The 110,025-nt window shown below is 73.5% G+C and carries 109 protein-coding genes (2 of these 109 running past the window's edge); 30 read left to right on the top strand and 79 right to left on the bottom strand.

The features are described from left to right. A protein-coding gene (locus tag BDZ31_RS00270; RefSeq protein WP_183337842.1) for an Asp23/Gls24 family envelope stress response protein crosses the window boundary here: on the top strand, positions 1 to 45 show its end. 561 nt of this gene lie to the left of the window's left edge; 45 of the gene's 606 nt are visible here — the last part of the coding sequence; its start codon lies beyond the left edge, outside the window; its stop codon occupies positions 43 to 45. Then, on the top strand, positions 45 to 233 hold the full coding sequence (locus BDZ31_RS00275; RefSeq protein ID WP_183337844.1) for a hypothetical protein: 189 nt from the start codon (positions 45 to 47) through the stop codon (positions 231 to 233). The genes BDZ31_RS00270 and BDZ31_RS00275 overlap by 1 nt, the downstream gene beginning before the upstream one ends. 52 nt (positions 234 to 285) lie before the next feature. Here the strand turns inward: BDZ31_RS00275 and BDZ31_RS00280 are convergent, their stop codons facing one another. Next, a complete protein-coding gene (locus BDZ31_RS00280; RefSeq protein ID WP_183337846.1) occupies positions 286 to 969 on the bottom strand; it encodes a helix-turn-helix domain-containing protein in 684 nt (227 codons plus the stop codon). Positions 970 to 1,062: 93 nt separating this feature from the next. Between BDZ31_RS00280 and BDZ31_RS00285 the strand changes: the two genes are divergently transcribed. The 3 genes from BDZ31_RS00285 to BDZ31_RS00295 all read left to right on the top strand — a co-directional run bounded on the left by BDZ31_RS00285 (position 1,063) and on the right by BDZ31_RS00295 (position 2,582). After that, positions 1,063 to 1,332: a 4Fe-4S dicluster domain-containing protein gene (locus tag BDZ31_RS00285; RefSeq protein ID WP_183337848.1), complete on the top strand. Its 270-nt coding sequence runs from the start codon at positions 1,063 to 1,065 to the stop codon at positions 1,330 to 1,332. Then, positions 1,329 to 1,778, top strand: a complete 450-nt coding sequence (locus tag BDZ31_RS00290; protein WP_183337850.1) for a group III truncated hemoglobin — start codon at positions 1,329 to 1,331, stop codon at positions 1,776 to 1,778. The genes BDZ31_RS00285 and BDZ31_RS00290 overlap by 4 nt, the downstream gene beginning before the upstream one ends. A 360-nt stretch (positions 1,779 to 2,138) precedes the next feature. Next, entirely contained in the window at positions 2,139 to 2,582 is a 444-nt protein-coding gene (locus BDZ31_RS00295) for a DUF4383 domain-containing protein (protein ID WP_183337852.1), read from the top strand. Between the two features lie 15 nt (positions 2,583 to 2,597). Here the strand turns inward: BDZ31_RS00295 and BDZ31_RS00300 are convergent, their stop codons facing one another. Beyond that, positions 2,598 to 4,133, bottom strand: coding sequence for an NAD(P)/FAD-dependent oxidoreductase (locus BDZ31_RS00300; protein WP_183337854.1), 1,536 nt, complete (start codon positions 4,131 to 4,133; stop codon positions 2,598 to 2,600). Positions 4,134 to 4,450: 317 nt separating this feature from the next. Here BDZ31_RS00300 and BDZ31_RS00305 point away from each other — a divergent pair, with 317 nt between their 5' ends. Continuing rightward, positions 4,451 to 5,104: a hypothetical protein gene (locus tag BDZ31_RS00305; RefSeq protein ID WP_183337856.1), complete on the top strand. Its 654-nt coding sequence runs from the start codon at positions 4,451 to 4,453 to the stop codon at positions 5,102 to 5,104. A gap of 45 nt (positions 5,105 to 5,149) precedes the next feature. Here the strand turns inward: BDZ31_RS00305 and BDZ31_RS00310 are convergent, their stop codons facing one another. Further along, positions 5,150 to 5,605: an SRPBCC family protein gene (locus tag BDZ31_RS00310; protein ID WP_183337858.1), complete on the bottom strand. Its 456-nt coding sequence runs from the start codon at positions 5,603 to 5,605 to the stop codon at positions 5,150 to 5,152. Positions 5,606 to 5,632: 27 nt separating this feature from the next. Here BDZ31_RS00310 and BDZ31_RS00315 point away from each other — a divergent pair, with 27 nt between their 5' ends. Then, the gene (locus BDZ31_RS00315) at positions 5,633 to 6,229 is read left to right on the top strand and encodes a TetR/AcrR family transcriptional regulator (RefSeq protein WP_183337860.1); all 597 of its coding nucleotides are present in this window, start codon (positions 5,633 to 5,635) and stop codon (positions 6,227 to 6,229) included. Positions 6,230 to 6,255: 26 nt separating this feature from the next. On the opposite strand, the gene BDZ31_RS00320 is transcribed toward BDZ31_RS00315, so the two are convergent. After that, on the bottom strand, positions 6,256 to 6,654 hold the full coding sequence (locus BDZ31_RS00320; RefSeq protein ID WP_183337869.1) for an SgcJ/EcaC family oxidoreductase: 399 nt from the start codon (positions 6,652 to 6,654) through the stop codon (positions 6,256 to 6,258). Between the two features lie 101 nt (positions 6,655 to 6,755). On the opposite strand from BDZ31_RS00320, the gene BDZ31_RS00325 reads away from it, so the two are divergent. Then, a complete protein-coding gene (locus BDZ31_RS00325) occupies positions 6,756 to 7,427 on the top strand; it encodes a TetR family transcriptional regulator (RefSeq protein WP_183337871.1) in 672 nt (223 codons plus the stop codon). Between the two features lie 90 nt (positions 7,428 to 7,517). On the opposite strand, the gene BDZ31_RS00330 is transcribed toward BDZ31_RS00325, so the two are convergent. After that, the gene (locus tag BDZ31_RS00330; RefSeq protein WP_183337873.1) at positions 7,518 to 7,685 is read right to left on the bottom strand and encodes a hypothetical protein; all 168 of its coding nucleotides are present in this window, start codon (positions 7,683 to 7,685) and stop codon (positions 7,518 to 7,520) included. A gap of 156 nt (positions 7,686 to 7,841) precedes the next feature. On the opposite strand from BDZ31_RS00330, the gene BDZ31_RS00335 reads away from it, so the two are divergent. Together BDZ31_RS00335 and BDZ31_RS00340 are read left to right on the top strand one after the other, a co-directional pair. Beyond that, on the top strand, positions 7,842 to 8,663 hold the full coding sequence (locus BDZ31_RS00335; RefSeq protein ID WP_183337875.1) for an SDR family NAD(P)-dependent oxidoreductase: 822 nt from the start codon (positions 7,842 to 7,844) through the stop codon (positions 8,661 to 8,663). Continuing rightward, positions 8,660 to 9,550, top strand: coding sequence for an amidohydrolase family protein (locus BDZ31_RS00340; protein WP_183337877.1), 891 nt, complete (start codon positions 8,660 to 8,662; stop codon positions 9,548 to 9,550). The genes BDZ31_RS00335 and BDZ31_RS00340 overlap by 4 nt, the downstream gene beginning before the upstream one ends. Here BDZ31_RS00340 and BDZ31_RS00345 read toward each other — a convergent pair. The 17 genes from BDZ31_RS00345 to BDZ31_RS00425 all read right to left on the bottom strand — a co-directional run bounded on the left by BDZ31_RS00345 (position 9,543) and on the right by BDZ31_RS00425 (position 24,566). Next, positions 9,543 to 10,343 (bottom strand): ATP-binding cassette domain-containing protein, encoded by an 801-nt coding sequence (locus BDZ31_RS00345; protein WP_183337879.1) that lies wholly within the window; start codon positions 10,341 to 10,343, stop codon positions 9,543 to 9,545. The genes BDZ31_RS00340 and BDZ31_RS00345 overlap by 8 nt on opposite strands. Then, positions 10,344 to 11,408, bottom strand: a complete 1,065-nt coding sequence (locus BDZ31_RS25705; protein ID WP_183337881.1) for an ABC transporter permease subunit — start codon at positions 11,406 to 11,408, stop codon at positions 10,344 to 10,346. A 2-nt stretch (positions 11,409 to 11,410) separates the two neighbouring features. Further along, positions 11,411 to 12,574, bottom strand: coding sequence for a hypothetical protein (locus BDZ31_RS25710; RefSeq protein ID WP_183337883.1), 1,164 nt, complete (start codon positions 12,572 to 12,574; stop codon positions 11,411 to 11,413). Between the two features lie 255 nt (positions 12,575 to 12,829). Beyond that, positions 12,830 to 13,609: an IclR family transcriptional regulator gene (locus BDZ31_RS00360; RefSeq protein WP_183337885.1), complete on the bottom strand. Its 780-nt coding sequence runs from the start codon at positions 13,607 to 13,609 to the stop codon at positions 12,830 to 12,832. Between the two features lie 62 nt (positions 13,610 to 13,671). Further along, on the bottom strand, positions 13,672 to 14,097 hold the full coding sequence (locus BDZ31_RS00365) for a PIN domain-containing protein (RefSeq protein WP_183337887.1): 426 nt from the start codon (positions 14,095 to 14,097) through the stop codon (positions 13,672 to 13,674). After that, a complete protein-coding gene (vapB, locus tag BDZ31_RS00370) occupies positions 14,094 to 14,315 on the bottom strand; it encodes a type II toxin-antitoxin system VapB family antitoxin (RefSeq protein ID WP_183337889.1) in 222 nt (73 codons plus the stop codon). Before vapB ends, BDZ31_RS00365 begins: the two co-directional genes overlap by 4 nt. Further along, entirely contained in the window at positions 14,300 to 15,487 is a 1,188-nt protein-coding gene (locus BDZ31_RS00375) for a mandelate racemase/muconate lactonizing enzyme family protein (RefSeq protein ID WP_183337891.1), read from the bottom strand. Before BDZ31_RS00375 ends, vapB begins: the two co-directional genes overlap by 16 nt. Beyond that, the gene (locus BDZ31_RS00380) at positions 15,484 to 15,954 is read right to left on the bottom strand and encodes a VOC family protein (protein WP_183337893.1); all 471 of its coding nucleotides are present in this window, start codon (positions 15,952 to 15,954) and stop codon (positions 15,484 to 15,486) included. The genes BDZ31_RS00375 and BDZ31_RS00380 overlap by 4 nt, the downstream gene beginning before the upstream one ends. A gap of 36 nt (positions 15,955 to 15,990) precedes the next feature. Further along, positions 15,991 to 16,272, bottom strand: a complete 282-nt coding sequence (locus BDZ31_RS00385) for a muconolactone Delta-isomerase (protein ID WP_183337895.1) — start codon at positions 16,270 to 16,272, stop codon at positions 15,991 to 15,993. Next, positions 16,272 to 17,249, bottom strand: a complete 978-nt coding sequence (locus BDZ31_RS00390; RefSeq protein ID WP_183337897.1) for an alpha-ketoacid dehydrogenase subunit beta — start codon at positions 17,247 to 17,249, stop codon at positions 16,272 to 16,274. The genes BDZ31_RS00385 and BDZ31_RS00390 overlap by 1 nt, the downstream gene beginning before the upstream one ends. Next, positions 17,246 to 18,241 carry a thiamine pyrophosphate-dependent dehydrogenase E1 component subunit alpha gene (locus BDZ31_RS00395; RefSeq protein WP_183337899.1) on the bottom strand — a complete coding sequence of 332 codons (996 nt, stop codon included), beginning with the start codon at positions 18,239 to 18,241 and terminating at the stop codon, positions 17,246 to 17,248. Before BDZ31_RS00395 ends, BDZ31_RS00390 begins: the two co-directional genes overlap by 4 nt. A gap of 75 nt (positions 18,242 to 18,316) precedes the next feature. Then, positions 18,317 to 19,111 carry an SDR family NAD(P)-dependent oxidoreductase gene (locus tag BDZ31_RS00400; protein ID WP_183337901.1) on the bottom strand — a complete coding sequence of 265 codons (795 nt, stop codon included), beginning with the start codon at positions 19,109 to 19,111 and terminating at the stop codon, positions 18,317 to 18,319. Positions 19,112 to 19,217: 106 nt separating this feature from the next. Then, complete coding sequence (locus BDZ31_RS00405) at positions 19,218 to 20,597, bottom strand: alpha-L-fucosidase (protein WP_183337903.1); 1,380 nt, start codon at positions 20,595 to 20,597, stop codon at positions 19,218 to 19,220. Then, a complete protein-coding gene (locus tag BDZ31_RS00410) occupies positions 20,597 to 21,358 on the bottom strand; it encodes an SDR family NAD(P)-dependent oxidoreductase (protein WP_183337905.1) in 762 nt (253 codons plus the stop codon). Before BDZ31_RS00410 ends, BDZ31_RS00405 begins: the two co-directional genes overlap by 1 nt. A gap of 28 nt (positions 21,359 to 21,386) precedes the next feature. Further along, entirely contained in the window at positions 21,387 to 22,415 is a 1,029-nt protein-coding gene (locus tag BDZ31_RS00415) for an LLM class F420-dependent oxidoreductase (protein WP_183340888.1), read from the bottom strand. Between the two features lie 8 nt (positions 22,416 to 22,423). Beyond that, positions 22,424 to 23,419, bottom strand: a complete 996-nt coding sequence (locus BDZ31_RS00420) for an acyl-CoA dehydrogenase family protein (RefSeq protein ID WP_183337907.1) — start codon at positions 23,417 to 23,419, stop codon at positions 22,424 to 22,426. A 10-nt stretch (positions 23,420 to 23,429) separates the two neighbouring features. Further along, entirely contained in the window at positions 23,430 to 24,566 is a 1,137-nt protein-coding gene (locus BDZ31_RS00425; protein WP_183337908.1) for an acyl-CoA dehydrogenase family protein, read from the bottom strand. 167 nt (positions 24,567 to 24,733) lie between these two features. On the opposite strand from BDZ31_RS00425, the gene BDZ31_RS00430 reads away from it, so the two are divergent. Further along, positions 24,734 to 25,591 (top strand): enoyl-CoA hydratase, encoded by an 858-nt coding sequence (locus tag BDZ31_RS00430; protein ID WP_183337910.1) that lies wholly within the window; start codon positions 24,734 to 24,736, stop codon positions 25,589 to 25,591. Between the two features lie 64 nt (positions 25,592 to 25,655). Here BDZ31_RS00430 and BDZ31_RS00435 read toward each other — a convergent pair whose 3' ends face one another. The 4 genes from BDZ31_RS00435 to BDZ31_RS00450 are packed head-to-tail and all read right to left on the bottom strand — an operon-like array spanning position 25,656 to position 30,394. Next, entirely contained in the window at positions 25,656 to 26,804 is a 1,149-nt protein-coding gene (locus BDZ31_RS00435; protein ID WP_183337913.1) for an alpha/beta hydrolase family protein, read from the bottom strand. Between the two features lie 28 nt (positions 26,805 to 26,832). Beyond that, the gene (locus BDZ31_RS00440; RefSeq protein WP_183337915.1) at positions 26,833 to 27,696 is read right to left on the bottom strand and encodes an SDR family NAD(P)-dependent oxidoreductase; all 864 of its coding nucleotides are present in this window, start codon (positions 27,694 to 27,696) and stop codon (positions 26,833 to 26,835) included. Beyond that, positions 27,693 to 29,174, bottom strand: coding sequence for an AMP-binding protein (locus BDZ31_RS00445; protein ID WP_183337917.1), 1,482 nt, complete (start codon positions 29,172 to 29,174; stop codon positions 27,693 to 27,695). The genes BDZ31_RS00440 and BDZ31_RS00445 overlap by 4 nt, the downstream gene beginning before the upstream one ends. 44 nt (positions 29,175 to 29,218) lie before the next feature. Next, on the bottom strand, positions 29,219 to 30,394 hold the full coding sequence (locus BDZ31_RS00450; protein ID WP_183337919.1) for a thiolase family protein: 1,176 nt from the start codon (positions 30,392 to 30,394) through the stop codon (positions 29,219 to 29,221). A 143-nt stretch (positions 30,395 to 30,537) separates the two neighbouring features. Here BDZ31_RS00450 and BDZ31_RS00455 point away from each other — a divergent pair, with 143 nt between their 5' ends. Further along, positions 30,538 to 31,167 (top strand): TetR/AcrR family transcriptional regulator, encoded by a 630-nt coding sequence (locus tag BDZ31_RS00455; RefSeq protein WP_183337921.1) that lies wholly within the window; start codon positions 30,538 to 30,540, stop codon positions 31,165 to 31,167. Between the two features lie 96 nt (positions 31,168 to 31,263). Continuing rightward, positions 31,264 to 32,733 (top strand): AMP-binding protein, encoded by a 1,470-nt coding sequence (locus BDZ31_RS00460; protein ID WP_183337923.1) that lies wholly within the window; start codon positions 31,264 to 31,266, stop codon positions 32,731 to 32,733. On the opposite strand, the gene BDZ31_RS00465 is transcribed toward BDZ31_RS00460, so the two are convergent. From BDZ31_RS00465 to BDZ31_RS00505, 9 genes are read right to left on the bottom strand one after another with little or no spacing between them, the layout of a single operon-like run. Continuing rightward, complete coding sequence (locus tag BDZ31_RS00465; RefSeq protein ID WP_183337925.1) at positions 32,714 to 33,553, bottom strand: carbohydrate ABC transporter permease; 840 nt, start codon at positions 33,551 to 33,553, stop codon at positions 32,714 to 32,716. The genes BDZ31_RS00460 and BDZ31_RS00465 overlap by 20 nt on opposite strands. A gap of 4 nt (positions 33,554 to 33,557) precedes the next feature. Next, positions 33,558 to 34,418, bottom strand: coding sequence for a carbohydrate ABC transporter permease (locus BDZ31_RS00470; RefSeq protein WP_183337927.1), 861 nt, complete (start codon positions 34,416 to 34,418; stop codon positions 33,558 to 33,560). A gap of 2 nt (positions 34,419 to 34,420) precedes the next feature. Beyond that, positions 34,421 to 35,689: an ABC transporter substrate-binding protein gene (locus BDZ31_RS00475; RefSeq protein WP_183337929.1), complete on the bottom strand. Its 1,269-nt coding sequence runs from the start codon at positions 35,687 to 35,689 to the stop codon at positions 34,421 to 34,423. Between the two features lie 19 nt (positions 35,690 to 35,708). After that, positions 35,709 to 36,893: an ABC transporter ATP-binding protein gene (locus BDZ31_RS00480; RefSeq protein WP_183337931.1), complete on the bottom strand. Its 1,185-nt coding sequence runs from the start codon at positions 36,891 to 36,893 to the stop codon at positions 35,709 to 35,711. 16 nt (positions 36,894 to 36,909) lie between these two features. Beyond that, entirely contained in the window at positions 36,910 to 37,782 is an 873-nt protein-coding gene (locus BDZ31_RS00485; protein WP_425492689.1) for an SDR family NAD(P)-dependent oxidoreductase, read from the bottom strand. Continuing rightward, on the bottom strand, positions 37,779 to 38,549 hold the full coding sequence (locus BDZ31_RS00490) for an enoyl-CoA hydratase-related protein (RefSeq protein ID WP_183337933.1): 771 nt from the start codon (positions 38,547 to 38,549) through the stop codon (positions 37,779 to 37,781). The genes BDZ31_RS00485 and BDZ31_RS00490 overlap by 4 nt, the downstream gene beginning before the upstream one ends. After that, on the bottom strand, positions 38,531 to 40,510 hold the full coding sequence (locus BDZ31_RS00495; protein WP_183337935.1) for an AMP-binding protein: 1,980 nt from the start codon (positions 40,508 to 40,510) through the stop codon (positions 38,531 to 38,533). The genes BDZ31_RS00490 and BDZ31_RS00495 overlap by 19 nt, the downstream gene beginning before the upstream one ends. Next, complete coding sequence (locus tag BDZ31_RS00500; protein ID WP_183337937.1) at positions 40,510 to 41,277, bottom strand: crotonase/enoyl-CoA hydratase family protein; 768 nt, start codon at positions 41,275 to 41,277, stop codon at positions 40,510 to 40,512. The genes BDZ31_RS00495 and BDZ31_RS00500 overlap by 1 nt, the downstream gene beginning before the upstream one ends. After that, complete coding sequence (locus BDZ31_RS00505) at positions 41,270 to 42,157, bottom strand: enoyl-CoA hydratase (RefSeq protein WP_183337939.1); 888 nt, start codon at positions 42,155 to 42,157, stop codon at positions 41,270 to 41,272. The genes BDZ31_RS00500 and BDZ31_RS00505 overlap by 8 nt, the downstream gene beginning before the upstream one ends. 267 nt (positions 42,158 to 42,424) lie before the next feature. On the opposite strand from BDZ31_RS00505, the gene BDZ31_RS25305 reads away from it, so the two are divergent. Further along, positions 42,425 to 42,661, top strand: a complete 237-nt coding sequence (locus BDZ31_RS25305; protein ID WP_183337941.1) for a ribbon-helix-helix protein, CopG family — start codon at positions 42,425 to 42,427, stop codon at positions 42,659 to 42,661. Further along, positions 42,658 to 43,050, top strand: a complete 393-nt coding sequence (locus BDZ31_RS00515; RefSeq protein ID WP_183337943.1) for a PIN domain-containing protein — start codon at positions 42,658 to 42,660, stop codon at positions 43,048 to 43,050. Before BDZ31_RS25305 ends, BDZ31_RS00515 begins: the two co-directional genes overlap by 4 nt. Positions 43,051 to 43,102: 52 nt before the next feature. Here the strand turns inward: BDZ31_RS00515 and BDZ31_RS00520 are convergent, their stop codons facing one another. Beyond that, positions 43,103 to 43,402: a type II toxin-antitoxin system PemK/MazF family toxin gene (locus BDZ31_RS00520; RefSeq protein WP_183337945.1), complete on the bottom strand. Its 300-nt coding sequence runs from the start codon at positions 43,400 to 43,402 to the stop codon at positions 43,103 to 43,105. Further along, complete coding sequence (locus tag BDZ31_RS00525) at positions 43,402 to 43,635, bottom strand: YlcI/YnfO family protein (protein ID WP_183337947.1); 234 nt, start codon at positions 43,633 to 43,635, stop codon at positions 43,402 to 43,404. The genes BDZ31_RS00520 and BDZ31_RS00525 overlap by 1 nt, the downstream gene beginning before the upstream one ends. Before the next feature lie 452 nt (positions 43,636 to 44,087). On the opposite strand from BDZ31_RS00525, the gene BDZ31_RS24415 reads away from it, so the two are divergent. From BDZ31_RS24415 to BDZ31_RS24420, 4 genes are all read left to right on the top strand, one after another. Then, the gene (locus BDZ31_RS24415; protein WP_221242765.1) at positions 44,088 to 44,444 is read left to right on the top strand and encodes a YciI family protein; all 357 of its coding nucleotides are present in this window, start codon (positions 44,088 to 44,090) and stop codon (positions 44,442 to 44,444) included. Beyond that, on the top strand, positions 44,441 to 45,619 hold the full coding sequence (locus BDZ31_RS00530) for an RNA polymerase sigma factor (protein ID WP_343075494.1): 1,179 nt from the start codon (positions 44,441 to 44,443) through the stop codon (positions 45,617 to 45,619). Before BDZ31_RS24415 ends, BDZ31_RS00530 begins: the two co-directional genes overlap by 4 nt. Positions 45,620 to 45,621: 2 nt before the next feature. Further along, on the top strand, positions 45,622 to 46,035 hold the full coding sequence (gene tsaA, locus BDZ31_RS00535; protein ID WP_183337950.1) for a tRNA (N6-threonylcarbamoyladenosine(37)-N6)-methyltransferase TrmO: 414 nt from the start codon (positions 45,622 to 45,624) through the stop codon (positions 46,033 to 46,035). 230 nt (positions 46,036 to 46,265) lie between these two features. Then, positions 46,266 to 48,254 (top strand): PKD domain-containing protein, encoded by a 1,989-nt coding sequence (locus tag BDZ31_RS24420; RefSeq protein WP_221242766.1) that lies wholly within the window; start codon positions 46,266 to 46,268, stop codon positions 48,252 to 48,254. Between the two features lie 113 nt (positions 48,255 to 48,367). Here the strand turns inward: BDZ31_RS24420 and BDZ31_RS00545 are convergent, their stop codons facing one another. The 14 genes from BDZ31_RS00545 to BDZ31_RS00610 all read right to left on the bottom strand — a co-directional run bounded on the left by BDZ31_RS00545 (position 48,368) and on the right by BDZ31_RS00610 (position 63,900). Then, entirely contained in the window at positions 48,368 to 49,069 is a 702-nt protein-coding gene (locus tag BDZ31_RS00545) for a FadR/GntR family transcriptional regulator (RefSeq protein ID WP_183337952.1), read from the bottom strand. Between the two features lie 51 nt (positions 49,070 to 49,120). Continuing rightward, on the bottom strand, positions 49,121 to 50,371 hold the full coding sequence (gene ilvA, locus BDZ31_RS00550) for a threonine ammonia-lyase (RefSeq protein ID WP_183337954.1): 1,251 nt from the start codon (positions 50,369 to 50,371) through the stop codon (positions 49,121 to 49,123). A gap of 95 nt (positions 50,372 to 50,466) precedes the next feature. After that, complete coding sequence (locus BDZ31_RS00555; protein ID WP_183337956.1) at positions 50,467 to 51,783, bottom strand: serine hydroxymethyltransferase; 1,317 nt, start codon at positions 51,781 to 51,783, stop codon at positions 50,467 to 50,469. Then, positions 51,780 to 52,178, bottom strand: coding sequence for a glycine cleavage system protein GcvH (gene gcvH / locus BDZ31_RS00560; RefSeq protein ID WP_183337958.1), 399 nt, complete (start codon positions 52,176 to 52,178; stop codon positions 51,780 to 51,782). Before gcvH ends, BDZ31_RS00555 begins: the two co-directional genes overlap by 4 nt. Further along, on the bottom strand, positions 52,178 to 53,248 hold the full coding sequence (gcvT, locus tag BDZ31_RS00565) for a glycine cleavage system aminomethyltransferase GcvT (RefSeq protein ID WP_183337960.1): 1,071 nt from the start codon (positions 53,246 to 53,248) through the stop codon (positions 52,178 to 52,180). The genes gcvH and gcvT overlap by 1 nt, the downstream gene beginning before the upstream one ends. 143 nt (positions 53,249 to 53,391) lie before the next feature. Next, on the bottom strand, positions 53,392 to 54,450 hold the full coding sequence (locus tag BDZ31_RS00570) for an ABC transporter ATP-binding protein (RefSeq protein WP_183337962.1): 1,059 nt from the start codon (positions 54,448 to 54,450) through the stop codon (positions 53,392 to 53,394). Further along, on the bottom strand, positions 54,443 to 55,456 hold the full coding sequence (locus BDZ31_RS00575) for an ABC transporter ATP-binding protein (protein ID WP_183337964.1): 1,014 nt from the start codon (positions 55,454 to 55,456) through the stop codon (positions 54,443 to 54,445). Before BDZ31_RS00575 ends, BDZ31_RS00570 begins: the two co-directional genes overlap by 8 nt. After that, complete coding sequence (locus tag BDZ31_RS00580) at positions 55,456 to 56,346, bottom strand: ABC transporter permease (RefSeq protein ID WP_183337966.1); 891 nt, start codon at positions 56,344 to 56,346, stop codon at positions 55,456 to 55,458. Before BDZ31_RS00580 ends, BDZ31_RS00575 begins: the two co-directional genes overlap by 1 nt. Beyond that, a complete protein-coding gene (locus tag BDZ31_RS00585) occupies positions 56,336 to 57,304 on the bottom strand; it encodes an ABC transporter permease (RefSeq protein WP_183337968.1) in 969 nt (322 codons plus the stop codon). Before BDZ31_RS00585 ends, BDZ31_RS00580 begins: the two co-directional genes overlap by 11 nt. 24 nt (positions 57,305 to 57,328) lie before the next feature. Continuing rightward, entirely contained in the window at positions 57,329 to 59,092 is a 1,764-nt protein-coding gene (locus BDZ31_RS00590; protein WP_183337970.1) for an ABC transporter substrate-binding protein, read from the bottom strand. A gap of 77 nt (positions 59,093 to 59,169) precedes the next feature. Further along, complete coding sequence (locus BDZ31_RS00595) at positions 59,170 to 60,075, bottom strand: alpha/beta hydrolase family protein (protein WP_183337972.1); 906 nt, start codon at positions 60,073 to 60,075, stop codon at positions 59,170 to 59,172. Next, the gene (locus tag BDZ31_RS00600) at positions 60,072 to 61,187 is read right to left on the bottom strand and encodes a C45 family autoproteolytic acyltransferase/hydrolase (RefSeq protein ID WP_183337974.1); all 1,116 of its coding nucleotides are present in this window, start codon (positions 61,185 to 61,187) and stop codon (positions 60,072 to 60,074) included. The genes BDZ31_RS00595 and BDZ31_RS00600 overlap by 4 nt, the downstream gene beginning before the upstream one ends. Beyond that, positions 61,180 to 62,559 (bottom strand): aldehyde dehydrogenase family protein, encoded by a 1,380-nt coding sequence (locus BDZ31_RS00605; RefSeq protein ID WP_246344361.1) that lies wholly within the window; start codon positions 62,557 to 62,559, stop codon positions 61,180 to 61,182. The genes BDZ31_RS00600 and BDZ31_RS00605 overlap by 8 nt, the downstream gene beginning before the upstream one ends. A gap of 24 nt (positions 62,560 to 62,583) precedes the next feature. Then, positions 62,584 to 63,900 carry a glutamine synthetase family protein gene (locus BDZ31_RS00610; protein ID WP_183337976.1) on the bottom strand — a complete coding sequence of 439 codons (1,317 nt, stop codon included), beginning with the start codon at positions 63,898 to 63,900 and terminating at the stop codon, positions 62,584 to 62,586. A 138-nt stretch (positions 63,901 to 64,038) separates the two neighbouring features. On the opposite strand from BDZ31_RS00610, the gene BDZ31_RS00615 reads away from it, so the two are divergent. Together BDZ31_RS00615 and BDZ31_RS00620 are read left to right on the top strand one after the other, a co-directional pair. After that, positions 64,039 to 64,734, top strand: coding sequence for a gamma-glutamyl-gamma-aminobutyrate hydrolase family protein (locus BDZ31_RS00615; protein ID WP_183337978.1), 696 nt, complete (start codon positions 64,039 to 64,041; stop codon positions 64,732 to 64,734). Between the two features lie 81 nt (positions 64,735 to 64,815). Then, positions 64,816 to 65,616, top strand: coding sequence for a FadR/GntR family transcriptional regulator (locus tag BDZ31_RS00620; RefSeq protein WP_183337980.1), 801 nt, complete (start codon positions 64,816 to 64,818; stop codon positions 65,614 to 65,616). A gap of 48 nt (positions 65,617 to 65,664) precedes the next feature. Here the strand turns inward: BDZ31_RS00620 and BDZ31_RS00625 are convergent, their stop codons facing one another. Then, positions 65,665 to 67,044: an aminotransferase family protein gene (locus BDZ31_RS00625; RefSeq protein WP_221242767.1), complete on the bottom strand. Its 1,380-nt coding sequence runs from the start codon at positions 67,042 to 67,044 to the stop codon at positions 65,665 to 65,667. 305 nt (positions 67,045 to 67,349) lie between these two features. Between BDZ31_RS00625 and BDZ31_RS25310 the strand changes: the two genes are divergently transcribed. Further along, positions 67,350 to 67,484 carry a hypothetical protein gene (locus tag BDZ31_RS25310; RefSeq protein WP_281381448.1) on the top strand — a complete coding sequence of 45 codons (135 nt, stop codon included), beginning with the start codon at positions 67,350 to 67,352 and terminating at the stop codon, positions 67,482 to 67,484. Positions 67,485 to 67,538: 54 nt separating this feature from the next. On the opposite strand, the gene BDZ31_RS00630 is transcribed toward BDZ31_RS25310, so the two are convergent. After that, positions 67,539 to 68,459, bottom strand: a complete 921-nt coding sequence (locus BDZ31_RS00630) for a LysR family transcriptional regulator (protein ID WP_183337984.1) — start codon at positions 68,457 to 68,459, stop codon at positions 67,539 to 67,541. Positions 68,460 to 68,774: 315 nt separating this feature from the next. Between BDZ31_RS00630 and BDZ31_RS25715 the strand changes: the two genes are divergently transcribed. The 4 genes from BDZ31_RS25715 (at position 68,775) to BDZ31_RS00650 (ending at position 74,881) form a co-directional block, all read left to right on the top strand. Then, entirely contained in the window at positions 68,775 to 70,220 is a 1,446-nt protein-coding gene (locus tag BDZ31_RS25715) for a LuxR C-terminal-related transcriptional regulator (protein ID WP_183337986.1), read from the top strand. Beyond that, a complete protein-coding gene (locus BDZ31_RS00640) occupies positions 70,217 to 71,386 on the top strand; it encodes a PucR family transcriptional regulator (RefSeq protein ID WP_183337988.1) in 1,170 nt (389 codons plus the stop codon). Before BDZ31_RS25715 ends, BDZ31_RS00640 begins: the two co-directional genes overlap by 4 nt. A gap of 285 nt (positions 71,387 to 71,671) precedes the next feature. After that, the gene (locus tag BDZ31_RS00645; RefSeq protein WP_183337989.1) at positions 71,672 to 72,997 is read left to right on the top strand and encodes a DUF11 domain-containing protein; all 1,326 of its coding nucleotides are present in this window, start codon (positions 71,672 to 71,674) and stop codon (positions 72,995 to 72,997) included. Between the two features lie 198 nt (positions 72,998 to 73,195). Next, the gene (locus BDZ31_RS00650; RefSeq protein WP_183337991.1) at positions 73,196 to 74,881 is read left to right on the top strand and encodes a hypothetical protein; all 1,686 of its coding nucleotides are present in this window, start codon (positions 73,196 to 73,198) and stop codon (positions 74,879 to 74,881) included. 36 nt (positions 74,882 to 74,917) lie between these two features. Here BDZ31_RS00650 and BDZ31_RS00655 read toward each other — a convergent pair whose 3' ends face one another. The 12 genes from BDZ31_RS00655 to BDZ31_RS00710 form a co-directional block, all read right to left on the bottom strand. Continuing rightward, complete coding sequence (locus tag BDZ31_RS00655; RefSeq protein WP_183337993.1) at positions 74,918 to 75,772, bottom strand: phosphoinositide-specific phospholipase C-related protein; 855 nt, start codon at positions 75,770 to 75,772, stop codon at positions 74,918 to 74,920. Between the two features lie 54 nt (positions 75,773 to 75,826). After that, entirely contained in the window at positions 75,827 to 77,065 is a 1,239-nt protein-coding gene (locus BDZ31_RS00660; RefSeq protein ID WP_183337995.1) for a hypothetical protein, read from the bottom strand. Position 77,066: 1 nt separating this feature from the next. After that, positions 77,067 to 77,717, bottom strand: coding sequence for a response regulator (locus BDZ31_RS00665; protein WP_183337997.1), 651 nt, complete (start codon positions 77,715 to 77,717; stop codon positions 77,067 to 77,069). A 94-nt stretch (positions 77,718 to 77,811) separates the two neighbouring features. Then, positions 77,812 to 79,632 (bottom strand): ATP-binding protein, encoded by a 1,821-nt coding sequence (locus BDZ31_RS00670; protein ID WP_183337999.1) that lies wholly within the window; start codon positions 79,630 to 79,632, stop codon positions 77,812 to 77,814. A 114-nt stretch (positions 79,633 to 79,746) separates the two neighbouring features. Beyond that, positions 79,747 to 81,372, bottom strand: coding sequence for a D-alanyl-D-alanine carboxypeptidase/D-alanyl-D-alanine endopeptidase (dacB, locus tag BDZ31_RS00675; protein ID WP_183338001.1), 1,626 nt, complete (start codon positions 81,370 to 81,372; stop codon positions 79,747 to 79,749). A gap of 140 nt (positions 81,373 to 81,512) precedes the next feature. Further along, entirely contained in the window at positions 81,513 to 82,301 is a 789-nt protein-coding gene (locus tag BDZ31_RS00680; RefSeq protein WP_183338003.1) for an SDR family oxidoreductase, read from the bottom strand. Positions 82,302 to 82,502: 201 nt separating this feature from the next. Beyond that, positions 82,503 to 85,802 carry a DUF11 domain-containing protein gene (locus tag BDZ31_RS25720; protein ID WP_183338005.1) on the bottom strand — a complete coding sequence of 1,100 codons (3,300 nt, stop codon included), beginning with the start codon at positions 85,800 to 85,802 and terminating at the stop codon, positions 82,503 to 82,505. Positions 85,803 to 86,363: 561 nt separating this feature from the next. Next, complete coding sequence (locus tag BDZ31_RS00690; protein WP_183338007.1) at positions 86,364 to 87,164, bottom strand: FCD domain-containing protein; 801 nt, start codon at positions 87,162 to 87,164, stop codon at positions 86,364 to 86,366. Between the two features lie 91 nt (positions 87,165 to 87,255). Continuing rightward, complete coding sequence (locus BDZ31_RS00695) at positions 87,256 to 87,648, bottom strand: RidA family protein (RefSeq protein ID WP_183338009.1); 393 nt, start codon at positions 87,646 to 87,648, stop codon at positions 87,256 to 87,258. A 15-nt stretch (positions 87,649 to 87,663) separates the two neighbouring features. Then, the gene (locus tag BDZ31_RS00700) at positions 87,664 to 89,196 is read right to left on the bottom strand and encodes an FAD-dependent monooxygenase (protein WP_183338011.1); all 1,533 of its coding nucleotides are present in this window, start codon (positions 89,194 to 89,196) and stop codon (positions 87,664 to 87,666) included. A 116-nt stretch (positions 89,197 to 89,312) separates the two neighbouring features. After that, a complete protein-coding gene (locus BDZ31_RS00705) occupies positions 89,313 to 90,191 on the bottom strand; it encodes a 2-dehydropantoate 2-reductase (protein ID WP_183338013.1) in 879 nt (292 codons plus the stop codon). 40 nt (positions 90,192 to 90,231) lie between these two features. Next, complete coding sequence (locus BDZ31_RS00710; RefSeq protein WP_183338015.1) at positions 90,232 to 91,683, bottom strand: APC family permease; 1,452 nt, start codon at positions 91,681 to 91,683, stop codon at positions 90,232 to 90,234. Between the two features lie 99 nt (positions 91,684 to 91,782). On the opposite strand from BDZ31_RS00710, the gene BDZ31_RS00715 reads away from it, so the two are divergent. The 3 genes from BDZ31_RS00715 to BDZ31_RS00725 all read left to right on the top strand — a co-directional run bounded on the left by BDZ31_RS00715 (position 91,783) and on the right by BDZ31_RS00725 (position 94,919). After that, positions 91,783 to 92,448, top strand: a complete 666-nt coding sequence (locus tag BDZ31_RS00715; RefSeq protein ID WP_183338017.1) for a TetR/AcrR family transcriptional regulator C-terminal domain-containing protein — start codon at positions 91,783 to 91,785, stop codon at positions 92,446 to 92,448. Between the two features lie 307 nt (positions 92,449 to 92,755). Continuing rightward, complete coding sequence (locus BDZ31_RS00720; protein ID WP_183340896.1) at positions 92,756 to 94,105, top strand: aldehyde dehydrogenase family protein; 1,350 nt, start codon at positions 92,756 to 92,758, stop codon at positions 94,103 to 94,105. A 40-nt stretch (positions 94,106 to 94,145) separates the two neighbouring features. Beyond that, positions 94,146 to 94,919 carry an aldolase gene (locus BDZ31_RS00725; RefSeq protein ID WP_183338019.1) on the top strand — a complete coding sequence of 258 codons (774 nt, stop codon included), beginning with the start codon at positions 94,146 to 94,148 and terminating at the stop codon, positions 94,917 to 94,919. A gap of 13 nt (positions 94,920 to 94,932) precedes the next feature. On the opposite strand, the gene BDZ31_RS00730 is transcribed toward BDZ31_RS00725, so the two are convergent. Then, positions 94,933 to 96,282: a Glu/Leu/Phe/Val family dehydrogenase gene (locus tag BDZ31_RS00730; protein WP_221242769.1), complete on the bottom strand. Its 1,350-nt coding sequence runs from the start codon at positions 96,280 to 96,282 to the stop codon at positions 94,933 to 94,935. 308 nt (positions 96,283 to 96,590) lie between these two features. On the opposite strand from BDZ31_RS00730, the gene BDZ31_RS00735 reads away from it, so the two are divergent. Beyond that, positions 96,591 to 98,117, top strand: a complete 1,527-nt coding sequence (locus BDZ31_RS00735) for a PucR family transcriptional regulator (RefSeq protein ID WP_183338020.1) — start codon at positions 96,591 to 96,593, stop codon at positions 98,115 to 98,117. A gap of 25 nt (positions 98,118 to 98,142) precedes the next feature. On the opposite strand, the gene BDZ31_RS00740 is transcribed toward BDZ31_RS00735, so the two are convergent. The 13 genes in view from BDZ31_RS00740 to BDZ31_RS00800 are tightly spaced (at most 25 nt apart) and all read right to left on the bottom strand, a layout consistent with a single transcriptional unit that may run on beyond the window. Next, a complete protein-coding gene (locus tag BDZ31_RS00740) occupies positions 98,143 to 99,339 on the bottom strand; it encodes a M24 family metallopeptidase (RefSeq protein WP_221242770.1) in 1,197 nt (398 codons plus the stop codon). Continuing rightward, complete coding sequence (locus BDZ31_RS25725; protein WP_183338024.1) at positions 99,336 to 100,109, bottom strand: aspartate racemase/maleate isomerase family protein; 774 nt, start codon at positions 100,107 to 100,109, stop codon at positions 99,336 to 99,338. The genes BDZ31_RS00740 and BDZ31_RS25725 overlap by 4 nt, the downstream gene beginning before the upstream one ends. Further along, complete coding sequence (locus BDZ31_RS00750; protein WP_183338026.1) at positions 100,106 to 100,414, bottom strand: (2Fe-2S)-binding protein; 309 nt, start codon at positions 100,412 to 100,414, stop codon at positions 100,106 to 100,108. Before BDZ31_RS00750 ends, BDZ31_RS25725 begins: the two co-directional genes overlap by 4 nt. Continuing rightward, on the bottom strand, positions 100,399 to 101,616 hold the full coding sequence (locus tag BDZ31_RS00755) for an FAD-dependent oxidoreductase (protein ID WP_183338028.1): 1,218 nt from the start codon (positions 101,614 to 101,616) through the stop codon (positions 100,399 to 100,401). The genes BDZ31_RS00750 and BDZ31_RS00755 overlap by 16 nt, the downstream gene beginning before the upstream one ends. After that, entirely contained in the window at positions 101,609 to 101,932 is a 324-nt protein-coding gene (locus BDZ31_RS00760) for a (2Fe-2S)-binding protein (RefSeq protein WP_183338030.1), read from the bottom strand. Before BDZ31_RS00760 ends, BDZ31_RS00755 begins: the two co-directional genes overlap by 8 nt. After that, positions 101,929 to 103,062, bottom strand: coding sequence for an NAD(P)/FAD-dependent oxidoreductase (locus tag BDZ31_RS00765; RefSeq protein WP_183338032.1), 1,134 nt, complete (start codon positions 103,060 to 103,062; stop codon positions 101,929 to 101,931). Before BDZ31_RS00765 ends, BDZ31_RS00760 begins: the two co-directional genes overlap by 4 nt. After that, on the bottom strand, positions 103,062 to 104,198 hold the full coding sequence (locus BDZ31_RS00770; protein ID WP_183338034.1) for an ABC transporter ATP-binding protein: 1,137 nt from the start codon (positions 104,196 to 104,198) through the stop codon (positions 103,062 to 103,064). Before BDZ31_RS00770 ends, BDZ31_RS00765 begins: the two co-directional genes overlap by 1 nt. Positions 104,199 to 104,205: 7 nt before the next feature. Next, positions 104,206 to 104,994, bottom strand: a complete 789-nt coding sequence (locus BDZ31_RS00775) for an ABC transporter permease (protein ID WP_183338036.1) — start codon at positions 104,992 to 104,994, stop codon at positions 104,206 to 104,208. Further along, entirely contained in the window at positions 104,991 to 105,926 is a 936-nt protein-coding gene (locus BDZ31_RS00780) for an ABC transporter permease (RefSeq protein WP_183338038.1), read from the bottom strand. The genes BDZ31_RS00775 and BDZ31_RS00780 overlap by 4 nt, the downstream gene beginning before the upstream one ends. A 25-nt stretch (positions 105,927 to 105,951) precedes the next feature. Beyond that, positions 105,952 to 107,037, bottom strand: coding sequence for an ABC transporter substrate-binding protein (locus BDZ31_RS00785; protein WP_183338040.1), 1,086 nt, complete (start codon positions 107,035 to 107,037; stop codon positions 105,952 to 105,954). An 11-nt stretch (positions 107,038 to 107,048) separates the two neighbouring features. Next, complete coding sequence (locus BDZ31_RS00790; RefSeq protein WP_183338042.1) at positions 107,049 to 108,209, bottom strand: hypothetical protein; 1,161 nt, start codon at positions 108,207 to 108,209, stop codon at positions 107,049 to 107,051. Further along, positions 108,206 to 109,195: a succinylglutamate desuccinylase/aspartoacylase family protein gene (locus BDZ31_RS00795; protein WP_183338043.1), complete on the bottom strand. Its 990-nt coding sequence runs from the start codon at positions 109,193 to 109,195 to the stop codon at positions 108,206 to 108,208. Before BDZ31_RS00795 ends, BDZ31_RS00790 begins: the two co-directional genes overlap by 4 nt. Then, a protein-coding gene (locus BDZ31_RS00800) for an amidohydrolase (RefSeq protein ID WP_183338045.1) crosses the window boundary here: on the bottom strand, positions 109,188 to 110,025 show its 3' portion. It continues 365 nt past the right edge of the window; only the last 838 of its 1,203 coding nucleotides appear in the window; its start codon lies beyond the right edge, outside the window — the gene reads right to left on this strand; its stop codon occupies positions 109,188 to 109,190. Before BDZ31_RS00800 ends, BDZ31_RS00795 begins: the two co-directional genes overlap by 8 nt.

Genomic DNA, 110,025 nt, shown 5'->3' on the forward strand with positions numbered 1-110,025 from the left:
ACGCTCGCCCACTACGACCGCCGACACAAAAGGGAGCTCTCCTGATGAACCGCAAATCGTTCCTCGCGCTCCTTGGCTTCCTCTTCGTGGCGGCCTGGATCGCTCTCAGCTTCGGCGACGCCATCCTCTGCCTCCTCGGCGCGGCGCTCTTCTACGCGATCGGCGCGGTGATCGAGGGCGAGATCGACCTTGGCGAGATGCAGTCGCGGATGCGCAGCCAGCAGCGGGGGTGACACAGGGCCAACCCTGCTGCTCGGCCGCGACGAGCCGAGCTGAGGGCGCCGCTCAGCCGCCGGCCGCGCCGCCCCGACGCCGCAGCTCGATCAGGCAGCCTGCCGTGTCGGGGTCCTTCGGCACGAACCCCGCCAGCTTGGTCTGCGGGTCGAGCGCGTCGAGCATGCCGCGCGTGAGGCCGCGGTGGAGCCCGCACACCAGCGGCTGGCGCTCGCGGACCGCCTCGCGGTAGGGGCAGTTGCGCAGCCGGTAGGTGACGTGGTCGCCGGGGCCGCGCTCGCGCGCCGGCTGGAATCCGAGCGCGACGAGTGCGTCGTGCATCCGCTGCTCGCCGCGCAGGTCGTCGTCGCCGGCGGCCGCCGCGGCGAGGTCACGCCCGATCCGGCGGCCGGTCGCCTCGACGTCGCGCACGCCGGCGCCGGTCGCCGTCAGGGAGCGCACGAGCCAGCGCGCCAGCTGCGCGTAGCCGGTCGGCGGGTCACCGCCGGGCTGGGCGTCGGGGCTGATCGCCCAGGCGTCGCGGGGGCGGCCGCGCGCCTGCCGCTCGCGCTCGCGCACGACCAGGCCGGCATCGTGCAGCCGCTCGAGATGGCTGCGCACGCCGTTGGGGTGCAGTCGCAGCCGCTCGGCCAGCTCCTCGGTCGACGCACGGCGACGCAGCTCGGCGAGCAGCGCGAACACACGCGCCCGCGTCGGCTGGGCGAGCGGGTCTCCTGGTCTGATCGGCACGTCCACCGTCTCGTCAGTTTCGCACAGCAAGAGTGGGAAAACCAACCGGCGCTTGCTAGCTTTACACACCATCGCTATGAGAAAGGCGAGGGACCCCCGATGGCCTACGTGATCAACGAGCCGTGCCTCGGCGTCAAGGACACCTCCTGCGTGGAGGTCTGCCCGGTCGACTGCATCCACCCGACGCCCGACGAGCCCGACTTCGACCAGCACGATCAGCTCTACATCGACCCGGAGGAATGCATCGACTGCGACGCCTGCGTCGAGGCCTGCCCGGTCGACGCGATCACCCCGGAGGACCAGGTGCCGGAGGAATGGCAGCGCTTCGTCGAGATCAACGCCGCCTACTACCGCAGAGGGTCGGCGTGAGCGCGGCGCCGGCGCGCCCCGGTCAGACCACGAGCGCCCGTCCGGACATCGTCGAGCGCGACGACCTCGAGCGGCTCGTGCGCCGCTTCTACGGTCAGGCGCTGCACGATCCGGTGATCGGCCACCTGTTCGAGATCGCGCAGATGGATCTCGACGCGCACGTGCCGACAATGGTCGACTTCTGGCAGACGATCGTCCTCCCGATCCCGGCCTACCGCCGCAGCGCCTTCGCCGTTCACGTCGCGCTCCACGAGCAGGAGCCGCTCACCGCCGAGCACTTCGACCGCTGGCTGACGCTCTGGAACCAGACGGTCGACGAGCTGTTCGCCGGCGAGCGCGCCGAGCTGGCGAAGGCGCGCGCGACGCGCGTCGCGCGCGCCTTCGCCCTCCGCCTCGCCGGCCGCTCCGAGCCCCTCCTCCGGATCGAACGGCCGGCGGCGCGGTAGCGGGCGGCGGGGTCGCGGTCGGCTGGCCGAGCCCCGCCGCCCGCTCAGCGCGCCGCGTAGCGCGGCGCGACGGTGGCGTACCGGCCGTCCGGCGGCGCCCCCGTCCTGCCGCTGCATGCGGGGGCGGAGGAGCGTGGCTCGGGCAGCGCCAACGCGACCGGTTCCTGACCTCAGCCGGCCGGCGCGTCCGGGAGCTGACGGTCGCGTCCCTGCGAGACGACGCCTCGCGACCGGCATGAAATCAGCGTGCCGCGTGCCAGCTCCGTCGCAGGAGAAGCGGCTCGCTCCACTTCCGCGACGTTCAATCGACTGCGAAGCGGGTAGCTGAGCGCGACCGGATCGGCTCAGGAAGGAGCGGACATGTCGGAACGGGCTGCCATCCAGCAGGCGGCGATGCTCGTCGGAATCGTATTCCTCGTCGTGGGCGTCGCCGGATTCATCCCCGGCATCACGACCAACCTCTACGACGGCCTCGACTTCGCCGGCCACGACGGCAACGCCGAGCTGCTCGGCATCTTCCACATCAGCGTCCTGCACAACATCGTCCACCTGCTGTTCGGCGTCGCCGGCCTCACAGCCGCCGCGACCATCTCCGGCTCCCGTGCCTTCCTGATCGGCGGCGGGGCGATCTACCTCGTCCTGTGGATCTACGGGCTCGTGATCGACCACGACAGCGGCGCCAACTTCATTCCCGTCAACTCGGCCGACGACTGGCTGCACTTCGGGCTCGGCGTGGGGATGATCGGCCTCGGCGTCGTGCTCGGCCGCGCACACCGCACCGCGCCCGCGCAAGGCCAATACTGAGCCTGGCGGCGCGCCTCACGAGTCGAATCCGAGTCCGAAGCGGTCGAGCGTCCTGAGCCAGAGGCCGCGTCTGCCGCCGTTGCGGTCGGCGGCGGCGAGGCGGTTGCGGGTCAGCTGGATCGCGGCGCTGCGCAGCGGCTCGGGCGGGAACGGCAGCGGCTTCGTGCGCACGTAGCGGGTGCGCGTCGCCTCCGTCTCGCGGCCGTCGAGCAGGTCGAGCGCGACCTGCGCGCCGAAGCGCGTGGCGCCGACGCCGAGGCCGGTGTAGCCGACCGCGTACGCCACGTCGCCGCCGAGGGCGGTGCCGAAGAACGGGAAGAAGCGGCTGCATGTGTCGATCGCGCCGCCCCAGCGATGGGTGAAGCGGATCCCCTCGAGCGCCGGGAAGATCGTGACGAGGTGCTGGGAGAGCGTCGCGAAGGTCTCCTCGCCGGCGTCGTCGTGGACCGTCGAGACGGGGCCGCCGTAGCGATAGACGGCGTCGTAGCCGCCGAACAGGATGCGGTCGTCGGCGGTCAGGCGGTAGTAGTGGAACTGGTTGGCGCAGTCGGCAAGACCCTGCCGCCCGCGCCACCCGATCGCCTCGATCTGCTCCGCGCTCAGCGGCTCGGTCACGAGCACGTAGTCGTAGACCGGGGCGATGTAATGCCCGAGACGCCTGAGCAGCGGCGGGAAGGCGCTGGTGCCGAGCAGCACCTTGCGCGCGCGCACGCGCCCGCCGGCCGTCGCGATGGTCACGCCCGCGCCGCCCGCGCCGGCGCCACCGCCGCCGTCGCGCTGGAGGCCGAGCGCGGCGCTGTGCTCGTGCACGCGCACGCCGGCCCGCAACGCCGCGTCGAGCAGCCCGGCGGCCAGTCGCGCCGGGTCGACGAGCGCCGCGCCGCTGCGCTGCAGCAGCCCGCCGAGGTAGAGCGGCGAGCGCACCTCGCGTGCGACCTCCGCGGCGTCGAGCAGCTCGACCGCGTGGCCGAAGCGGCGGGCCTGCGCGGCCGCCTCCTCCAGCCACGCCAGCTCGTGCGGCTCCTGCGCCAGCGTCAGCTCGCCCGGCTCCTCCCACGCGCAGTCGATCCCGTGCGCGCGGAGGTCGTCGCGCATGCCGGCGAAGCTCTCCAGCCCGAGCCGCTCCAGCAGCTCGATCTCGTCGGGGAAGCGCGCGGCCCCGTTGTCGATGCCGTGCGTCAGCGAGGAGGAGACGAAGCCGCCGTTGCGGCCGCTGGCGCCCCACGCGATCGTCGCCGCCTCCAGCAGCAGCACGTCGCGCGCCGGATCGGCGCGCTTGGCGTGCAGCGCGGCCCAGAGGCCGGTGAAGCCGCCGCCGACGATGCAGAGGTCGGTCTCGGCCGGGCCGGCGAGCGGCGGCTGCGGCGGGCGGTCCGGGAGCGCGTCGAGCCAGTACGGGGTCGGCGAGGCGTCGGCGTAGCGCGCGCGATCGGCGGCGCTGGGAGGTGTCGTCGGCCAGGGAGAGCTGATCGTGCGACCGTACCCCGCGCGAGCGCGCCCGCGAAGGCGCGGCCGCCGAGTTGCGACGCCCTGTCGCTCCGGTTCGCGCATTCAGCGACGGGTTGCCGCGTGGCGCGCGGTGCGACGCCGACGGCTGGGGCTGGCTCGGGCGGGCGCGGTCGAAGCGACGCCAGGCGCGCTGACCCAGCCGGGCGACTCGCAGGCGATCTCGCGTTCGAGGATGCTGCCGCGGCTGTGCCGGCGGGGCGGATCTCGGCACCCACATAGCACTTCTAATTCGTAAAATGCTACCTCCGGCAGACCCGGGGGAGATCATGGGAGTCGAAGCAAGGGGGTGCGTGGCCCGGACTGCTGCCGTAACGCGGCGCGGCGGACCCGCCGCGCCGGAACCGACCGAGGAGCAAGCCATGTCCATTCCCACGCGACTCGCCACGCTGCTGGCGGCCGTCGTGATGCTCGCTGCCGGCGCCGCGACGGCGTCGGCCGCACTAATACCACTCAACGTCAACCCGGCCGGGCAGTCTGTCGCCGCGTCGGTCGGGCCGGTGTCGTTCACGACGCTAGGAACTGGCGTCGTCATAACCTGCCAGCCGTCCTCGATCACCAAGGACGTGATCGCGAACGGCTCCGGCACGGTCGCCGTCGGCAACGCCGTCTACAACAACTGCGTCGGTCCTGCCGGCATTCCCATGACGGCGACCAATCCTGCCCAGTGGACGCTGCAGGTCGTCGGCGAGCTACTAGAGACTCCCGACAGAATGCTGCTAGTCGGCCTAGATTTCACGATCCCGGCCGGTGGGCTTCGCTTCACCTCAGCGCCTCCGGGGGTGTGCTCGTTCACCGTGTCGGGCAGCTTCACGCTCGGGAAGCTATTCCCGCCGCAGGCGCTACCGATAACGCAGGCGGTGACGCCGCTCGATCAATTCATCGTCCTACCACTACCGAAGCAAACGCTGACGGTCGCGAACGCCGCCTGCCTCGGAGTCGTCGTCAACGGCGACCGCCTCGAGAAGCGCGGCACGTACACGCTAAACAGGGCGTACACCGCGTCCCAGAGATAGATGGTCAGCGTCGCGGGACGGTCCGTTCCGCGACGCGGCCGCGGGTCAGCCGCCGCGAGCCGGGAGCTGCTCGGCGAGCCGCTCCATCGCGCGCTGGTTGCCGCGGCGCAGGGCGGCCCGCACGAGCGGGGCGAGGGCACGATCGGCGAACGGGGCCCGTCGCCAGGAGTACGTGAACGCGATCCGCGTGCCGCCGTCCGGCAGCTCGCTCAGCTCGTAGACGCCCTCGCCGACGCGGCGGCCGCCGGCGCTGACGTTGCGCTCGACGATCCGCCGCGGCGGCTGCGCCTCGACGACCTCGATCTCGACCGGCGGCTTGCGCCCGCCGGCCTTCGACTGCACGTGCGCCTTCGAGCCAACCCCGCGATCGGGGCCGGCGTAGGACCAGTCGACCAGCATGTGGTTCGTGAACGGCTCGTGATTGGCCATCACGTCGAGGAAGGCGAAGACGTCCGGGCGCGCCTGGGGGACGTCGATCGAGACCATCACGGGAGCAGGCATGATGTACCAGATGGTACAGTCTGCTCGATGGCGCGCAACGACGCTCGGGATCGCCTGCTGGAGCGCGCGATCGCGCACATCGCCGAGCGCGGGCTGAGCGACCTCTCGCTGCGCGAGCTGGCGGCGGCGATCGGGACCAGCCACCGCATGCTGATCCACCACTTCGGCTCGAAGGAGGGCCTCTGGGTCGAGGTCGTCCGCGCCGTCGAGGCGCGACAGCGGGCCGTCCTGCGGGAGCTGATCCCCGACCGATCAGCCGACCCGGCCGAGGCGGCGCGCGCCTTCTGGCGACACCTCTCCGATCCCTCGCTGTGGCCGAACGAGCGCCTCTTCTTCGAGCTCTACGGCCAGGCGCTGCAGGGCCGGCCCGGCACGACCGAGCTGCTCGACGGGATCGTCGACGACTGGCTCGAGCCGCTCGCGCAGATCGGAATCGCGCGCGGCATGGAGCCGGACGCCGCGCGCGCGAACGCGCGACTCGGCGTCGCGGTCACACGCGGGCTGCTGCTCGACCTGCTCGCGACCGGCGACCGCGACGGCACGACCGCCGCGATGGAGGCGTGGATCGCGCTCGCCACGGCCGCCCTGCCGCCGGCGCCCGGCGGCTCGCAGACCGGCGCCTGAGCGCCGAGGCTCCCGCGCCCCGCGCGTCAGGCCACGATCGGGGTGGTCTGCGCCAGCGCGATCTTCCAAACGCCGTCCCGCTCGACGAGCACGAAGGTCATGTTGCCGCGGTCGGCGCCCAGCGGCTCGGCGTCGGAGCGCCCGTCGGAGACGTGCTTGACGGCGTTGACGAGCGCGACGCCGGGCGCCGGGAAGCGGACGTCGACGATCTCGGTGCGGGTGCGCACCTGCGCCAGCGGTGACGCGAGGGCCCTGCCCATCACCTTGCGTATCTGCTTGCGGCCGGCGACGCGGCGGCCGACGAAGTTGACGATCGCGGCGTCGTCGGTCAGCAGGGCGACGAAGCCCTCTACGTCGCTCTGCAGGCGGTCGGCCTCGCGGACGATCGCCTCGACGGCCTGCTGCTGTTCGGCGGTGGTCGACATGCGTGGCTCCTTTGCGGCGGTTGACCTATCCGGAGCGTTTCGCTCCGGATAGTTCGAAGCATAGCGGAGCGCTTCGCTCCGCATCCGGTACGCTCGCCGCCGTGCCCGATCGCCGCTCTCGCCGCTCCGACGCCCAGCGCAACGACCGTGCCCTGCTGCGCGCGGCGCGCGCCGTGATCGCGCGCGACGGCGCACGCGCGTCGGTGGCGGCGATCGCTGCGGACGCGGGCGTCGGCGTGGGGAGCCTCTATCGCCGCTGGCCCAGCAAGGAGAAGCTGTTCGAGCACCTCCTCGAGGTCGCCAACGAGGAGTGGGACCGGATCGCCCAGGAGGGACTCGCGCACGAGGACCCCTGGGAGGGGTTCGCCCACTACTTCGCCGCGGCCGTCGGCTTCGGACCGGGCACGCTCGGACCGCTCGCCGGCACCGTCGAGCTCACCCCGCGCGCCGCCGCGGCCGCCCGGCGGTCAGACGAGGCGGTCGAGGCGATCATCGCCCGCGCCCGGTCGGCCGGCGAGCTGCGGGCCGACGTCACGGCGGTGGACGTCTCGCTGCTGATCGAGCAGATGAGCCGATCGCCGCTGATCGAGCAGCTGGCGCAGCAAGGTCGCGACGACCTGCGCGACGCCGCCGCCCACGCCCGCCGGCGCCTCGTCGCGATCGTCCTCGACGGACTGCGCGAGCCCGCCGCCACCCCGCTGCCCGGCCCGCGCCCAGCCGAACGGCTGCTGACAGCGCGCTGGGAGATGGTCGAGTACCGCCCCGCGCGCTGAGCCCAGCGCCCGCGACGACACTCCACCTCACAGCGACGCGGGGCTGACGGCCGCGAGCGGACGCTCGCGGCCGTCGTCCTGCCCGTCGGCCTATCTGCCTTCGTAGCCGAAGAGCTCGCCGCCTCTGGTCACGACGACGCCGCCGGGGCCGCGGGCGTCACCGTCCTCGGTGATCGTCAGTCTGCCCTGCGCGCCCTCGAACGTTCTCATCGCGGCGAGCGCTCTCCGCACCTCGCCGTGGTCGGTCGTGCCGGGCACGCCCCCTCGCAGGTGAGCCGAGGCCCGCGCCGGGCATGCCGCCCGCTCCGTTGACCGTCTTCAGCGTGGTCCATATGATGAAACTCGCAAGCAGTATTTTGAAAGCGAGCTCCAGGCTGACGGTGGCGTCCAGCCTGGGCGGCAAGGAGGCGATCGATGCGGATGGCGACGGAGCGCGCGGCACTGGTGACGGGCGGAGCGTCGGGGATCGGGCTCGAGACGGCGCGCAGGCTGGTCGCGGACCGCCTCCGCGTCGCGCTGCTCGACCTGCCCGGCGACAGGCTCGACGCGGCCGCCGCCGAGCTGACCGCGGCCGCGCGCGCGCACGAGCCGTCGGCGGCGCCGGTCGTCGCCGTCGCCGCCGACGTCCGCCGGCCGGCCGCGGTCGCTGCCGCGGTGGGCGACGCGATCGACGCGCTCGGCGGGCTCGACACGCTCGTGGTCTGCGCCGGCGTGATCCACATCAAGCCGCTGGCCGACGTCAGCGAGGACGACTGGGACCGCACGCTCGACGTCAATCTCAAGGGCGCCTTCCTCTGCTGCCAGGCGGCGGCGCCGGCGCTGACGGCCAGCGGACGCGGGCGGATCGTGATGATCAGCTCCGACGCCGGCCGCCGCGGCGTGCCGCTCCTGCACGCCTACTCCGCCTCGAAGTTCGGCCTCGTCGGCCTGACGCAGTCGCTCGCGGGCGAGCTCGCGCCGCACGTCACCGTCAACGCGATCTGCCCCGTCAGCACGCCCGGCACGGAGATGGGCCGGCAGGTGATGGCGTTCAAGACGGCCGCCACGGAGCGCAGCGAGCAGGAGGTGCTCGACGACATCGCGCGCCAGTTCCCGCTCGCGCGTGCCGGGACGGAGGCCGACGTCGCCGACGCGGTGCGCTTCTTCGTCTCCGACGCCGCGAGCTTCGTGACCGGCGTCGCGCTCGACGTCGACGGCGGCGCGGGCCTCAACGCGATGCCGGGAGCGCAGGCATGACCCGAGCCGACCGGCCGCCGTTCACCGACACGCACGTCCACTTCTTCGACATGACGCACCCGCGACTGCGCTTCGACTGGCTGCCGCCGGGCGGCGATCCCGCCGAGACCGCCGTGCTCGGCGAGTACGGCGCGGTCCGCTCGGAGCGCTACTGGGCCGACGACTACGTCGGCGAGACGCGGCTGCACGACGTCGCCCGCGTGATCCACGTGCAGTGCGCGATCGGCAGCGAGGACCCGGCCGAGGAGACCCGCTGGCTGCAGGCCTTCCACGACCGCCTCGGCATCCCCCACGCCGCGATCGGCTACGCCGACCTCGCCGACCCGGAGGTCGGCGCGCTGCTCGAGCGCCACCGCGCGTACCCGATCTTCCGCGGCATCCGCGACCTGCGCGAGGACGACTACCTCACCGACCCGCAGTGGGAGCAGGGCTTCGCGCTCCTGGGCGAGCACGGTCTCGTCTGCTGCGACGCGCCGGCGCTCGAGCAGGCCGGCGCCGCCGCGGCGATCGCCGCCCGCCATCCCGGCGTCACCTACTGCGTCGACCACGCGCTGATGCCCCTCCGACGCGACGCGGCCTACTTCGCGCAGTGGCGCGACGGCCTGCGCACGCTCGCGCAGGTGCCGAGCACGGTCGTCAAGATCTCAGGGCTGGGCCAGGTCGACCACCGCTGGACGGTCGACTCGCTGCGCCCGTGGGTGCTCGCGTGCGTCGAGGAGTTCGGCGTCGAGCGCGCGTTCTTCGGCAGCAACTGGCCGGTCGACCGCCTCTACAGCGGCTTCGGCGACCTGCTCGACGCCTACGCCGAGATCGTCGCCGACTTCACCCCCGGCGAGCGGGCCGCCCTCTTCGGCGGCACCGCCAACCGGGTCTTCGGCATCAGCTGACCGCAGCCCTCGACGCCGCGGGCTGCGCCGAGCGCACGCCGACGATCAGCTCGATCAGCTTGTGCTCGTCGAGCTCGCTCGTCGGCAGCTCGGCGACCTTCCTGCCGTGCCGCAGCACGATCACGCGGTCGGCGATGTCGAGCACGTGCGGCAGGATGTGGCTGATGATCGCGACCGAGATGCCGCGGTCGCGGACCTGTCTGACGATCTCGAGCACCTTCGCCGACTGCGCGACGCCGAGTGCGGCGGTCGGCTCGTCCATGATGACGAGCTTCGACGCCCACACCATCGCGCGGGCGATCGCGACGCTCTGCCGCTGACCGCCCGAGAGCGCCGACACCGGCGATCCGTACAGCCTCGGGATGTTGATCGAGAGGTCCGAGAGGTGGGCCGCCGCCTCCTTGCGCATCGCCTTCTTGTCGACCGCGCCGAACAGCCGCAGCGGACCTCTGCGCATCGGCTCGCGGCCGAGGTAGATGTTGGTGACGACGTCGAGGTTGGGCGGCATCGCGAGGTCCTGGAAGACCGTCTCGACGCCGTGCGCCCGCGCCTCGATCGGCGACCGGATCGAGACCGGCACCCCGTCGATGCGGATCTCGCCCTCGTCCGGCGTGACGGCGCCGGAGATCATCTTGATCAGCGTCGACTTGCCGGCGCCGTTGTCGCCGACGATCGCGACGATCTCGCCGCGCATGATGTCGAAGTCGACACCGTCGGTCGCGACGATCGACCCGTAGCGCTTGCGCAGCCCGCGGGCCTCGATCAGCGGCGTCTCCGCCTGCGTCGCAGCCATCTACTTCACCACCTTCAGCGCAGCCCGCCGGCGCGCCTCGTCGAGGATGATCGCGATCAGCAGCGCCCCGCCGACGACGACCGGCTGCCAGAAGCTGGAGACGTCCTGCAGGACCAGTCCGTTGGCGATGATGCCCAGCAGCAGCAGGCCGACCAGCGTGCCGACGACCGTGCCGCGACCGCCCTCCAGCGCCGTGCCGCCGATGATCACCGCGGCGAGGATCGTCAGCAGGTCGTTCTGCCCGGCCGCCTGGAACGGCGCGACCGAGCCCGACGACGCGCAGACGACGACGCCGGCGACGCCGGCCGCGAGCCCCGCGGCGACGTAGACGAGCGTCTTGACGCGCGTGACCGGCACGCCCGAGAGCCGCGCTGCGTCCGCGTCGCCGCCGATCGCGAAGACGTGCACGCCGAAGCGCGTGAAGCGCAGGATGCAGAAGGCGACGAGGAAGGTCCCCAGCATGATCAGCGTCGGCGTCGGCACGTTGCCGATCAGCCGCGAGGTGCCGATCTCGCGGAAGGCCTCGTTGTCGATCACGAGCGCGTCGCCCTCGGTCAGCACGAACGCCAGCCCGGTGAAGAGGAAGTTGGTCCCGAGCGTGACGATGAACGGATTGAGGTTGCCGACCGCGATCAGCAGCCCGTTGAGCAGGCCGATCGCGCCGCCGGCGGCGACGCCCAGCAGGACCGCCGGCACGACCGGCACGCCGGCCGACAGCGTCGCCTGCGCGACGATCCCGGCCATGATGAAGATCACGACCGGCGAGAGGTCGATGCCGCCGCTGATCACGACGATCGTCGCGAACGCCGCCGCGATCCCGACGACGGCCATCGCCGACGTGATGTTGAGCAGGTTGCGCTCGCTGAAGAAGTACTCGTTGGCGAACGTCAGGTACAGGAACAGCAGCAGCGTCACGAACGGCAGCGCGTAGTGCGGCCGCAACAGCACGCCGCGCACGCGCGCGGCGGTGCTCTCTCTGCCGTCGCCGAGGTTGACGGTCCCGACCGAGGCGGCCGCCGCGCGGGCGGCTCTCCCGGTCGTCTGCTCGGTGGTCTCGGTCGGCACGGCTAACCGCCCGGGTAGTAGTCGTCGATCGTGTCCCTCGTCAGCTGCACCAGCTCGGTGCCGAGGAACGACGGCACGGCGTTGCCGGCCATCAGGTCCTGGAGCATCGGGATCGCGTACTCGCCGAATCTCTCGCCGAAGAACGCGACCGACATGTCCTGGGTGCCGGCGCGCACGCTGCGGCGCGACGACTCGTCGTCGGCGCCGGCGGCCGTCAGCGTGTCGGCGTCGGCGAGGTCGCTCTCGCCGATCGCGCGGATCATCTCCTGCATCCGGATCGAGTCGATCGCGGTGAACGCGACGTGTCTGTACTGCGGGTGCGCGGTCAGCCAGTCGGTCACTCTCTTGTAGCCCGACTGGGACTCCGACTGCTTGCAGACGATGTCGTGGACGTCCCCGGGCGCCAGTCCGAAGTCGCTGTCGGCGACCGCTCTCTTGACGGTCTCGAACATCGCGTTGACCGACGGCCCGTTGTCGGGGTCGGTGCACTGCACCAGCGCCGTCTCGCGCGGAGACCAGCCGCGCTCTCTCGCGCTCGTCGCGACGAACTCGCCGATCTCGGTGCCGACGTCGGGCCAGTGGTTGCCCATCGCGGGCCGGCCCTCGATCGCGACGTAGAGCTGGATCGACGGCATGCAGCCCTCGCCCTCGACGATGTCGTGGAAGCCGGGCAGGAGGCTGACGTCGAGGTTGGCCTGGATCAGGCCCCTGTTGCGCTTGACGATCGCCGAGTTGGCGGCGTTGTTGGGCTCCGTTCGCGACGGATATCTGAGGTTGTAGACGTCGAGCTCCATGCCGGCCTCCTTGGCGACGCGCTCGATGCTTCTCGAGTTGTCGATCCCGAAGGGGTCGGTGTTGCCGTAGTGCATGTAGCCGATCTTCGCGTCGCCGCCGGTGACCTCGCGGACGTCGGCCCTGTACTCGGACGGATGGTCCTCGGCGACCTCGAAGCCGCAGCTGGCGTTGTTCCAGCGGTACCAGGGCGCGACCGCGGCGCCGACCTTGGCGCTCGACAGCACTCTCGTGCCAAGCTCGAGCCCTGTTCCGTAGTCGCCGGCAGACGCGGCCTCGCCGCCGCCTCCGTCGTCGCCGCCGCTGCTGCCGCACGCGCCCAGCCCAAGGGCGGCGGCGCAGAGCGCGATCGACGCGAACTTCGATTGACGCACCATGCCTCCTGAGGTCGCCCGAGCCGCTGGCCCGGATCTCGGATCCGGTGGGCGCCGCCCCGCGCCGACACCGCTTCATTTCACGATCTGAAATCTCCTCCAGATTCCGAAATCAAGCTAACCGAGGGCGCGGGGCCTGTCAAGGCGCGCGGGCGCGGCGCGGCCGAGCGCCGCTGGACACCGTGCGGTGCGATGCGGCGGGCGGGCGGCGGTCGGCGCCCGGCCCGGTCGCTCGTTCAGGCGCCGGTCGCTCGTTCAGGCGCCGGTGGCGAGGTCGCCGGCGGCGACCTGCGCGACGACGTCGAGCAGCTGCTCGGTCAGCTCGGCGCGCCGCTTCTTGAAGCGGTCCGTCGGCACCGAGACGCCGTAGGCGGCGATGATGAGGTCGCTCTGCAGCAGCGGCGCCGCGACGCAGGAGACGCCGAGCGCGTACTCCTCCAGGTCCATGCCGTAGCCGCGCCGGCGGATCCGTCTGAGCTCGGCCTCCAGCGCGTCGGGCTCGACGATCGTGTTCGGCGTCAGCGCCGTCAGCGGATGGCTGCGCAGGTACGCCTGGCGGACCTCCGGCCAGGCGTACGCGAGCAGCACCTTCCCGTTGGCGCGGGCGTGACCGTCGGCGTAGGGGCCGCTGGCGACCTCGGCGACGCGCACGATGTGGCTGCTCTCCACGGAGGCCAGCACGCGGATGTCGTACTCGCCCCAGTCGGCCAGGTAGACGGTCTCGCCGGTGCGCCGCGCCAGCTCGCGCAGCCCGGCGAGCAGCCCCTCGGAGACCGACTTGCCGCGCAGATAGGCCTGCGCGAGGATCGCCGCGTTGCGACCGAGCACGTAGCGGCGGCGGGCGTCCTTGGTCAGCAGGCCCTCGTCGACCAGCGTGTTGACCAGGTGGTAGGCCGTCGGCAGCGCCAGCCCGCGCGCCTCGGCGATCTCCTTCGCCGTCGCGCCGTGCGCCTGCTGGGCGACCCACAGCAGCAGCTGCGAGGCGCGCGCGACGGACTGGATCCGAGTGCCTTCGCCCTCCCCACCGTTCTTCATATGGTGAAACGATACATCGCCATCGTGGATCGCCGCGCCACCGCATCGGGGCCGGACTGCGGTCAAGCCCCGCTGAGCCGTTCGGTCGGTTGGCCGGTGATCTCCGCGATCAGGTCGAAGTCCTTGTCCTGATGCAGGAGGGTCAGACCAGCGCGCTCGGCGATCGCTGCGATGAGCAGGTCGGGCACCGACGGCGCACGATGTTGGCCGCGGTCGGCGAGCAACCCGAGGACCTCGACGGCACGATCCTCCGAAGCGGGCGCCATGTACTCGACGGGCATCGACGCGACGGGCGGCTGGCGCAGCCCCGCGCGAAGATCGTCGGCGTCTCGCGCCGAGTAGCCGACTTCGAGCAACGTGACCGTGGCGATGCGCACCAGCCCCCGCTCGATCCGACCGGCCCACGACTCGCTGTCCGGGCTGCGTCCCAGCCGCACCAGCGCGGACTTGTCGATCAACCAGCCCGGCGGCTCGGTCGTCTCGCTCACGACCAGGCTCTGCGCATGACGTCCGGGTCGTCGAGATCGGAGAAGCGAGCGGCGAACCGCCGCAGATCGTCTGACGTCACCGGCGCCGACGGACGGGACGCCACCTGATGGAGGCGTCGCCGCAAATACTCAGTCCGCGAGAGCCTGAGCGCCGCGGCGAGCGCGTCGATCCGCGCGAGGTCCTCCGCGGGCACGTCCCGAATCAGCACGTCTGGCATGCGCCCGAGGATATCAGGCGATATCTCCGTCGCCCGAGCGCGAAGCGACCCAGCGCGGCCTCCTCGATCTCGACCCCGAGCCCCGGCGCGTCGCGCAGCGCCAGCAGGCCGTCGCGCTGCACCCATGGGTCGGCCACGACGTCGTGCTGCATCGGCGACGGGTGCGGCTTGAAGTCGAGCGTGTCGCCGTGCTCGGAGAGCGCCAGCACGTGCAGGCTGGCGGCCGTGTTGAGCGCGCCGCTCCAGCTGTGCATCGAGTACCTGATGCCGGCCGCCTCGACCTGGCGCACGACCTCGCGGCAGCCGGTCAGGCCGAGGCAGCGCCCGGGGTCCAGCTGCAGCACGTCGACCCCGCCGGAGGCGATCACGTGGCGGTAGGACTCCGGCCCCCACTCGTCCTCGCCGGTGCCGACCGGCGTCACCGTCGCGGCGCGCAGGCGCCGGTGCAGCTCCAGCTCGGCCGGATGCAGCGGCTGCTCGACCCAGCGCAGGTCGAACTGCTCCCACTCGCGCAGGCGCCGCTGCGCCGTCTGCAGGTCCCAGACGCGCTGCGCGCCGGGCACGTCGACGACGAGCGACAGCTCGTCCCCGATCACCCCCCGCACCTCCGTCAGGTAGCGCAGGTCGCGCGCGCGGTCGGTGCCGAAGACCGAGTCGAGCGTCATGCCCCAACCGGCCTTCACGATCCGGTAGCCCTGGTCGCGCATCGACTGGAACTCCGCGAGCGTCCAGTCGAGGTCGTCCATGTCGAAGATGATCGACCCCATCGCGGGCAGCTCCCGCCGCAGCCGGCCGCCCAGCAGCGACGCGACCGGCTGGCCCAGCAGCTTGCCCTTCAGATCCCAGAGCGCCATGTCGATCGCGCTGATCGCGAAGGCCGCGATCCCCTCCACGCCGAACCAATACGCGTGTCTGCACATCGCGTGCCAGTGCGCCTCGACCTCGGTCGCGTCGCCGCCGATCACCAGCGGCGCGAACGCCTGCTCCACGAGCAGCCGTGTCGCCAGCGTCGCCGGGGGCAGCTGCGAGATCGCCTCGCCCCAGCCGACCGCGCCGGTGTCGGTCTCGATCCGCACGAGCGTGACGCAGCGCTCGGCGCCGCGGTAGTGCGGCTCGGCGTAGACGAGCGGGAACGCCTCGACGCGCGCGACGACGTGCTCCGGCGCGCTCATGCCGCCGCCTCCGCGAACGCCGGGCCGCCCGGCGGCAGCTGCACCAGCTCGACCGTGATCCCGTCCGGATCGCGCAGATAGCAGATGTAGCCGCCCTCGTAGGGCCCCCATTCGACCCGCACCGGCTCCGGGGAGCGGAACTCAGCGCGGCCGCGCAGCCGCGCGTAGTCGGCCGCGAGGTCCTCCGTGATCAGGCAGAGGTGCCCGTTGCCGACGGTGAACGTCTCCATCGAGCCCGTCTGCGGCGGCGGGTCGAGGTACTGGATCAGCTCCAGGAACGTGCCCGGCAGCGGCAGCACGGCGACGTCGATCCGGCAGCCGGGGTAGCCGACGATCCGCCCCAGGTACGGCCGCTCCCAGATCTTGCGCACTGTCGGCTCGGTGCCGAGCAGCTCGCCGTACCAGGCGATCGAGCGGTCGAGGTCTGAGACCGTGAAGCCGACGTGGTCGAGACCGGTGAAGTGCATGCGCCTCTTCTCTCGTGAACGAAAACGGCGGCGGCGTCAGCCGCCGGCTTCCAGCGGGTGGGTCGCGAGCGCCGTGACCTCGATCTGCGCCCACGGGTGCAGCGGCAGGCCGCAGATCAGCTCGTGCAGCTGCGTGGCGTCGTCGGCGACCCAGACGCCGACGTTGCGCAGGCCGCCGGGCAGGCGCCAGATCCGCTCGATCGCTCCGCTGCGGCGGAGCGCGAGCCCGTGCTCGCGCTCGGCCGCCAGCAGCTCGGCGCGCCGCGCCGCCGGCAGCTCCGGCGGCAGCGCGACGTCGATCCGGACGAGGAACTCCATCAGCCCGCCAGCAGGCCGCGGATCTCGTCCGCGATCCGCTGCTCGCTCGGAAGCCACGCCTCCTCGAGGCCGCCGGCATACGGGACCGGCGTGTCGGGAGCGCTGATCAGCAGCGGCGGGGCGTCGAGCGACTCGAAGCGGTCGGCGACGACGCGCGCCGCGACCGTCGCGCCCCAGCTGCCGGCCAGCGGCGACTCCTGCACGACGACGAGGTGCGCGGTCCGGTCGACGCTGGCGCCGATCGTCTCGAAGTCGATCGGCAGGACCGTGCGCGGGTCGACCAGCTCGACCTCGACGCCCTCGGCCGCGAGCGCCTGCGCGGCCCGCTCGGCCCGCTGGCGCATCAGCTGCGTCGCCACGACCGTGACGTGCTCGCCGCTGCGGATCACCGCCGCCCTGCCGATCTCGACCGGCGGCGCGTCGTCGGTCAGCGAGCCCTTCGCGTTGTACATGCCCTTGTGCTCGAAGAACAGCACCGGGTCCTCGTCGCGGACCGCGGCGCGGAACAGCGCGTAGGCGTCGGCGACCGACCCGGGCACGACGATCTTCAGCCCGGGGCAGTTGAGGAACCAGTTCTCGACCGTCTGCGAGTGCTGGGAGGCGAAGCCGGCGCCGGCGCCGTTGGCGAGGCGGATCGTGACGGGCAGCGTCACCTGGCCGCCGGTCATGTAGCGGTACTTGGCGAGCTGATTGGCGATCTGGTCGAAGCAGACGCCCGCGAAGTCGGCGAACATCAGCTCCGCGACCGGGCGCCGGCCCTTGAGCGCCGCGCCGATCGAAGCGCCGACGATCGCCTGCTCGGAGATCGGCGTGTCGAGCACGCGCTCGCCGCCGAAGCGCTCCCACAGCCCCTCCGTCGCCTTGAACGCGCCGCCGGCCGCGGCGATGTCCTCGCCGATCATGAAGACGCGATCGTCCTCGGCGAGCGCGTCCTCCATCGCCCGCCGGATCGCCTCCTTGTAGGTGACCTCGCTCATGCGTACACGTCCTCGTGGATCAGCTCGACTGCGGGGGCCGAGGCGGCCAGCGCCGCGGCGTAGCCCTCCGCGACGGCGGACTCGGCGTCGGCGCGCGCCTGCGCGATCGCCGCCGCGGCGACGCCGCGCTCGGCCAGCAGCGCCTCCAGCCGCGGGATCGGGTCGTGCTCCAGCCAGCGCTCGAGCTCGCCCGCGGGGCGGTACTTCGCCGGGTCGGTGCGCGAGTGTCCGCGATGGCGGTACGTGAGGCCCTCGACGAAGGTCGGCCCCTCGCCCGCGCGGGCGCGCGCGACCGCCTCGGCGACGACGCGGCGCACGGCGACGACGTCGTTGCCGTCGACGCGCACGCCGGGCATGCCGTAGCCGGCGGCGCGGTCGGCGAGCTGCTCGACCGGCGTCGTGCTCGGCAGCGGCGAGTACTCGCCGTAGAGGTTGTTCTCGCAGAAGAAGACGACCGGCAGCCTCCAGATGCCCGCGAGGTTGAGCGCCTCGTGGACGGCGCCGATGTTGGTCGAGCCGTCGCCGAAGAAGCAGAGGCTGACGGCCTCGGTGCGGTCGAGCCTGGCGGCCAGCGCCAGCCCGGTCGCGATCGGCAGGTGCGCGCCGACGATCGCGAACGACCCGTAGGCGCCGACCTCGACGTCGGTCAGGTGCATCGAGCCGCCCTTGCCGCGGCAGAGGCCGGTCTCGCGGCCAAGGATCTCGGCGAAGGTGCGCTCCAGCGACGCGCCCATCGCCAGCACGGCGCCGTGCCCGCGGTAGGTGCAGACCATCGAGTCGCCCGGGCGCAGCGCGCTGCACGCGCCGACCGCGCAGGCCTCCTGGCCGTTGCAGAGGTGCGTCGAGCCGCGTACGAGGTTCTTCGTGAAGGCGCGCTGGATCTCGTCCTCGAAGCCGCGGATCTCGATCATCCGCCGCAGCATGCCCAGCAGCTCGTCGTCGGTCGGGTCGCCTTCGACCACGGCCGACGACGACGTCGTGTCAAGCCTCATCGGACCTGCCAATCGTTTCAGACTGTGAAATAGATGCCAACAGAATGAAAGATTCCCACGGTGCCGGCACGGGTGTCAAGCGGCGCGCGGCGGGTGGTCGTACTCCGCGGCCGTGGTGAGGCCGCCGTCGACCGTGATCGCCGCGCCCGACAGGCCCGACGCCCCCGGGCCGACGAGGAAGCAGAGCGCCTCCGCGACCTCCCGCGGCTCCAGGATCCGTCCGACCGGCGTGCGCCGCGCCATCGCGGCGCGCGCCGCCGCCGGGTCCTCGAGCTGGTCGAAGTGCCGCTGCAGCAGCGGCGTCTCGATCGCGCCGGGGCAGACGGCGTTGATCCGCACGCCGTCGCGCGCGTGCTCCAGCGCCGCCGAGCGAACCGCGTGCAACAGCGCCGCCTTGGAGGTGGCGTACGCGCTCATCTCCTGCTCGACGATGAACGAGTCGACGCTGCAGACGACCGCCACGGCGCCGCCGCCGCGCGCGACCATGCCCGGCAGGAGCGCCTGCATCCCGCGCACGACGCCGAGCACGTTGACCTCGAAGAGGCGGCGGAAGTCGTCGAGCCCGGTCTCCAGGAAGGGACGCACGACGATCGTGCCGGCACAGGCGACGAGGGCCCCCGGGCCGCGCGGATCGCACCGCGCGCAGGCCGCCGCGACCGCCTCCCAGGTCGCGTCCTCGGCGACGTCGCCCCGCACCCAGTCGACGCCGGCGCCGTCGAGGCCGGCGGACGCCGCGCCCAGGTCGACCGCGACCACCGCGGTCCCGCGCGCGACCAGCGCCTCGGCCGCCGCGCGCCCCACCCCCGAGGCCGCGCCCGTTACGACGGCCAGTGCAGGGTCGATCGCCCCGCCGTCGGTGGTCAGAGTCATCGCCTTCCTCCCGTTCGTCGTCTTGACGCCTCCGGCGCGCCAAGGCTAGCATTCAATATTGCTGAATCAGTTTCAGCATTTGAACTCCATGCCCGCCCGCCGCCGCTCAGGCGGTCGCATCCGCGACCGCCCCGGCCGGCGCGATCCGCAGCGAGAAGCCCGCCTCCTCGCGCTGCGCCGCCGGCAGCTCGACGCACGTCCCGTGCGGCGAGCGGGTCCACGCGAGCGGGCCGCCGCCGCCGGCCCGGGTGACCTGCGCGCCGGGCGCCAGCTCGACGTCGAGGTCGACGGCCGCGCGCCGCGTCGGCCCCAGGACGATCGCGTGGACCGCGTCGGCCGAGCGGGTGTAGCGCACGCCGACGCCCTCGTTGGTGACGCCGCGGGCACGCTGCCAGCGGCGCGTGCCGTGGATCGCCTCGCCGTTGACGGCCAGCCAGGCGCCCAGCGCGCGCAGGCGCTCGGCCTGCGCCGGCGGGATCCGCCCCGCCCCGTCCGGGCCGACGTTGAGCAGCAGGTTGCCGCCGCCGGCGACCACGTCGGCGAGCAGGTGCACGAGCGCGGCGGCGTCGAGGTAGGTGCGGTCGTCCTCCAGGCGGTTGTAGCCGAACGAGGTGCCGATGCCGCGGCAGGCCTCCCACTTCCTGTCCGCCGGCCCGTCGACCTCCGCGTACTCGAGCGTGACGAAGTCGGCGTGCAGCCTGCCGTCGGACTGGCGCGGGATGTCGAAGCGGTCGTTGACGACGCCGTCGGGCACGCGCCGGCGGTAGGCGTCGAGGAACCCCTCCAGCTCGGGCATCGCGACGGCGCAGTAGTCGTTCCACAGCACGCTCGGCGCGTAGCGGTCGACCAGCTCGTCCCAGTGCGCACGCGCGTACTCGGGGTAGCCGGGCGCCGCTCTCAGCGCAGCGTGCATCGAGGCGGTGTCGACGATCGGGAGGCCGCCGAACGACCAGTCGAGACCGCCGCAGTAGTACGTGCCGAAGCGCATGCCGGCGGCGCGCACGGCGCCCGCCAGCTCGCCGACGACGTCGCGCTCGCTCTGCCACGCCGGCTTGCGGGGGTGCGGGCGGTCGCTGGGCCACAGCAGGAAGCCGTCCTCGGTCTTCGTCGTCAGCACGACGTAGCGGGCGCCGGCGCTCGCGAACAGCTCGGCCCACGGCTCGGCCTCCCAGGCCGGGATCGAGCGCGTGCGGAACTCCTCCGCGAACGCCGCGTAGCTGCGCTCGCCGTAGGTCTCGGCGTGGAAGCGCTGCGTCTCGCTGCCGGGCACGAGCATCGCGTTCTCGTACATCTCCGCGTACGGCATCAGCCGCCACTGCTGGCGCTGGCGCCACAGCGGCGTCTGCGGATCGAACGTGAGGTCGGGCGCGGTCAGCGGCGCAAACGCGGGGATCGCGGCCGCGTTCCAATGGATGAAGATCCCGAGCTTGGCGTCGTCGTACCAGCTCGGCAGCGGCGGGCCCGCGGGCGGCTCGGCGGCGGCCATCAGCGCGGGGCCATCCGCAGCCCGCCGTCGAGGCGGATGACCTCGCCGTTGAGCATCGGATTGTCGACGACGTGCGCGACCAGGCTCGCGTACTCCTGCGGCTGTCCCAGCCGCGACGGGAACGGCACCGCCGAGGTCAGCGCGTCGCGCGCCTCCTGCGGCAGCGGGGCGATCATCGGCGTGTCGAACAGCCCGGGCGCGATCGTCGCGACGCGCACGCCGCTGCGCGCGAGCTCGCGCGCGACCGGCAGCGTCAGCGCCGCCACGCCGCCCTTGGAGGCCGCGTAGGCGACCTGCCCGATCTGACCGTCGAACGCCGCCACCGACGCGGTGCAGACGCAGACGCCGCGCTCGCCGCCCGCCTCGGGCGCGTTGCCCGCCATCTCGCCCGCGGCCAGCCGCAGCGCGTTGATCGTGCCGAGCAGGTTGACCTCGATCACGGCGGCGAACGCCTCCAGCGGCGTCGGCCCCTCGCGGCCGACGAGCTTGGCGCCGTCTCCGCGCCCGGCGCACAGCACCGCGACGCGCAGGCCGCGGTCCGCCTGCGCGGCGACCTCGACGGCGGCGCCGGTCGACGCCGGGTCGGTCACGTCGGCGCGCACGGCGACGCCGCCGATCTCCCGCGCCAGCTCCTGCGCCCGCTCCAGCGCGAGGTCGGCGACGACCACCCGCGCGCCGTCGGCGGCCAGCCGTCGCGCCGTCGCCTCCCCCAGTCCGGACGCGCCGCCGAAGACGACGGCGCCCGCTCCCTCCACCTGCATCTGCTCACTCCTGTCTGTCTGTCATCGCCTACCCGAGCACCAGCTCGGCCGCGGTGCGGACCGTGGCCGCGTCGCCGCTGATCAGCAGCGTCGTGACGATCGACTCGCGCCACGCCTCGAGGTCGTGGCGGATCTTGTCGGGCGGCCCGACCAGCGCCAGCTGCTCGATCAGCCTGCGCGGGATCGCCGCGCCGGCCTCGTCCTTGCGGCCGGCGAGATAGAGGTCGGCGACCTCCCTCACCATCGCCTCGTAGCCCATCCGGATCGCGACGTCGGCGTGGAAGTTCCTGCCCTTCGCGCCCATGCCGCCGAAGTACAGCGCGTAGTAGGGCCGCAGCGAGTCGACCGCGCGCTCGACGTCGTCGTCGACGACGAACGGGACCGTCGCGCAGATCTCGAAGTCGTCGAGCGAGCGGCGCGCATCGGGCCGGGCGAAGCCCTCCTCCAGCGCGTCGCGGTAGAGCCGCTCGTGCCCGGGCGCGAACAGCATCGCGAACCATCCGTCGCACAGCTCGGCGGCGAGCGCGACGTTCTTCGGACCCTCGGCGCCGAGGTAGATCGGGATGTCGCGCCGCAGCGGGCGCAGCGACGACTTCAGCGGCTTGCCGAGGCCGGTCCCGCCCGGCAGCGGCAGCGGGTACGCGGGGCCGTCGTTGGCGACCGGGCCCTCGCGCGCCCACACGTCGCGCACGATCCCCAGGTACTCGCGCGTGCGCGCGAGCGGCTTGGCGAACGGCATGCCGTACCAGCCCTCCACCACCTGCGGTCCCGACACGCCGACGCCGAGCACGAAGCGCCCGCCCGAGAGATGGTCGAGCGTCATGGCGGCCATCGCGGTCGCGGTCGGCTGGCGCGCCGAGAGCTGCGCGATGCCGGTCCCGAGCCGGATCCGCCTCGTCGCCGGTCCCCACCACGCGAGCGGCGTGAGCCCGTCGGAGCCGTAGGCCTCCGCGGTCCAGATCGAGTCGAGGCCGAGCGCGTCGGCGGCGGCGATCGCCTCCGGCGCGCCGGCCGGCGGCCCGCTGGTCCAGAGGCCGGTGTGGAGGCCGAGTCTCAGCGCGCGCGTCATGCCGCCACCCGCGCCGCCAGCATCCGCGCCAGCTGCGCGCGCTGGTGCCCGGGGCCGCCGAGCAGCTGCGCGTCGAGCTGAGCCCGCTTGTAGAGCCAGTGGACGTCGGCCTCCCACGTGAAGCCGATCCCGCCGTGGGCCTGGATCGCCGACGCCGTCACCGTGCGACCGGCGTCGCCGGCGGCGGCCATCGCCATCGCGGCGCCCTCGGCCAGCCGCTCGGGCGCCGCGTCGGCCGCCCACGCCGCGAAGTAGGTCGCCGAGCGCGCCTGCTCGGTCTGCTTGAGCATCTCCGCGCAGCGGTGCGAGATCGCCTGGAAGGCGCCGATCGGCGTGTCGAACTGGCGGCGCTCCTTGACGTAGGCGGTCGTCAGCTCAAGCGCCCGCTGGCAGATGCCGACCAGCTCCGCGGCGACGGCGACGGTCGCGCGGTCGCGCGCGGCCGCGACGTCGCCGCCCAGCGGCTCGCCGCCGCCGGCGACCCGTCCGTAGGCGCGCGTCGGGTCGATCGTGACGGTCGCCTCGACCTCCGCCTCGTCGCCGGCGAGCAGCCGGCCTCCGCCCGCGTCGTCGAGCAGCACGATCACGCCGGCGCCGGGCGCGTCGGCGACGACGCCGCCGGCGCGGCCGAGCGCGCCGGTCAGCTCGCCGCTCGAGAGCCGCGGCAGCCAGCGCTCGCGCTGGGCGTCGGAGCCGCCGTGCTCGATCGCGAGCGCCGCCAGGACGGTCCCCAGCAGCGGCGTGACCGCGCATGCGTAGCCGAGCTCCTCGAGCAGGACGCCCAGCTCGACGCTGCCGAGCCCGTGGCCGCCGTGGCGCTCGGAGACCGCGATCCCCGGCCAGCCCAGCTCGCACAGCTCGCGCCACAGCGCCTCGTCGCGCTCGCCGCCCTCCGCCGCCTCGCGCACGCGCGCGAACGGCGAGCGGCTCGCGAGCAGGTCGCGCGCGGTGCGCTTGATCTCGTGCTGGTCGTCGGTGAAGTCGAAGTGCATCGCAGGCTCCTCAGCGTCGCGGCAGGCCGAGCACCCGCTCGGCGACGATGTTCTTGAGCACCTCGGTCGTGCCCCCCTCGATCGAGTTGCCGCGCGAGCGCAGCAGCTCGTGCGCCCACGCCGTCCCCTCCACGAGCGCGTCGGGGCCGAGCACGTCGACCGCCAGCTGCGCCAGCTCCTGGCTGGCCTCCGACCACATCCACTTCGTGACCGAGCCCTCCGGCCCGGGCTGACCGTGCTTCTCGGTCGACGTCAGGCCGCGGTAGGCGGTCAGGCGGATCGCCTCGGCGCGCATGTGCAGGTCGCCGAGCCGGTCGGCGACGCGCGGGTCGTCGAGCAGGCCGCGCGCCGCCGCCTCGGCGGCGAGCGCGTCGACCTGCTGGCGCAACCGCACCTGCAGGAAGAAGCCGAGGCCGGCACGCTCGTTCATCAACGTCGTGAGCGTCACCTTCCAGCCGTTGCCGACGCCGCCGACGACGTGGTCGTGCGGGACCCGCGCGCCCTCGATGAACAGCTCGTTGAACTCCGACTCGCCGGTGATCTGGCGCAGCGGCCGGATCTGCAGTCCGGGTTGCTCCATGTCCATCACGAAGTAGGTGAGGCCGTGGTGCTTCTTGGGCGAGTCGCTGCCGGTGCGCGCGATCAGCATGCACCACTTCGCGTACTGCGCGTTGGAGGTCCAGACCTTCTGCCCCTCGATCACCCACTCGTCGCCGTCGCGCGTCGCCTTGGTGCGCAGCGCGGCGAGGTCGGAGCCGGCGTCCGGCTCGGAGAAGCCCTGGCACCACGGCTCGCTGCCGGCGAGGATCGTCGGCAGCAGGCGCTGTCTGAGCTCCTCGCTGCCCCACGCCATCAGCGTCGGGCCGGCCAGCAGCAGGCCGAGCGCGTCGCCCGGCAGCGGCGCGCCGGCACGGCCCAGCTCCTCGAAGAAGATCGCCGACTGCGTGTAGGTCGCGCCGCGACCGCCGTACTCGACGGGCCAGTGCACGCCGGCCCAGCGACCGCTCGCGAGGCGCCGGTGCCAGTCCATGCGCCACGCCCACCTGGCGTCCTCGCCGGCCGGCTCGGGGCCCGGCCGGTTGACCTCCAGCCACGCACGCAGCTCGTCGCGGAAGGCGGCCTCGTGCTCGTCGAACGTCAGGTCCATCGCTCCTGCAGCTCCTGATCGGGGGAACAGGGATCAAGGTTAACGACCGTACACTTTTCGCGCAAGACAGGACCAGGCGACTTCGCCTGGTCCTGTACCGTGTGGGCACGATCGGGCCGGCCTGGCTCGAAAGTTAACGACATCACACCCACAGCAGTGGAGGAGAGATGGACGACGAGTACGGGCGCGTGCGGGTCGACCGCCCTGGGGACGGCGTCGGGCGCGTGACGCTCGCACGCCCCGAGCGGCGCAACGCCCAGGACCAGCAGATGCTCTACGAGCTCGACGCCGCGCTGAGCGCCTTCGGCGACGACGACGACGTCAGGGTGGTCGTGGTCGCCGCCGACGGCGACGACTTCTCCTCCGGCCACGACCTCGCCGCCAGATGGCTTCCGAGCGACACGGAGCGGCCGGTCACCCAGCACGGCGGCTGGGAGCAGCCCGGGCAGGACGGCTTCATGGCGATCGAGTCGGAGGTCTTCTTCGGCCTCTGCTGGCGCTGGCGCAACTTCCCCAAGCCGACGATCGTCCAGGTCCAGGGCCGCGTGATCGCCGGCGGCCTGATGCTGGTCTGGCCCTTCGACGTGGTCGTCGCCGCCGACGACGCGCTCTTCAGCGACCCGGTCGCCGCGTTTGGCGTCAACGGGATCGAGTTCTTCGCCCACCCCTGGGAGCTCGGCGCACGGCGCGCGAAGGAGCTGCTGTTCACCGGCGACCCGATCGGCGCCGAGGAGGCGCAGGCGGCGGGCATGGTCAACCGCGTCGTGCCGCGCGACGAGCTCGAGCGGACGACGCTCGCGCTGGCGGCCAGGATCGCCGCGCGACCGGCCTTCGGCGTGCGGCTGGCGAAGCAGTCGGTCAACCAGACGCAGGACGCGCAGGGCTTCTGGACCGCGCTGCAGGGAGCGTTCGCGCTGCACCACGTGACGCACGCGCACAACCAGCTCCTGCACGGCGCCGGCATCGACCCCGCCGGGATCGAGCTGATCCGCGCCGAGGCGCGCCGCAGCCGGCCGCCCGCCTGACCCGCGGCGGCGGCGGCGACCGGGCCGGCGCGGCGCGCGCCGGCCCGGGCGCTTCAGGCTCCCGTCACGGGCAGTCGCTCGCGGCCGGTCTGCCGTCGAGCCGGTCCTGCATCCAGCCCAGCGCCTCGCTCATGCCGAGGTCGACGATGTCGAGGTGTCTGGCGCCGGGATAGACGCTCAGCACCGAGGTCCAGCCCATCGTGCACGCTCTCTCCTGGATCCACTCGGTGCCCTCCAGCGGCGTCGTCGTGTCGGCGTCGCCCTGCAGGATCAGCGCCGGCTCCGTCGTCGCCTCGGTCGGGACGGCGTTCGCGTGCAGCCAGCCGGCGAGCTGGTCGGCCGCCGCGGTGCTCGACGCTCTGAACTCCTCGGCCGGCAGGTCGTACATCGCCTCGATCGCCTCCAGGTAGCAGCCCCCGTCGCGCACGACGTCGAGACGCGAGAGCGCGGTCGGGCCGAGGTGGTCGGCCAGGTCGATCTCCGGATGCTGGGTCTGGATCCCCAGCAGGATCATCGTCCAGAGGCCGCGCACGAACGGGCTGAGGTCCTGGATCTCGTAGGCCAGCAGCGAGGTGTCCGAGACCGGCGCGAACGCGATCGTGCCCTTGAAGTCGAGGTTTCCGAAGCCGTAGCGGCTGGCGACGCCGCCGGCCGCGATCGCGGCGTGCCCGCCCTGCGAGTGCCCGACCGAGAACCACGACCGCGACGCCCGCGGGCTGAGGATCCGTGCCGCGCGCACGATGTCGATCATCCCGCGCGCCTCGCTCTCGGCGATCAGGTACGGGTGGACGCCGGCGGTGCCGAGGCCCTCGTAGTCGGTCGCGGCGACCACGTAGCCGGCCCGCACGAACGCGAGCAGCGCCGGGTCGGAGAGGTAGTCGTCCATCCGCGACGGCGCGCACTGGTCGGCGACGCCGATCGTCCCGTGCCCCCATGAGACGACGGGCCAGCCGCCCCTCGGCGCTGGGCCTCTGGGCTTGAGCACCAGCCCACTGACGAGGCGCAGGTCGCCTCTGGTCGTCGTCGAGGTGTACTTGATGCGGTGCGCGACGACGTCGCTCGGCGCCGCGTGCGCGCGTCTGGCGTCGACCAGCAGGCCGGTGAAGCGCGGCCTGGCCGATCTGTCGCCGGCGGCGGCCGGCACGGCGGCCGCCAGCAGCGCTGCGAGCAGCGTTAAGCAGAGCGCGAGCACGCGCCCGAACGGCTGTGACATGTCCCTCTCCTTGTGGTGCGGTGGACCGTCAGACGTACGCGCCGCCCGAGCAGACGAGCACGTGACCGCTGACGTGGTTGGACTCCGGGAGGCACAGCAGGTAGACCGACCCGGCCGCCTCCTCCACGGTTCCGGCCCGCCCGAGCGGGGCGGCTTCCAGCACGGCCGCCAACGCGTCGGGCGGTGCGCCGATCGTCATCTCGTGCTCGCCGATCCGCGCGGTCGCGCCGCGCGGGGCGGTCAGGCGGGTCTCGATCACGCCGAACGCGACGGCGTTGACGTTGACGCGGTAGCGACCCCACTCGCGCGCGAGCGTCTTGGTCAGGCCGATCACGCCGGCCTTCGCCGCGGAGTAGCTGATCTGGCCGGCGATCCCGCCGTAGGCGCCGATCGACGAGATGTTGACGACCTTGCGGAAGTTCTCGATCCCCTCGGCCTGCTCGGCCTTCGACAGGGCGCGGATGTGGACGGCGGCCGCGCGCAGCACGCGGAAGGAGGCCGTCAGGTGCACGTCGACCATCGTCTCCCACTGCTCGTCGGTCATCTTCTGGATCGACGAGTCCCACGTGAAGCCGGCGTTGTTGACGACGATGTCGAGGCCGCCGAAGGCCTCCATCGCGGCGCCCGTGAAGCGCTCGCCGAAGCCCTCCTCGCGCACGTCGCCGGGCACGGCGAGCGCCCTGCCGCCGACGGCCTCGACCGCCGCGACCGTGCTCTGCGCGTGCTCGGCCTCGAGGTCGTTGACGACGACGCGGGCGCCGGCGCTCGCGAGCTTGACGGCGACGGCTCTGCCGATGCCGCGCCCGGAGCCGGTGACGACGGCGACCTTGCCGGCCAGCGGCAGCGCCGGGTCGGGCGCCGCGGGGGTCGCGATCCGCAGCTCGGGGCTCATCGGACCGCCTCCGCGCCGGAGCCGGCGCGTCGTGCCAGGCAGCGCTCGCGGATCGCCGAGCGGCGCACCTTGCCGGCGTCGTCGCGCAGGCGCTCGTCGGCCCGCTCCCAGGTCGCGGGGACCTTGTAGCGGCTGATGCGCGCGGCGGCGAAGGCGGTCAGCTCCTCGTCCGAGACGCCCGGCTCGGCGCGCACCACCGCGTGCACGACCTGGCCGAGGTCGTCGTCGGGCAGCCCGACGACGACGGCCTCGTGCACGCCGGGATGCTGCTCGATCGCGGCCTCGACCTCGGCCGGATAGACGTTGCTGCCGCCGCGCACGATCATGTCGACGCGGCGCTCGGCGATGTAGACGTAGCCGTCGGCGTCGATCGAGCCGAGGTCGCCGAGCGTCTCCCAGCCGTCGTCGATCCTCCTCGCCTCCGCGCCCAGGTAGCGGTAGGCCGGGGCCGCCGAGCGCATGTAGATCTCGCCGACCTCGCCGGGCGGGAGCTCGCGGCCGTCCTCGCCCAGGATCCGCATCTCGCCGACGACCACGCGGCCGACCGAGCCGCGGTGCGTGCGCCACTCCGTGCCGTTGATCATCGTGTTCGCGTGTCCCTCGGTCGAGCCGTACAGCTCCCACACGACCTCGTCGCCGAGCCAGTCCAACCACGCCTCCTTCAGCCACGCCGGGCAGGCCGCGGCGGTGTGCAGGACGACCCTCAGCGAGCGCAGGTCGAACGCGTCGCGCTCGACCGCCGGGAGTCTCCAGATCCGATTCATCATCGTTGGCACGACGTACAGGTAGGAGGCGCCGTGGCGCTCCACCTGCGCGAGCGTTCTCGCCGCGTCGAAGCGGCTGCTGACGATCACGTGGTTGCGCCGCATCAGCCCGATCAGCGCGAACGTGAACGGCGCGTTGTGGTGCAGCGGGCCGGGGACCACGACCGCCTCGCCGATCGGCAGGCGCGTCGTGCGCCCGACCTCCGCCGACTCGGCGTCGAGCTCGCCCGGGCGGGTGGCGACGATCACCTTCGGCCGGCCGGTGCTGCCGCCGGAGGTCGGCGCCTTCCAGGAGGGCGAGCGGGTCGTCAGGAAGCGCTCGGGCACGTCGACCTCGGCGCTCGCGAGCGCGTCGACGCGCAGCGTCGGGAGGTCGAGCTCGACCGCGGACTCCGCCAGCACGAGCGCCGGCCGCGCGACCGCGAGCACGGCGTCGCGCTCGGGCCCGGGAAGTCGCACCGACAGCGGCTGGGGCGTCGCGCCGACCATCATCGTCGCGAGCGTTCCGGTGACGAAGTCGCGCGAGTTGCCGAGCAGCAGGCTGACCAGCGCGCCCGGCTCGACGCCGTGTCGCTCGAGCTCGTGCGCGAGCTGCGCCGAGCGGTTCCACAGCTCGCGCCAGCTGAAGGTCTCCTCGTCGACCGTCAGCGCCGGCCCGTCGGGGGTCGCCGCGGCGGCCGCAGCCACCGCGCCCTGCATCGTCGTCAGGCCCATCGCTCCCTCTGTCTCTCTCTCGTCGGCGCCGTGCGCCGTCCTGCTCAGATCCGTCGGATCAGCGTCCCGGTGCCGAGACCGCCGGCACAGCACATCGTCACCACGCCGAGCTCGCGATCGGCGCGCTCGAGCTCGTGCACGAGCGTCGTCACGAGCCGCGCGCCGGACGCGCCGAGCGGGTGGCCGAGCGCCATCGCGCCGCCGTTGACGTTGGTGCGGTCGAGCTCTGCGCCGACCTCCGCCAGCCACCCGCCGACGACGGGCGCGAACGCCTCGTTGACCTCGAACAGGTCGACGTCGCCGACCGCCAGCCCGTTGCGCTCCAGCAGGCGCCTCGTCGCGGGGATCGGGCCGGTCAGCATCGTGACCGGGTCGACCCCGACGATCACGTGGTCGACGACGATCGCGCGCGGCGTCAGGCCGAGCCGTTCGGCCTGCCTGCGCGACGCCAGCAGCACGGCGGCCGCACCGTCGGAGATCTGCGACGAGTTGCCGGCCGTGATGCGGCCGTCCGCGCGGAAGGCCGCCGGCAGCTGCGCCAGCCGCTCGGCCGTCGTGTCGCGGCGGATGCCCTGGTCGGCGTCGACGACGCCGTCGGGCGTCGCGACCGGCACGAGCTCGCGCGCGAAGCGGCCCTCGTCGGCGGCGCGCGCGGCGAGGCGGTGCGAGCGCAGGGCGAGCGCGTCGAGCTCTGCGCGCGTCAGCCCCCACAGGTCGGTGACGGCCTCCGCGGCCAGTCCCTGTCCGGCCAGCTCGTAGCGCTCCAGCAGCGCGGGCGGGAGCGGCGTGCCGAGATCGGCCGCGGCGGCGGCCTGCCAGCCGGCGTCGATCGGGATCCGGCTCATCTGCTCGACGCCCGCGGCCAGCACCACGTCGTGGGCGCCCGAGGCGATCAACGACGCGGCGGCGCCGACCGCCTGCTGGGAGGAGCCGCACTGCGCGTCGAGCGTCTGCGCCGCCGTCTCGACCGGCAGGCCGGCCTGCAGCCAGGCGTTGCGGGCCGTGTTCATCATCTGCTCGCCGACCTGGTTGACGCAGCCGGCGACGGCGAGGTCGACCGCCTGCGGCGCGATCCCCGCCCGCTCGACGGCGGCCGTCATCGCCGCGCCCAGCAGCTCGTTGGGGTGGACGTCGCGCAGCGCGCCGCGCTCTGGATGGCCGCGGCCGATCGGGGTACGCGCCGCCGCGACGATCACGACCTCCTCGCCGTGCAGGCTCATGCGGCGGGCTCCTGTCCTCCGGGGGTCATGACACGGCGATGCTAGCGAACAGGTGCATACGACGTCAACGACCGTTAACCTAGCTCTCGGGCAGTGACGAACTAGCGCCGCTTCCGCGCGGCGACCGAAGTAGGGTGGACGACATGGCCGAGCAGGCGAACAGCGCGCAGCAGGGAGAGATCGCCGTCGCCGACGACACTCGCAGAACGGTGCGGCGCCGCGGCAGACGACGCGAGATCCTGCTCGCAGAGGCGGCGCGGCTCTTCTACGAGCGCGGCTACGGCAGCGTCGGGATCGACGAGATCGGCGACGCCGCGGGCATCTCGGGCCCGGCGGTCTACAAGCACTTCCCGAGCAAGCAGGCGATCCTCGCGGCCGTGATCGAGCAGGCGCTCGAGCGCGTGCGCGAGCACATCGACGAGGCGCTCGCCGAGCCGCGACCGCCGCAGGAGCAGCTGGCCGCCTTCCTGCGCTCGCAGGTCGAGGCGGCCTTCCACGTGCGCCACGTGATCCCGCTCGGCAGAGCGGACTTCGCGCACCTCGACCCGCCCGACCAGCAGCGACTGAGGCGCGAGATGCGGCTGATCCTGCAGGAGTGGAGCCACCTGATCGTCGAGACGCGGCCGGAGCTGAGCGAGGCCGAGGCGCGTGCGCTCGCGCTCGGCGCGCAGGGCCTGATCCACTTCATGATCCGGATGGGCGACAGCCTCGACCGCGAGCGCCTGGCCCAACGGGCGTTCGAGGCCGCGCACGGCGCGCTGCAACCGCTCTGAGGCCGGGGAGGCCCCAAGCGGGCGCCTTGCCCGCCTGGTTAGCATCCGTTAGCTTTTGCCCGCCAATCGCAGGTGAGAGGAAAGACCGTGCCATCGATGCCGATGCCCGCCGCGCTGGCGGCGGCCGCTGACGCCGGCCCCGAGCTGCCGGCCGTGACCGTCGACGAGACGACCTGGACGCGCACGCAGCTGCTGCGCCGCTGCGCCGCCGTCGCGCAGGCGCTCCAGGACGCGGGCGTCGGACAGGACGACTACGTCTCGATCGTGTTGCCCAACGAGCACGACTACGTCGCCGCGACCTTCGGCGCGCTGATGCTGGGCGCGACGCCGCAGCCGCTGTCGGCGCGGATCGCCGCCGGCGAGCTGGCCGCGATCCTCGAGCTGACCGGCCCCGCGGCGATCGTCGTCGCGCCCGGCGCGACCGTCCCGGTCGACGGGCCCGCGGTCGTGTCGCTCGACGCCGTCGGCGAGCCGCCGGAGCCGATCCCGGCCGCCTTCCTGGAGGCGGTCGCGACCGCCTGGAAGGCGCCGACCTCGGGCGGCAGCACCGGCCGCCCGAAGGTGATCGTCAGCACCGCGCCGGCGACCGTCGACCCCGACGACCCGGGCCTCGGGCGGATCCTGCGCCTGCCGACCGACGACTGCGTCGTCGTGCCGGGGCCGCTCGACCACAACGCTCCGTTCGGGTTCGTCGCCAACGCGCTGCTGCGCCGCAACCACGTCGTCCTCAGCAGCCGCTTCGACCCCGTGCGCACGCTCGCGCAGATCGAGCGCCACAGCGCCTCCTACGTGCTGCTGGTGCCGACGATGATGAGCCGCATCATGGCGCTCGACCCCGCGGAGCGCGCCCGCTTCGACGTCAGCTCGCTCGCGACCGTGATGCACGCGGCGGCGCCCTGTCCGCCCGAGGTCAAGCGCGCGTGGATGGACTGGGTCGGCGACGCCACCGTGCTCGAGCACTACGGCGGCACCGAGGGTCAGGCGCTGACGACGATCGACGGCGCCGAGTGGCGCCGTCGCCCCGGCTCGGTCGGCCGCACGGTGCTCGGCGAGATCGCGATCCTCGACGAGGACGGCGCACCGGCGGCTCCGGGCGTCGTCGGCGAGGTCTTCATGCGGCCCGGTCCCGACGCCCCGCCGACCTACCGCTACCTCGGCGCCGAGGCGCGCCGAGGCGCCGACGGCTGGGAGTCGATCGGCGACCTCGGCCACGTCGACGAGGAGGGCTACCTGTTCCTCGCCGACCGCCGCCAGGACCTGATCCTGCGCGGCGGCGCCAACATCTACCCCGCCGAGGTCGAGCACGCCCTCGAAGCCCACCCGCTCGTCCAGGAGGCGGTCGCGATCGGCCTGCCCGATCCCGACCTCGGCCAGGTCGTGCACGCGCTCGTGCGCACCGACGCCGAGCTGACGAGCGCGCAGCTCGACGAGCACCTGCGCGACCGGCTGTCGCGCTACAAGGTGCCGTCGAGCTACGAGCTCGTGCGCGAGCCGCTGCGCGACGAGAGCGGAAAGGTCCGCCGCGCCGCGCTGCGGGCCGCCGCCGTCAGCCGCGCACGCCCGTGACGAAGCCCCTCAGCACGTAGCGCTGCATCAGCACGTAGACGATCAGCACCGGCGCCATCGCGATCACGATGCTGGCGAAGATCAGGTTCCAGTCGGTCACGTTCTGGCCGACGAAGGAGTAGATCGCCACCGGCAGCGTGACGTTGTCGGTCCCGTTGACGAAGACCAGCGGGATGAAGAAGTCCTTCCACACCGCCAGCCCGCAGAGGATCGCGACGGTGCCGGTGATCGGCCGCATCAGCGGCAGCACGATCTGCACGAAGGCGCGCACGTGCGAGGCGCCGTCGACCTCCGCGGCCTCCTCGTAGTCGCGCGGGAGCGCGCGGAAGAAGGTCGCGTAGAGGAACACGGCCAGCGGCATCAGCACGCCGACGTAGACGAGCACGAGCGACAGGCGCGTGCCGCTGAGCCCGAGTCTGCCGACGAAGACGAACAGCGGCACGAGCCCGAGCTGCATCGGCAGGATGATCCCCACCACGAACAGCGCGAAGATCCAGTTCGACAGGCGCGACGTGCGCCGCGCGATCGCGTAGCCGGCGGGGGCCGCCAGCGCGATCAGCACGGCGACGACGACGACCGTCGTGAAGACGCTGTTGAAGAGCGCCGTCGAGAACGGCACGCCGGTCGCGCCGCCGCTGCTCCACGCTCTCGTGTAGTTCTCGAAGGTCGGGTTGGTCGGCAGCCCGAACGGCGAGGCCGTCGCGTCCTGCTTGGTCTTGAGCGACAGCACGATCAGCACGTACAGCGGCGCGAGCACGATCGCGCCGACGACCCAGAAGCTCAGCTCGCGCATCGCGGTCAGCTTCGTGTAGCGGTTCATCCGCTCATCCCTCCTGTCGGCGCATCGCGCGCATCTGCACGAACGACAGCGTCCCGACGGCGACCGCCAGGGTCAGCGCCATCGCGGCGCTGTAGCCGAATCTGCCGTTGACGAGCGCCTGCTCGTAGACCTGCGTCGCGATCGTCTCGGTCGCGGTGCCAGGTCCGCCGCCGGTGAGCGCGATCACCTGGTCGAAGACCATCAGACCCGCGATCAGCGAGAGGCTCACGTTGATCGTCAGCGCCGGCAGCAGCAGCGGGCGCGTGATGTCGACGAAGCGCCGCCAGGTGCCGGCGCCGTCGATCTCGGCGGCCTCGTAGAGCTCGGCCTGGATCGACTGCAGGCCCGCGAGGTAGATCACCATGCTCCAACCGGAGAACTGCCACACCATCGTGACGAGCACCGCGGCCGTCGCGGTCGCCGGCTTGCCCAGCCAGGGCTGCGCGAGCGTGCCGAGGCCGATCGCCTCCAGCCCTCTGTTGAGCGGGCCCTCGGGGTCGAGGATGAACTTCCAGACGTAGGCGACCGCCAGCGGGCTGACGACCACCGGCGCGAAGAACAGCGCCCGCAGCACGTGTCTCGTCTTGAGCGCGCCGTGCAGGCCGACGGCCAGTCCGAGGCCGACGACGTTGACCGCCACGACGTAGAGCACGCACAGCACGAGCGTGTGCCGCAGCGCGCCGAGCCCTTCGGCCTCGCCGAAGATCCGGGAGAAGTTGTCGAGGCCGACGAAGCTCGGCGACTCCAGGCCGTTCCAGTCCGTGAACGCGTACCCCGCGCCCAGCAACGTGGGCGCGAGGTAGAACGCGGCGTACAGCAGGAGCGCCGGCGCGACGAACAGCCACGGGACGCGTGCGCGGCGCATCGTCAGTCCGACGACCAGGCCGAGTCCATGCTCTTCAGGATCGCTCTCGGGTCGCCCTGCCCGCTGAGCATCCCCTGCATGCCGGTGCGCATCGCGGCGGAGACCTCAGGGCTCGGCCACAGCGAGTCGGGGAAGGGCACGACGCGCTCCTCCTCGAGCAGCGGCTGCACCTGGCTCGCGTACGGCGGCAGCTGCGGCGGCCCGCCGTCACCGGTCACCGCCGGCAGCGGCCCGGCGTTCTCCGGCTCGGCGGCGAAGTCGACGAAGCGCTTGGCCAGCTCGACCTGCTTCGCTCTCGCCGGCACGGAGAAGCCGAGCACCGCGCCGCCCGGCACGCGCGTCTGGTCGGCGCTGCCGCCGGGCATCGGCGCGAGCCCGAATCTCGCTCTCGGGTTGAGCGCCTCCATCGCGGGCACGCGGTCGATCAGGCCGATCCCCATGTAGGACTTGCCGGTCGCGAGCCGCTGGTCGGCGGCGTCGACCGAGACGGCCGCCGGGTCGTCGCCGAAGCAGCCGGTCTCGTCCATCTCCTTCAGCTGCTCGAGCGCCTGCAGCCAGCCGGGCGACTCGGAGAAGGTGACCTCGCCGTCGAGCCGCCGCTGCGCGAAGTCCGGTTCGTCGGACATGGTCGCGGCGACCTGCGTGAAGATCAGGTTCTGGATGTTGTAGTCGACGAGGCCGCCGAGCGCGATCAGCGTCTTGCCGCTCGCCCGCACGTCTCTGCAGAGGGTCAGCAGCTCGTCGTAGCTGGTCGGCAGCCTGACCCCGTCGGCCTCCATCGCCGTTCTGTTGTAGACGGCGCCGATGATCGTGTAGACGCCCGGCAGCGTGAAGACCCTGCCGTCGAAGCCGAGCGTCTCTCTGAGGCTCTCCGGCAGCGTTCTCGCCCACGGCGAGTCGCTGAGGTCGGCGAGCGCGTTGGCTCTCGCCAGCGGCAGCGTCGACGTCGAGCTGCCGTAGCCGATCGCGTTCTGGATCACGTCCGGCGGCTGGCCGCCGCTGATCTGCACCCGCAGCGTCGGGTCGTACTGCTCATACGAGGTCATCGTGACTCTGACCTTCGTGCCGGGGTTGGCGCTCTCGAATCTGCGCGCCAGCACGTTGAGCGGATTGTCGGGGCCCTTGGGGCCGAGCACGGGGGCCGCGACTCTGAGCGTCCCGCCGCCGTCGCCGCCGCTGCCTCCGTCGTCGCTCGATCCGCACGCGCCGAGCGCGAGCGCGACCGTCGCCGCCGCGCCGAGCGCGAGCAGCCTCCTCACACCTCTCGTCATCACTCCACTCCTCTGAACGTCAGTGAACCTGTGTGGTGCCGCGCGACTCCATCCGGCTCCCGTCGGACAGGTCGAAGTACGTGAGCGACGCGGGCGACAGCGCCAGCGTCGCGGTGCTGCCGACCGGCGCCGGGAACCCGGCGCCGACGCGGGCGCAGAAGAGGCTGCGCCCGTCGGGCGTCAGCGACGTCGCGCCCTGATCCGGCTCGAAGGTGACGGCGCGGATCGCCGCGGCGTCGCCGGCCTCGCACGCGACCGGCAGGAACAGCAGGGTCTCGTGGCCGAGCTCCTCGCGCACCGCCACCTCGACCTCCACGCGCACCGCGTCGGCGGGCGCGAAGCGCGGGTCCTGCAGCGCGTCGGGCCGCAGCCCGACGAGCACGCGCTCCTGGTCTCGCACCGGGGGCCGCAGCCCCTCGGGAAGCGGCACGCGGAAGCCGGCGAACGCGAGCTCGCCGCCGTCCAGCGCGCCGATCGCGAAGTTCATCGCCGGCGAGCCGATGAAGGCCGCCACGAAGGCGTTGACCGGTCTCGCGTAGAGCGTCTGGGGCGTGTCGAACTGCTGCAGCACGCCGGCGCGCAGGACGGCCGCGCGCTGGCCCAGCGTCATCGCCTCGACCTGGTCGTGCGTGACGTAGACGGTCGTGACCCCGAGCCGCTGGTGGAGCCGGTCGAGCTCGGCGCGCATCGAGACGCGCAGCTTCGCGTCGAGGTTGGAGAGCGGCTCGTCCATCAGGTAGACCTGCGGTCTGCGCGCGATCGCACGGCCCATCGCGACGCGCTGGCGCTGGCCGCCCGAAAGCGTCGCCGGCCGACGGTCGAGCAGCTGCTCGAGGCCGAGCATGCGCGCGACCTCCTCGACGCGCGCGGCGACCTCCTGCTTCCTCATCCCGCGGACCTTGAGGCCGTAGCCCATGTTGGCGCGCACGGTCATGTGCGGGTAGAGGGCGTAGTTCTGGAAGACCATCGCGATGTCGCGCTCGCGCGCGGAGATCCCGGTCACGTCGCGGCCGGCGATCTCGACGCTGCCCGACGTCGGCTGCTCGAGGCCGGCGATCAGCCGCAGCAGCGTCGACTTGCCGCAGCCGGACGGGCCGACGAGCACGACGAACTCGCCGCTCTCGATCTCCAGGTCGAGCCGGTCGACGGCCGGGACGCCGGGCGTGTACTCCTTGACGATCTCGCGCAGCACGATCGACTCCATGCCGCCTGCTCCTCGCTCAGCCACCGAAGCCACCGCCGCAGACGAGGACCTCGCCGGTCACGTAGTCGGACTCCGGCAGGCACAGCAGGTAGACGGCGCCCGCCGCCTCGGCGACCGTGCCCAGCCGCCCGAGCGGGATCTGGTCCGCCATCCCCTGCGCCAGCCCGACCGGCAGCGTCGCCGGCACCTCGCGGTCGCCGAGCGCGATCGTCTCGACCTGCTCGGCGACCGTCAGCCGCGTCTCGATCAACCCCAACGCGACCGCGTTGACGTTGACGTCCCACCGCCCCCACTCCTTCGCGAGCGATTTCGTCAGTCCGATCGCGCCCGCCTTCGCCGCCCCGTAGTTGACCTGTCCCGCCTGGCCGTCGAGTCCGACGACCGAGGAGACGTTGACGACCTTGCGCGTGACCCGCTCGCCGCGCGCCCGCTCCTCCCTGACGCGGGCGCGGATCTCCGGCGCCGCGGCGCGCAGGATCCGGAACGGCGCCGAGAGGTGGACGTCGAGCATCGCGTCCCACTGCTCGTCGCTCATGCGCCCGATCGCCTCGCCCCAGATGAAGCCGGCGTTGTTGACGATCACGTCGAGCCGGTCGTAGGCGGAGATCGCGCACGCGACGAAGCGCTCCGCGAACTCCGGGTCGGTGACGTCGCCGGCGACGGCGACGGCCTCGCCGCCCCGCTCGCGCAGCGCCGCCGCCGTCGCCTCGGCCAGCGCGCCGTCGAGGTCGTTGACGACGACCGCCGCGCCGGCGCGGCCGAGCCGCTCGGCGATCGCCGCGCCGATGCCGCGACCGGCGCCGGTGACGAGCGCGACGCGCCCGGCGAGCGGAGCCGCGTCGCCGGCCGGCTGCGGTCGCGCGGCGGTCTGATCGGTCAGCGGGCTCACGTGCCCACGTACTCCGGCTCGCGGCCCTCGAAGAACGCGCGCACGGCCTCCTTGGCGTCGCGCGAGCCCGACAGCTCTCCGGTCAGGCCCTGCTCGAAGCAGTAGCCCTCCTGCAGCTCCATGTGCTCGATCGCGTTGAGCGCGCGCTTGGCGTAGCGGATCGCCAGCGGGCTGTGGCGGGCGATCTCGCGCGCCCGCTCGCGCGCCGCGTCGAGCAGCTGCTCGCGCGCGACGACCTCGACGACGGCGCCGTAGCGCGCGAGCTCGGCGGCCGGGCGCGGCTGGCCGCTGAGGAACATCGCGCGCACGATCGGCTGCGGGAGCAGGCGCGCGAGGTGGCGCGCGGCGCCCATCACGCCGACGGAGATCTCGGGCACGCCGAGCTGCGCGTCCTCCGCCGCGACGACGAAGTCGCACGAGGCGGCGATCGCGAGGCCGGTTCCCACGGCGGTCCCCTGGACGGCGCCGACGACCGGCAGCTCGCAGTCCTGGATCGCGAAGAAGGCCTCGCGCACGGTGCGCATCCGCTCCTCGGCGTTCTCCGGCGAGAGCGTCTCGAACTCGTGCAGGTCGTTGCCGCCGCAGAAGTGGCGTCCCTCGCCCGCCAGCACGATCGCCCGCACGTCGTCGCCGAGCGCCGTGACGTCGGAGAAGAGGGCCGTGATCTCCCGGTACATCGCCTGGGTGACGGCGTTGACCGGCGGACGCGCCAGCCAGACCGTCGCGACCGTCCCCTCGGTCTCGGTTCTCAAGAACTCGTGCGCCACCGCGCCGCTCCTCTCGTGATCGCTTCGCGCGCGGCCGGATTGGCCAGCGTCGACAGGTCTCCGGGCTCGGCGCCGGTCAGCCAGGCACGTGCCGCGCGCCGGTGCGGCTTGCCGCTGCGCAGCCGCGGCAGCTCGGCGACGGGGATTACGGCAGCCGGCCGCAGCGGCTTGCCGAGCGCGGCGACGATGCGCGCCTCCACCGCGCCGACGACGTCGGCCTCCGCGGCGCCCGGCGCGAGCGCGACGACCACCACGGCGACCTCGCCCTTGCGCTCGTCGGGCACGCCGACGGCCATCGCGTCGGCGACGCCGTCGACCTCGCCGGCGACCGACTCGAGCTCCAGCGGGCCGACGCGCTTGCCGGCGACGTTGAGCACGTCGTCGGCGCGGCCGGGCAGCTCCCACGAGCCGTCGGCGTGACGAACCACCTGGTCGCCGTGCGCCCAGACGCCCTCCCAGCGCGACCAGTAGGCGTCGAGGTAGCGCTGCGGGCCCTCGCCCCAGAAGCCGCGCGTCATCGACGGCCACGGCGCGCGGACCGCCAGCTCGCCGACCGTGCCCGTGACCGGGCGGCCGTCGGCATCGACGGCGTCGACGTCGACCCCGATCGTCGGCCCGGCGAAGCGGCATGCGGGCGTCGCGACGATCGGGCTGCCGCTGAGGAAGCTGCCGCCGGCCTCCGTGCCGCCGGAGGCGTTGACGATCGGCACGCGCCCGCCGCCGACGACCCGGTGCAGCCAACGCCAGGCGGCGAGCGTCATCGGCTCGCCGCCGGTCGCGAGCGTGCGCAGGCTGGTGAGGTCGTGCCGCGCGACCGGCTCGTCGCCGTCGGCCGCGAGCATCCGCACGAGGCTCGGCGAGAGGCCGAGGACGGCGATCCGGTGGCGCTCGACCTGCTCCCACAGGCGCTCGCTCGTCGGGTGGTCGAAGCTCTCCAGCAGCACCAGCGTCGCGCCGAGCGTCAGGGCGCCGACGACCGCCAGCGGCCCCAGGATCCAGCCCATGTCCGACAGCCAGCAGAGCCCGTCGGCGGGCCGCACGTCGAGGCCGTAGGCGATGTCGATCGACCAGCGGTACGGCAGGCCGCCGTGGACGTGGACCGCGCCCTTCGGGCGGCCGGTCGTGCCGGAGGTGAAGGCGACGAGGAACGGCGTCTCGGGATCGAGCGGCTCGATCGCGCCGGCGCTGCCATGGGCCAGCAGCGCCTCCCAGCTCGACTCGCGCGCGGAGGCGCGGCGCGGAGCGTTCAGTCGCTCGACCACGACGACGTGCTCGACGGCCGGAGCGGCCCGGACCGCCTCGCGGGCGACCGCCAGCGCGTCGACGGCGGTCCCGCGCCGCGGGTACCCGTCGGCCGTCACGAGCACGCGCGCCCGCGACAGCCGCAGGCGCTCGGCCAGCGCGGCCGCGCCGTAGCCGGAGAACGCGGGCGCGGCGACGGCGCCGATCCGCGCCGCGGCCAGCAGCGCGACGGCGGCCTCGGGCGTCATCGGAAGGTAGAGGGCGACGACGTCACCGCGCCCGACGCCGAGGTGCCGCAGACCGGCCGCGGCCGCCGCGACCTGCTGCTCGAGCTCGGCGTAGGTGAACGATCGTACGCCGCCGTCCTCGCCCTCCCACCGGATCGCCGTGCGCTCCGGCTCGCGCTCGGCCCAGCGTCCGCCGGCGAGCCAGGCGAGGTTGGTCGCGCCGCCCTCGAACCAGGTCGCCCACTCGGGGCCGCGGCTGACGTCGAGCGTGCGCGCGTAGGGCCGCATCCACTCCAGGCCGAGGTCGTCGAACGCCGTCGCGTAGAACCAGGCCGGGTCGGCGACGGCGCGGGCGTGCAGCGCGGCGAGGTCGTCGCAGCCGGTGCGGCGCAGCAGGCCGCTGATGCGCCAGTCGCCGAGGGTCGCCGGATCGGGGATCCAGCGATCGGGCTCGAACCACGGCGGCAGCGCCGTCGTCGCCGCGCAGGTCATCAGCGGCCCGTCCAGACGGGGTCGCGGCGCTCGGCGAACGCGAGCGCGCCCTCGCGCGCGTCGTCGGAGGCGAGCACCGGGCCGCCGATCTCCTGCTGGCGCTCCCACGTCTCCTCCGCGCTCCAGCCCGCGCGCTCGTCGAGGATCCGCTTGGTCGCGCGCACCGCCAGCGGCCCGTTGGCGACGATCGCGCCGGCCAGCTCGAGCGCGACGGCGACCGCCTCGCCCGGCTCCGCGAGCCGGTTGACGAGCCCGACCGCGTGCGCGCGCTCGGCGTCGATCGGCTCGCCGGTCAGCGCGATCTCCTTGGCGATCCCGGCCGGCACGCGCAGCGGCAGCTGCAGCAGTCCGCCGCCGACGGCGACCAGCGAGCGCTTGACCTCCGGCAGCCCCAGGCGGGCGCCGCGCGCCGCGACGATCAGGTCGCAGGTGAGCGCCAGCTCGAGGCCGCCGGCGACGGCGAAGCCCTCGACCGCGGCGATCGTCGGCTTGGCGGTGGGACGCGGGACGACCCCGCCCAGGGGCCGCCCGTCGGCGCGCGCCTCCTCGTCGGCCGCAAAGGCCTTCAAGTCCATGCCCGCGCAGAAGCCGGGCGCGGCACCGGTCAGCACCGCCGCCGCGAGCCGCTCGTCGGCGTCGAGCGTCGCGAGCGCGGCGGCGAGCGCCTCGGCCACCTGCCGGTCGATCGCGTTGCGCGCCTGCGGGCGGTTGAGCGTCACGAGCAGGATCGGCCCGCGACGCTCGGTCAGGACGACCGGCTCAGTCACCCGCGACCTCGCCGTCGGTCGCCGCGCGGGCGGCGCGATCGCGCGCGGCGGCGCGGATCACGTCGTATCCGTCCGGAGCGATGACGTTCCCGTGGACGGCCTGGTTGTGCGCGTGCGCGACATGGTGGAGGGCGAAGGCGGACTGCAGCGCCGTCCACTGCCCCTGCGCGTCGAGCGACTGGTTGATCGACGCCTTCGCCAGCCGAACGCCGAAGCCGGGCCGCGCGGCGATCTCGCGCGCGACCGTGAGCGTCTCCCGATCGAGCTCGCCGCGCGCGACGACGCGGTTGACCATCCCGATCGTGCGCGCCTCCTCGGCGTCGATCGGGGCGCCCGTGAAGAGGAAGTCCTTCGCGCGCCGCGCGCCCAGCTCCCAGGCGTGGGTGAAGAACTCGTGGCCGTTGACGCCGAAGGCGGTGACCGGATCGCTGAAGCTCGCGTCGTCGCTGGCGACGACGAGGTCGAAGGGCCAGACGAGCATCAGGCCGCCGGCGATCACGCGGCCCTGGACCTGCACGATCGTCGGCTTGGGGAAGTTGCGCCAGCGCCAGCAGATGCCGAGGAACGCCTCGGCCTCCAGCGACAGGAAGCCGTCGGCGCCGGGCTCCTCGAAACCGCCGGCCTGCGTCACGAGGCGTTCGTCGTCGAAGGCCCACCTCGCGTCGAGGTCGTGGCCGGAGGAGAAGTCCGGTCCGTCGGCGGCGATCACGACGACCTTGACCTCCGGGTCGCGGCCGGCAGCCGTCAGGGCAGCGTCGATCTCGTAGATCATCGTCAGGTCCTGCGCGTTGCGGACCTCCGGACGCGCGAGCCAGATGCGCGCGATCGCGGCCTCGGGCCGGTCGACGCGGATCCGTTCGTAGTGATCGCTCTCGTGCACTCCCTCGCTCCCTGTCCGGACAGGCCCGACGCGCGTCGTGCGCAGCGGCCATGTGCATCCTTCAGGTCAGCGTTCTACCACGGAGACGAGACGAAAGTCAACGATCGTTAGCTTTTTATCCGCGCTCTGCGCGTTTCCGTGCGCGAGATTAGTTACCAGCTCATAACCCTACCGAGTGCGCCGATCGGCGCAGCTCGCCTGCCGAGGCGCGCGTGGCGGGCTGGGTCACAGTGATGACACGACAGCGCTCGGTGATATCATCGGCAGATGGTCCGGACCATCGTCCAGCTCCCCGATGAGCAGGCGGCGGCGCTGGAGCGCGCGGCGCGCCGTCGGGGAGTCTCCAGAGCGGCCGTCGTCCGTGAGGCGCTCGATCTCCTGCTCGGCCCTGAAGCGGTCGACGATGCCCAGGCGTTGAGACGCGCGCTCGCGGCGGCCGGCTCGATCGCGTCAGGCGTCCCGGATCTCGCCGAGCGCCACGACGACTATCTCGCCGAGCAGTGACGTTCGTCGACACCTCGGCGCTGCTCGCGTTCCTCGATCGCGATGCGGCACGACACGCCGAGGTCGTCGCGGCGATGACCGACGTGCTCACACAGCGCGACGGCCTCACGCACAACTACATCGTGATCGAAGCCGAGGCGCTGATCCACCGCCGCTACGGCGCCGCCCCGGCGCGCCTGCTCCTCCAGGACGTCATCCCGCTGCTCGACATCGTCTGGATCACGCCGGACCTGCACGCCGCTGCGGTGGTCGCCCACCTCGCCGACCTCCGCCGACGCACGTCGCTCGTCGACCACATGAGCTTCACCGTCATGCGCGAGCACGGGATCACCGACGCCCTCGCGCTCGACCGCCACTTCGCCGAAGCCGGCTTCAAACCCGGACCCTGACCAGCGGCGCGTCGGCCCCGGCTGCCGCGACAGCCTCATCCTCGAGACGGTTTCAGTCGAGATCGAATGCCGCGCGGATCGCGTCGGTGAGCGCCCGTTCCTGAGCGTCGAGCAGGAGGCCGAGCTGCCGACCGATGGCAGCGGTCGGGATCGTCGTGATGTTGTCGCAGCTGATCGCCGAGGGCTCCGCGAGTCCGTTCGCCTCACCGACCGGCACCTCGGTCGAGAGACCGCGCACCCACGTCGTGATCGGAGCGATCGTGACCGACGTGAGGTGCGGGCGCACAAGCTCGCGAGTGAGCACCAGGACCGGACGCGTCCTGTCGAGCCGCGCCAGATGGATCGGCCGCATCAATCGAGATCCGACGGCCGAGCTGCGGCGTAGTCCGCCAGCCCAGCCAAGTCGGGATCCGGTCCGCTTCTGGCGAGGATCTCGGCATCACGCGCCGCGACAGCCCGCCGCCGCTCGCGCTCGAGCGCTCGGATGACGACCGCCGCACGACTGCGCTCAGCACCGGAACCGACCAGCCCGTCGACGAAATCGACCAGCTCGTCCGGAAGGCGAACGGCAATCTGCTTGCTCATTCCCAAAACGCTACCAGCCCGGTACCAAACCGGTACCACGTCGAACCGGCCGGCGCGCGGGCCGCTCAGGCGCGTCGCACCGGCTGCCGCACTCAGCCGCGCCTGGGTGCGAGGCAGGCGCCGGCGGCGCTCAGGCCGGCCTGGAGCATCGCCAGACCGAGGACGAGCATCGCGGCGATCACCGGCCACTGGAGGGCGTCGGGCACGTAGAGGGCCAGCTCAGCCGCGGGCCGCCGCGACCCTCGGCGATCGTGTCGTGCACGTCGCGGCCATCTCCTCGCCGTAGCGCTGCCGCCACGCGGCCGGGTACCAGCGCACCAGCCGCCTCCGAACGCCTCCACCTCCTTGGTGCGACGACCAGGAGAAGCTGGCGCGTAGACGCTGTGCGCGGCTGTCGATCTCACCGCCTCCCGTTCGTCCCATGGGGGACCATCTCTCCAAAGGAGGACGCGATGAAGTACATGCTGTTGATCCACCACGGCGCCGACACCGCGAGCGGCAACGAGGCATGGGAGGCGATGTCGGAGGAGGAGCAGCGCGAGGTCTACGCCGCGTGGCAGGCGGTCAACGAGACTCCCGGGCTCACGCCCGGCGTCCGGATGGCCGATCCGGAGAACGCGACGACCGTGCGCGTGCAGGACGGCAGGACGCTGACGACCGACGGACCCTTCGTCGAGCTCAAGGAGGCGATCGGCGGCTACTGCTTCTTCGAGTGCGACGACCTCGACGCGGCGATCGAGATGGCGGCGCGGATCCCGTCGGCTCGCAACGGCGGCGCGGTCGAGGTGCGCCCGATCGTGGAGCAGTGACGCCGCTCGCCGAGACCTTCCGCGACGACTGGGGTCGCGTCCTCGCTGCGCTGATCGGCCTCCTCGGCGACTTCGACCTCGCCGAGGAGGCCGCGCAGGAGGCGTTCGCGGTCGCCGCCGAGCGCTGGCCGCGCGACGGCGTCCCCTCCAACCCCCGCAGCTGGTTGGTGACGACGGCGCGCAACCGCGCGATCGACCGGATCCGCCGCGAACGGACGCTGGCCGAGAAGACCCGCCAGCTCACCCCGCCTGCCGTCGCGCACGACGAGACCGACGAGATGGACGCGACGAGATTCCCCGACGAGCGGCTCGAGCTGATCTTCACCTGCTGCCACCCGGCGCTCGCGACCGAGGCGCAGGTCGCGCTGACGCTGCGGACGCTCGGCGGGCTCGGCACCGCCGAGATCGCCCGCGCCTTCCTCGTCCCCGAGCCGACGATGGCGCAGCGGCTGGTGCGGGCCAAGCGCAAGATCAAGGCGGCGGGGATCCCCTTCCGGGTCCCCGCCGACCACCTGCTGCCCGACCGCCTCGCCGCGGTGCTCGCGGTCGTCTACCTGATCTTCAACGCCGGCTACTCGGCGCCGGCCGACAACGAGCTGACGAGGGAGGCGCTGCGGCTCGGGCGGGCGCTCGCCGAGCTGATGCCCGACGAGCCCGAGATCCACGGGCTGCTCGCGCTGATGCTCCTCCACGACGCGCGCCGCGCCGCGCGGGTCGACGGCGGGGCGCTCGTGCTGCTCGCCGACCAGGACCCCTCGCGCTGGGACCGGCGGCAGATCGCCGCCGGCCGTGCGGCGCTCGAGCGGGCGCTCGCATTGCGCGGCAACGGCCCGTACGTCGTCCAGGCGGCGATCGCCTCGCTGCACGCCGAGCTCCCGCGCGATTGGCCGCAGATCGCCGCGCTCTACGGCGAGCTCGCCCGCCTCACCGGCTCGCCGGTCGTCGAGCTGAGCCGCGCCGTCGCCGTCGCCGAGGCGGACGGCCCCGCCGCCGGGCTGGCGATCGCCGAGAAGGTCCCGCTCGACGGCTACCACTACCTGCACGCGACGCGCGGGGAGCTGCTGCGGCGCCTCGACCGCGTCGAGCAGGCGCGCGACGCCTACCGCCGCGCGCTGGAGCTCGTCCACGACGACGCCGAGCGCCGGCTCCTGGAGCGGCGCCTGGCCGCCCTCTGACGATGGAGCCGATCCGTCTGACCCCGATCGGCCACGTCGAGTCGCCGCTCACCGATCGCGCCTCGGCGCCCAAGCAGGGCGACGAGGGCGCGCCCGACGCCTGGCTGGTCATGCGCGACGCCGTGCTCGCCGGCCTCGACGGGATCGCCGTCGGCGACGTGCTGCTCGTGCTGACCTGGCTCGACCGCGCCCGCCGCGACGTGCTGTCGGTCCATCCGCGCGGCGACCGCTCGCGCCCCGCCCAGGGCGTGTTCGGCACCCGCTCGCCCGACCGCCCCAACCCGATCGGCCTCCACCGCGTCGAGGTCGCCGAGATCGCGCGCGACCGGATCCGGGTGCGCCATCTCGAAGCGCTCGACGGGACCCCGGTGCTCGACCTCAAGCCGCTGCTCAGCGCCGACGCCGACGAGCGGTGAGCGACGACGCGGGCGGCTTACTCGGATCCGCTGACGATCAAGCAGATCGCCCGAGCACCGCCCGCGGTCGCCGCGTCGCTCACGACGTCGGCCCGCCGTGGCGACGTGCAGCCGAGGAAGTTGCGTACGTACGCGTATGCATTTACCATCGCCGCGCGGCCCGCCGCGACTCGACGCGATGCGAGCGTGGCGCAGCCCCGCCACGGTCCATCGAGCAAGCGAGAGCACGAATGCCAACTCCCCCGCCCAACCGCCGTCAGCTCCAGCGCCGGCTCGCCGCCGTGGGCGCGGCGGCGGTCCTGCTCGCCGCCGCACCCGCCGCCGCACACGCCGAGGGCTGGATCGCCGGCCCCGCGTTCGAGGTCGCCGAGGAAGCACAGGCGGCCGACGTCGCCGCCGCGCCAGACGGCTCCGCAGTCGCCGCCTGGATCAGCCAGGACGAGGACGGCAGAGCGCGGGCGACGTTTCAGTTCGCGAGCGCGTCCGGGGCGCTGTCGCCCGCCACCGTCCTCGGACCGCTCGGCGACCTGCACGCCGACGACGCGGCCCTCGACGTGGCGGCCGGTCCGGCTGGCGGATTCGCCGTCGTCTGGACGACTCGCGAAGGTCCCGACGACCTTCCGGCGGCGCAACTGACCCAGATCGGCGCCGACGGCGCACGCGGCACGACCGTCGAGGTCGCGACCGGGCTCGCCGGCAGTCCGGCCGTCGCACTCGACGCCGACGGCGACGCGACGGTCGCGTGGGCCGGTCTCGACGACGGTTTCATAATTGCCACCGCCATGGCCCGGCGCATCGGCGCCGACGGCGTCCCCGGACCGCAGATGAGGCTGGGACAGACCTACTTCAACGAGCTCCGCGTGGCCACGACGCCCGGCGGCGTCGCCTGGGTCACGTGGATCGGCGACGTCAATCGCGTCGCGCGGATCAACGCCGCCGGCGACCACGACGGCACGGCGGACGTGCCGTCCGACGACCCGGGCAATCAGCCCGACGTGACGGCCGGTTCCGGCGGCGGCGTGATGACGTGGAAGGAATGGACCTCCCCGGAGGAAACCCGGGTGAGCGGCGTCCGCCTGCCCGAAAGCGGATCGCTCCTGGGCGCGCCGTTCGCAGTCGACGCCGGAATCGATGCGCCGACCTCCGAACTGTACGACGTCACGATCGAGGACGGCGGGACCGTGATGGTCGCGTGGACCGGGTCCGGCGAGTCGGGCGTGGTCTCGTGGTTCAGCCGATTCGCGCCCGCAGCGGAGACCGCCGAGCGACAGCTGCTCGGCGCCTCTCCGGGGATCGGCGAGTCGCTTCCGCGGCTCGCGCTGCGGCGAGGCAGCCGCACGCTCGCGGTGACGGTGCACCTGGGGCGGTCAGCCATCGGCCGCGTCCTCGCGCGCACGATCGGCGCCGACGGCACGGTGAGCGGACCGGTCGACACCGGAGGTCTGCTGAGCCCGCTCGCGCTCTACCACGACCGAGCGGTGCAGCTGTTCCCCGTCGGCAACGACGCGCTGCTCGGCCAGATCGAGCCCGGACCCGATGGCAGCGTGATCACCACCCGCGTCCTCGACACGACCGCGCCGCGGTTGGACGCGACGATCCCGGCGACGGCGACCGCCGGCCAGCCGGTCGCGTTCGCCGCGACCGCGACCGACCTCCGCACGGACACCACGGTGTCGTGGGACTTCGGTGACGACAGCGGCTCGAGCAGAGCGCGCGTCGACCACGCCTACGCCGTCCCCGGCACCTACACCGTGACGGTGACCGCGACCGACGCCGCCGACAACGCCACGACGGTGACGCGACAGGTCACCGTCACCGCGCCGCCCGCACCCGAGCCCGGCCCCGGCCCCGACCCGTCGGACCGACCGCGCTCGAGAAGAACGGCCGCGAGACTCCAGCTGACCCGCGCCGTGCGCAGCGGCCGCACCGTCACCCTCACCGGCCGGGTCTCCGCGCGCGCGACCGGCGAGGTGAGACTCATATACCGGCAGCTCGTCGGCCGCGCGATCACGGCGACGAACACGCGCGCCCGCATCTCCAGAGGCCGCTTCCGCGCCACCCTCCGGCTCCCGGCGCGCCTCGCGAGACGGTACGGCCACAAGCCGACGATCACCGCCCGCTACGCCGGCAATGCACGCACCGCCCGGGCCGCCTTCACGCGCACCGTGACGACGAAGCGCATGCCCGCGAAGCGCAGCACGGCGCGCAGAGCGCGATGACCAGCCGCGGCGGGCGCCGATCGCGCGCCCGCCGCGCCCCGTAGGCCGACGGGCGCGTCACGGTGGCGAGCGGCTCCCGACCTGAACGGAGCAAGTCCCTTCCGGGACTCGGCCTAGCTCTCATATGCGACCACGAGCTGCGCCGACCTGACGATGTGCCGTCGCATCTCCTCTGCGGCGGCCGGCTCGTCGCCGCGAGCGACCGCGTCGAGGATCGCGCGGTGGCTCGCGAGCGACACCTGCGGCCGCCCGGCATGCGTCAACGATGCCGCCGAGGTGCGGTCGAAGACGTCGCGCATCTGTCCGATCAGGTCGTGCAGCAGCGGATTGCGAGCCGCCTGCGCCAACGCGGCATGGAAGCCGCGGTCGCCCTCGATCCCGTCTCCGCCGGCGTCGATCGACTGCTCCATCGCGGAGAGCGCCGCCTCCATCGCCGCCAGGTCGGCGTCCTGGCGCCGGCGCGCGGCGAGCCGGGCGGCTTGCACCTCGACCGCCTCGCGGACCTCCCAGATCATGGGGTGGTCGACCTCGCTCTCGACGATCCCGGACGTGAGCCGCGGGATCAGCTCGCGGGGCGCCTCCATCAGGAACACGCCCTCGCCGTGCTTGATCTCGACCAGGCCCTGCACGCGCAGCGCGGTCAGCGCCTGGCGCACGGACGTCCGGCTGACGCCGAGCTGCTCGGCGAGCCCCCGTTCCGACATCAGCTTGTCGCCCGGGGCGAGGCCGCTTGCCTCGATGAACGCCCGGACGCGCTCGGCGACCTGCTCGTAGAGCGGGCTGCGTTGGACGGGTTCGAGCCTGGCGTCGGGCATGGAGGCGCACCGGCGAGTCTAGTCGAGCGGCGCCGGCCCGGTCCTCGCTCGTCAGGCTTCCACGGTGAGCTCGTAGCCGGCGCCGCGCAGGCGCGCAAGCACACGCTGGAGGTGGGTCGTGCCGCGCGTCTCGATCGTGACGGCGACGCCGGTCTCGCGCAGCGGCAGCTCGATCCCGTCGCGGACGTGCTCCAGGGCGAGCACGTTCGCGTGCACGCCGGCGAGCGTCGTCAGCAGCTCGGCCAGCCCGCCCGGGCGGTCGCGCACGCGCGTGTGGAAGCGGGCGCGCCGTCCGGCCCGCGTCTCGGCATGTGCGGCGATCGTCGCGAGCAGCCCCAGGTCGACGTTGCCGCCGGAGAGGATCGCGACCGTCGTCCCGTCGCGCGCAGGCGTGACGGTCTCGGTGAGCAGCGCCGCGAGCGCCGTCGCCCCGGCCCCTTCGACGAGCAGCTTCGAACGCTCCAGCAAGATGACCATCGCCTCGGCGATCGCGTCCTCCTCGATCGTCACGACCCGCGTCAGCCACCGTCGGATCAACGGCAGCGTCAGCGCGCCGGGGCGCTTGACCGCGATCCCGTCCGCGATCGTGCGGGAGCCCTGCGGCTCGATCGGCCCGCCGTCCGCGACCGACGCCGCGACCGGGGCGCAGCGTGCGGCCTGGACGCCGATCACCTCGACCTCCGGACGGAGCTGGGTGAGCGCCAACGCGACGCCGGATGCCAAGCCGCCGCCGCCGATCGGGACGATCACGCGACGCAGGTCTTCGACGTCCTCGGCCAGCTCGATCCCCACCCCCGCCTGCCCGGCGATCACGTCGCGGTCGTCGAACGGGTGCACGAGCACCAGGTCGGCTTCCTCCGCGCGCCTGCGCGCGAGCTCGACGCACTCGTCGACGGAGCCGCCCTGCTGGTGCACCCGCGCGTCGAAGGCGCGAACCGCGTCGAGCTTGGACACGGCGGCGTCGACCGGCATGAAGATCTCGCACGGCACGCCGACATGCCTGGCGGCGTAGGCGAGCGCCTGCGCGTGGTTGCCGGCGCTGCCGGCGACGACGCCCCGTGCGGCGTCGGCGCCGTCGCCGAGCGTGCGCAGCTTGTTGAGCGCGCCGCGGAGCTTGAACGAGCCGGTGCGCTGCATGCACTCCGCCTTCAGCGCGACCGTGCCGCCGCAGCGCTCCGAGATGCTCGCCGACGTCAGGACCGGCGTGCGCCGCACCACCGCGGCCGAGGCGGCGTGCGCCGCGACGAGGCGATCGATCTGCCACGCCTCGTCGACGGGCGCCGCACCGGCGGAACCCTGCATCAGTCGTGCGGGACGATCGGCTCGATCTCGATCCCCGCTCCCTGCGGCGGCGTCTGCGCCCCGATCGTCACGCGTGCCGGCGGCTCCGCCGGCCGTCATCGCATCCCTCCCGCCGCGGCCGTCGCCGCGAGCGTCGCGTAGAGCGGATACCGCGCCGCGATCGACGCACAGCGCTCCCGCAGCTCTTCGCGCCGCTCGTCGAAGTCGGAGCCCAGCGCCCCGCGGACGACCGCTCCCAGCTCGGCGAAGTCGCGCTCCTGGAGCCCGCGCGTGGCCAGCGCCGCCGTGCCGATGCGCACGCCGGAGGAGACCATCGGCGGCCGCGGATCGAACGGGACCGCGTTGCGGTTGGCGGTGATGCCGATCTCGTGGAGCCGGTCCTCCGCCTGCCGGCCGTCGAGCGCGGAGTCGCGCAGGTCGGCGACGACCAGATGCACGTCCGTGCCGCCCGACCACACCCCGACGCCGTCGCCGCGGGCGTGCAGCAGCGCGGCGGCGATCGCCCGGGCGCCCGCGATCGTGCGCTGCTGGCGCTCTCGGAACTCGGTGCTGGCCGCGAGGCGCAGCGCGACGGCCTTGCCGGCGATCGCGTGCTCCAGCGGCCCGCCCTGCTGGCCGGGGAAGACCGCCGTGTCGACGGTCCTCGCGTGCCGCTCGCGGCAGATGATCATGCCGCCGCGCGGGCCGCCGAGCGTCTTGTGGATCGTCGTCGTCACGACATCCGCGTGCGGAACCGGGTTGGGATGCAGTCCCGCCGCGACCAGCCCGGCGAAGTGGGCCATGTCGACCATCAGCAGCGCACCGACCTCGTCCGCGATCTCGCGGAAGCGCGCGAAGTCGAGCTGTCGCGGATAGGCCGACCAGCCCGCGACGATCATCCGCGGCCGCGCTTCGCGCGCGATCCGCGCGACCTCGGACATGTCGATCAGACCGGTCTCCTCCTGCACGCCGTAGGGCGCCACGTCGTAGAGGCGGCCCGACACGTTGAGTCGCATGCCGTGGGTGAGATGACCGCCGTGGTCGAGGCGCAGGCCCATGATGCGGTCGCCCGGCTCCAGCAGCGCGTGGTAGACGGCGGCGTTGGCCTGCGCGCCGGAGTGCGGCTGCACGTTGACGTGGTCGCCGCCGAACAGCCCCTTGGCACGGTCGATCGCGAGCTGCTCGGAGCGGTCGACGAACTCGCAGCCGCCGTAGTACCGCTTGCCCGGGTAGCCCTCCGCGTACTTGTTCGTCAGCACGCTGCCCTGGCATTCGAGCACCGCGCGCGGCACGAAGTTCTCCGACGCGATCATCTCCAGCGTCTGCCGCTGACGGCCCAGCTCGTCGTCGAGCACCGCGGCGATCTCCGGATCGACGTCGGCGAGCGGACGCTCGAAGAAGCCCGGCGGCAGCTTCGGCCCGTCGACGCTCATGCCAGCAGCTCCCGGTAGGCCGCGGCGTCGAGCAGCCGCTCGCGCTCGCTCGGGTCGCCGAGCCGCACCCGCACGATCCAGCCATCGCCGTATGGCGAGGCGTTGACCAGCGACGGCTCGTGGGCGAGCGCCTGGTTGACCTCGATCACCTCGCCCGACAGCGGGGCGATCACGTCGGAGACCGCCTTGACCGACTCCATCTCCGTGTACGTCTCATCCTTGGAGACCCTCATTCCGACCGCCGGCAGGTCGCAGAAGACGATCTCGCCGAGCGCGTCCTGCGCAAACCACGTGACGCCGAACGTCGCCACGTCCGGCCGCGCCGGATCGATCAGGGCCCAGTCGTGCTCAGGGTGGTAGAGCCGGTCGCTCGGGTAGCGCTCGTCTGCTGGCATCAGCGTTCCTTGGGTCGGTAGATGGGCTTTTCGACGACGACTGCGGTGCGGGTCCGGCCGCGCACGTCGATCGCGATGCGCTCGCCGACCCGGGCGCGGGCGGCCGGCAGGTAGGCCATCCCGATGCCGACCCCGAGCGACGGCGAGTGGGTCCCGCTCGTCACGACGCCGCCGCCGTCGACGGCGTTGCCGGGTCGCGCGATCCCGGGGCCGTCGATCGCGAACGGCACGAGCCGCTCCGCGGGGCCGTCGGCGCGCGTCGCCGCGACGGCCTCGGAGCCGATGAAGCCCGTCTCCTCCTTGCAGCACCAGCCGAGCCCGGCCTCGATCGGCCCGCGCGATTCCGTCAGGTCGTTGCCGTAGAGGTGGAAGCAGACCTCCAGCCGCAGCGTGTCGCGTGCGGCCAGGCCGACCGGCGCGGCGCCCGCGCCGACGATCGCGTCCCAGAGGACGGTCGCGTCGTCCGGCGCGACGAGCAGCTCGACCCCGTCCTCGCCGGTGTAGCCGGTACCGCACACGAGCGCCTGCACCCCGGCGACGGTCAGATGCGCCGTGCGAAACCGCCTCGGCAGCTCCTGGCCCGCGCTCAGCAGGCCGGAGACGAGCGCGCGCGCAGCGGGCCCCTGCACCGCGAGCATCGCGTGGTCGTCGGCGCGGTCGACCACCTCGACGCCGTCGAACGCCTCCGCCTGCCGCCGAAACCAGGCCAGGTCCTTGGCGTGGTTGGCGGCGTTGGTGACCGTCAGGAAAACGTCGTCGGCGAGGCGGTAGGTGAAGAGGTCGTCGAGGACGCCGCCGTCGGCGCGGCAGAGGACGCTGTACTGCGCTCCGCCGACGGACAGCGTGGCGACGTCGTTGGAGAGGATGCGCTGCAGGAACTCGAGCGCCCGCGGACCGCGCGTCGCGATCTCGCCCATGTGCGACACGTCGAACACCCCGACGCCGTCCCGCACCGCGAGGTGCTCCGCCTTGACCCCCGACGCGTAGTGAAGCGGCATCTCCCAGCCCGCGTACGGGACGAGCTTGGCGTCGGCGGCGATGTGACGATCGTGCAGCGGTGTTGCGCGCATGGCTCTCGGACCCCCGTCGTGGATACGCACTGGACCAGTGGTCCAGTGGCTAGACCAGTGTGCCACTGCCACGACCGCGTGTCAACGCGGTCGCGGCCTTCGCACCGTCTCCGTCGAGCGGGGGTCCGCCCGACGGAGCGCGCTCACGATCGCTTCGCGCTGCTCGCCCCCGTGGGCGCGCTCTCCGCCGACGCAGCCGGGAACAGCAGCTCGGCGTGATGGCAGGCGGTGAGCTGCGGGGCGCCGTCCGTTCCGACGTCGCGGATCTCCGGCTCGGCGACGCGGCAGAGATCGGTCGCGAGCGGGCAGCGCGGATGGAAGCGGCACCCATCCGGAAGCCCGTCGAGGTCAGGCCGCTCGCCGTGCGCGACCGGCTCCAGCCGGCGGCCCGCGGCCTCGGGCTCGGTGCTCGGGACCGCCGCCAGCAGCGACGCCGTGTACGGGTGCGCCGGTCGCGACCAGACCTGCTCGGCGTCGCCCAGCTCGACGATGCGGCCGAGGTACATGACCGCGATCCGGTGGCTGATGTGCCGAACCATCCGCAGGTCGTGCGAGATGAAGACGAGCGTCAGCTCCAGCTCGTCGCGCAGGTCGACGAGCAGGTTCGCGATCTGCGCCTGGATCGAGACGTCGAGCGCCGACAGCGCCTCGTCGGCGAAGACCAGCTCGGGCTCCGTCGCGAGCGCCCGGGCGATCCCGACGCGCTGTCGCTGACCACCCGACATCTGGTGGGGATAGCGGCCGGCGAAGTGCGCGTCCAGCCCGACCAGTTCGAGCAGCTCGCCGAGGCGCGCCGCACGCGACCCGCGGTCGCCGACGCGGTTGACGCGCAGCGCCTCGCGGATCGCCTCGCCGACCGTCATGCGCGGGTTGAGCGACGAGTACGGGTCCTGGAAGACCATCTGCATCCGCGGCCGCACCGAGCGCAGCTCGCGCCGGCCGAGGCGCGCGATGTCCTCGCCGTCGAAGACGACCTGGCCGCCGGTCGGCTGCAGCAGCCGCAGGATCGCGCGCGCCGCCGTCGACTTGCCCGAGCCGCTCTCGCCGACCAGCCCGAGCGTCTCGCCGCGGCGCAGGTCGAACGAGATCCCGTCGACCGCGCGCACCGCCGGCGCGCGCCGGCCGCGCCGCCCGCGCCGACCGGGGAACGTCTTCTCCAGCCCGCGCACGTCCAGCAGCGGCGCCTCGTCGCGTTCAGCCATGATGCGTCACCGCCTCGTGCTCGATGCCGCCGCGCACCTCGCGCCAGCGATGGCACGCGACCTCGTGACCGCCGCCGACCGGCTCCAGCTGCGGCCGGTGGACGCGGCAGGCGTCGACCGCCCACGCGCAGCGCGGCGCGAACGCGCAGCCGTCGCCGCGCTGCGCCGGGTCGGGCGGCGAGCCGGGAATCGGCGTCAGCCGCGTGCGGTCGCCCGCTCTCGGCAGCGAGTTCAGCAGTCCGATCGTGTACGGATGCGACGGTGCGCGGAACAGCTCCGCGACCGTCGCCTGCTCGACGACACGCCCGCTGTACATCACCGCGACGCGGTCGGCGAAGCCGCCGACGACGCCGAGATCGTGCGTGATCCAGACGGTCGCCATCCGCGACTGCTCCCGCAGCCGCGCCACGAGCGCGAGGATCTCCGCCTGCACGGTCACGTCGAGCGCGGTCGTCGGCTCGTCGGCGACGAGCACCTTCGGATCGCACGAGAGCGCGAGCGCGATCACGATCCGCTGCCGCTGGCCGCCCGAGAACTGGTGCGGGTGGTCGCGAAGGCGCGCCGCCGCCCCGGGGATCCCGACCGCTCTGAGCAGCTCGACGGCGCGCTCGCGCGCGGCCGCCTTGCCGAGCCCGCGGTGGTGACGGATCACCTGGGTCAGCTGGTGGCCGACCGACAGCACGGGGTTCAGCGACGTCATCGGGTCCTGGTAGACCATCGCGACCTCACGGCCCCGGATCGCCGCGATCCGCGCGCCGTCGTCGGCCAGCAGCTCCTCGCCGCGGTAGCGGATCGAGCCGGCGGTCCGGCTCTGCGCCGGCAGCAGCCCCATCAGCGCGAACGCCGTCATCGACTTGCCGGAGCCGCTCTCGCCGACGACGCCGAGCGCCTCGCCCGGCGCCAGGGTCAGCGAGATCTCGTCGACGACGCGCACCGCGCCGCCGCCGTCGGGCGCCGGGAACTCGACGACGAGATCCTCGACCGCCAGGAGCGGTTCGGGCGACATCAGCGTTCCTCCTTGCGTGGGTCGAGCGCGTCGCGCGCGCCGTCGCCGACGTAGTTCACGCACAGCACGGTCACGAGGATCATCAGGCCGGGGAAGAAGCCCCGCCACCAGTGGCCGAGGTTCGTGACGGCGTCGCGCGACTCGTTCAGCATCCCGCCCCAGGTCGCGTGCGGCGGCTGGAAGCCGAGGCCGAGGAACGACAGCGCCGACTCGGTCAGGATCGCGGTCGCGATCCCGAGCGTCGCCGAGACGATCACCGGCGTGAGCGCGTTCGGCAGGATGTGGCGCACGACGATGCGGACGTCGCCGACGCCGAGCGAGCGCGCCGCGTCGACGAACTCGCGCTCCTTCAGCGACAGGTAGCTCGCGCGCACGAGCCGCGCCGTGTTCATCCAGGTGAACGCTGCGATCGCGGCGACGATCGTGCCGAAGCTCGCGCCCACCAGCGTCACGAGCAGGATCACGACGAAGAGGCTCGGCAGCGAGTAGAAGACGTCGACGATGCGCATCAGCGCGTTGTCGATCAGGCCGCCCCAGTACCCGGCAATCGCGCCGACGACGACGCCGAGCAGCGCCGCGACGAGCACCGCCGCCGTCGCGACGGCCAGCGTCAGGCGGCCGCCCGAGAGCACGCGCGCGAGCTGGTCGCGGCCGAGCTCGTCGGTTCCCATCGGGTGCGCGAGCGTCGGCGGGAGGTTCTTCGAGCCGAAGTCGATCCGCTCGGGCTCCGCGTCGAGCACGAACGGGCCGACGATCACGGCGAGCAGCAGCACGCCGAGCACGCCGAGCGCGACGACCGCCAGCGTGTGGCGGCGGAAGCGGCGCCAGGCATCGCGCGAGAGGGAGCCGTGCAGCTCCGTGAGCGGCGGCTTTCGGGTCCTAAGACGCATAGCGGATCCGCGGGTCGAGGAGCGAGTAGACGATGTCCGCGACGAGGTTGGCGACGACCACGAGCGCCGCGCCGATCATCAAGATCCCCAGCAGCACCGGGTAGTCGCGCAGGTTCGCGGACTCGACGAAGAGGCGGCCGATGCCGGGGATCGCGAAGATCGTCTCCATCACGACCGACCCGAGGAACAGCTCGGGGATCGTCAGCACGGCGACCGTCACGACCGGGATCGCCGCGTTGCGCAGCGCGTGGCCGACGATCACCGTGCGCTCGCGCAGGCCGCTCCCGCGCGCGGTGCGGACGTAGTCCTGCTGGAGCACGTCGAGCATCGCGCCGCGCACGTAGCGCGCGAGCTGCGCGGTCGAGACCGCGGCGAGCACGATCACCGGCAGGATCATGTGGCGCACGCGATCGATCACGGCGCTGAAGCCCTCGTGGTCGGCGCGCAGGTCCTCGAGGCCGCCCGACGGCAGCCAGCCGAGCGAGTACGAGAAGACGAACAGCAGCATCAGCGCGAGCCAGAAGCTCGGCATCGCGACGCCGACGAAGCTCAGCCCCGAGCTGACGTAGTCGAACCACGAGTACTGCTTGCGCGCGGCCAGCACGCCGATCGGCACCGCGATCGCGATCGCGAGCAGGAACGCGGCGCCGGTCAGCAGCAGCGTGTTGGGCAGCCGCTCCCAGATCATCGTCAGGACCGGCCGCCCGGTGTTGAACGACGTCCCCCAGTCGCCCGTGGCCACGCCGCCGGCCCAGTTGAAGTACTGGACCGGCAGCGGGTCGTCGAGCCCGTAGTGCTCGCGGATCTGCTCGACGCGCGCCGCGTTCTGCGCCCCCGTGCCCTCCGACGAGGCCAGCGGCCCGCCGGGGGTCATCTGCAGCATCGCGAACAGCAGCAGGCTGATCCCGATCAGCAGCGGGATCGCCTGCAGGCCGCGTTTGACGAGGAAGGTCGTCATCGCTTCACGTCAGGCCGGCGCCGCTCAGCGCTCGAGCCACCAGTCGGCGGCGCTCGGCCACATGCCGTCCCACCAGTCGACGTCGACGCCCTTCATGCGCGTGCTCCACGTGTAGCCGCTCGTCGAGCTGTAGAGCGGCAGCGCCGGGCGTTCGGTCGCGAACAGCTCGACCGCCTGCTCGTAGAGGTCCTTGCGCTCCTCGACGTCGAGCGTGCTCGCCGCTCTGCCGACGAGCCGGTCGAACTCCTCGTTGCACCAGTGGACGTACGACGTGCCGTTCTTGTTGTCGGGGCCGGGCACCTCGGCGCACGTGAACATCGCGGCCCAGCCGCCCTCGATCGGATCGCGCGCGAGCCCCTCGCGGCTCATCACGATGTCGTAGTCGCCGCGCGCCAGCCGGCCGCCCTCGTCGTAGGTGCCGAAGATCAGGTTGCTCGGCAGGTTCTGGATCTTGACCTCGATCCCGACCTCTTCGAGGTTCTGCTGGATGACCTGCTGGTACAGCTCGCGCGTCTGGTCGCCGCTGAGCGTCTGGAAGCGCAGGCTGGCGCGGACGCCGTCCTTGACGCGGATGCCGTCGTCCCCTCTCACCCAGCCGGCTGCGTCGAGCAGCTCGTTGGCCCGCTCGGGGTCGAACGGCGCCGCGGGGCGGTCGACCCTCGCGAAGCCCGAGTAGACGAACGCGCCGGTCAGCGTGCCGAGCCCGTCGAGCACCTCGTCGACGATCTGCTGGCGGTCGATCGCGAGGTCGATCGCCTCACGGATCGCGGGGTCGCCGAGCACCCTGTGCGGCCGGTCGGAGCCCTTGTCGGACTGGTTCAGCCACAGCCACTCGACGTGCGAGCCCTCACGCGGGCTGACCTCGATCGCCGCGCCGCTCTCCTGCGCGCTTCTCAGCGTCGGCATGTCGCCGGCGGTGATGAAGAAGACGCTGTCGTACTCGCCGCGCGTGAACGAGTTGATCGCGGTCTGGGCGTCGGGCGTGACGCGCAGCGTGATGCCGTCGAGCTTGGGGCGTCTGTCGCTGCGCCAGTACGCCTCGTTGCGCTCGAGCACGATCTTGTTGCCCGTCTCCCAGTTCGTGTACGTGAACGGACCGGTGCCGAGCGGCAGGCGCGCCTGCGGATCCTCGGTCGTGACCGCGCTCGATCTGAACTTGTGCTTGGGCAGCGTCTGACGGAAGAGCCCGAGGTAGTAGGGGTTCGGGCGCTTCATCGTGACCTCGACCGTCTGCGGGTCGACGACTCTGACCGCTCTGACGAGGTTGTACTCGGTCGGCGCGATCGTCGTGCTCTTCGGGTTGCGGATCACGTCGTAGGTGAACTCGAGGTCCTCCGCCGTGAACGGCTCGCCATCCGACCACGTCACGTCGGGCCGCAGTCTGTACGTGACCTTCAGCCCGTCCTCGGTGACGCCGCCGTTCTCGACCGTCGGCACCTCGGCCGCGAGCAGCGGCTCCCAGGTGCCGTCCGTGCGCCCGAGGAAGAGCGGCTCCTGGACCCAGACGGCGAGCCCGAGCGGGGCCGACTGGTTGTGGAACAGCGCGTTCATGCCGCCTGGCTCCTGGACGAGCGCGATCAGCGCCGTCCCGCCCTCGACCGGTCTGCCCGCGACCGCGTTGGTCGTGCCCGTCGCATCCGTCTTGGCGCCGTCGCCCTCGCCCGACGCGCCGCCGCATCCGACGAGCGCCAGCGCGAACGTTCCGACCGCAAGCGCGGCGGTCAGCGCCTTCCGGCGCCGCGCCCGCGCACCGGGCGCCTCGCCGCGCCCATGCCTTGCTCCACACACGTGCGTTCTCCTCCGCTGCATCGTTGAGACTTAAGGCCTTACTTGGAGTCCAATAGTACGAATTGGCTTGGTCGCTGTCAACGCGCGAGCACGCGCGCGAAGAACGCCTGGACCGCCGGGAACAGCGGCGTGCCGGCGTGTCCGACGCCCGGCACCTCCACGTGTTCCACCTCGACGCCGTGGGCGCGAAGCGCGTCGCGCAGCGTCCGCATGCGCTCGACGCGGGTCGCGCCGCAGTCGTTCGCGCCGGCCATCCAGTAGCGGCTGCCCTCCGGCAGCAGCACGTCCCAGTTGTCGGTGTCCTCGGCGCCGACGGCGATCAGCACCGGCACGCGGCGCAGCGCCTCGAGGTCGAGCGCGCGCCCGAAGTGGCGCTCGAGGTCGCGCACGCCGACCCACCACTCCCGCCCGAGGTCCGGCAGCGTCGGCCACCCGGGCGCGCCGATCGAGACCGCGCGCAGCCGCTCGGGATGGACGAAGAGGAAGCGATTGGCGAACTGGCCTCCGCCGGAGAAGCCGTGCAGCAGGAAGCGCTCGGTCTCTATCCGGTACATCTCGGCGACCTCGTCGACCATCGCCAGCAGCACCTCGTCGTAGCGGATCTCGTGGAACGCGAGGAACTTGTAGTTGTGCAGCTCGCCGCGCTCGTGGATGCCGCACGGGAACAGCGGCGCGAGCACGACGCAGCGGTGCTGCTCGGCGAACTCGGCGAACGCGTCGCGGTAGGTGTGCGGTCTGCGCTCGGTGCCGTGGACCGCGACGACGAGCGGATAGGTCGCATCCTCGCGGTCGTGCGCCTCCGGCACGTAGAGGCAGTAGGAGAAGCGCTGGTCGGAGCCGAGCGCGTACACCGACGTCGCGCCGACGCCGAGATGGGCGCGCGGCGTGCAGCCGGCGGAGCACGGCGTCGCGCAGTTGAAGATGCAGCGGCGGCCCGTGCCGAATCGCGCCGCGCCGAGGTTCCGATCGACGCGAGCGCTCATCGGATCGCCTCGTAGAGGTTGAGGTCGAGCCGCTCGTGCGGCGTGTCGCACGGCGTGCCGATCGCGATCCAGTACTCCCCCGTCGTGAGGTCGACGTAGTTCGACGTCACCGTCTCCCACCGTTCGAGCGGCTCGACCGCGTCGTTCGCGTGCGCGCAGACGGCGTCCGGATAGCCGAAGTGATCGCGCAGGCCGGCCGCGATCGCGGCGCGCAGCGCCGCGCTGTCGGTCAGCTCGCGGCAGCCGCGCAGCGCCCGCTCGAGCCGCGGTACGCGGTAGATCGAATCGCCCGTCATCGGCCGGTAGCGGTCGGCCAGCTGCGCCGGCATGAACGCCTGGTAGTGGTTGCCGTGGACGATCAGACCGCGCTCGCCGTAGGTCCAGCCGACGCGGCCCGGGGTCGCCTCGACGCTGACGCTGAAGCCGTCGCGGTGCGTGACGAGCAGGTTCGACGGGATCTGCGGCTGCGCGCGCGTCGCCCATTCGAGCGCCTCGCGCATCGTCGCGGACTCCAGGATGCGGCGCCGGATGAAGGGCTGCGGCACGCCGATCTCGTTCGCGAAGCGGCCGCCGAGGCCGTTGGCCTGCAGCGAGATGCCAGCCGAGCTGGCGCCGTGACGGCCGATCTGGCCGGCCTCGACCTGCTGCACGACCGTCGGCTTGCCGGGCGCGGCGATCCGCAGCACGACGATCGTGTCGCGGATCTCCCTGCGCCAGTCCCAGTTCTGGCCCGCGTAGACGTGGCCGTCGCCGGCGGCGCCGTCGCAGAGCGAGAACGAGGTGCAGCCCTCCGGCTCGACCTCGGCGAAGGTCGGGTCGTAGACGATCTCGCCGCGCGCGTTGAGCGCGAGGATCTCGTCCAGCTCGCGGCCGCTGCCCTCCGCGATCCCCTCGACCTCCTCCAGCAGGTCGGGGAACTGCTCGCGCAGCAGCGGGATCCACGTGCGCGCGCGGTCGCAGACGGCGCCCCAGCCGATCCCGAGCGCGGCCTCGAACGCCGGCTCGTAGTACGCGATCGCGCGCGCGATCCGGTCGGCGGCGAGCGCGCCGTAGCGCTCTCCGCGCTCACGCGGCGCTCCCGCCAGCTCGATGACGACGACCTGCTCACCCATCGCTGTCCTCCGTGCGGATGTAGACGGCCTTCACGTCGCTGTAGTGCGCGAGCGCGTGCGGCCCCAGCTCGCGGCCGTAGCCGGACTGCTTGAAGCCGCCGAACGGCGTCGAGACGCGCACCGACGTGTTCGAGTTGACCGAGACCACGCCCGAGTCGATCGCGCGCGCCATGCGCAGCGCCCGTGCGCCGTCGCGCGTCCAGATCGAGCCCGAGAGCCCGTAGCTCGTGTCGTTTGCGAGCCGCACCGCCTCGTCCTCGTCGGCGAACGGGATCACGACCGCGACGGGGCCGAAGATCTCCTCGCGCACGGCGCGGTCGCCGGCGGCGACCGGGCTCAGCACGGTCGGCGCGAACCAGTAGCCGGGCCCGTCGGGCGCGCTGCCGCGGATCGCGACCGGGGCGTCGTCGGGCACGTAGGAGGCGACCTTGGCGCGATGCGCCGAGGAGATCAGCGGGCCCATCTCCGTCGCCGGGTCGAGCGGGTCGCCGACGCGCAGCCCCTCGACGTGCGGCGCAAGCTCGGCCAGGAACTCGTCGACCGCCGCGCGCTGGACGAGGATCCGCGAACGGGCGCAGCAGTCCTGCCCGGCGTTGCCGAACATCGCGGCAGGCGCGGCCGCGGCGGCCGCCGCGATGTCGGCGTCGGCGAAGATGACGTTCGGCGACTTGCCGCCCAGCTCCAGCGTCACGCGCTTGACGGTCGCGGCGGCGGCCGCGGCGACGGCGCGGCCGGTCGCGGTCGAGCCGGTGAAGCCGATCTTCGCGACCTCCGGATGTTCGACCAGCCGGGCGCCGGCCGTCGCGCCCGGGCCGGCGACGACGTTCAGCACCCCGTCGGGCAGGCCCGCGTCGAGCGCGATCCGCTCCAGCCGCAGCGCGGTCAGCGGCGTCAGCTCGGCCGGCTTCAGGACGACGGTGTTGCCGGCCGCCAGCGCCGGGGCGAGCTTCCACGACGCGATCGCCAGCGGGAAGTTCCACGGCGTGATCAGCCCCACGACGCCGAGCGGCTCGTGGAAGGTCATCGCGGCGCCGCCGGCGACCGGGATCGTGTCGCCGAGCGCGCGCTCGGGCGCGGCCGCGTAGTAGGCGAACGTCTCCGACACCATCGCCAGCTCGCCGCGCGCGTCGCCGAGCGGCTTGCCGGCGTTGCGCGCCTCCAGCGTCGCCAGCTCGTCGGCATGGTCGGCGACCGCGTCGGCGAGCCGGCGCAGCAGCCGGCCGCGGTCGGCCGGAGCGACCGCGCGCCAGGCGGGCAGCGCCGCGCGCGCCCGCGCGACCGCCGCGTCGATCTCGCGCGGCCCTGCGCTCGGCAGCTCGGCGAGCGTCGTCTCGGTCGCCGGCTCGACGACCGTCAACATCGGTTCATCCATCTCGGTGGTGGTCTCCGTCTCGGTTCAACTGCGGCCGCTGCGGAACAGGCCGCTCGCGCGCCCCTCGACGCGCGTGCGCTCCCACTCCGTCACGACCTCCTGCCACGCGCGCAGCTCCCACTCGCGCGTCGCGGCGAAATGCGCGCAGAAGCGCCGTCCGAGCCGCGCGTGCAGCTCGTCGGCGGCGCGGAAGGCGCCGAGCGCGGTCGCGAGATCGCGCGGCAGCTCGGCGCCGGGGGCCTCGGGGGTCGCGGCCGGCGGCGGCTCGCGACCGGCGTCGAGCCCGCCGTGGATCGCGGCGACCGCGGCCGCCAGGACGAGATGCGGGTTCGCGTCGGCGCCGGCGCGGCGCAGCTCGACGTGCGTCGCGCGCGGATCGGCCCCCGCGACGAGGCGGACGGCGACGGCGCGATCGTCGAGCGCCCACGACGCGGTCACCGGCGCGAACCAGCCCGGGACGAGGCGCTTGTAGGAGTTGATCGCCGGGTTGTAGATCGCCGACAGCGGCGCGAGCGTCTCGACCAGGCCGGCGACCGCGTGCCGCAGCGGCGGCGCCGGCGGCTCGCCCGCGCGCAGGTCGCCGGCGAAGACGTTGGCGTCGCCGCGGTCGAGCAGCGAGAGGTGGAGGTGGCCGCCGGAGCCCTCCTCGCCGACCGCCGGCTTGGCGAGGAAGCTCGCGCGCATCCCCTGCTGGCTCGCGACCTCCTCGACGCAGGCGCGCAGCAGCGCGGCGTGATCGGCAGCGGCGGTGCCGATCGCCGGCGCGAGGTTGACCTCGACGAGGCCGGGACCGGCCTCGGTGTGGAGCGCGGAGAGGTCGAGGCCGCAGGCGCTCGTCGCGGTGCGCAGCGCGTCGAGGAACGGCGCGAGCGCGCCGAGCTCGCCGGCGCTGTAGCTCCGCCCGCCGGTGACGGGCGCGCCGTTCTCGACGTCGTGGAGACGGAACTCGAACTCGAACGCCGCGCAGACGCGCAGCCCGTGGGTGGCTTCGAGCGCGGTCAGGACCGTGTCGCAGACGACACGGGGCGCGATGTCGCATGGCGATCCGTCCTGCCAGCGGACGTCGGCGAGGCACCACGCCCAGCTCGGCCGCCACGGCAGCGGCGTCAGCGTGCTGAGGTCCGGCCGCAGCAGCAGGTCGCCGGCACCGCGACCCGGCCCGACGCAGGTCGACGTCGCGATCGGCGTGTCGAGCGCGTCGGTCGCGAGGATCAGGTCGGTGATCCCGACCGCGTCGCGGTGGACGGCGTCGGCGAACTGCCGCGCGGAAAGCGCCTTGCCGCGCAAGACGCCGTTGAGGTCGGGAGTCGACAGCACGACCCACTCCGACGCATCGCCCATCAACTCCTCCATCCAACACGACCAAAAGGACTCAAGACAAGACCATAATACCTCGGAGCGACCCGCCGTCAAGGCGAGCCCCCTCGACGCTTTCGAACTCCCGATCAAAAGAGCTTATGTCCTTGCTTCAATACCTTTATGCATAGACCTCCTGCTCCGCTGATCGGGATCACGACCTACCGTGCGGACGCGCGCTGGGGCGTCTGGGAGCTGCCGGCGGCGCTGACGCCATGGGCATACGTCGAAGCGGTCGCCGACGCCGGCGGCGCGCCCGTGCTGCTGCCGCCGGCAGGTGCGCCGGCGGAGGCGCTCGTCGAGCGGCTCGACGGGCTTCTGCTGTGCGGCGGCCCCGACATCGCCCCCGCCCGCTACGGCACCGATGCGGATGCGCGCACCGGCCCACTTGACCTGCCGCGCGACGAGCACGAGCTCGCGCTGATCGCCGCGGCGCGAGCGCGAGAGCTGCCATTGCTCGGCATCTGCCGCGGCATGCAGCTGCTCAACGTCGCCGCCGGCGGCACGCTCGACCAGCACATCGCGACGGCCGCCGACCACGCGGCGGCGCCGGGCGTCTTCGCGGAGCACGACGTCGCGCTCGCCGCCGGCAGCACGGTCGCACGGATCGTCGGCCCGAAGACGCGCGTGCACTCCTACCACCACCAGGGGATCGCGTCGCTCGGCGCCGACCTGACCGCGACCGGGGAGGCGCCGGACGGCACCGTCGAGGCGATCGAGGTCGACGGCGCGCCGTTCGCGCTCGGCGTCCTCTGGCACCCCGAGATGGGGACAGACCGCGCGCTCTTCCGCGCGCTCGTGGAGGCCTCCCGCGCCTGAGCGCGCACGCGCCACCGCCGCGGATCTTCGCTTGCCTATTGCGCTTATGGCACACTCTCAGAGCCATCACATGGTTCCCGAATGACTGCGACGAGAAAGCAAGCGACCGGTAGACAGCGCTCCACGGGGGCTGCGAGCAGACCGGCGCGAAGAGAGGCCGCCGATGGCGGTGCGGTCACGTTCGAGCCGATCGAGCAGCTGCGCGCGCACGAGTACGTCGCCGAGCAGATCCGACGTCAGATCGGTCTCCACCTGATCCCGGTCGGCGGCGCGCTGCCGTCCGAGCGCGACCTCTCGACGATGTTCGGCGTCGGCCGCGCGACGATCCAAGCGGCGATCCGCCTGCTCGAGGCCGACCGCATGGTCGAGACGCGCCGCGGCCGCCACGGCGGCACGTTCGTGATTCCCCACGACGAGGACGCGATCGCGAAGGACTATCTGCTCGTCCGCCTGCGGCGCGATCGCGAGCGGATCGAGCAGGCGCTCGAGTACCGCGGGAACGTCGACCGCTTCGCCGCCGCGCTCGCGGCCAAGCACCGCACCGCCGAGGAGCTGGAGCGGATCCGCCAGGCGCACGAGCGGACCGCGGCCGCCGAGACCGACGCCGAGTTCATGGCGCACGACACCGAGTTCCACCTCGCGCTCGCGCGGGCCGCGCACAACGAGTTCGTCTACGAGGCGGTCGAGCAGATGCGGCTCGTGCTCAACGACGCGATCGCCGCGCTGCCGGAGAGCAGCCCGTGGCGGCGGCGCACGGTGAAGGAGCACGGCGCCGTGCTGAAGGCGATCGAGGCCCGCAGAGTGGACGCGGCCGCGAGAGCGATGGCGCGACACGCGAACGGCACCGCCAGAAGCGTCGCCGCGCTGCTCTCGGCGCTCTAGCGTCTCTGAGCAGGGGGAAGTGCCGGCGGCCGGGCGGCCGCCGGCGGGTCACTCCTCGATCTCGTGCGCGAACTCGCGCTCGAGGTCGGTCAGGCACGCGTCGATGATCTCGATCATCCGCTCGCATTCGGCGCGCGTGATGACGAGCGGCGGCGCGAGGTGCAGCACGTCCCAGACGCGCGTGATCATCCCGCGCTCCTGCGTGCGCAGCCCGAGCTGCTTGATGAACGGGTGCGAGACGCCCCACGCCTCGCGCGTGCGCTTGCTCTTGACGAGGTCGACCGCGCACAACAGCCCGAGCCCGCCGCGCACGTCGCCGACGGTCGGGTGATGGGAGAGGCCTTGCGCCAGCTCGTGGAGGTATGTGCCGATCTCGGCCGACCGCTCGACGAGCCCCTCGCGCTCGATGATCTCGATGTTCTTCGCGGCGGCCGCCGCGGCGACCGCGTGCCCGCCGAACGTCAGCAGGTGGTTGATCGCGTTGCCGTGCCGCTTGAACGGCTCGAAGACCTCGTCGCGGACGGCGACCGCGCCGATCGGGGCGTAGCCGCTGGAGAGGCCCTTCGCCATCGTCATCAGGTCGGGCACGACGCCGTAGTGCTCCGCGGCGAACATCGCGCCGGTGCGGCCATAGCCGGTGATCACCTCGTCCATGATCAGCAGCACGCCGTGGCGGTCGCAGATCTCACGCAGCAGTTGCCAGTACGCCGGCGAGGGCAGGTGCGTGCCGTTCGCCGCCGAGATCGGCTCGCCGATCACCGCCGCGACGTGCTCGGGGCCCTGGACCAGGATCTCCTGCTCGACCCAGCGGGCGCACATGAGGTCCCCCTCCTCGCCCTCGAGCCCGAAGTCGTTGCGGTAGCGGTTCGGCGAGGGGACCCGCGCGACGCCCGCCATGAACGGGCCGAAGTACGCCTCGCGCTGGCTGCCGGTGAGGCTCGCGGCGCCGAACGTCGTGCCGTGATAGGAGCCACGCCGGCAGATCACCTTGTAGCGCTTCGGAAAGCCGCGCAGGACCTGCACCTGCTTGGCGATCTTGAGCGCCGTCTCGACCGCCTCCGAGCCGCCTGAGACGAAGAAGACGCGGTCGAGGTCGCCCGGCGTGCGGGCCGCGATCGTCTCGGCCAGCTCGACCGTCGCCGGGTTGGTCGAGTTCGACGCGGCGGTGTAGGCGACGCGCGATGCCTGCGCCGCCATCGCTTCAGCGATCTCGTCGCGACCGTGGCCGACGTTGACGAGGAACAGTCCCGCGAGCCCGTCGATGTACCTGCGCCCCTGGACATCGGTGAGCGTCGAGCCCTGGCCCGACGCGAACACGCGCAGCCCGCGCTCGGTGAACTCGTCCCACTCGACGTCGTTGCTGTGCGGCCACAGGTGCTCGATCGCCGTCTGCTCGAGCGCGTGCCGGCTCGCCTCTTGGACGGCCATCATGCCCCCTTCAATCTGAGATCCATATTGGCCTTAGGATAGATCCTTTAGATGTTCTGGTCAATAAGGCCTTGCAGCGCCGGGAGGCGCGCGAGCATGGTGCCGGCGACCGTCGGGCGGGGCGGGAGGAGGCGAGCCAGCGGGACGTCGTCGCGGCGCGGGCATCGGGATCGCGCCTCCGGGCGGGAAGCCGTACCCGGCGCCGCGCGCACCGCCGCCGCTGCCCGCGGCCGGCGGCGAGCGGCGATCCGCCGACATCGGCCGGCCGCGTCTTCCCGGCCGGTGCTCAGGGGTATCGGATCACCATGCCTTTCACCGACACGCTTCGCAGATTGGCGCCGAGCCGCGGGAAGCCGAAGCGCCGCTCGCCGCTGCGCGGGCTGGCGCCGCGCCGCCAGCGCGGCGGCACCAGAGGCGGCTGGAGCCTCCGGCGCAGATAGCGCCTCGCGGCTGGACGCTCGCGCCCGCCCGCCGGCCGGCGCGCGGGCCGGAGGCTATGCGGGCGCGGGCTGCGCCTCTCCGTCGTCGCTCGCGAGGCCGGCGACGCCGAGGCGCTCGAGCAGCTCGGCGACCAGCGGCGGCACGGCGCGCCGGTTGAACAGCGCGCGGACCGGCGCGTGCGGCTCGGGGTCGAGCGCGACGACGACGACCTGGCCGCCGAGCGCCGGCCCCGGCGGATCGGTGACGAACGCGAACTGGTCGTCGCCGTGGATCGACGTGATCGGGGGCGTGCCCTGCATCGGCGTGCGTTCCGCGCGCGGCTCGAAGCCGGCTTGGCGGCAGAGGTCGATCAGGTGGTTCGCGTAGGCCGACCTGGTCGGCTCGCCGAAGACGATCAGGCGGTCGTCGGCAAGCTCGATCAGACGCAGGCGCCCGCGTCCGGCGAGCCGGTGCCTGGCGCTGAGCGCGATCCGCAGCGGGTGGCCGCCGATGCGAACGCTCGCGAAGCCGTCGGGGGCCGACATGCTGCGCGACAGCCCCAGGTCGATCTCGCCGCGCGCCAGCGCATCGGCCAATGCCGACGGGTAGAGCTGTCTGACGCTGAAGGTGATGTCCGGCACGACGCCGAGGAGCGTGCGCGTGATCTCGGCGACCTGCTCGCCGCTGACCGCCGGCGTGCGGCCGACCCGCAACATCGGGCGAGCGCCGGAGGCGGCCGCTCTCACCCGCTCGCGCGCGGTCACGGCGGCGGCGATGAGCGCGCGCGCCTCGACCAGCAGAGCGCGACCGGCGGCGGTCAGCTCGACGCGCCGGCTGGAGCGGGCCAGCAGCGGCGTCCCCAGCTCGCGCTCGAACTGCCGGATCGACTGCGACAGCGCCTGCTGGGTGAGGTGGAGCCGCTTCGCGGCACGCGTGAAGCTCTGCTCCTCGGCGACGGCCGTGAAGTGCTCGAGCTTGCGCAAGTCCAGCGACACGGCCCGAAACGTACCTGGCGCAGCGGCACCAGTAGCTGCAGTTGTGGATCGATCCGAGAAACCTGTTCGCCGCGCCGGCCTGGCGCCGTTACGGTCGTCGCGTTGCCCGCCAGGCGGGCAGCGTCCCTCCGATCGCACGTCCACGAGCGGCCGCGCGGCCATGCGCCGCCGGCAGGCTCGCGGCCCGCCAGCCCCCTCCGCCGTGACAACGACTCTCCGACGCGCCGGCGAGGACGCACAGCGCGTCAGCTCGCCCGATCCGCTCTTCGCCGCCCGCCGTGCGTGCGAGCGTCAGCCGGCGACGGCGGGGCGGCCGTGACGGACGCGGTCGCGGTCCGCCGCGCCGCGGCGGGCGGGGTCGTCGAGCGAGCGATCGCGGTGGCGCTCGACGCCGTCGCCACCGAGGTCGGCGCGGCGACGACGACCTTCTTCACCGTCGGCGACGACGGCGAGCTCGCCTCCTCGACGGTGCACGTCGCCGGCGCGGGCGCGGACGCGGCGAGCGCGCTCGCCGCCGTAGCGCGTTGGAAGCGCGAGCTGCGCGAGGTCGACCTGCTGGCGCCGCGGACGCTCGCCGGCCGGCCCGAGCCGGTCGTGACCGTCGGCGACCTGGAGGCCGCGTTCGCCAGCGACCCGGTCGCCGCCGCCCGGTACCGCGACCTCGGCGTCGTCGGCGACGCGCGGCTGCTGGTGCGAGCGCCGCACGGCATCGTCGCGGGCGTGACGATCTGGCGCGAGCTGTCGAGCCGTCCTCCGGGCGAGCGGCGGCTGGGAGCGCTCGAGCGCCTGCAGCCGTTCGTCGAGCGCGCCTACCTCGAGGCCGTCGCACGGCCCCGGGAGCGCGACCGCCTGCTCGCCCCGTTGAGCGCGCGCGAGCGGGTCGTCGCGCGGATGCTCGCGGAGGGGGCGACGAACGCCGAGATCGCCTTCGCGTTGCAGCTCGGCCTCGAGACGGTCAAGACGCACGTGCGCGCGATCCTGGCGAAGCTGCGGCTGACCTCGCGCCGCGAGCTGATCGGCCGCCTCCCCGTCCCCGCGCGCGCCGGCGCCGCGGCCGCGCGCGACGCGGCGACGGCCTCCGACCTGCTGGCGGCGCTGCTGCGGTGGGCCGGTGCGCGGATCGATGCGGCGGCGGGCGGCTACGCCGTCCTCTCCGGCGGCGGAGCGATCGCCGCGGAGCGGGCGGCGGCGGTGCGGCGCGACGGCGCCGTCGAGCCCGACCCGGCCGCCGAGGCGATCCATGCCGAGCTCCTCGCCGACCTGCTCGCGCGCCGCGCGCCATCCGCCTCGAACGCCCGCGGCGCCGTCGGCTGGCAGCTCGAGCCGCCAGCGCGACCGCCGACGGGCTGCGCGGAGCGCGCCGGCTGGGGCGCGCCGCGCGCCGTCACGCTGCGCCTGCACGGCCACGTCGCGGCGGTCGCGTGGCTCGCGCCGCGGCGGCGCGGCGCCCGGCTCGACGACCCGGCCGCGGTCGAGGCGATGCGCCGCCTGCGCCCGCTCGCGGAGGCCGCCTCCGCGCCGTTGGTCCAGCGGCTGCTGGCGCGGTCGCGGTCGCGGACGCCCCGACGCGATCCCGTCTCCGCGCTGTCGCCGCGCGAGCGCGCGATCGCGCGGGCGGCCGCCGCCGGCGCGAGCAACCGCGAGATCGCCGCGAGGCTCGGCATCCGCGAAGCGACGGTGAAGAGCCACCTCACGCGCGTCTTCGTGAAATGCGACGTCCGCTCGCGCGCGCAGCTGGCCGCGCTCCTGCGTCGGAGATGAGCGCGTCGAGAGCGCTTCGCGGCACGGGACGGGAGCGGGTCGACGCGCGCTTCGCCGCGCTGGTCGAGCGCGTCGCGGCCCGGGCGGCCCGCGACTGCGCCGCCGCCGGCGAGGGCGTCGTCGGCTGGGCCAAGGAGAGCGACCAGCTGGCGGAGCACGTCACGCTCGCGGTGACCGCGGCGCTGCTGGAGCGGCGGCCGCCCGCGGATGCCGAGCGCGAGCAGATCGCGCGGCTCGGCGAGCTGCGCGCGCGTGAAGGCGTCCCGCTCGAGACGCTCGTCGCCGGCGTCCGCGCGGCGAGCCGCCACGGGATCGGCCTGATGCGGGAGCTCGCCGACGAGCTCGCGCTCGAGGTCGAGGAGGTGCTGGAGCTGACGGCGCTGCTGCTGGAGTGGGCCGACGCCGCGGAGGAGGCCCTCGGCGCCGCCTGCCGAGCCGTCGAGCGCGAGGCCGAGCGCGCCGGTCCTCGGCGCGACGGGCGCGAGCTGTCCGCGTTCGTCTTCGACCTCGTCGGCGGTCTCATCGCGCCGCGGCAGGCGCTCGAGCGGGCAGACGCGCTCGGCCTCGACGTCGACGCCGCGCACGTCGTGCTGCGCGCGCGGTCGAGCATCGCGCTGAGCGCCGAGGAGATCGCCGCGGCGATCGTGCCGTCGCGCTGGTCGCCGGGGATCGCCGCCATCCGCGGCGAGGAGGTCGTCGCGATCGTGCCGGCACCGGCGACGGTGGAGCTGCCGGTCCCCGCGGGGGTCGGCCCGTCGGTCGCGCTGACCGCCATCCCGCGCTCCTACCGCGTCGCCGGCGTCGTGCTGAACGCGGCGTCGGCGTTCGGCCAGACCGGTTGCCGGCGGCTGGAGGATCTCGGACTGCTGACGACCATCCTCGCCGACGACGACGTCGGCGACCTGCTCGTCGCGCGCTACATGACGCCGCTGGAGGAGCTGGGCGGCTTCGGCGCCGAGGTGCTGCGCTCCCTGCGGGTCTACCTCGCATGCGGCCTGAGCGTCGAGAAGGCCGCGCGGGCGCTGTTCGTGCACCAGAACACGCTCCGCCATCGTCTCGGCCGCTTCGAGCAGGCGACCGGCGCCGACCTGCGCGACGTCCGCCAGCTCGCCGAGGTCTGGTGGGCGCTGGCCCGCGTCGACGCGCTCGGGCCCGACGGGCGCTGACCGCCGGGCGCGCCGACCGGCGGCGACCGCGTCCGACGCGCGGCGGAATCGCCGGTCCCCTTCCTCACCGAAGCTGCACGGAGCGGCACGCCGTTGGTCGTTCGACGACGGGAGGGCCGCCAGCGTTGGCGCTTTCCACGTTGGCGCGGGCGCGTCGCCGCTGAAGAATCGTCACGTCCACTGCGTGCGCTGCGGGAGGCGCCGAGAAGCAGGGCTCGGCGACCGGCTCTCTGAGCCGGACGGTCTTCCGCGTTCCCGCGGCGCGGTCATCAGAAGGAAGGACGTATGAGACAAGCAACTCGCCGCCGCTCGCTCGCGGTCGGGACGGTCTTGGCGCTGGCCGCGGGCGGGGCCGCCGCCGCGCCCGGGGTGGCAAGCGCCGCGCCGTCGTGGGGCTGCACGTCGACCGCCTTGGAGGGCAGCCTGCTCGGCGTCGACGCACCGCTCGGGTTCCTCCGCGCCAATCCGCCGGCGACGCCGTGCGCGCCCGACTCCGCCGGCTTGAGCGGCAGCCTGCCGCTCGGCGTGACGGTGGGCGCGGTCGAATCGGACACCGACCTCGCGAACGCCACCGGCACGGTCGCCGAGCAGGTCGCGACCGCGAGATCGCAGATCGCCAACCTCGGCCTGGCGCCGGCCGGCTTCGCGAACCTCCTCCAGCTCGAGGGCGCCGAGTCGGAGGCCACGGCGCGCTGCTCCGTCGACGGGACGACGGCGCAGTTCGAGGGCAGCTCGCAGCTCACCGGCCTGAGATTCCTCGGACAGACGGTCGACGTCAGCTTGCCGAGAGTCCGCATCGACGCGGGCCTCGCGGTCGGCGAGTTCTACCCCAACGAGCAGGTCCTCTCCGCCGACGGCAGAACGCTGACGCAACGCGCACTGCGCGTCTCGATCAGCGCGGCGCTCGTCGGGAGCGTCGCCGAGTTCGTGATCGCCGAGTCGAGCGTCTCGGCCGTCGACGCCCCGTGCGCCACCAGCGGCGGCGGCGGCGACGGCGGCGGTGGCGACGGCGGCGGCGGCAATGGCGGCGACGGTGGCGGCACCGGCGGCGGCGACGGCGGCGGCACCGGCGGCGGCACCGGCGGCGGCGGCAATGGCGGCGGCGGCACCGGCGGCGGGGGCAACGGCGGCGGCACCGGCGGCGGCGGCACCGGCGGCGGCGGCACCGGCGGCGGCGGCACCGATGGCGGCACCGGCGGCGGCGGTCGCGGCGACTCGGGCGGCAGAGCCGTGACGCCGACGATCGACGTCTCCGGCAACGCGCGCCGCGTGCGCGCCGGCGGCACGATCACGTACGTGCTGCGCGTCAGAAACCCGTCGCGCAGAGCGCTCCGCAACGTGCGCGTCTGCCACCGCCTGGCGCCCGGCATCGTCTTCGTCGGCTCCAAGCCGAAGGCGACGGTCCGCCGCGGCCGGCACTGCATGACGATCAAGCGCCTCGGCGCTCGCAAGGCGAAGACCTTCCGGCTGACCGCGCGCGCACTGCGCGGAGCGGCCGGCAAGAAGGTCAACGTCGTCACCGTGACCGCCAACGGCGCGAGAACCCGCCGTGCGCGGACGACCGTCACCGTGTTCGGCGCCCGCAGCGTGGGCGGCGGCGTCACCGGCTAGCGACGGCCAGCGGGGCGTGCCGGGCGCGGCGCAGGCCGCGCCCGGCACACGCCAGGGCGGGTGCGGCCGCCTCCTCGCGCGGGGCGCTGGCCCCCTTTCCGGACCGTGTGCGGAACGTCATCGTGGCGAGACGGCAAGAGGTCACGACCGGAAGGTGGCGGGGCGGCGATGGATCCGCGAGTGGGAATGAGGCTCCTGATGGCCGGATGCGCGGCCGTGGCGGCGATCGGGACGGGGAGCGCGGCCGCGTCGGCCGACGTGGTGACCGTCGGCAAGGTCGACGGCAGGCTGTTCGACGTGCTGCGCAGGGAGCTGCGCCCCGGCCCGGCGAGAGCGGCGGCGCGCGCCGCCGCCCGACCGCCGCGCCTGGTCGTCGTCGACGGCGAGCACACGTCGCCGAGCAGATTGCGCCGCAACCGCGTGATCCGCGCGACCGCCGACGGCGAGCGCTGGGTGCTGGTCGTCGACCCGACCGCGCGGACCCTGTCGCGCGGGGTGAGACCGCTCACGGGGATCGGCTCCTCGCAGAAGCGCCTCGCGGCGGCGATGTTCCGGCGCACGCTCGACCGCAGCGGCGATCCGGTCGTGGAGGTCTACCGCTGGCAGCTCAAGCCGCGCGGGAGAATCGGCAGAGCCGCGCTGCACCGCTACCACCGGCGGATCGTGCGGACGGTCGTGCGCGCGCTGCGAACGGGCCGGCCGGCCGCCGACCCGCGCAGCGCGCGGACCGCGGCCGACGCGCAGTTGCCGCCGGGAGTCCAGCATGCGCGTTGGATCGAGCACTGGGCCGCCTCCGAGTGGCTCAAATGCCAGACGGCCGGCTTCGCGGAGGACATCACGATCGATCTGTTCCTCGAGAACAGCGTCGCCCAGCCGCAGGGGACGCGGCAGTGGATCGCCGTCTACGTCGACGGGAACGCGGCGCCGAAGGAGCCGAGCCAGCAGTTCTGCGCCTGGAACGACCAGGAGTACCGCTGGTGGACGGCCGCCGTGCAAACCGGCCTCGAGCCGAGAAACGATCAGCTCGCGCTGAGATCGTCGAGCCCCTCGACGCCCAACGACGTCACGACCTACACGAGCGGCAACACCTTCTCGTTCGGGGTCGCGATCTCGGGCAGAGTCGGCAGAAACGAGGAAGGCGTCGGCGGCGGGATCGAAGGCGGCGTCGACTTCAACTGGACCGAGAGCAGAAGCAAGAGCTACAGCCTCCCGAACTGGGCGGTGCGGGCGGTCGGGATCCACAACGCGCCGGCCTGGCGCTTCCACGCCAAGGACCCGTGCGACGTCGACGAGCGGTCGATATCCAACGACCCGGGCTGCTTCAAGACCCAGGGGGAGGCGATCAACTCCGGCAAGCCGCAGCCGCCCAACGCGGCGTCGCGGGGCAACTTCGACTACCACGCCGCGGCGCTGTGGCACACGAAGTCGCGCGTGACCAAGCCGGTGACGATCGAGGCGTCGGCGCGGATCGAGCTGATGGGCTTCCGCTGCCCGGACATCGTCTTCGTCTGCGTCAGACGCGACATCCACAACCACTGGATCAGAGGCAAGCAGAGACTCACGATCGACCTCCCGGCGGTGCTGCCGGTCCCGATCAGCGAGATCGCGTTCGACAGAGGCGACACCGTCAGAGCGGGCACGCGCGTCACCGCGACGGTGAGACTCGCGTCGCCGGCGCCGACCGACCTCGCGCTGCCGGTCTCCTCCGACTCGCCGGTCGTCGTCCCCGACGACCACGTCGAGTTCGACAAGGGCAAGAGCACGGCGACCTTCCAGGCGATCACGCGCGGCGGCAGCTCGCTGCTCGACGCCAGCGCGATCACCGCGGTCGTGAGCGTCTTCTACGCCAGACCGTACAACGTGGCGCTCACGGTCGAGAGATAGGCCGACCCGGCGACGAGCCCGCGGCGTCGGCGGCGCTCAGCCGCCGACGCCGTTGAGCTCGTCGACGACGTCGAGCAGGTCGCCGGTCGCGTAGAAGTCGACCGCGACGACGTTGGGCAGGCGGCCGCGCTCACGCTCGCAGCGGCGGGCCCGCGCGAGCAGGACCTCGCGCGCGTTGACGATCGCGGCGTTGCTCGGCCGGGGCGCGGGGCTGGTGTCGATCCAGTGGTTGAGCAGGAACAGCGACGCGTCGCCGGGGCCGCGGTTGGGCCGGCAGGAGAACTGCGACCGATCGGTGAAGCGGTACGGCGTCTCCTGCATCAGCGCATAGGCGTCGTGGTACCACGGCACGGCCGGATCGCCGGGCCCGTGCTCGTACATCACGATCGCCCGCTGGCCGGCTGCGATCAGCTCGCGCAGCGTCGGCCACGGCGGCCCGGCAGTGCCGGTGTAGAGGAACGGGCGCAGGCCGCTCTCCTCGACCGCGGCCGCGATGTCGCGCGGCCGCGGCCCCTCGTCCTGGACGACGACGATCACGACCTCCTGCGGATTGACGGCGAGGAACTCGGCCACCTCGCGCAGCCCGTCGGCGAGCGCGATCGCCCCGACCTCGCAGAAGCCGTGGCACAGCCACGTCGTGCGCGGCCCCCGCTCCGCCTCCCCGCCGAGGAGCGTGTCGCGGATGCGCAGCGCGGCGGCGACGCCCTGCTCGCCCAGTCCCTCGGCCGCCGCGGCCCTGACCCCGCCGGGCAGCTCGGTCAGCACGCGGTCGCCGACGCGGCGGCCGAAGTGCGCGTCGATCAGCAGCGCGCGCACGCCGTCGTCGAGCTGCCCGCGCAGGCCCTTCTCCTGCTGCGCGAACAGCCAGTTCGGATAGGTGAGGCCCGACATCGCGTTGTGCGTCGCGGCGAACGCGACCTCGTCGACGCGACGGTCGCACAGCTGTCAATGGCCGTTGCAGCCGACGACCGCGTGCGCGGGCTGCGCCGGCTGCGTGGCGCCGCCGACGACCAGGCCGCCGGCCAGCAGCGCCACGGCGACCGCAGCCGCGCCGCCGGCCAGCCACGGGGCGATCGGCCGCGCCGGGCCGGCCGGCGGGGCGGCGCCCGCGCTTGCCGCCTCCCTCCTCTCCGCGCGCGTAAGCGTCACCATCCGCAGCAGCTCGGCGACGCCGTGGTAGAGCACGACCAGCCCAGCCAGCACGAGCGCGGCGTCGAGCACCCGCTGTCGCTCGGCGACGATCAGCGCGCCGGCCGCGACCAGCGCGAGCGCTCGCGCCGCCCGCCACGGCGCCGCCGCGGGCGTCGTCGTCGCGACCGTCCACGCGCGCCGCAGCGGCCCCGCCAACTCGACCGGCCGCAGCAGCGACGCCGCGGCCGCCGCGACGATCGTCCCGGCGGCCAGCGCGACGAGCGCCCAGGTGGCGAGGTCGCCGAGGAAGGCGTCCCAGACGGCGCCGGCCGCTGCCTCATCTGCCGGCAGGGAGATCCCGGCGAGCAGCTCGCCGCGCGCGATCCACAGCGCCAGCGCGACGACGCCGCCGGCGACGGCGACGCCGATCCCGACATGGGCGAACGCCCGCCGCCGCCGCGGCGCGATCGCGACGGCGGCCACGAGCGCGACGAGCGCCGCGCCGGCGGCGGCGAGCGCGAGCCAGCCGACGTCGTCGACCGTCTGCGCGGCGTCGAGCGCCTCGGCCGCGCGGCGGCCCGCGTCGATGCTCGCCGACAGGTCGCGTGGCAGCTGCTCCGCCGCGCTCGGGTCGAGCTGCTCCAGCGCGCCTGCGAGCAGCACTCCGACGTCGGCGATCGTCGCCGTCGCGGTCGCCGTCGAGCGCGTGAAGACGGTGCGATGGAGGTCGCGCGCCGCCGCGTGGAAGAGGGCGCGGAACGGCGGCGAGCCGACGACGGCGCCGGCGGCGGCGTCGACGAGCGGGCGCACGGCGACGAGGTCGCGGTCGGCGCGCAGCACGACCTGGTCGGTCAGCTGGTCGGCGACGACCTCGCGCACCGCCGGGTCGTCGAGCGCGGCGGCCGCGCGGTCGGCGAACTGGTCGGAGTCGAGCACCGCGACGCGCGCGTAGCCGGCGACGAGCGCCACGACGATGCAGAGGCAGCCGAGCGCGCCGAGCACGGCGGAGGCGATCGCGCGCGAGCGTGCTCCCGGGCTGGCGCGACGGGCCACGTCAGCGCCCAAGGTACTGGATGACGGCGCGCACGCGGCGGTGCTCGTCAGGGTGCGTGGTGAGGCCGAGCTCCTGATAGACGTGGGCGACGTGCTTGAGCACGGCCTTCTCGGTCAGCGTCAGCCGTCTCGCGATCGCGGCGTTCGTCCAGCCTTCGGCCATCAGCGCGAGCACCTCTCTGCGGCGCGGCGTGAGGCGTTCGATCGGATCGTCGCGGCGCGCGCGCCCGAGCATCGTCGCGACCACCTCCGGGTCGAGCACCGACGCGCCGCGGCAGATCCGCCGCAGGTCCGAGCAGAACGTCTCGCCGTCGACGATCCGCTGCTTGAGCAGGTAGCCGGTCCCGCCGACCGCGCCGGCCTGCTCGAGCAGCTCCTGGGCGAGCCGCCGCTGGACATGCTGGGAGAGCAGGAGGATCGCGATCTGCGGATGCGTCTGGCGGATCTCGAGCGCCGCGCGCAGCCCCTCGTCGGTCTGCGTCGGCGGCATGCGGATGTCGGCGACGACGGCGTCGGGCTTGTGCGCCCGCGCCTTGCGCACGAGGTCGGGGCCGTCGCCGGCGGTGCCGACGACCTCGAAGCCGTCGCGCTCGAGCACGAGCACGAGCCCCTCGCGCAACAGCGCCTGATCCTCTGCGACGACGACGCGCACAGGCGCCAGCCTAACGCCGCCGTCGCCGCGCGCAGATCGCTCCAGCGCCCCGCCCGAGCGGGCGCTGGCACCATCGGCGCGCACCGGCGACCGGTCACCGATCGGCCGGCCCGGTCGCGCGGTCGAGCAGGTCGACGCCGTGGCGGGCGAGGGCGGGGATCCGGGCCGCGACGCACGTGCCGCCGCCCGGCTCGCTCGCGATCGCGACCTCGCCGCCGAGCGCCTCGACGCGATCGGCCATGCTCCGCAGCCCGGCGCCGTCGCCGAGCCGCGCGCCGCCGGCGCCGTCGTCGCGCACCTCGACCCGCAGCCAGCCGTCGCTCAGCCGCACCGCGACGTCCAGCTCGCGCGCGCCCGCGTGCTTGACGGCGTTGGCGACCGCCTCGGAGACGACGAAGTAGGCGGTGCTCTCGGCCGCGCCCCGCAGCGCCGTGCGGGTGACGCCGCCGACCTCCAGCCGCGACGGGATCGGCACGCGGTCGAGCAGGTCCTCGAGCGCGGCGGCCAGCCCGCGCTCGGTCAGCGCCGCCGGCACGACGCCCTGCGCGAGCTCGCGCAGCTCGGTGATCGCCTCGTCGAGGCCCGCTTCGAGCTCGCGCGCGCGGGCCCGCACCTGCGCGGAGGCCTGCGCGTCGGTGCGGACCCCGTTGGCATGCACCGCAAGCAGCAGCAGCCGCGCCTGGAGCCCGTCGTGGAGGTCGCGTGCGATCCGCCGGCGCTCGTCGTCGGCCGCCGCGACGATCCGCGCCCGCGACGCCCGCAGCGCCTCGCGGCTGGCGCGCAGATCGGCCATCAGCCGTTCGTTGTCGAAGGCCAGCGCGACGGCCCTGCCGGCGGCTCGCACGAGCCCCTCGTCGCCGGCCAGCGCCCGGTCGTGGACGATCGCGCCGACCTTGCGGTCGCCATGGCTCACGTCGACGACGGCGCGCGTCGGCGCGTCGGGCAGCGCGACCGGGCGGCCGTCGACGTCGAGATGCCGACCTCGATCGGGCGCCCAGTAGAGCAGCTCGACGGTCGGGTCGCCGAGCGCCTCGGCGAGCACGTCGCGCAGCTCGCCGGCTCTCATGTCGCCGGCCAGCCACGCGGCGAGCTCCTCGATCCGCGCCGAGCGGGCGAAGCCGCCGCGCACCATCGCCGCCAGGAACGCGACCGCCACGCCGGCGACGATGCCGAGCTGGGCGACGCCGAGCCAGACGCTGACCTCGTCGGTCCACGCGCGCGCGACCTGGCTGCTGAGCGGCACCAGCAGGACCGCGAGGATGCCGTAGAGGTACAGGCCGCCGAGGGCGCGGCGCTCCGACGGGTCGGCGTCGCGGACGCGGCGCGCGAGGATCACGGCGGTGACGACCATCACGGCGCTGCCCGCCGTCCACTGGAGCCGCAGCGCCGCGTCGGCGAGGTCGGGCCGGTCCGCGACCTGCAGCGCCGTCTCCGGCCCGAAGAGGTACTGCGGAACCTGGAGCAGCAGGCAGACCGCGTAGCCGGCGGCGACCGTGAGCACGCTGAGCCGCCCCTGCAGGCGGCCCGACGGGAAGGCGTGCAGGAGGTGCACGACGAGCGCGTACGGCAGCGTCGCGACGATCAGCGCGATCGCCTCGATCGCCGGCTCGTCGCCGACCAGGCCGGAGGCCAGCAGCACGAAGCCGGCGGCGATCAGCAGCGGCCCGATGCGGTTGTACGGGCGGCGGCGCCACGCCGCGATCCCGGCGAGCAGATAGATCCAGGCGGCCGCCGGCCACAGGACGATCGTCCACCATGGATCGTGCACCGCGGTGGCCCCCAGCGCGATCTCGATGATCCCGAGCAGGACGCCGACGCCCGCCAGCTCCGCGACGACCAGCTTGACGGCGCCCGCGGGCGCGGCCGATCGCCGGCCCGCTCCATCCCGCTCGCGAGGAAGACCCCCCGTCGGCATCGCGCTCACAGTCTATGGCCCCCTCCCGCTCGCACTCGCACGGCCGGCATGCGGCCGCCGCCGTCAGCGCTCAGCGCGAGCGAGGCGACACCCGGGGCGCGCGCGCCGTCGCGCTCACCATCCGCGCTGGAAGGCCGCGGACAGCGCGCTCAGGTCGGCGCCGGCGAGGCCGACCTCCGGGAAGCCGGGCGACAGCGGGACGTCGCGCACGAACAGCGCGAAGACGAGCGGGCGCCCGCCGGCGCCGTCGATGTAGCCGGCCTGGCTGAGCGCGGTGAGGATCCCGGTGCCGTACGGGGCGCTGCTCGCCCGCGTCCCGGTCTTCGCCATGACCCTGCCGGCCGCCGGCGTCCCGCGCTGGTCGGCGGCGAGCGAACCGTCGACGCCGAGCGTCGGGAGGCCCGCTCGCAGCACCGCGCCCCAGCTCGTCTCCTGGATCGAGCGCAGGAAGCGGGTGAAGTCCCCCGGCGTCGAGCGGTCGTACTCGGAGGAGCCGGCGCCGTCGAGCACGACGGTCGTGCGCGGCGAGACGCCGTGGCGGCGCAGCAGCGCCAGCTCGTCCCGCAGCCCCGACTCGCAGTCGCGGCTGCCGCGCGCCGCGGCGACGAGGCAGAGCAGCTGGTGGGCGCCGCGGTTGTAGCTGACCTTGAGGATCACCTTGACGTACTCCGACAGCGGCGGCGAGACGCGCACGGCGACGCGCGTGGCACGCGGGTAGGCGCGCGAGCGCGGCAGCAGCCGGCGCGGGTTCGGTCCCGCCGTCCGCGCGTCGACGCGGACCCCGGCGCGGCGCAGCGCGTCGATGAACGCGACGCGCGCGAACCGCGCGGGATCGGCAAGGTGGGCGATGCTGAGGACCGGCCCGCCGCCGGCGGCGACGGTGCCGCGCACGACGACCCGATCGCCGTCGACGCGCACCGTCACGGGCGCGCCGGCCCGGGCGACCGTGCGCACCCGCGCGTCCACGCGCAGCGCCGAGGTGCGCGGATGCACGCGGACGCGCGCCGGCCGGCCGGGGCGCGTCGGGGCGCTGACGACGTCGAGCACGTTCTCGTTGACCCAGATCGGCGCGATCGTCCCGTCGGGCCCGTCGCGCGTCGTGCGGAAGAGGCGGTCGTCGATCGCCACGTCGCCGCGGACCCGGCGGATCCCGGCCGCCCGGACCTGCCGCGCGAGGTCGGCGACGCCGGCCAGCGGCGTCGCGCCCGGCGGGCGCGCGGCGCCGGGCAGGCCGGTGTCGGCGTAGTTGTGGTCGGCCTCCGGCGCGTCGTTGAACGACAGCGTCCCGTCCGGCCGGTCGCGCAGGCCGAAGCTCGTGTCGCCCGCGGCGACGAGCACGAGGTCGCCGCGCAGGTCGCCGTCGACCACCCGGCCGCGCCGGTGGACGGGCGTGCGGAAGCGATGGTCGGCGCCGAGCGCCTCGAGCGCGGTCGCCGACGAGAAGACCTTCAGGATCGAGCCGGTGACGAACGTCTTGCCCGCGTTGTGGGTCGCGAGCACCTCACCGGTGCGCGCGTCGGCGACCTCGTAGCCCCAGATCGAGCCGTCGTAGAGCGGCTTGCCGGTGACGGCCGCCAGCTCGGCGGCGACCGACGGCGGCGGCGTCTCGGCGGCCGGCGCGGGGCCGGCGGCCGCGAGCGTGAGCGCGAGCGCCGCGACGGCGCCGCCGGCGATCGCTCGCCGACGGCGCCCCGCGTTCCGCTCCCGCCGACGCTCGGCGGTCTCCGCTCGTCCCGTCATCCCACCGGCAGACGGTATCCCCGCACGCCCGCCGCGCGAGGGGGTTCTGGGGCCTTCGAGGCGGGGTCCTGACACCCCCGGCGCGACGCCGACTGGTCGGCGTCATCCGCCCATCAGGCCTTCTCGACGTCGCGCTCGCGTCAGGCTGCCGCGAGCCACTCCTCGAAGGTCGGACCGGCGAGCTTCGCGCCCGCGTGGGGCAGGACGGCGCCGTTCGCGTAGGCCTCGGCGTCGGGGTCGTCGGCTGCAGGCACCAGGATCGACCCGCGTTCCTCACGGATCTCGACGGCGTCGCCCCGGCGGGCGAAGAGCAGCGCGGCGAGCTCGGCGAGGCGCTCCGCCTTCGGCCCGGCGACCTCGGTGATCCTGCCGTCTTCGATCTCCGGCTCCTCGGCAGCGTCCGCGAGCGCCTCGGCGACGACGCGGGCGGCGACGGGCTGCGTTCGCAGCTCGGGCACGTGGGCGACGCCGTCCTCGATCGTCCAGCCGAGCAGCTGGTCGACGAACTCGTGGAACTGGGCCGCCCGCACGATCCGGACGGGCAGCGGACCTTCGCGCAGCGCCCGCTCCTGCGCCAGTTTCGCCGCGTTGTAGCCGCCGTGGAACCGGTCGATGCCGATGATCGAGGGGAGCACGATCCGCTTCGCTCCGGCGGCGGCGCCGGCTCGCTGCAGGTTGCGCGCCGAGGCGAGGAAGAACGCGGTCGCCTCCTGCTGATCGGGTGAGGGCCCCGTGGCGGTGTCGATGATCGTCTCGACCCCGGCGAGCGCCGCGTCGAGGCCCTCGCCGCTGACGACGTCGACCGAGCTGGAGCGCGAGATCGGAACGACGTCGTGGCCTCGCTGCTCCAGGATCTCGACCAGGTGCGATCCGACCCGGCCGGTGGCGCCGGTGACGGCGATCCTCTGCTTCCGCTCTGCGGACTGCATCGCGCTTCCGTCCTTTCTCGCTGCGCGCGGCTCGACGGCGGCTGAACGGCGGTGTCGTGCCCCGCTTCAGCCGCCGGCGAAACACCCCGCTCACATCGACGGACATCGCGACGAGGTCCAGGCACCGGTCCGTCAAAGCGCGACGGCCCCGCCGAATGGCGGGGCCGTCGTATGGTCACAACGTGGTGGTCGGGCTGGGGATCAGCCGGTGACCCCGCCGCCGCGCGCCGCGGCGGGCAGCACCTTGATCGCCGCGGTGCCGGTCGCCGCTCTGCTGCGCGCACCGCGCGCGTTCGGAGCGGTCGCCGTCGCGACGTTCACCTTCCGCCCGCCGGCGCCTCTCAGCACCCGCGCCTTCAGCGTGAAGCTCTTGCTCTTATTCGCGCCCAGCGCTCTGATCGTCCAGCAATGCTGACCCTTCGTCAGCTTCGCCTTCGGCGTCGAGGAGACGAACACCAGACCCGACGGCAGACGATCACAGACCCGCACCGATCTGAGCGCAAACCCAGACGCGTTCGTCACCCGGATCTTGTAGGTCAGCGTTCCGCCGGCACGCACCGTTCTCGCGCTGGCGGTCTTCTTGATCTTCAGCAGGCCCTGCACGCGCGTGCGCGTCCCGTCGATGTTGTTTCTCGGGTTCGGATCGGGCTCGTTGCCCGTCACGCTCGCGCTGTTGCGCAGCAGACCCGCCGCCAGCGGCCGGCCGACGATCCGGACCGTCGCGCTCTCACCGCTTCTCAGCGTGCCCAGCGAGCATCTCACCGGCGCGCGCTTGGTGCAGCTGCCGACGCTGCTTCTGACCGAACGGACCTGCAGCCGCAGGCTCGGCGTGTCGAGCACCCGCACATCGGTCGCCGTCCCCGGGCCGAGGTTGCGCACTCTCAGCGTGTAGGTGATCAGGCCGCTGCCGAGGATCGATCTTCTGTTCGCCGACTTGACGATCTCCAGATCGGCCGGATCCGGCTCCGGGCCAGGCTCACCCGTGACTCTTCTCTCGTCTCTGTTGTTTCTCGGATCGGGATCCTTCGTCGGGCTCTCGACCCGTGCCGTGTTCGACAGCTCACCGACCAGATCCGCGCGCGCGGAGACCAGCACCTGCGCAGTCCCGCCGACGGCGAGCGTGCCGAGGCTGCACGTCACTCTGCTCGCCGTGACCGTGCACGAGCCGCCCTGGCTGCTCTGCGCCGACAGCAGCGTCAGACCCGCACCCGCCGTGTCGTTGACGACGACCCGCTGCGCGTCGCTGGGCCCGTCATTTCTGATCAGCAGCGTGTAGAACAGCTGCCCGCCGACCTTCACCGTCTCCACCGACGGGATCTTGGTGATCGACAGATCGGCCTCAGGCCCCGACGGCACCGTCTCTCTGTCTCTGTTGTTGCTTCTGTCCGGATCTCTCGTCGGCGACTCCACCGTCGCCGTGTTCGTGATGCTGTTCGCCGTCAGCGACGCCGCGACTCTCGTCACCACGCGGTAGGTGACCGAACCACCCGACACCAGATCACCAGCCGCGCACGTCACCGTCCCCGACGCGAACGTGCAGCCTCTGCTGGCCGACACGAACGACAGCCCTCTCGGCAGCGGATCGCTCACTCTCACCGCTCTCGCCGTGCTCGGACCATGGTTGAAGACAACCAGCTCGTACGTCAGCTGACGACCCGGCACCAGTCTGTTCGCCAGCGCCCGCTTCACGATCTCCAGGTCGGCCAGCGGCTCGACCGGGACGCTCTCGTCATCTCTGTTGTTGCCCTCGTCGGGATCGTGCGTGTCGCTTCTCACCGACGCGGTGTTGACCAACGTCCCCTCCGCGGAGGCCGCCACCCGCACCGTCACCTTGAACGTATGCGACGCGCCAACCGCCAGCGACGCCAGCCCGCACGTCACCGTCGCGCCGCTGACGATGCAGCCCTCGCTCGAGGAGACATACGTGACGTTCGCCGGCAGCGAATCGGACACGACCACGTTCTGCGCCGCATCCGGACCGTTGTTTCTGACCGTCAGGTCATACGTCAGGTTCTGGTCGGGGAAGGCCGGATTCTGCGACGCGGTCTTCGTGATCTGCAGATCGGCGCACAGCACCCGGAAGGTGCCGATCGTCGAGACCTCGGGCAGTCTCACCCAGGTGTCGACGAGATCGGTGTTGCCCGAGGAGGCGGTCCAAGCATGGAACCCGGGCCCGCTGGTGCCGTCGCTGACGGCCGTCGGCGACGTGTTCGTGACGACGTAGCCGTTCTTGTACGGGTCGTGGTCGTTGTAGCTCGCAGCGAGCGGGTCGCCAAGCTCAGGATCGTTGGGCAGCGTCAGCCGCTCGATCCGCATGCCGCCGCTGTTCTCGACGTCCGACATCGTGAAGTGAACCTCGGCAAGCGTCGAGCGGATCTCATACCGGTAGTCGCCGCACTGAAGCGCGTTGCCCTGGGCGTCGAGCCCGTTCCACGCGAACGCGTTGCTCCCCGACCCGGACAGCTCGTTCGTTCTGTCGACCACATCCGGGCCGTTGCCGAACGTCCCGTCTCTGTCGACGTCGATCGCGATCGTGTAGCCGAGACCCTGCATCGCGACGGGCGACGTGAAGCTGAACGTGCCGCCGGCGCCATGGTTCGTGGCACCCGAATGGCCGGCCGAACCGGTGAACGACGCCGCTCTGAGCGGGTTGGAGGACGGCGAGATCGGCGCCGCCTCATAGCCGCTCGTCTCCGCCAGGCCGCCGGAACCGGAGATCACCAGCGGATCGACTCTGTTGAGGAACTGCGGATAGCGGCGATCCGCGGCCGCCTTGGAGGCCTGGTCGTAGATGCAGATGTTGCCGCCGACGTCATCGCCGCACGCGAACGACGCGAAGGTGCGCTCACCCGTTCTCGCATCGACGACACCCTGGTCATCCGAGGTCAAGGTCCAGTTGATGCCAGCCTGGTTGTACAGGTCGACCTGGTATTGATGACCAGTTCTCGTGTACGGAAACACGCGTACACCCGATGCAGCCGCACCAAACTCACGCAAGACGTACTCATACGAGAACGTCCGCCCGGGCTGCTTCACGCCGCCGGCATCGCGAACCGTGATGTCCCACATCGCGATGTTGAACCCGGATTCCTGCAGCGGAGCGTCGACCGTACCGGGGTTGCCGTTGTAACCCGGCGAGCCCGGACTCCCCGGATCGGAGGGCATCATGAGCACCGGGTAGATGCCATCAGCGGTCGGCAGGAACTCGCACGGTGTGTAGCCTCCCGGCGCGTCCGGCCCGGCGATTTCCTGCGCCCGCGTGCTGATTCTGCCCGTCCCCGGATCGTCGGTGTTGCAGTCGAAGATGTCGCTGGTGAAGACCGGATCGGTCGGGAATCCCGCGATGCGCTCGAGGTCCGTGCCTGGAGCGTAAACCCGGATGTTCGACTGTCCGCCGGTGCCGATCGCGCTGCTCGCGAGCTGGACTCTCTCGCCGGCTCTCGCGTAGACGTAGAGCACCGTGTACGACGAGCCCGGAAGCCCCGGAACGGTCGTCGACACCTGCAGCCCCTGACGGTCCGCAGTGCCGGGCCCGGTGTTGAGGTCGACCGACCCTCACCGAGGGCGGGCGCCGCCGGCAGTGCCAACGCCGCCACTGCGGCGGCCGCCCCGACCATTCCGAGACGCCGCCTGCGCCGGACGCCCGCCCTGCGCATCGACCGTACGAATTCGTTCATGTCCTTGCCTCCCTGTCGGGCATCCCAACGACGTGCAGTGCTCGCCGCGCCGAACGGTGCCGGCCAGCACCCCACCTCGCGGCACCTGATCCGCGAACGTTCGCGCGCCAGTCAACCATTCCCTCACCACTCAGGGACCGGCCCACCGCCACTTTGCAGCTTTACAGCGCCGACAGCGCAACGACGGGACACGAAATTACACACCTGAATGGTGTCCAAATTAGCACCGCGAGCCGATGCGGCGTCACATCGGATTCCAATTGCGACCTAAGAGGGAGGCCACCACGGCCAACCCGCTCGGCCCTGTCCCGAATTACGAGCGAGACGCGCTGATAGAACTGTCGCGTTCAGCGCAGCGTGCGCGACCGCGCGATGGCGCGCGCGGTCACTCGGGCGCGCGGTCGCGGCCGCGCTCGGCGACCGGGCGCATGAAGTCGGGGATCGGGCGCACGAGCATGCGGTCGGTCGCGCGCTCCCAGGCGCGCTCCATCGCGGCGAGATGCTCGTCCATCACGCGCTCGATGCGCTCGTGGTCGGCCGAGCGGATCGCGGCGAGCGTGCGCTCGTGGACGTCGATCACCCACGGCGCGACCGGCTGCTCGTGCAGCGCCAGGTCGCGCGCGATCTCCAGCCGCCTCAGCAGCGTGCGCATCAGCGAGACGATCGTGCTATTGCCGGTCGCGCGCGCGATGCGGACGTGGAACTGCGTGTCGAGCTGGAGGAAGCGGTCCTCGTGCGCGAGCACGTCGCCGTCGTCGAGCAGCTCCTGCTGGCGCTCGATCAGCCGCGTGAGGTGGGCGAAGTCCTCCTCGCGCGCGTTGACGGCGGCGAGCTGGGCGACGCGCGGCTCGATCAGCCGGCGGGCCTCCAGCACGCCGGCGACCTCGTCGAGGCGCAGGTCCGACTTCGAGCGCAGCAGCTCGATCGGCACGTAGTCGGAGGTGACGAAGGTGCCGCCGGCCGATCCGGGTCTGACCGTCAGCACGCCGGAGTCGGCGAGCACTCTGACCGCCTCGCGCAGCGTCGGGCGGCTGATCTGCATCGCCGCCGCCAGCTCGCGCTCGGACGGCAGCCGGTCGCCGGCGGCGAGCTCCCCGAGCCGGATCCGCTCGGCGATCTGCTCGACGGCGCCCTCGAACGTCCGTCTCGGGGCGACCGGGGTGAAGGCGACGTCGACCGACTGCACGACAGGAACGGTACCGGACCACGCCCGGGTCGAACCGACACCAGCCTTGGTATGGAGACGAACCGCGGGCGCGGCGGCGGCGATCGGCTGCTCAGGCCGGTGGCAGCGCGACCACGCACTCCACCTCGACGAGCAGGTCGGGGTCGGCGAGCGCGGCCACCCCGACCAGCGTGGAGGAGGGCGGCGGGCTCCCGTGCAGCGCGCCAAGGATCACCGGCACCAGCTCGGGCCGGTAGTCGACGACGTAGATCGTCTCCTTGACGATGTCGGACCGGTCGGCGCCGAGCTGCGCCAGGATGCGGTCGATGCGGCCGGCGATCGCCTCGACCTGGGCCTGGTGGCTGCCCTTCCCGACCACCGCGCCGCTCTCGTCCCAGGCGAGCTGTCCGCTGAGGAAGGCGACCCGGCCGCCGTCGACGACGGAGACCTGGCTGACCAGGTCGGGCAGTCCGAAGACGCCGTCGGGCTCGATCCGCTCGATCATGTGAAGCTCCTCTCGTCAGTGTGCGGTCGTGATGGCGGGGCTGGCGGCGGGGGTCGGCGCCGCGATCGCCGCGGCGGCGAGGCCGGTCTCGCGCACGAGCGCGTCGGCCTCTGTCTCGTCCGAGGCCCACGCGACGCAGCCGTCGGGCCGGACGAGCGCCGCGCTCAGCTGCCGCCATTCGGCGCGCGGCTCGGGAACGGGCCGTTGCGGCCGGTAGCGCGCGAGCCGGTCGGCGGCGTCACCGAGATCGAGCGCTCGCACGTCGAACCCGGGCACGCGCGCGAAATCGATCAGCACGTACCGCCCCGGCTCGAGCAGGGAGAAGAGATCCTGATCGTCCTGCAGCCGCAGGTTCGGGGCGCGGCAGCCGGTGAGCGGGTGCGCGCCCGGCGGGGCCGCGTATCTGACGTGCAGGCCCGAGAGGCGCTCGGTCAGGCCGGCCTTCAACTGCGGCCGCTCGGCGATCAGGCGAGCGAGGAACGACCGCAGCTCTCCTCCCTGCAGCGTGAAGTCCATGAACAGCGCGGTCTGCGCCTGGCTCTGCTCCAGCAGCTCCACGCCGACGGGATGGCGCTCCTCGTGGTAGCTGTCCAGCAGCGACTCCGGCGCCCAGCCGTTGAAGGTCGCGGCGAGCTTCCAACCCAGGTTCATCGCGTCCTGCACGCCGACGTTGAGCCCCACGCCGCCGGCCGGCATGTGCTGGTGGGCGGCGTCGCCGGCGACCAGGACCCGGCCCTTGCGATACGTGCTCGCGATCCGGCTCGCGTTGCTGTAGCGCGAGAGCCAGGCGGGGCTGTGCATGCCGTAGTCGGTCCCCGCGATCCGCTGGATGCGGTCGCGCAGCTCCTCCAGCGTGAAGTCGCCCGGCCAGTCGGTCCGCAGGTCCTCGGGCGAGTGCACCGCGATCCGGTGGTTGCCGTCGGGCAGGCGGACGCACATGAACGTGCCCTCGAGCGACCACCTGCTGATGACCGGGCTGTCGGGCGGATCGGCGAGCCGCACGTCCCCAAGGGCGCCCAGCGCGGTGAACGACGTGCCGACGAACTCGATCCCGGCGCTCTTGCGCACCGTGCTGCGGGTGCCGTCGCAGCCGACGAGGTAGTCGGCGCCGAGCGTGTACTCGCCCTCGGGTCCCTCCGCGGTGACGACCAGGCCGCCGTCCTCCTCGACGAAGCCGACGAACCGGTGGCCGCGCCGCACGTCGGCGCCGTCCGCGATCGCGCGCTCCTGGAGCAGCGCGGTCGTCCGCGCCTGCGGGATCGTGAGCGTGAACTTGAAGTCCGTGTCGAGCGCGTCGAACTCGAGCCGCTCGTCGAGGACCGCGAAGTGCCCGCTGGGCAGCTGCCCGCCCTCGGCCAGCATCTGGCGATGGGCGCCCCGCAGCGCGAACGTCTCGACCGTTCTCGGATGGACGGTGAGCGCGCGCGAGTGCGGCGAGATCTCGACGCTCTGCTCGAGCACCACCGTCGGCACGCCCGCGAGCCGCAGCTCACACGCCAGCCACATTCCCACCGGGCCTCCGCCGGCGATCACGACCCTTCGCTCCACGACCTCTCCTCTCACCTGTCTTGGTCAGCGACCAAGAACACAATAGACAGTTCGACCCGGCGTTGTCCACACCGATTCCGCAGCGCGCTCGACGGCGCGCCTCCCCGCCCGCACGATCAGGCCCCGCAGGCGGAGAGCAGCGACATGACGGCCCGATTGACCGGCACGGCCAGACCGTGCCGGTCGGCGGCCCGGACGACCGCACCGGTCAGCCCCTCCCACTCCAGCGGCCGGCCGAGCTCGCGATCCTGCAGCATCGAGGTCTTCGCTCCGTCGGGGAGCGACTGCATCCAGGCGACGGCGTCGTCGACCGCGCGAGCGTCGAAGACGGCCCCTTCGGCCCTGCCCACCTCGACCGCCTCGGCGATCAGCTCACCTGCCAGGTCGGCGACGCGCGGCTCGCGCAGCACCTCGCACCCGCGACCCGTGAGCGCCGTGATCGGATTCGCCGAGACGTTGGTCAGCAGCTTGGTCCACGCCGCCGTCGTGAAGTCGGCGGTCCGCTCCACGACCAGCCCTCCCGGCGCGAGCAGGTCGTGCACCCGCCGGCCCCCGGCGTCGTCCGGGACGACGAGGTCGGCCCCGGTGCGCCGCACCCGCACCCTCCCCCGTCCGAGGTGGTCGATGTTGAGGTAGACGAGGGCCGGGACGACCAGCTCGCCGGCGCGGCCGGCGAGCTGGTCGACGTGGTCGACGCCGTTGCGGGCGACGATCACGGCCGTCCCCGCGCCGCACAGGCGCATCAACCACTCCTCGGCTCCGCGCGTCTGGTGCCACTTGGTGGCGACCACGACCCAGTCGACCGGCGCGACGACCTCGGCGGGATCCCGCAGCCAGTCGCAGAGCGCGGTGAACTCGCCGTCGTCGGCGCTCACGGTGAGCGCGGCCCGCCCGGAGAAGGAGCGCCCGCAGGCGAGGACCGCGTGCCCGGCCCGCGCCAGGGCGCCGGCGATCGCCGTGCCGACCGCGCCCATGCCGACCACCGCGACGTTCATGCGCGACCGTCCGTCCGCCGACGCCGGGGCCGGCGCGCTCCTACTCGGCAACGGTCGCCAGCTCCCGCGACTCGGCGGCCGGGGCCTCCGCCGGCGAGCGCCGCCGCTCCGCCCACGCCGCGGCGACGGCGCCGACCACGAGGATCGCGGGCGCGAGCTTGATCACGAGGCTGTCGCTGCCGACGATCGAGTCGTAGTTGGCGACGATGCAGCCAAGGATGACGAGGAAGCAGATCGTCGAGACCACGGGCGCGACCCGCCCGACGAAGTACGAGGCGTCGCCGAGCCTGCCGCGCACCGACGAGGCGAAGACGCTCACCGACAGCATCATCAGCCCGAAGACGTACGCGACGGTGTTGACCCCGGCGACGGCCGGGAACAGCCCGGTCAGCGGGTCGAAGCCCGCGATCGCGAACGGGGCGATCACGGCGACGATCACGACCGCCTGCGTCGCGACGGCGACGACGGGGACGCCGCGCTGGTTGACGCGCGACAGCCCGGTCGGCAGCAGGCCGCTGCGCCCGAACGCGAACATGTAGCGCACCGCCGCGTTGTGCCAGGCGACCGCTCCCGCCGCGAAGCTGAGCACCGCGGAGCCCGCGATCAGCGGACCGGCCCAGGAGCCAAGGTAGGTCTCGGCCGCGAGCGGCAGGACCAGCCCCGGATCGGCCCCCGCGACCGCCTGCACGTCGTCGAAGGCGGCGATCAGCGACCACGTCGAGAAGACGTATATCAGGCACAGGACGGCCAGCGCCGTGTAGATCGCGCGGGCGATGTTGCGGTTCTGCCCGGTCTCCTCGCCATACGAGGCCACGCTCTCGAAGCCGGCGAAGGAGACGGCGATCATCGCCAGCGTGAAGGCGATCGCCCCGGTCGACGGCCACGTTCCCACGCCCACCGACGGCGTGGTCGGATGGTCCTGGACCAGCACCGCGATCCCGACGGCGAGGAGGATCGCGAACCCGACGCAGGAGAGGACGGCGATCACGCGCTTGGTGTCGAGCAGCCCGCGGAAGCCGCACGCCGCCACGACGGCCCAGACCCCGCCCGCGTAGACCCACCACGGGAGGTCGAGCGAGAGGTACTGCTGGCCGAAGAGGACGGCGAAGTAGCCGGCCCCCGCCGTCATCGACGCGGCCGCCAGGTTGTAGGCGATGAACAGCACCATCGCGGTCGCCGCCCCGACCCTGCGGCCGAGCCCGTAGGCGACGAAGGCGTAGCTGGCGCCCGCGTTGACGACATGTCGGCTGATCGCGACGTAGCCCGCGGCGAAGATGGCGAGCACCGCTGCCATCGCGATCGTCAACGCGATCGTCCCGGGGCCGACGCCGAAACCGAGGCTGAGCGAATAGCTCGACGCGATCGTCGTCAACGGCGCCGTGATCGCGACGATCATGAACACCATGCCCGGATAGGCGATCGCGTTCTGCATCAGCGTCCGGCGCGGCGCACGCGGCAGCGCCCCGCCGACCGACGGGTTCACGTCATCCATCTGCACTCCCTCCTCTGGGATGCCGGTCTCCGGCGGCACCGCGCCGACCGTCGACCTTCTTGGTCGTCGACCAAGGAACGGGAAATCTATACTGGGTCAGTGACCAAAGCGCAAGGAAAGGCCGCCCGCACCTCCTCGCTGACCCCCGACGACGTCCTCGCCGCCGCGCTCGAGGTGCTCGAGGAGCGCGGGCTCGACGGGGTCTCGACGCGCGCCGTCGCGAACCGGCTCGACGTCCGCATGAACACGGTGCTCTGGCACGTCAAGACGAAGGCCGGGCTGCTCGACCTGATGGCGGACGCGATCGTCGGCGAGGTCGCGCTCGACGACCTCGCGGGCGACTGGAGAGACCGGGCCGTCGAGCTGATGCGCCGCCTCCGCCTCGCGCTGCTCTCCCACCGCGACGGCGCGCTCGTCGTCTCCGGCACCTTCCCCGCGCTGCCGCGCACGCTGCGGCTCGCCGACACCCTGCTCGCGACGCTCCTCGACGGCGCCCGGGACGCCAGAACCGCCGCGTGGACGGCGTGGGCGCTGGTCTATTTCACGCTCGGGCTGGTCCAGGAGGAGCAGCAGACGCCCGCCCTGCTCCACGACGCGGTCGCGCGCGAGATCTCGCCGACGACCTACCCGGCCCTCTCGGCGGTGCTCGACGAGTACGCCGCCGCCGACTTCACCGACCGCTTCGAGTACGGCGCCGCGGCGATCCTCGCGCCGCTCGACTCCCCCGCGGCCAAGGCGGCCGCCCCCGCGCGCAAGCGCCGCTGACGAGCGATTCCGACCGGGCCGACGCCGCCGCGCTTGCGGCGCGGCGTCGCCTGCTGTACCGTCGTTGTTGGTCACCGACCAAGAGAGATGGTCCTCGCCATCCCGCTCCCGGGCGGTCGTTCGCGGCTGCGCCTCGCGCGCCCGATCGGCCCGGCCGCCACGCTCGGCGAGCGATCCCGCACACCTCGATCGAACCGGAGATGCCGTGTCCGCCAACACCGCCGTCGAGAGCTCATTCAACGATCGCCGCGACGAGCGTGAATTCGCGCTCTTGATCGACGGGGCGCTCGTCCCCGGCGACGACACGATGGCGATCGCCAACCCGGCGACGGGCGAGCCGGTCGCCACCTGCCCGCGCGGGTCGGCGCGCCAGCTCGACGCGGCCGTCGCGGCCGCGAAGGCGGCCTTCCCCGGCTGGGCCCGCACCTCGCTCCAGGAGCGACGGCGCCTGCTGACGACGATCGCCGACGTGATCGAGGCCAACGCCGACGAGCTCGCCGCCCTGCTCACCGCCGAGCAGGGCAGACCGCTCTCCGACGCCACCCTCGAAGCGCACGGGACCGCGGCCTTCTTCCGGCACGTCGCCGGGCTCGAGCACGAGACGCGGGTGCTCGACGACGGCCCCGACCGCCGCGTCGAGCTGCGGCGCCGCCCGCTCGGGGTCGTCGCCGCGATCCTGCCCTGGAACGCCCCGCTGCTCGTGATCGCCTTCAAGGTGCCGGCGGCGCTGCTGGCCGGCAACACGGTCGTCGTCAAGCCGGCCGCGACGACGCCGCTCGCCACCCTCGCGCTGGCGCGGCTGATCGCGGAGGTCACGCCGCGCGGCGTCATCAACGTCGTCACCGACGCCAACGACCTCGGCGACCGCCTCACCGACCACCCCGACGTCGCCAAGGTGACCTTCACCGGCTCGACCGCGACCGGGCTGAAGGTGATGGCCAACGCGGCGAAGACGCTGAAGCGGGTCACGCTCGAGCTGGGCGGCAACGACGCCGCGATCGTGCTCGACGACGCCGATCCGAGAGCGGTCGCCCCCGGCATCTTCCACGGCGCCTTCTGGAACTGCGGGCAGGTCTGCCTGGCGATCAAGCGCCTCTACGTCCACGACTCGCTCTACGACGAGCTGTGCGAGGAGCTCGCCGCGCTGGCCCGGCAGGCCGTCGTCGGCGACGGCAGCGACGCCGACACGCAGATCGGCCCGCTGCAGAACCGCATGCAGTACGAGAAGGTGAAGGGCTTCCTGGCGGACGCCAGAGCCCACGGGCGCATCGTGGCCGGCGGCGAGCTGTCGGGCTCCGCGGGCTACTTCGTCGCGCCGACGATCGTCGCCGACATCGCGGAGGGCAGCCGCCTCGTCGACGAGGAGCAGTTCGGGCCGATCCTGCCGGTGCTCCGCTTCTCCACCACCAAGGAGGCGGTCGAGCGGGCCAACGCGAGCCCCTACGGCCTCGGCGCGTCGGTCTGGTCCTCCGATCTCGACCGCGCCGTCGCGGTCGCCGACCAGCTGGAGGCCGGCACCGTCTGGATCAACAAGCACATCGACGTCGCGCCCCACATCCCGCAGGCCGGCGCCAAGCAGTCGGGCATCGGCGCCGAGCTCGGAGAGGTCGGGCTGCTCGAGTACACGCAGGTCCAGGTCCTCAACGTCAAGAAGTGACGTCGCCGCCCTCGCGAGACCACCAAGGAGCCCCTCAGCCATGTCCACCGCACCGCACACCGATCCCCGCGACGCCATCCGGCCGGCCCTCGCCGACGAGCTGAGCGGCCTTCCGTGGGACCTGCGCCAGCGCGTCGCGCTGGCTTGCCGCATCCTCGCCGCCGAGCGGCACTGCTTCGCGCTCGCCGGCCAGGTGACCGTCCGCGCCGAGGCGAACAGCTTCTGGACCGTGCCGTGGAGCCCCGCCTTCGACGCGATCGGCGTGCGCGACGTGATCCGGATCGACGACGACCTCAACCCGCTCGAGGGCAGCGCGCAGCCCAACCCGGCCGTCCGCTTCCACTACTGGATCTACAGAGCCCGGCCCGAGGTGGAGTGCATCGTCCACACCCACCCGCCGGCGATCGCGGCGCTCTCGATGCTCGGCAGACCGCTGGTCGTCTCGCACATGGACACGATGCCGCTCTACGACGACGTCGCGTTCCTGCGCGACTGGCCCGGGGTCCCGGTCGCCGACCAGGAGGGCGAGATCATCTCGGCCGCGCTGGGCGGCAAGAAGGCGATCCTGCTCGCCCACCACGGCCTGATCGCGACCGGCAGATCGGTCCAGGAGGCGACCGTGCTCGCGCTGATGATGGAGCACGCCGCCGACCTGCAGCTGCGCGCCGAGGCGACCGGCGGCGCGATCGCCGCGACCCCCGACGCGCTGGCGAGGGAGGCGCGCGAGTTCCTGCTGCAGCCGTCGATCGTCGACGCCACCTTCCGCGCGTTCGCCGACCGCGTCCTGCGCAGCGACCCGGCGACGATCGGCTGACGGGCGCGCCGGCTCACGGGTAGACGCCGCGCGCCCGCGAGGCCTCCGCGACCCGCCCGACGGCGACGATCATCGCCGCGGTGCGCCAGTCGACCTCGCGCTGCTCGACGACCGCCGCGACCGTCTCCAGCGCCGTGCGCATCCGCCGCTGGAGACGGCTCGCCAGCTCGGCGTCCTCCCAATGGGCGCCCTGCTGGCTCTCGAGCCACTCGAAGTAGCTGACCGTCACGCCGCCGGCGTTGGCGAGGATGTCGGGCACGACGACGACCCCGCGCTCGCCGAGCGCCCGCTCGGCCGCCGGGGTGGTCGGGCCGTTGGCCGCCTCGACGACGAACCGGCAGTCGACCCGCTCGACGTTCTCCGCGGTGATCTGGCGCGCCGTCGCCGCCGGCACCAGCACGTCGCAGGGGACGCTCATCAGCTCGTCGGCGGCGATCGGGCGGCCGCCCGGGAAGTCGGCGAGCCGGCCGCCGTCGCGCACGAAGCGGGCGAGCGCGGGCACGTCGAGGCCGTCGGGCGCGGCCGTCGCGCCGTGCTCGTCGCCGACCGCCAGCAGCCGCCCGCCGAGCGCGTGCAGGCGGTCGGCGGCGGTCGCGCCGACCTCGCCGAATCCCTGCACGACGAAACGGGAGCCGGCGACGTCGCTCCCCAGCCGCTCGAGCAGCCCGGCGATCACGTGCACGACCCCGACGCCGGTCGCGGTCCGCCGCGTCGCCGTCCCGCCCAGCACCAGCGGCTTGCCGGTGACGATCCCCGGGACCGAGCGGCCGACGTGCTGCGAGTAGGAGTCCATGAACCAGCCCATCTCGCGCTCGCCGGTGCCGAGGTCGGGCGCCGGGATGTCCCTGTCGGCGCCGATCAACGGCAGCAGCTCGACGGCGTAGCGGCGCGTCAGCCGCTCGCGCTCGCTCGGCGAGAGCGTCCCGGGATCGCAGCGCACGCCGCCCTTCGCGCCGCCGTAGGGCAGCCGCATCAGCGCGCACTTCCACGTCATCCACATCGCCAGCGCCGCGCATTCGCCGAGCGACACGTCGGGCGCGTAGCGGAAGCCGCCCTTCGTCGGCCCCATCGCGAGCGTGTGCTGGACGCGATAGCCCGCGAACGACCGGTAGCTGCCGTCGTCCATCCGCAGCGGGAAGTTGACGGCGAGCGATCGCCGCGGCGCCGCCAGCCGCATGCGCAGCTCGTCGTCGAGCGCGAGCGCGTCGGCGGCCGCCGAGAAGCGCTCGAGCGCGTCCTGCATCAGCGGCGAGCGCCATTCGTCGCCCGGCGCCGGACTCGCATGCGCCACGATCGGCTCGTCGGCTGGTCCGGCGAGGCCGTCAGACGCGACAATCGGCGCGGTGTCGAAGCGGTGGTGCATCAGCGTCCTTCCAGGTCGTCGGGCTGAGTGGACCGCCGGAAGCCTGTGTTGAGCGCCGCCCCGGGTCAATTGCGCTTCCGCTCAAGCGGTCCCTCCCCGCTTGGGCATCCGACGAGCGGTGGCGCGGGCGCGATCGTGACAACTCCGATCCGACCGGCCGCGATTTCGGACATCGCAACATTGCCGCGCGACCGCGTCGGCGCGAGGCTGGGCGCGATGCCCATGAGAGAGAGCGCCGCGCGTCGGCGCAACGGTCGCGCCCGTCCCCTCGCCCCCTGCCACTCCGTCGTCGCGGCGGTCGACCTCCGTTGACCGCGACGGCGTCCTCGCTCGCGCTCGGCGACCTGCTGGCCGAGCACTCGCTCGGCATCCGGCTGCTGACCGGCGGCCCGGAGGCGGTCGAGCGGCCGATCGCCGGCGCGCACGCGATCGAGGTCGACGGCGCCAGCCGCTGGCTCGCGCCCCACTGGGCGATGCTGACGACGGGGCTGCGCCTGCGCAACCGCCCCGACGCGCAGCGGGAGCTCGTGCGCGAGCTGGACGCCGCGCGCATCGGCGCGCTCGGCTTCGGCACCGGGATCACGATGAGACATGCGCCCGCCGCGCTGCTGGACGAGGCCGAGCGGCGCGGCTACCCGATCTTCGAGGTCCCGATCGGCACGCCCTTCCGCGAGGTCGTCTCCTACGTCAGCCGCTCGCTGATCGACAGCGAGGTGCGCGCCTACCAGCGGCTCCCGTCGATCCAGCGCTACCTGCTCGACGCGCTCTCGACGCAGGCGCCGGAGCGGACGCTCGTCGCGCGCCTGGCCGAGCTGACGACCGCGGAGGCGATCGTCTTCGCCGACGACGGCGATGTCGAGCAGGCGACCGACGACCGCCTGCCGGCGGCGGAGATCTGGACCGAGATAGACCGGCGCCGGCAGACCCACCTGGCCGAGTTCGAGGTCGGCCGTCTGCGGCTCGTCGCAGTGCCGACCAGCGTCGCCACGGCGGCGGCCCGCCGCTGGCTCGCGACCTGCACGCCGGTCTCCGACGCCTCCTCGCACGTCGTCAAGCTCGCGACCCAGACGGCGGCCTCGCTGCTGGCGGCCGTCACGCGCATCGACGACCTCGGCCGCGGCCGCGAGCACGAGCGCCGCGCCGCCCTGCTGCAGGAGCTGCTCGACGACGAGACGACGCCCAACCCCGCGCTGAGCGGCCGTGCGGCGGCGTTCGGACTCGACCCCGGCGGGCGCTCGCACCTCTTCGTGGTGCTGCCCGACAGCCCCGACGCGCAGGCGCTGACGGCGCTGCTTGCTGCCGTCCGCCGCAGGCTCGAGCGCGACGGGCTGCCGGCGCTGGCGACCGCGCGCGACGGACGGGTCGTCGCGTTGGTCGAGCGCGACGCCGACGGGCTGCGCGAATGGCTGGGCGGGCTCCCCGGCCGCGCGATCGGCGTCGGCCGCCCGATCACCGCGCTGGCCGGCGTGCCGCGCGCCTACTGCGACGCCTGCCAGGCGACCCAGCTCGCCGGCGCCGGGCGGGTCTCGGCCTTCGTCGACTGCGACCTCAGCGCGCTGCTGGTGAGCGGCGCGCAGGACGAGCGGATCCGCTGGACGATCGACCAGCGGCTGCGTCCGCTGCGCGAGCATCCGCAGCTGCTCGACACGCTGACCGCGTACTTCGAGCACGAGCTGGACGTGACCGCGACGGCGCGGGCGCTGCACGTCCATCCCAACACGCTGCGCTACCGGCTGACGCGGATCGAGACGGTGATCGGGCGCAGCCTGCGCCACCCGGCGACGATCGCCGAGCTGCACATCGCGCTCACGACCGCGCCCCGTCCGCTGGCCTGACGACCGCGGACGGGACACGGCCGGCTCAGCGCCGGACCAGCTCCATCGGCAGCCGCGACAGACGCTCGGCGCCGGTCTCGGTCACCGCGACCGGCTCGCCGACGTAGAAGCAGAAGCCGTTCTCCCGATCGGTCACGCCGACGAAGTAGAAGAAGGTCATGCCGGCCTCGAGCGCGTGGCCGTCGCTCCCCTTCAGCCGCAGCGGCTCCAGCCACGACGGCGGGTAGCCGATGCCGGTCCCGTAGCCGACGTGGCGGCCGCGGCGGTCGAGCCCGGCGGCCTCCAGCCCCTCCTGCACGCGCGCGGCGACCTCGCTGGTCGGGCGGCCGGGCTCGATCAGCCCGAAGGCGCCGGTCAGCGCCGAGACGATCCCGTCGTGCAGCCTGCACATCGCCGCGGTCGGCTCGCCGACGACGCACGAGTGGGCGCCGACGGCGTGGTAGCGGCGATGGACGCCGCCCAGCTCGATCGTGATCGGGTCGCCGTCGCGCAGGACGCGGTCGGAGGGGCCGACGTGCGTCTGCGACAGCGTGCGGTGGCCGCTGGCGATCGGCGGCGCGACCGCGGCCGCCTCGCCGCCGGCGCGGTACATCGCCGCCGCCGCGGCGGCGTGGAGGTCGTGCTCGCGGGCGCCGACGGCGATCGCGTCGAAGGCGGCCTCGAAGCCGGCGTCCATGATCGCGCCGGCGCGGCGCATCAGCTCCAGCTCGGCCGGCGACTTGATCTGGCGCAGCGCGCTGACGAGGTCGGAGGCGTCGACCAGCTCGACCCCGTCCGGCATCGCCGCGGTCAGCATGTCGTACCAGTACGGCATCAGCGAGTACGTTCTGCGCTCGACGCCGATGCGGGCGCCCGCTCTCAGCAGCCCGCGCTCGCGCAGGATCTCGACGGTGATCGTGCCGGGGTCTCTCGGGCTGTCGTCGAGCCAGGTGCGGACGTCCTGCAGGTGCGGCGTGTCGCGCACGAGGTGCTCGTCGGCGTTGCGGCACAGCACCGTCGGGTCGGAGCCGTCGGCCGGGACGATCGCCGTCTGGTAGACCCAGTAGCCGATCTGGTCGTAGCCGTACAGGTAGTAGAGGCTCTCCTGCTGGAAGACGAGCAGCGCGTCGAGACGCTGCTCCGCGAGCGCGCCGAGCAGGCGCTCCTTGCGCGCGGCGTACTCGCCGGCGTCGAAGGCGAGGGGGTTGATCTGCATCGTCGGGTCCTTGGTCGGGGACGTCACGGCAGGGCGGTGCGCAGCAGGCGGCCGAAGCCGGGGACCGCCTCGTCGCGGCCGGCGAGCCGCAGCGCGTGCCAGGCGAGCGCCTGGTTGCTGGAGACGACCGGCGTGCCGAGCGCCTGCTCGAGCGACTCGATCGCGTCGACGGCGCGCAGCGAGGTGCAGCTGAGGAAGACGGCGTCGACCGGCCCCGCGTCGAGCAGCCGCTCCGCGGCCGCCCGCAGCGACGCGACCGAGATCCGCGACACCTCGTCGTAGTCCTCGTGCTGGAAGGAGCCGTGCGCGGCGACCGCGATCCCGTTCTGCTCGAGGTGGTCGCGCATCGCGCCGTGGACCGGCTCGCGATACGGCGTGATCAGCGCGACGCGCGCCGCTCCGAGCGCACGCAGGCCCGCGATCGCGGCCGTCAGCGGGTTGGTCGTCGCCGCGCGCGGATGGGCGCCGGCCAGCAGCGTCGACATCCGCTCCTCGCCGATCACCATCGCGCCGGCGGTGCAGGCGAGCGCGACGCAGCGCAGCTCCGGCCCGATCGAGATCCAGCTCGCCGTCTGCTCGATCTCGCGCTCGAGCGCGGCCAGCCGCTCCGGCGTCGCGATCACCGCCCCAGGCGTGCGGGCGGTGTAGACGTCGACGGCGCCGGTCGCGGCTGCGATCAGCTGCAGCTCGCGCTCGGTCGTCTGCTCGTTGGCGAGCACGACCAGCCCCAGCGCGGTGCGGTCGAGCAGGCTGTCGTCGACCTCGAACGGCAGCGCCTCCGCGGCTCCTCTGCTCACGAAGCTCTCCTCTCTCTCGTTGACGGCAGCGCGCCGTCGTCACGTTCCCCGGCCAGCGGCGTCGCCGCCAGCTCGCCGACCGTCAGCGGCCGCGCCGGCAGCCGCTCGCTGAAGGCGGTCCCGGGCGGCCGCTCGGCCAGCAGCCGCTCCAGCAGCGGGCGGCAGGTGCGGCCGGCGCAGGCGCCCATCGCCGCGCGCGTGCGGTGCTTCACCTCGGCCGGGCTGGCGGCGCCGTCGGCGAGCGCCGCCTCCAGCTGCGCGAGCGTGACGTCCTCGCAGCGGCAGACGATCATGCGCTCGCGCATCGCGCCTCCCACATCGTCCGCATCCGCGCCCGCGCCGGCTCCAGCTCCGGGTGGAAGCGCACCGTCGCCTCCGCGCGGCGGCGCGCGACCCGCGCCCGTGCCGGCGCCAGCTCGCGCCGCACCGCCGGCGGGGCGCCGGCGGCCAGCGCGGCGGCGAGCCCGGCGACCGTCCCCTGGGCGGCGCAGACGGCGGCGCCCTCGACGCCCGTGACGCCGCCGGCGACGAACGCCCGCGGCGCGGTCGTCTGCTGGTCGGGGCCGTGCAGCGGCACGACCCCGCCGAGGCCCGGCAGCGCGACCAGCTCGCAGCCGCTGCCGGCGAGCAGCTCGACCAGCGGCCGCAGGCCGCCGCCGACGCAGGCGAGGTCGATCGCGACCGTCCGCCGCGCCTCCCCGAGCCGCCCGTCGGCGCCTACCGCCGCCAGCTCCGCCTCCTCGACGCGGCCGTCGCCGCGCAGCGCGGTGACCGCCTCGCGCAGCCGCAGCGGGACGCCGGCGACCCGCCGCGGCAGCAGCGGCACGGCGGCGCGCGCGACGACGCGGCCGCGCGCGAGGCGGCCGCCGGCGCGCAGCAGCGGCGACGGGGCCGCCGCGCCGACCGTCCCGACGAGCCGGCGCAGCGCCGCCGCCGGCGGCTCGGCGGCGCCGTCGACGCCCGCGACCGGGTGGACGCCGACGACCGACGCGCCGACGACCTCGAGCAGCTGCGCCGCCTCCAGCCCGAGCGCGTCGGTGCCGGCGATCAGCGCCCGCCGGCCCGGCAGCACGCCGTGGACGTTGACGAGCACCTGCGCCGCACCGGGCGTGATCGCGCCCGGAAGCGTCCAGCCCGGCAGCGGCGCGGCCAGCTCGCCGGCGCCGGTCGCGACGACCAGCGCACGCGCATGGCAGACCCGCGGCGCCGCGCCGTCGCCGCGCAGGTAGACCGACCAGCCCGGCTCGACGGCCCACGCCGAGACGCCGGCGACGATCGTCGCACCGGCGCCGAGGGCGCGGTCGCGCAGCCGCTCCGCCTCGTCGCGCCCGACCTTCCAGCGGCCGTCGCGCTCGCGGTGGAGCTGGCCGACCAGGCGCCCGCCGGGCGCCTCGCCCTCGTCGAAGACGGCGACCGAGCGGCCGTGCTCGGCGGCCGCGGCGGCCGCCGACAGCCCGGCCGGCCCGGCGCCGAGCACGGCGACGTCGACCGTCGTCGCGCTATCCATCGGCGCTCCCCGGATCGCGGTGGGTCCGCACGACCATCCCGTCGCGCAGCGGCGTCAGGCAGGCGCGGCGGGTCCCGAGCCCGTCGATCTCGACGCGGCACTCCATGCACTGGCCGATCGCGCAGTGGATCCCGCGCGGCTCGCCGGCGCGGGAGCGGCGCAGCGCGCGGATCCCGGCGGCCAGCAGCGCGACGCCGACCGGCTCGCCGGCCCGGCCGCCGAGCGGACGGCCGTCGAAGCTGAAGCGGACCGGCTCGCCGCGGCCGCCGACCTCGCCGAGCACGGGGTGGCGCTCGATCCGCTCGGGGCCGCTCATGCCGCCTGCTCCGCGTTGTTGTCGACGGTGCCGGTCGCCGAGAAGCGCGCCGGGTCGAACGGCGCCAGCAGCGGCGAGCGGCGGCCGGCGACGATCCAGTCGGCCAGCAGCTCGCCGACGACCGGCGCGAGCGCGAAGCCGTGGCCGGAGCTGCCGGCGCTGACGAAGTGGCCGGGCAGCCCGTCGAGCGGGCCGATCAGCGGCATCCGGTCGAGGCTGATGTCGAGCGTCCCGCCCCAGGCGCGGATCACCTCCAGGTCGGCGAGCGGCGGCAGCGCGTCGACCGCCGCGCGCGCCGCCCGCACCGCGTCGGCGGGGCGCGCCTGGCGGCCGGCGAGCAGGTAGTCCTCGGTCAGGTCGCCGAAGATGACGTTGCCGGAGACCGTCTGGCGCGCGAACAGCTTCGCGTCCCAGTCCTGCACGAACTGGTCGAACAGCGGCGCGGCGCGCTCGGTCACCAGCGTCTGCGTCCGCGCGCCGACGATCGGCAGCGAGCGGTCGACGAGCCGTCCGAGCGCGGCGGCGCCGGCGCCGGCGACGTTGACGACCACCTCGCCCTCGTAGCGGCCGCGGTCGGTCACGGCCCGCCAGCCGGCGGCGGTCTGCTCGAGCGCGCGCACCTCGGCGCCGGTCTCGATCCGCGCGCCGCGCCGGCGTGCGGCGGCGGCGAAGGCGATCGTCGTCAGCAGCGGGTTGGCGTGGCCGTCGGAGGCGCAGTGGAGCGCTGCCCGCGCCCGCGGGCCGGCGAGCGGCAGCAGCCGCCGCAGCTGGGCGCCGTCGATCAGCTCGCTGTCGAGGCCGAACGGCGCCTGCCAGGCGAGCCGCTGCTCGAGCCGCGCCACCGAGGCGTCGCTCTGCGCGATCAGCAGGTTGCCGCGCTGGACGTACTCGGTCGGCGCGCCCAGCTCGCGCTCGAGCCGCGGCCAGCGCTCGATCGCGGCCATCGCCAGCGGCAGCTCGGCGGGATGGCGGGCCTGCTGGCGCACGCCGCCGGCGTTGCGGCCCGAACCCTCGTCGCCGACGCCGCGCCGCTCGAGCACGATCGCGCTGCGCCCGCGCCCGCAGAGGTGGTAGGCGAGCGCGCATCCGCCGATGCCGCCGCCGACGACGATCACGTCGGCTGCCCGCATCAGCCCGCCTGCAGCGCGGCCTCGACCGGCGCGCCGGCGTCGTCGCCCTCGCCGGCCAGCACGCGCACGTCGCCCGCCGCCCAGCGCGCGAGCGCGCGACGGCCGACGGCCAGCTCGGCGACGCCGTCGGCGGCGGTGCGGACCTCGGCCAGCAGACGCGTGCCGTCGTCGGTGCGCAGCGTCACGAGGCAGCCGCTGCCGAGGTACTCGGTCTGGACGATCTCGCCGTAGGCGGCGTTCGGGCCCGCGTCGCCGCTCGCGTCCGCAGCGGCCAGTTCGAGCGCGACGCGGTCGGGCCGCACCATCACGTCGACCGCCGCGCCGCGCGGGGCGGCGGCGCCGTCGGCCAGCCAGCGGATCCCGGCGGCCGCGGCCTCCAGCTCGCCGCCCTCCGCCCGCCTGACGGTCCCGCCGAAGAGGTTGGCGCGGCCGATGAACTCCGCGACGAAGCGGGTCGCGGGGCGGTGGTAGACGACCTCGGGGCGGTCGAGCTGGACGAGCCGGCCGCGCTCCATCACCGCGATCCGGTCCGACAGCGCCATCGCCTCCTCCTGGTCGTGCGTGACGAACAGCGCGGTGAAGCCGAGCCGCTGCTGGATCGCGCGCAGCTCGGAGCGCATCGTCTCGCGCAGGAGCGCGTCGAGGTTGCTGAACGGCTCGTCGAGCAGCACCAGGCTCGGCTCCAGCACCAGCACGCGCGCGAGCGCGACGCGCTGCTGCTGGCCGCCGGAGAGCTGCGCCGGCTTGCGGTCGGCGAGCGCCTCCAGCTGGACCTTCGCGAGCACGTCGCGGACGCGCCCCGGGATCTCCCGCCGCGGCACCTTGTGGCGCTTGAGGCCGAAGGCGACGTTGTCGAAGACCGACAGGTGCGGGAACAGCGCGTAGCTCTGGAAGACCAGCCCGACGCCGCGTCTGTGGACCGGCAGCGCGGCGATGTCCTCGCCGCGGACGAGGATCTGGCCGCCGGAGGGGCGCGCGAAGCCCGCGACCATCCGCAGCGTCGTCGTCTTGCCGCAGCCGCTCGGTCCCAGCAGCGAGACCAGCTCGCCCTTCTCGACGGTGAGGTCGAGGTCGTCGACGACGGTCTCCTCGCCGTAGCGGCGGACGAGGTTGCGAAGCTCGAGTTCGGGTCGCATGGTGCTCCTAACGGACGAGGCGCCGGACTCCGAGCACGCGCTCGATCACGAGCACGCCGGCGACGGTGAGGAAGATCAGCAGGGTCGACACGGCGGCGATCGCGGGCGAGAGGTTGTACTGGATCTCGCCGTAGATCTGCATCGGCAGCGTCGTCAGCCGCGGCCCCGACAGGAACAGCGCGACGACGAGCTCGTCGAAGGACATGATGAAGGCGAAGAACATCGCCGCGATCAGCGCCGGACGGACGGTCGGGAGCACGACGCGCAGCCATGCGCCGACCGGGGTCGCGCCGAGGTTGCGGGCCGCCTCCTCCAGCGAGGAGTCGACCTGCTCCAGCGCCGCCGTCAGCGTGCGGATCAGGTACGGCGCGGTCAGCACGCCGTGCGCGAGCGCCAGCCGCCAGAAGGGCAGGTCGATGCCGGTCCGCGAGTAGATGATCAGGAGGCTGATCGCCAGCACGATCGACGGGACCATCAGCGGCGACAGCACGAACGCGGTGATCGCCGCGCGGCCGCGGAAGTCGCCGCGCGCGAGCGCGATCGAGCAGGGGATCCCGACGACGGTCGCGATCGCCATGCTCACGACCGCGAGCTTGACGCTGGTGATCAGCGTCGTCGTCCAGACCTCCTGGCCGAGCACCTCCTCGAACCACTTCAGCGAGAAGCCCCTTGGCGGGAACTCGAGGAACGACGAGGTCGTCACCGACGCGCCGACGACGACGATCAGCGGCGACAGCAGGAACAGGATCACGACCGCCATCACGACGTACAGCGGCCAGTCGCGCGTCCGGCTCATCGGGTGCCTCCCGGGACGATCCGCATCAGCACGCGGGTGAACAGGGCCGAGACCGCGAGGATCAGCGCCATCAGCAGGATCGCCATCGCGGCCGCCAGCGGCCAGTTGAGGAGGTTGACCGCCTGGTCGTAGATCTCGGTCGCCACGACGCGCAGCCGCGGACCGGCGATCATCGCCGGCGTCACGAAGGAGCTCATCGCCAGCGTCAGCACCAGCAGCGTCCCCGCCAGCACGCCCGGCAGCGCGAGCGGGAAGACGACGAACGCGACCGTCCGCGGCCGCGAGGCGCCGAGGTTGGCCGCGGCCTCCTCCAGCCGCGGGTCGATCCGCTCCAGCACGCCGTAGAGGACCAGCACCATGATCGGCAGGAAGACGTGGGTCATCGCGATGATCAGGCCGGGCATCGTGTACATCAGCCCGCCGTCGACGAGGCCGATCCCTCTCAGCAGCCTCGTGACGATCCCGTTGTCGGCGAGCAGCACCATCCAGCCGAACGAGCGGATCACGGCGCTGACGAGGAACGGCATCAGCACGAGCAGCAGCAGCGGCGTGCGCCACCGCCGCGGCGCGCGCACGATCCCGTACGCGACCGGGAAGCCGAGCGCGAGGCAGAGCAGGCCGGTCGCGACGCCCATCGTCAACGTCCGCCAGAAGATGCCGAGCGTGAAGCCGTCGCCGAGCACGTCGCGGTAGTTGTCGAGCGTGAAGCCGGCCTCCGGCGAGCCGCCGGCGACCGGGATCCAGAAGCTCATCACGACGAGGAAGGCGAGCGGCACGACGAACTGCACGCCGTACAGCCCGCCGACCGGCGCCAGCAGCCGCCACGACGGCCGGCGCGACCGCTCCCGCGCGGGCGGGGAGGCGGGCGGCGGGGCGGCCGGCGCGGTGGCGCCGGCCGCGCCCGTCGGACGGGTGGGATCGAGAGTGTCCATCGCTACGTTGCTCCGCCCCGCCCGGCTACTTCGCGATGGTGCGGTTCCACTCGGCCGTCCACGCCGGGCGGTTCTTGGCGACGAACGCCTCGTCGAGGCTCTCCAGCTCGTCGACCTGCTCGGGCGTGGCGACGAATCTCGCCGCCGGGCCGGTCACTCTCGCGGTCACGTTGGTCGGGCCGTAGCCGGCGTCGTCGGCGAAGCTCTGCTGGACGTCGGCGTCGAGCGCCATGTCGATCAGCTTCCGCGCCATCTCCTGGTTCTCGCTGCCCTCGACGACGTTCATCGTCAGCTTCGTCAGGTACGAGCCCTCGTCGGGGATCTTGAAGTCGACCGGGATCCCCTGCTGGTGCATCAGGAAGCCGTAGCCGCTGTCGTAGACGGCCATGTCGGCCTCGTCGCCGCTCAGCAGCTGCACCATCGTCGGCGCGTCTCTGAAGACGCTGTGGCTGTTGTCGACGACCTTCCCGAGCGCCTCGAAGCCGGGCTTGACGTCGTCCTGGCTGCCGCCGTTGAGGCTCGCGAGCTTCAGCAGCGTCTGGACGGCGAAGGTCGTGTTGATGTCGGGCAGCGCGACGCGGCCCTTGTACTGCGGGTCCGACAGCGACGCCCACCCGGTCGGCGGCTGCTTCACGTCGCTGCGGTAGATGATCCCGGTCGTGTCGAAGGCGAACGCCGGCGCGAAGCCCTCGTGCAGCGCCTTCTCGTGGACGTCGTCGACGTTCTCCAGGTCGGCCGGGTCGATTCTCGCGATCAGGCCGTCGTCGCCGGCCTGGACCTCCTGGCCGCCGGAGAACTGCACGACGTCGATGCCCGAGTTGCCGCGCGCGGCGGTCAGCTTCGCCAGCGCGTCGGCCGAGTACATCGTGACCAGCTTCACTCTGACGCCGGTCTCCTGCTCGAAGCGGTCGAACAGCGCCTTCTTCTGCGCTCTCTCGAAGTCGCCGCCGTAGGAGGTGACGACCAGCTCTCTCGTCTTCGACGCGGCTCCGCCGCCGTCGCCCGCCGCCGTCGAGCTGCCGCCGTCGTCGCTGCTGCCGCAGCCGGCGAGGGCGACGGCGCAGGCCGCGCCGAGCAGGGCGGTCGCACGAGCCAATGTACCTGCACGCATAGCTATCTCTCTCACTTCCGGTTCGTCGAGTTGCGCAGCGGCGCCGTCGCCGCTCCTCCCGTGCCGAAGCCGTCCAGCGCCGCCAGCAGGCGTCGCGCCTGCTCCTCGACGTCGTCCGGATGCAGCTCGGCGCTTGCGGCCCCGAACAGGCTCCTCATCTGCTCGGCGGCCTCGTCGGTGAACGTGACCGTCCCGTCCGCCGCGATGGCGGCGATCCCGTCCTCCTGCTGCGTCTCCTCCTGCACGACGCGGAGCGCGTCGACCGTGGTCCCCGGCGGCGGGTCGACGACGACGCCGTCGCGGCCGACGCGGACCGGGTAGCCGCCGACCAGCCCGCACGGTCCGGGCATGTGCTCGGCGCCGGCCCGCTCGCCGAGCAGCAGCTCGACGTGCCGCACGACGCTCGCCGCCGTCAGCGGATGGGACGCCTCGCCCCACGGGATCAGCGCCCCGCCCCGCCGCAGCAGCTCGAACGGGTCGAGCCGGTCGGTGAGGTCGGCGCCGTCGCGCAGCACGCGCAGGACGCCGTGGCGTCGCGGCCGCTCGCCGCCGCCCATCGCCCAGCGGACGTGGGCGTAGTGCGTGCTGAGCGCGACCTCGACCTCGTCCGGCCGGCAGCCCTCCTGCTCGGCGACCGCCTGGCGGACCGCCGCCGCCAGCAGGCTGACGTTGCCGGCGCCGGCAGGCGTGACCGCCGTCGTACGCGCGATCACGGCGTTGACGGCGTCCGGGTAGGAGAGGTTGAGCAGCGTGCCCTGCCAGCCGCAGCGCTCGATCGCCCGCGCCAGCGACAGCGGCAGCAGCAGCTGCAGCGCGAGCCACGGTCCGAGGCCGGCGCGCTGGAGCCGCGGCCCGGCGTCGGGCAGGGCGGCGATCGACCACCAGCGCTGCACCGGCAGCAGCGAGCCGGCCTGCACGATCAGGTCGATCTCGCGCTCCTGCAGCAGACGCGCGACGGCGTCGGCGTCCATCAGGTCGAGCGCGGTCGCCTCGACGGCGACCGGCCGCCGCTCGAGCGTCGTGCCGAGGCGCGTGCCGCCGGCGACCGCCGCGGCGCGGGCGCCGTCGACGTCGGCCGCGACCACGCCGCCGACGGCGTCGCTGCGCACCAGCCGCTCCAGCACCCACGGGCCGAGGCCGCCGATGCCGACCAGCAGCACCCGGGCGCTCATGCGGCCCGCTCCTCTCCGGCGACGGCGATCGCCGCGAGGCGCTCGGCGCCGTTGAGCGGGCGCGGCGCGGCGACGCGGTAGACGAGCCCGTCGACCGGCGCCACGACCCGCTCGACCTGCTCGAAGAAGAGGTCGCGCACGACGCCGAGGGGCTGTCCGGCGACGACGCGGTCGCCGGGGCGGCAGAGCAGCTCCGGGAGGCCGCCGCGCTCGACGCGCACGTTGACGACCGTGTCCGTGACGAGCTGGTCGACCGGCTCCTCCGGCGCGCCCTCGACCATCTCCAGCCGGCGCATCACGTTCGCGATGCCGCGGCTGCCGCGCTCGGCGCTGTCGTCGTCGACGACGCCGTTGACGGCCAGCTCGACCGAGAAGGTCGGCGTGCCCGCGCGCGTGCAGGCCTCGTGCAGCATCGAGGAGAGGACGTACGGTCCGCGCTCCTGGACGATCGCCAGGCGCGTCCCGAAGGCGAGCGCGAGCTCGCGCGCGGCGCCGCGCCCGTCGGCGGCCGGCGAGGGCGTGAAGACGTACTCGAGGTTGACGCCGCCGGCGAGCGGCGCGTGCAGGTCGATCGCGTAGTCGGCCTGGCCGATCAACCGCGCGGCGAGGCCGTGGGCGATGCGCGCGGCGAGGTCGCCGGCGGGATCGCCGGGGAAGGCGGTGTGGACGTCGGTCGCGTAGCCGTCGGTCGTCGCGGCCGGCAGCAGGCGCCCGCGGGCGCGGAAGGCGACCGGGTTCTGGACCGGGACCGCGATCACGGCGCCGCGCAGGCGCTCGGGGTCGAGCGCGGCGCAGGCCCGCCGGACGGCCTCGATCCCGACGACCTCGTCGCCGTGGATCGCCGCTCCGACGTACAGGACCGGGCCGGGTCGGCGGCCGCGCACGACCAGCGCCGGGATCTCCAGCGGCGAGCCGTCGAGCAGCTCGCCGACCGCGACGCGGGCGCGCACGCGGCTGCCCGGCGCGATCCGCGAGACCTCAACCATGGAGCGCCCCCGCGCGCGCGAAGATGCCGCGCCACGCCGTCACCGCGAGCACCTGCGCGCCGGTCAGCGCGGTGTCGATCGCACCCGCGCCGTTGGCGGCCCGCTCGAACTCGGGCGTGTGCAGCGCCACGCCGCGGGCGGCCAGCTGGACGCCGATCTCGACCGCGCGGGTGAGCTGCGTGACGTTGCCGAAGTCGGTCGAGCTGATCGAGCAGGAGACGTCGTCGGGCTCGACCTCGAGGCCGGCCGCGGCCATCACGTCGCGCGCGACCGCGACCAGCTCGTCGTCGTGGTCGATCGGCGCGTAGAGCGGGACGTACTCGCGCGTCTCGAACTCGCAGCCGGCCGCGATCGCGACGTTGCGCGCGCAGTCGACGACGCAGTCGAGCAGCTCGTCGACGGCGGCGACGGTCGGGGCGCGCAGGCGGTAGCGGAGCCGCGCGTGGCCGGGGATCACGTTGGCGCTGTCGCCGCCCTCGGGGATGATCCCGTTGATGCGGTTGTCGGACGGGACCTGGTCGGTCAGGCGGCCGATCGCGACGTAGGCGGCGACGGCCGCGTCGAGCGCGTTGACGCCGCGGTCGTCGCTCGCGACCGCGTGGGTCGGGCGGCCGGTGAACAGCAGGTCGACGCCGCGGGCGGCGAGCGAGCCGTGGGTCGCGACCATCGTGCGGTCGTAGGGATGCGCCATCAGCGCGTAGTCGACGTCGTCGAAGACGCCGTCGGCGATCAGCCGGACCTTGCCGCCCGCGCCGTCGACCGCGCTCTCCTCCGCCGGGCAGCCGATCAGCTCGACCGTGCCCTCCCTGACGCTGGCGGCGAGCGCGAGG

The sequence above is a fragment of the Conexibacter arvalis genome, assembly GCF_014199525.1.
Lineage (GTDB): Bacteria > Actinomycetota > Thermoleophilia > Solirubrobacterales > Solirubrobacteraceae > Conexibacter > Conexibacter arvalis.

What these genes read in the sequence shown, in the direction of transcription:
- BDZ31_RS00345 (WP_183337879.1), bottom strand. Translation starts at nt 10,343, where the DNA reads ATGGCTGCGACGCAGGCGGAGACGCCGCTGATCGAGGCCCGCGGGCTG.
- BDZ31_RS00395 (WP_183337899.1), bottom strand. Translation starts at nt 18,241, where the DNA reads ATGAGGCTTGACACGACGTCGTCGTCGGCCGTGGTCGAAGGCGACCCG.
- BDZ31_RS00440 (WP_183337915.1), bottom strand. Translation starts at nt 27,696, where the DNA reads ATGAGCCCCGAGCTGCGGATCGCGACCCCCGCGGCGCCCGACCCGGCG.
- BDZ31_RS00610 (WP_183337976.1), bottom strand. Translation starts at nt 63,900, where the DNA reads ATGGGCGATGCGTCGGAGTGGGTCGTGCTGTCGACTCCCGACCTCAAC.
- BDZ31_RS00780 (WP_183338038.1), bottom strand. Translation starts at nt 105,926, where the DNA reads ATGGACACTCTCGATCCCACCCGTCCGACGGGCGCGGCCGGCGCCACC.
- BDZ31_RS00625 (WP_221242767.1), bottom strand. Translation starts at nt 67,044, where the DNA reads ATGGCCGTCCAAGAGGCGAGCCGGCACGCGCTCGAGCAGACGGCGATC.
- BDZ31_RS00425 (WP_183337908.1), bottom strand. Translation starts at nt 24,566, where the DNA reads ATGGACCTGACGTTCGACGAGCACGAGGCCGCCTTCCGCGACGAGCTG.
- BDZ31_RS00430 (WP_183337910.1), top strand. Translation starts at nt 24,734, where the DNA reads ATGGACGACGAGTACGGGCGCGTGCGGGTCGACCGCCCTGGGGACGGC.
- BDZ31_RS00405 (WP_183337903.1), bottom strand. Translation starts at nt 20,597, where the DNA reads ATGGCCGCCGCCGAGCCGCCCGCGGGCCCGCCGCTGCCGAGCTGGTAC.
- BDZ31_RS25305 (WP_183337941.1), top strand. Translation starts at nt 42,425, where the DNA reads ATGGTCCGGACCATCGTCCAGCTCCCCGATGAGCAGGCGGCGGCGCTG.
- BDZ31_RS00340 (WP_183337877.1), top strand. Translation starts at nt 8,660, where the DNA reads ATGACCCGAGCCGACCGGCCGCCGTTCACCGACACGCACGTCCACTTC.
- BDZ31_RS00315 (WP_183337860.1), top strand. Translation starts at nt 5,633, where the DNA reads ATGGCGCGCAACGACGCTCGGGATCGCCTGCTGGAGCGCGCGATCGCG.
- BDZ31_RS00670 (WP_183337999.1), bottom strand. Translation starts at nt 79,632, where the DNA reads ATGCCGACGGGGGGTCTTCCTCGCGAGCGGGATGGAGCGGGCCGGCGA.
- vapB (WP_183337889.1), bottom strand. Translation starts at nt 14,315, where the DNA reads ATGCCAGACGTGCTGATTCGGGACGTGCCCGCGGAGGACCTCGCGCGG.
- BDZ31_RS00680 (WP_183338003.1), bottom strand. Translation starts at nt 82,301, where the DNA reads ATGCAGTCCGCAGAGCGGAAGCAGAGGATCGCCGTCACCGGCGCCACC.
- BDZ31_RS00520 (WP_183337945.1), bottom strand. Translation starts at nt 43,402, where the DNA reads ATGCGGCCGATCCATCTGGCGCGGCTCGACAGGACGCGTCCGGTCCTG.
- BDZ31_RS00705 (WP_183338013.1), bottom strand. Translation starts at nt 90,191, where the DNA reads ATGAACGTCGCGGTGGTCGGCATGGGCGCGGTCGGCACGGCGATCGCC.
- BDZ31_RS00710 (WP_183338015.1), bottom strand. Translation starts at nt 91,683, where the DNA reads ATGGATGACGTGAACCCGTCGGTCGGCGGGGCGCTGCCGCGTGCGCCG.
- BDZ31_RS00775 (WP_183338036.1), bottom strand. Translation starts at nt 104,994, where the DNA reads ATGAGCCGGACGCGCGACTGGCCGCTGTACGTCGTGATGGCGGTCGTG.
- BDZ31_RS00310 (WP_183337858.1), bottom strand. Translation starts at nt 5,605, where the DNA reads ATGCCTGCTCCCGTGATGGTCTCGATCGACGTCCCCCAGGCGCGCCCG.
- BDZ31_RS00570 (WP_183337962.1), bottom strand. Translation starts at nt 54,450, where the DNA reads ATGGCTGAACGCGACGAGGCGCCGCTGCTGGACGTGCGCGGGCTGGAG.
- BDZ31_RS24420 (WP_221242766.1), top strand. Translation starts at nt 46,266, where the DNA reads ATGCCAACTCCCCCGCCCAACCGCCGTCAGCTCCAGCGCCGGCTCGCC.
- BDZ31_RS00755 (WP_183338028.1), bottom strand. Translation starts at nt 101,616, where the DNA reads ATGGATAGCGCGACGACGGTCGACGTCGCCGTGCTCGGCGCCGGGCCG.
- BDZ31_RS00455 (WP_183337921.1), top strand. Translation starts at nt 30,538, where the DNA reads ATGGCCGAGCAGGCGAACAGCGCGCAGCAGGGAGAGATCGCCGTCGCC.
- BDZ31_RS00790 (WP_183338042.1), bottom strand. Translation starts at nt 108,209, where the DNA reads ATGAGCGCCCGGGTGCTGCTGGTCGGCATCGGCGGCCTCGGCCCGTGG.
- BDZ31_RS00585 (WP_183337968.1), bottom strand. Translation starts at nt 57,304, where the DNA reads ATGACGACCTTCCTCGTCAAACGCGGCCTGCAGGCGATCCCGCTGCTG.
- BDZ31_RS00400 (WP_183337901.1), bottom strand. Translation starts at nt 19,111, where the DNA reads ATGACTCTGACCACCGACGGCGGGGCGATCGACCCTGCACTGGCCGTC.
- BDZ31_RS00360 (WP_183337885.1), bottom strand. Translation starts at nt 13,609, where the DNA reads ATGAAGAACGGTGGGGAGGGCGAAGGCACTCGGATCCAGTCCGTCGCG.
- BDZ31_RS00375 (WP_183337891.1), bottom strand. Translation starts at nt 15,487, where the DNA reads ATGAGCGCGCCGGAGCACGTCGTCGCGCGCGTCGAGGCGTTCCCGCTC.
- dacB (WP_183338001.1), bottom strand. Translation starts at nt 81,372, where the DNA reads ATGACGGGACGAGCGGAGACCGCCGAGCGTCGGCGGGAGCGGAACGCG.
- BDZ31_RS25310 (WP_281381448.1), top strand. Translation starts at nt 67,350, where the DNA reads ATGCCTTTCACCGACACGCTTCGCAGATTGGCGCCGAGCCGCGGGAAG.
- gcvT (WP_183337960.1), bottom strand. Translation starts at nt 53,248, where the DNA reads ATGCGCGCAACACCGCTGCACGATCGTCACATCGCCGCCGACGCCAAG.
- BDZ31_RS00335 (WP_183337875.1), top strand. Translation starts at nt 7,842, where the DNA reads ATGCGGATGGCGACGGAGCGCGCGGCACTGGTGACGGGCGGAGCGTCG.
- BDZ31_RS00770 (WP_183338034.1), bottom strand. Translation starts at nt 104,198, where the DNA reads ATGCGACCCGAACTCGAGCTTCGCAACCTCGTCCGCCGCTACGGCGAG.
- BDZ31_RS24415 (WP_221242765.1), top strand. Translation starts at nt 44,088, where the DNA reads ATGAAGTACATGCTGTTGATCCACCACGGCGCCGACACCGCGAGCGGC.
- BDZ31_RS00465 (WP_183337925.1), bottom strand. Translation starts at nt 33,553, where the DNA reads ATGAACCGCTACACGAAGCTGACCGCGATGCGCGAGCTGAGCTTCTGG.
- BDZ31_RS00785 (WP_183338040.1), bottom strand. Translation starts at nt 107,037, where the DNA reads ATGCGTGCAGGTACATTGGCTCGTGCGACCGCCCTGCTCGGCGCGGCC.
- tsaA (WP_183337950.1), top strand. Translation starts at nt 45,622, where the DNA reads ATGGAGCCGATCCGTCTGACCCCGATCGGCCACGTCGAGTCGCCGCTC.
- BDZ31_RS00765 (WP_183338032.1), bottom strand. Translation starts at nt 103,062, where the DNA reads ATGCGGGCAGCCGACGTGATCGTCGTCGGCGGCGGCATCGGCGGATGC.
- BDZ31_RS00545 (WP_183337952.1), bottom strand. Translation starts at nt 49,069, where the DNA reads ATGCCCGACGCCAGGCTCGAACCCGTCCAACGCAGCCCGCTCTACGAG.
- BDZ31_RS00575 (WP_183337964.1), bottom strand. Translation starts at nt 55,456, where the DNA reads ATGTCGCCCGAACCGCTCCTGGCGGTCGAGGATCTCGTCGTCGAGTTC.
- BDZ31_RS00385 (WP_183337895.1), bottom strand. Translation starts at nt 16,272, where the DNA reads ATGGAGTTCCTCGTCCGGATCGACGTCGCGCTGCCGCCGGAGCTGCCG.
- BDZ31_RS00730 (WP_221242769.1), bottom strand. Translation starts at nt 96,282, where the DNA reads ATGCACCACCGCTTCGACACCGCGCCGATTGTCGCGTCTGACGGCCTC.
- BDZ31_RS00285 (WP_183337848.1), top strand. Translation starts at nt 1,063, where the DNA reads ATGGCCTACGTGATCAACGAGCCGTGCCTCGGCGTCAAGGACACCTCC.
- BDZ31_RS00470 (WP_183337927.1), bottom strand. Translation starts at nt 34,418, where the DNA reads ATGCGCCGCGCACGCGTCCCGTGGCTGTTCGTCGCGCCGGCGCTCCTG.
- BDZ31_RS00640 (WP_183337988.1), top strand. Translation starts at nt 70,217, where the DNA reads ATGAGCGCGTCGAGAGCGCTTCGCGGCACGGGACGGGAGCGGGTCGAC.
- BDZ31_RS00525 (WP_183337947.1), bottom strand. Translation starts at nt 43,635, where the DNA reads ATGAGCAAGCAGATTGCCGTTCGCCTTCCGGACGAGCTGGTCGATTTC.
- BDZ31_RS00435 (WP_183337913.1), bottom strand. Translation starts at nt 26,804, where the DNA reads ATGTCACAGCCGTTCGGGCGCGTGCTCGCGCTCTGCTTAACGCTGCTC.
- BDZ31_RS00480 (WP_183337931.1), bottom strand. Translation starts at nt 36,893, where the DNA reads ATGGAGTCGATCGTGCTGCGCGAGATCGTCAAGGAGTACACGCCCGGC.
- BDZ31_RS00695 (WP_183338009.1), bottom strand. Translation starts at nt 87,648, where the DNA reads ATGATCGAGCGGATCGAGCCCGACGGCGTCTTCGGACTGCCCGACCTG.
- BDZ31_RS00615 (WP_183337978.1), top strand. Translation starts at nt 64,039, where the DNA reads ATGCATAGACCTCCTGCTCCGCTGATCGGGATCACGACCTACCGTGCG.
- BDZ31_RS00655 (WP_183337993.1), bottom strand. Translation starts at nt 75,772, where the DNA reads ATGTCGGGCCTCACCTATCCGAACTGGCTGTTCGCGCAGCAGGAGAAG.
- BDZ31_RS00760 (WP_183338030.1), bottom strand. Translation starts at nt 101,932, where the DNA reads ATGAGCGGCCCCGAGCGGATCGAGCGCCACCCCGTGCTCGGCGAGGTC.
- BDZ31_RS00475 (WP_183337929.1), bottom strand. Translation starts at nt 35,689, where the DNA reads ATGACGAGAGGTGTGAGGAGGCTGCTCGCGCTCGGCGCGGCGGCGACG.
- BDZ31_RS00795 (WP_183338043.1), bottom strand. Translation starts at nt 109,195, where the DNA reads ATGGTTGAGGTCTCGCGGATCGCGCCGGGCAGCCGCGTGCGCGCCCGC.
- BDZ31_RS00295 (WP_183337852.1), top strand. Translation starts at nt 2,139, where the DNA reads ATGTCGGAACGGGCTGCCATCCAGCAGGCGGCGATGCTCGTCGGAATC.
- ilvA (WP_183337954.1), bottom strand. Translation starts at nt 50,371, where the DNA reads ATGCAGGGTTCCGCCGGTGCGGCGCCCGTCGACGAGGCGTGGCAGATC.
- gcvH (WP_183337958.1), bottom strand. Translation starts at nt 52,178, where the DNA reads ATGCCAGCAGACGAGCGCTACCCGAGCGACCGGCTCTACCACCCTGAG.
- BDZ31_RS00720 (WP_183340896.1), top strand. Translation starts at nt 92,756, where the DNA reads ATGGCGATCGCCAACCCGGCGACGGGCGAGCCGGTCGCCACCTGCCCG.
- BDZ31_RS00600 (WP_183337974.1), bottom strand. Translation starts at nt 61,187, where the DNA reads ATGGGTGAGCAGGTCGTCGTCATCGAGCTGGCGGGAGCGCCGCGTGAG.
- BDZ31_RS00580 (WP_183337966.1), bottom strand. Translation starts at nt 56,346, where the DNA reads ATGCGTCTTAGGACCCGAAAGCCGCCGCTCACGGAGCTGCACGGCTCC.
- BDZ31_RS00320 (WP_183337869.1), bottom strand. Translation starts at nt 6,654, where the DNA reads ATGTCGACCACCGCCGAACAGCAGCAGGCCGTCGAGGCGATCGTCCGC.
- BDZ31_RS00410 (WP_183337905.1), bottom strand. Translation starts at nt 21,358, where the DNA reads ATGCAGGTGGAGGGAGCGGGCGCCGTCGTCTTCGGCGGCGCGTCCGGA.
- BDZ31_RS00450 (WP_183337919.1), bottom strand. Translation starts at nt 30,394, where the DNA reads ATGAGCCTGCACGGCGAGGAGGTCGTGATCGTCGCGGCGGCGCGTACC.
- BDZ31_RS00595 (WP_183337972.1), bottom strand. Translation starts at nt 60,075, where the DNA reads ATGAGCGCTCGCGTCGATCGGAACCTCGGCGCGGCGCGATTCGGCACG.
- BDZ31_RS00460 (WP_183337923.1), top strand. Translation starts at nt 31,264, where the DNA reads ATGCCGATGCCCGCCGCGCTGGCGGCGGCCGCTGACGCCGGCCCCGAG.
- BDZ31_RS00390 (WP_183337897.1), bottom strand. Translation starts at nt 17,249, where the DNA reads ATGAGCGAGGTCACCTACAAGGAGGCGATCCGGCGGGCGATGGAGGAC.
- BDZ31_RS00420 (WP_183337907.1), bottom strand. Translation starts at nt 23,419, where the DNA reads ATGCACTTCGACTTCACCGACGACCAGCACGAGATCAAGCGCACCGCG.
- BDZ31_RS00725 (WP_183338019.1), top strand. Translation starts at nt 94,146, where the DNA reads ATGTCCACCGCACCGCACACCGATCCCCGCGACGCCATCCGGCCGGCC.
- BDZ31_RS00645 (WP_183337989.1), top strand. Translation starts at nt 71,672, where the DNA reads ATGAGACAAGCAACTCGCCGCCGCTCGCTCGCGGTCGGGACGGTCTTG.
- BDZ31_RS00275 (WP_183337844.1), top strand. Translation starts at nt 45, where the DNA reads ATGAACCGCAAATCGTTCCTCGCGCTCCTTGGCTTCCTCTTCGTGGCG.
- BDZ31_RS00300 (WP_183337854.1), bottom strand. Translation starts at nt 4,133, where the DNA reads ATGCGCGAACCGGAGCGACAGGGCGTCGCAACTCGGCGGCCGCGCCTT.
- BDZ31_RS00380 (WP_183337893.1), bottom strand. Translation starts at nt 15,954, where the DNA reads ATGCACTTCACCGGTCTCGACCACGTCGGCTTCACGGTCTCAGACCTC.
- BDZ31_RS00620 (WP_183337980.1), top strand. Translation starts at nt 64,816, where the DNA reads ATGACTGCGACGAGAAAGCAAGCGACCGGTAGACAGCGCTCCACGGGG.
- BDZ31_RS00650 (WP_183337991.1), top strand. Translation starts at nt 73,196, where the DNA reads ATGGCCGGATGCGCGGCCGTGGCGGCGATCGGGACGGGGAGCGCGGCC.
- BDZ31_RS00750 (WP_183338026.1), bottom strand. Translation starts at nt 100,414, where the DNA reads ATGCGCGAGCGCATGATCGTCTGCCGCTGCGAGGACGTCACGCTCGCG.
- BDZ31_RS00305 (WP_183337856.1), top strand. Translation starts at nt 4,451, where the DNA reads ATGTCCATTCCCACGCGACTCGCCACGCTGCTGGCGGCCGTCGTGATG.
- BDZ31_RS00495 (WP_183337935.1), bottom strand. Translation starts at nt 40,510, where the DNA reads ATGACCTGCGCGGCGACGACGGCGCTGCCGCCGTGGTTCGAGCCCGAT.
- BDZ31_RS00605 (WP_246344361.1), bottom strand. Translation starts at nt 62,559, where the DNA reads ATGGATGAACCGATGTTGACGGTCGTCGAGCCGGCGACCGAGACGACG.
- BDZ31_RS00445 (WP_183337917.1), bottom strand. Translation starts at nt 29,174, where the DNA reads ATGGGCCTGACGACGATGCAGGGCGCGGTGGCTGCGGCCGCCGCGGCG.
- BDZ31_RS00555 (WP_183337956.1), bottom strand. Translation starts at nt 51,783, where the DNA reads ATGAGCGTCGACGGGCCGAAGCTGCCGCCGGGCTTCTTCGAGCGTCCG.